109 protein-coding genes and 3 pseudogenes are annotated in these 112,648 nt (G+C 38.0%); 74 read left to right on the forward strand and 38 right to left on the reverse strand.

Annotated features, from left to right (window positions below):
• Nucleotides 1–241: 241 nt before the first annotated feature.
• From LB450_RS11955 to LB450_RS11970, 4 genes are all read right to left on the reverse strand, one after another.
• Nucleotides 242–1,669, reverse strand: a complete 1,428-nt coding sequence (locus LB450_RS11955) for an amidohydrolase family protein (RefSeq protein WP_224489096.1) — start codon at nucleotides 1,667–1,669, stop codon at nucleotides 242–244.
• A 62-nt stretch (nucleotides 1,670–1,731) separates the two neighbouring features.
• Nucleotides 1,732–3,234, reverse strand: a complete 1,503-nt coding sequence (locus LB450_RS11960) for an amidohydrolase family protein (protein ID WP_224489098.1) — start codon at nucleotides 3,232–3,234, stop codon at nucleotides 1,732–1,734.
• 77 nt (nucleotides 3,235–3,311) lie between these two features.
• The gene (locus tag LB450_RS11965) at nucleotides 3,312–4,715 is read right to left on the reverse strand and encodes an amidohydrolase family protein (protein ID WP_224489100.1); all 1,404 of its coding nucleotides are present in this window, start codon (nucleotides 4,713–4,715) and stop codon (nucleotides 3,312–3,314) included.
• A gap of 76 nt (nucleotides 4,716–4,791) precedes the next feature.
• Entirely contained in the window at nucleotides 4,792–6,018 is a 1,227-nt protein-coding gene (locus LB450_RS11970; RefSeq protein ID WP_224489103.1) for a hypothetical protein, read from the reverse strand.
• 963 nt (nucleotides 6,019–6,981) lie between these two features.
• Between LB450_RS11970 and LB450_RS11975 the strand changes: the two genes are divergently transcribed.
• The 9 genes and pseudogenes from LB450_RS11975 to LB450_RS12015 all read left to right on the forward strand — a co-directional run bounded on the left by LB450_RS11975 (nucleotide 6,982) and on the right by LB450_RS12015 (nucleotide 10,199).
• The gene (locus LB450_RS11975) at nucleotides 6,982–7,233 is read left to right on the forward strand and encodes a GIY-YIG nuclease family protein (protein ID WP_224489104.1); all 252 of its coding nucleotides are present in this window, start codon (nucleotides 6,982–6,984) and stop codon (nucleotides 7,231–7,233) included.
• A gap of 112 nt (nucleotides 7,234–7,345) precedes the next feature.
• Nucleotides 7,346–7,597, forward strand: a complete 252-nt coding sequence (locus tag LB450_RS11980) for a GIY-YIG nuclease family protein (protein ID WP_224489113.1) — start codon at nucleotides 7,346–7,348, stop codon at nucleotides 7,595–7,597.
• Nucleotides 7,598–7,704: 107 nt separating this feature from the next.
• On the forward strand, nucleotides 7,705–7,956 hold the full coding sequence (locus LB450_RS11985; RefSeq protein WP_224489122.1) for a GIY-YIG nuclease family protein: 252 nt from the start codon (nucleotides 7,705–7,707) through the stop codon (nucleotides 7,954–7,956).
• Between the two features lie 112 nt (nucleotides 7,957–8,068).
• Nucleotides 8,069–8,320, forward strand: a complete 252-nt coding sequence (locus tag LB450_RS11990) for a GIY-YIG nuclease family protein (RefSeq protein WP_224489131.1) — start codon at nucleotides 8,069–8,071, stop codon at nucleotides 8,318–8,320.
• Between the two features lie 112 nt (nucleotides 8,321–8,432).
• The gene (locus LB450_RS11995; protein WP_224489133.1) at nucleotides 8,433–8,684 is read left to right on the forward strand and encodes a GIY-YIG nuclease family protein; all 252 of its coding nucleotides are present in this window, start codon (nucleotides 8,433–8,435) and stop codon (nucleotides 8,682–8,684) included.
• Nucleotides 8,685–8,817: 133 nt separating this feature from the next.
• A pseudogene (locus tag LB450_RS12000) lies at nucleotides 8,818–9,051 on the forward strand (GIY-YIG nuclease family protein); the annotation flags it as partial.
• Between the two features lie 134 nt (nucleotides 9,052–9,185).
• Nucleotides 9,186–9,419 (forward strand): annotated as a pseudogene (locus LB450_RS12005) (GIY-YIG nuclease family protein); the annotation flags it as partial.
• A gap of 113 nt (nucleotides 9,420–9,532) precedes the next feature.
• On the forward strand, nucleotides 9,533–9,754 hold the full coding sequence (locus LB450_RS12010; RefSeq protein WP_224489144.1) for a GIY-YIG nuclease family protein: 222 nt from the start codon (nucleotides 9,533–9,535) through the stop codon (nucleotides 9,752–9,754).
• A gap of 283 nt (nucleotides 9,755–10,037) precedes the next feature.
• Nucleotides 10,038–10,199, forward strand: coding sequence for a hypothetical protein (locus tag LB450_RS12015; RefSeq protein WP_224489145.1), 162 nt, complete (start codon nucleotides 10,038–10,040; stop codon nucleotides 10,197–10,199).
• A gap of 237 nt (nucleotides 10,200–10,436) precedes the next feature.
• Here the strand turns inward: LB450_RS12015 and LB450_RS12020 are convergent, their stop codons facing one another.
• From LB450_RS12020 to LB450_RS12030, 3 genes are read right to left on the reverse strand one after another with little or no spacing between them, the layout of a single operon-like run.
• Nucleotides 10,437–11,369, reverse strand: a complete 933-nt coding sequence (locus LB450_RS12020) for a HipA domain-containing protein (RefSeq protein WP_322962788.1) — start codon at nucleotides 11,367–11,369, stop codon at nucleotides 10,437–10,439.
• A gap of 4 nt (nucleotides 11,370–11,373) precedes the next feature.
• Nucleotides 11,374–11,709, reverse strand: coding sequence for a HipA N-terminal domain-containing protein (locus LB450_RS12025; protein ID WP_224489147.1), 336 nt, complete (start codon nucleotides 11,707–11,709; stop codon nucleotides 11,374–11,376).
• Nucleotides 11,706–11,915 (reverse strand): type II toxin-antitoxin system Y4mF family antitoxin, encoded by a 210-nt coding sequence (locus LB450_RS12030; RefSeq protein ID WP_224489150.1) that lies wholly within the window; start codon nucleotides 11,913–11,915, stop codon nucleotides 11,706–11,708. The genes LB450_RS12025 and LB450_RS12030 overlap by 4 nt, the downstream gene beginning before the upstream one ends.
• Nucleotides 11,916–12,269: 354 nt before the next feature.
• On the opposite strand from LB450_RS12030, the gene LB450_RS12035 reads away from it, so the two are divergent.
• Both LB450_RS12035 and LB450_RS12040 read left to right on the forward strand, forming a co-directional pair.
• Nucleotides 12,270–12,965, forward strand: a complete 696-nt coding sequence (locus tag LB450_RS12035; RefSeq protein WP_224489152.1) for a TVP38/TMEM64 family protein — start codon at nucleotides 12,270–12,272, stop codon at nucleotides 12,963–12,965.
• 650 nt (nucleotides 12,966–13,615) lie between these two features.
• On the forward strand, nucleotides 13,616–14,233 hold the full coding sequence (locus tag LB450_RS12040; protein WP_224489385.1) for a class I SAM-dependent methyltransferase: 618 nt from the start codon (nucleotides 13,616–13,618) through the stop codon (nucleotides 14,231–14,233).
• Between the two features lie 27 nt (nucleotides 14,234–14,260).
• Here the strand turns inward: LB450_RS12040 and LB450_RS12045 are convergent, their stop codons facing one another.
• Nucleotides 14,261–15,136, reverse strand: coding sequence for a patatin-like phospholipase family protein (locus LB450_RS12045; protein ID WP_224489154.1), 876 nt, complete (start codon nucleotides 15,134–15,136; stop codon nucleotides 14,261–14,263).
• Nucleotides 15,137–15,600: 464 nt separating this feature from the next.
• Here LB450_RS12045 and LB450_RS12050 point away from each other — a divergent pair, with 464 nt between their 5' ends.
• Both LB450_RS12050 and LB450_RS12055 read left to right on the forward strand, forming a co-directional pair.
• Nucleotides 15,601–16,611 carry a sensor histidine kinase gene (locus LB450_RS12050; RefSeq protein ID WP_224489155.1) on the forward strand — a complete coding sequence of 337 codons (1,011 nt, stop codon included), beginning with the start codon at nucleotides 15,601–15,603 and terminating at the stop codon, nucleotides 16,609–16,611.
• 7 nt (nucleotides 16,612–16,618) lie between these two features.
• Entirely contained in the window at nucleotides 16,619–16,981 is a 363-nt protein-coding gene (locus LB450_RS12055; protein WP_224489157.1) for a response regulator, read from the forward strand.
• A 346-nt stretch (nucleotides 16,982–17,327) separates the two neighbouring features.
• Here the strand turns inward: LB450_RS12055 and LB450_RS12060 are convergent, their stop codons facing one another.
• A complete protein-coding gene (locus tag LB450_RS12060; RefSeq protein ID WP_224489159.1) occupies nucleotides 17,328–19,583 on the reverse strand; it encodes an FUSC family protein in 2,256 nt (751 codons plus the stop codon).
• Between the two features lie 488 nt (nucleotides 19,584–20,071).
• On the opposite strand from LB450_RS12060, the gene LB450_RS12065 reads away from it, so the two are divergent.
• From LB450_RS12065 to LB450_RS12075, 3 genes are all read left to right on the forward strand, one after another.
• Nucleotides 20,072–21,583, forward strand: a complete 1,512-nt coding sequence (locus LB450_RS12065; protein WP_224489386.1) for a BCCT family transporter — start codon at nucleotides 20,072–20,074, stop codon at nucleotides 21,581–21,583.
• A gap of 88 nt (nucleotides 21,584–21,671) precedes the next feature.
• Nucleotides 21,672–22,409, forward strand: coding sequence for an SOS response-associated peptidase (locus tag LB450_RS12070; RefSeq protein WP_224489161.1), 738 nt, complete (start codon nucleotides 21,672–21,674; stop codon nucleotides 22,407–22,409).
• Between the two features lie 44 nt (nucleotides 22,410–22,453).
• Nucleotides 22,454–23,017, forward strand: a complete 564-nt coding sequence (locus tag LB450_RS12075) for a DUF6642 family protein (RefSeq protein WP_224489163.1) — start codon at nucleotides 22,454–22,456, stop codon at nucleotides 23,015–23,017.
• A gap of 227 nt (nucleotides 23,018–23,244) precedes the next feature.
• Here the strand turns inward: LB450_RS12075 and LB450_RS12080 are convergent, their stop codons facing one another.
• Nucleotides 23,245–24,186 (reverse strand): hypothetical protein, encoded by a 942-nt coding sequence (locus tag LB450_RS12080; protein ID WP_224489165.1) that lies wholly within the window; start codon nucleotides 24,184–24,186, stop codon nucleotides 23,245–23,247.
• 558 nt (nucleotides 24,187–24,744) lie between these two features.
• On the opposite strand from LB450_RS12080, the gene LB450_RS12085 reads away from it, so the two are divergent.
• A complete protein-coding gene (locus LB450_RS12085; protein ID WP_224489167.1) occupies nucleotides 24,745–25,986 on the forward strand; it encodes a T9SS type A sorting domain-containing protein in 1,242 nt (413 codons plus the stop codon).
• 221 nt (nucleotides 25,987–26,207) lie between these two features.
• Here LB450_RS12085 and LB450_RS12090 read toward each other — a convergent pair whose 3' ends face one another.
• The 5 genes from LB450_RS12090 to LB450_RS12110 form a co-directional block, all read right to left on the reverse strand.
• Nucleotides 26,208–26,918, reverse strand: a complete 711-nt coding sequence (locus LB450_RS12090) for a PepSY domain-containing protein (protein WP_224489169.1) — start codon at nucleotides 26,916–26,918, stop codon at nucleotides 26,208–26,210.
• 7 nt (nucleotides 26,919–26,925) lie between these two features.
• Nucleotides 26,926–27,507 (reverse strand): DUF2911 domain-containing protein, encoded by a 582-nt coding sequence (locus LB450_RS12095; protein WP_224489171.1) that lies wholly within the window; start codon nucleotides 27,505–27,507, stop codon nucleotides 26,926–26,928.
• A gap of 66 nt (nucleotides 27,508–27,573) precedes the next feature.
• Nucleotides 27,574–28,038, reverse strand: a complete 465-nt coding sequence (locus tag LB450_RS12100; RefSeq protein WP_224489181.1) for an MgtC/SapB family protein — start codon at nucleotides 28,036–28,038, stop codon at nucleotides 27,574–27,576.
• A 187-nt stretch (nucleotides 28,039–28,225) separates the two neighbouring features.
• Nucleotides 28,226–28,762 carry a 1-acyl-sn-glycerol-3-phosphate acyltransferase gene (locus LB450_RS12105; protein WP_224489184.1) on the reverse strand — a complete coding sequence of 179 codons (537 nt, stop codon included), beginning with the start codon at nucleotides 28,760–28,762 and terminating at the stop codon, nucleotides 28,226–28,228.
• 243 nt (nucleotides 28,763–29,005) lie between these two features.
• Nucleotides 29,006–29,521: a DUF2141 domain-containing protein gene (locus tag LB450_RS12110; RefSeq protein WP_224489186.1), complete on the reverse strand. Its 516-nt coding sequence runs from the start codon at nucleotides 29,519–29,521 to the stop codon at nucleotides 29,006–29,008.
• A 245-nt stretch (nucleotides 29,522–29,766) separates the two neighbouring features.
• Here LB450_RS12110 and LB450_RS12115 point away from each other — a divergent pair, with 245 nt between their 5' ends.
• On the forward strand, nucleotides 29,767–30,195 hold the full coding sequence (locus LB450_RS12115) for a nucleoside deaminase (protein WP_224489189.1): 429 nt from the start codon (nucleotides 29,767–29,769) through the stop codon (nucleotides 30,193–30,195).
• Between the two features lie 163 nt (nucleotides 30,196–30,358).
• Here the strand turns inward: LB450_RS12115 and LB450_RS12120 are convergent, their stop codons facing one another.
• Complete coding sequence (locus LB450_RS12120) at nucleotides 30,359–30,784, reverse strand: hypothetical protein (protein WP_224489191.1); 426 nt, start codon at nucleotides 30,782–30,784, stop codon at nucleotides 30,359–30,361.
• Between the two features lie 295 nt (nucleotides 30,785–31,079).
• On the opposite strand from LB450_RS12120, the gene LB450_RS12125 reads away from it, so the two are divergent.
• Nucleotides 31,080–31,298: a hypothetical protein gene (locus tag LB450_RS12125; protein ID WP_224489193.1), complete on the forward strand. Its 219-nt coding sequence runs from the start codon at nucleotides 31,080–31,082 to the stop codon at nucleotides 31,296–31,298.
• Nucleotides 31,299–31,514: 216 nt separating this feature from the next.
• On the opposite strand, the gene LB450_RS12130 is transcribed toward LB450_RS12125, so the two are convergent.
• From LB450_RS12130 to LB450_RS12145, 4 genes are all read right to left on the reverse strand, one after another.
• Entirely contained in the window at nucleotides 31,515–32,804 is a 1,290-nt protein-coding gene (locus LB450_RS12130; RefSeq protein WP_224489195.1) for a S8 family peptidase, read from the reverse strand.
• Between the two features lie 370 nt (nucleotides 32,805–33,174).
• Nucleotides 33,175–35,592 (reverse strand): zinc-dependent metalloprotease, encoded by a 2,418-nt coding sequence (locus LB450_RS12135; protein ID WP_224489197.1) that lies wholly within the window; start codon nucleotides 35,590–35,592, stop codon nucleotides 33,175–33,177.
• A gap of 580 nt (nucleotides 35,593–36,172) precedes the next feature.
• Complete coding sequence (locus tag LB450_RS12140) at nucleotides 36,173–36,520, reverse strand: HepT-like ribonuclease domain-containing protein (protein WP_224489199.1); 348 nt, start codon at nucleotides 36,518–36,520, stop codon at nucleotides 36,173–36,175.
• Nucleotides 36,513–36,812 (reverse strand): nucleotidyltransferase family protein, encoded by a 300-nt coding sequence (locus LB450_RS12145; RefSeq protein ID WP_224489201.1) that lies wholly within the window; start codon nucleotides 36,810–36,812, stop codon nucleotides 36,513–36,515. Before LB450_RS12145 ends, LB450_RS12140 begins: the two co-directional genes overlap by 8 nt.
• 353 nt (nucleotides 36,813–37,165) lie before the next feature.
• On the opposite strand from LB450_RS12145, the gene LB450_RS12150 reads away from it, so the two are divergent.
• Entirely contained in the window at nucleotides 37,166–37,948 is a 783-nt protein-coding gene (locus LB450_RS12150; RefSeq protein WP_224489203.1) for an Fpg/Nei family DNA glycosylase, read from the forward strand.
• Between the two features lie 19 nt (nucleotides 37,949–37,967).
• Here LB450_RS12150 and LB450_RS12155 read toward each other — a convergent pair whose 3' ends face one another.
• Entirely contained in the window at nucleotides 37,968–38,828 is an 861-nt protein-coding gene (locus LB450_RS12155) for a mechanosensitive ion channel family protein (RefSeq protein ID WP_224489205.1), read from the reverse strand.
• Nucleotides 38,829–38,897: 69 nt separating this feature from the next.
• A complete protein-coding gene (locus tag LB450_RS12160; RefSeq protein ID WP_224489207.1) occupies nucleotides 38,898–39,401 on the reverse strand; it encodes a hypothetical protein in 504 nt (167 codons plus the stop codon).
• Nucleotides 39,402–39,598: 197 nt separating this feature from the next.
• Here LB450_RS12160 and LB450_RS12165 point away from each other — a divergent pair, with 197 nt between their 5' ends.
• Nucleotides 39,599–40,471 carry a DUF808 domain-containing protein gene (locus tag LB450_RS12165; RefSeq protein WP_224489209.1) on the forward strand — a complete coding sequence of 291 codons (873 nt, stop codon included), beginning with the start codon at nucleotides 39,599–39,601 and terminating at the stop codon, nucleotides 40,469–40,471.
• Between the two features lie 115 nt (nucleotides 40,472–40,586).
• On the opposite strand, the gene LB450_RS12170 is transcribed toward LB450_RS12165, so the two are convergent.
• Genes LB450_RS12170 through LB450_RS12180 form a run of 3 tightly spaced genes read right to left on the reverse strand, consistent with a single transcriptional unit; the run spans nucleotide 40,587 to nucleotide 44,753 of the window.
• Entirely contained in the window at nucleotides 40,587–42,944 is a 2,358-nt protein-coding gene (locus LB450_RS12170; RefSeq protein ID WP_224489211.1) for a DUF2309 domain-containing protein, read from the reverse strand.
• Between the two features lie 4 nt (nucleotides 42,945–42,948).
• Nucleotides 42,949–44,433: a proton-conducting transporter transmembrane domain-containing protein gene (locus tag LB450_RS12175; RefSeq protein ID WP_224489213.1), complete on the reverse strand. Its 1,485-nt coding sequence runs from the start codon at nucleotides 44,431–44,433 to the stop codon at nucleotides 42,949–42,951.
• Nucleotides 44,434–44,450: 17 nt separating this feature from the next.
• On the reverse strand, nucleotides 44,451–44,753 hold the full coding sequence (locus LB450_RS12180; protein ID WP_224489215.1) for a hypothetical protein: 303 nt from the start codon (nucleotides 44,751–44,753) through the stop codon (nucleotides 44,451–44,453).
• A gap of 93 nt (nucleotides 44,754–44,846) precedes the next feature.
• Between LB450_RS12180 and LB450_RS12185 the strand changes: the two genes are divergently transcribed.
• Nucleotides 44,847–45,773 carry a LysR family transcriptional regulator gene (locus LB450_RS12185; RefSeq protein ID WP_224489217.1) on the forward strand — a complete coding sequence of 309 codons (927 nt, stop codon included), beginning with the start codon at nucleotides 44,847–44,849 and terminating at the stop codon, nucleotides 45,771–45,773.
• 63 nt (nucleotides 45,774–45,836) lie between these two features.
• Nucleotides 45,837–46,568, forward strand: a complete 732-nt coding sequence (locus LB450_RS12190; protein WP_224489219.1) for a flavodoxin family protein — start codon at nucleotides 45,837–45,839, stop codon at nucleotides 46,566–46,568.
• On the opposite strand, the gene LB450_RS12195 is transcribed toward LB450_RS12190, so the two are convergent.
• The 5 genes from LB450_RS12195 to LB450_RS12215 form a co-directional block, all read right to left on the reverse strand.
• Nucleotides 46,565–47,236 (reverse strand): haloacid dehalogenase type II, encoded by a 672-nt coding sequence (locus tag LB450_RS12195; RefSeq protein ID WP_224489221.1) that lies wholly within the window; start codon nucleotides 47,234–47,236, stop codon nucleotides 46,565–46,567. The genes LB450_RS12190 and LB450_RS12195 overlap by 4 nt on opposite strands.
• 9 nt (nucleotides 47,237–47,245) lie before the next feature.
• Complete coding sequence (locus tag LB450_RS12200; protein WP_224489223.1) at nucleotides 47,246–48,034, reverse strand: SDR family NAD(P)-dependent oxidoreductase; 789 nt, start codon at nucleotides 48,032–48,034, stop codon at nucleotides 47,246–47,248.
• A gap of 355 nt (nucleotides 48,035–48,389) precedes the next feature.
• Entirely contained in the window at nucleotides 48,390–49,220 is an 831-nt protein-coding gene (locus LB450_RS12205) for an OmpA family protein (RefSeq protein WP_224489225.1), read from the reverse strand.
• 104 nt (nucleotides 49,221–49,324) lie between these two features.
• On the reverse strand, nucleotides 49,325–50,005 hold the full coding sequence (locus tag LB450_RS12210) for a TIGR04283 family arsenosugar biosynthesis glycosyltransferase (RefSeq protein WP_224489227.1): 681 nt from the start codon (nucleotides 50,003–50,005) through the stop codon (nucleotides 49,325–49,327).
• Nucleotides 50,006–51,222: 1,217 nt separating this feature from the next.
• On the reverse strand, nucleotides 51,223–51,723 hold the full coding sequence (locus LB450_RS12215; RefSeq protein WP_224489229.1) for a DUF456 domain-containing protein: 501 nt from the start codon (nucleotides 51,721–51,723) through the stop codon (nucleotides 51,223–51,225).
• Between the two features lie 76 nt (nucleotides 51,724–51,799).
• On the opposite strand from LB450_RS12215, the gene hemW reads away from it, so the two are divergent.
• Nucleotides 51,800–52,930 (forward strand): radical SAM family heme chaperone HemW, encoded by a 1,131-nt coding sequence (gene hemW / locus LB450_RS12220; protein WP_224489388.1) that lies wholly within the window; start codon nucleotides 51,800–51,802, stop codon nucleotides 52,928–52,930.
• 193 nt (nucleotides 52,931–53,123) lie between these two features.
• On the opposite strand, the gene LB450_RS12225 is transcribed toward hemW, so the two are convergent.
• Together LB450_RS12225 and LB450_RS13855 are read right to left on the reverse strand one after the other, a co-directional pair.
• Nucleotides 53,124–53,414 carry a helix-turn-helix domain-containing protein gene (locus LB450_RS12225; protein WP_224489231.1) on the reverse strand — a complete coding sequence of 97 codons (291 nt, stop codon included), beginning with the start codon at nucleotides 53,412–53,414 and terminating at the stop codon, nucleotides 53,124–53,126.
• Nucleotide 53,415: 1 nt separating this feature from the next.
• Nucleotides 53,416–53,688, reverse strand: a pseudogene (locus LB450_RS13855) (type II toxin-antitoxin system RelE/ParE family toxin); the annotation flags it as partial.
• A 420-nt stretch (nucleotides 53,689–54,108) separates the two neighbouring features.
• Here LB450_RS13855 and LB450_RS12235 point away from each other — a divergent pair.
• The 6 genes from LB450_RS12235 (at nucleotide 54,109) to LB450_RS12260 (ending at nucleotide 57,675) form a co-directional block, all read left to right on the forward strand.
• Nucleotides 54,109–54,345, forward strand: a complete 237-nt coding sequence (locus LB450_RS12235; protein WP_224489240.1) for a pirin-like C-terminal cupin domain-containing protein — start codon at nucleotides 54,109–54,111, stop codon at nucleotides 54,343–54,345.
• A gap of 12 nt (nucleotides 54,346–54,357) precedes the next feature.
• On the forward strand, nucleotides 54,358–54,726 hold the full coding sequence (locus LB450_RS12240; RefSeq protein WP_224489242.1) for an MmcQ/YjbR family DNA-binding protein: 369 nt from the start codon (nucleotides 54,358–54,360) through the stop codon (nucleotides 54,724–54,726).
• A 78-nt stretch (nucleotides 54,727–54,804) separates the two neighbouring features.
• Nucleotides 54,805–56,577, forward strand: coding sequence for a MutS-related protein (locus LB450_RS12245; protein WP_224489244.1), 1,773 nt, complete (start codon nucleotides 54,805–54,807; stop codon nucleotides 56,575–56,577).
• 105 nt (nucleotides 56,578–56,682) lie between these two features.
• Nucleotides 56,683–57,024 (forward strand): type II toxin-antitoxin system RelE/ParE family toxin, encoded by a 342-nt coding sequence (locus LB450_RS12250; protein WP_224489245.1) that lies wholly within the window; start codon nucleotides 56,683–56,685, stop codon nucleotides 57,022–57,024.
• A 2-nt stretch (nucleotides 57,025–57,026) separates the two neighbouring features.
• The gene (locus tag LB450_RS12255) at nucleotides 57,027–57,344 is read left to right on the forward strand and encodes a helix-turn-helix domain-containing protein (RefSeq protein ID WP_224489247.1); all 318 of its coding nucleotides are present in this window, start codon (nucleotides 57,027–57,029) and stop codon (nucleotides 57,342–57,344) included.
• Nucleotides 57,345–57,507: 163 nt separating this feature from the next.
• The gene (locus LB450_RS12260) at nucleotides 57,508–57,675 is read left to right on the forward strand and encodes a type II toxin-antitoxin system Phd/YefM family antitoxin (protein ID WP_224489248.1); all 168 of its coding nucleotides are present in this window, start codon (nucleotides 57,508–57,510) and stop codon (nucleotides 57,673–57,675) included.
• A gap of 98 nt (nucleotides 57,676–57,773) precedes the next feature.
• On the opposite strand, the gene ruvC is transcribed toward LB450_RS12260, so the two are convergent.
• Nucleotides 57,774–58,328, reverse strand: coding sequence for a crossover junction endodeoxyribonuclease RuvC (gene ruvC, locus LB450_RS12265; protein ID WP_224489250.1), 555 nt, complete (start codon nucleotides 58,326–58,328; stop codon nucleotides 57,774–57,776).
• On the opposite strand from ruvC, the gene LB450_RS12270 reads away from it, so the two are divergent.
• Nucleotides 58,249–59,301 (forward strand): lysylphosphatidylglycerol synthase domain-containing protein, encoded by a 1,053-nt coding sequence (locus tag LB450_RS12270; RefSeq protein ID WP_224489259.1) that lies wholly within the window; start codon nucleotides 58,249–58,251, stop codon nucleotides 59,299–59,301. The two genes, ruvC and LB450_RS12270, sit on opposite strands and share 80 nt — an antisense overlap.
• Nucleotides 59,298–60,458, forward strand: coding sequence for a glycosyltransferase (locus LB450_RS12275; RefSeq protein ID WP_224489261.1), 1,161 nt, complete (start codon nucleotides 59,298–59,300; stop codon nucleotides 60,456–60,458). Before LB450_RS12270 ends, LB450_RS12275 begins: the two co-directional genes overlap by 4 nt.
• Nucleotides 60,459–60,639: 181 nt before the next feature.
• On the opposite strand, the gene LB450_RS12280 is transcribed toward LB450_RS12275, so the two are convergent.
• From LB450_RS12280 to LB450_RS12290, 3 genes are all read right to left on the reverse strand, one after another.
• On the reverse strand, nucleotides 60,640–60,822 hold the full coding sequence (locus tag LB450_RS12280; RefSeq protein WP_224489263.1) for a hypothetical protein: 183 nt from the start codon (nucleotides 60,820–60,822) through the stop codon (nucleotides 60,640–60,642).
• Nucleotides 60,823–61,000: 178 nt separating this feature from the next.
• Nucleotides 61,001–61,471 (reverse strand): hypothetical protein, encoded by a 471-nt coding sequence (locus LB450_RS12285; protein WP_224489265.1) that lies wholly within the window; start codon nucleotides 61,469–61,471, stop codon nucleotides 61,001–61,003.
• A gap of 24 nt (nucleotides 61,472–61,495) precedes the next feature.
• On the reverse strand, nucleotides 61,496–62,740 hold the full coding sequence (locus LB450_RS12290; protein WP_224489267.1) for a glycosyltransferase: 1,245 nt from the start codon (nucleotides 62,738–62,740) through the stop codon (nucleotides 61,496–61,498).
• A 101-nt stretch (nucleotides 62,741–62,841) separates the two neighbouring features.
• On the opposite strand from LB450_RS12290, the gene LB450_RS12295 reads away from it, so the two are divergent.
• Together LB450_RS12295 and LB450_RS12300 are read left to right on the forward strand one after the other, a co-directional pair.
• On the forward strand, nucleotides 62,842–63,399 hold the full coding sequence (locus tag LB450_RS12295) for a sigma-70 family RNA polymerase sigma factor (protein WP_224489269.1): 558 nt from the start codon (nucleotides 62,842–62,844) through the stop codon (nucleotides 63,397–63,399).
• A gap of 2 nt (nucleotides 63,400–63,401) precedes the next feature.
• The gene (locus LB450_RS12300) at nucleotides 63,402–63,650 is read left to right on the forward strand and encodes a hypothetical protein (protein WP_224489271.1); all 249 of its coding nucleotides are present in this window, start codon (nucleotides 63,402–63,404) and stop codon (nucleotides 63,648–63,650) included.
• Here LB450_RS12300 and LB450_RS12305 read toward each other — a convergent pair.
• Nucleotides 63,645–65,618, reverse strand: coding sequence for a putative porin (locus LB450_RS12305; RefSeq protein WP_224489278.1), 1,974 nt, complete (start codon nucleotides 65,616–65,618; stop codon nucleotides 63,645–63,647). The genes LB450_RS12300 and LB450_RS12305 overlap by 6 nt on opposite strands.
• A gap of 113 nt (nucleotides 65,619–65,731) precedes the next feature.
• Between LB450_RS12305 and LB450_RS12310 the strand changes: the two genes are divergently transcribed.
• Nucleotides 65,732–66,331: a ribonuclease HII gene (locus LB450_RS12310; protein ID WP_224489280.1), complete on the forward strand. Its 600-nt coding sequence runs from the start codon at nucleotides 65,732–65,734 to the stop codon at nucleotides 66,329–66,331.
• Between the two features lie 68 nt (nucleotides 66,332–66,399).
• Entirely contained in the window at nucleotides 66,400–68,853 is a 2,454-nt protein-coding gene (locus tag LB450_RS12315) for a hypothetical protein (protein WP_224489281.1), read from the forward strand.
• On the opposite strand, the gene lipB is transcribed toward LB450_RS12315, so the two are convergent.
• On the reverse strand, nucleotides 68,850–69,554 hold the full coding sequence (gene lipB, locus LB450_RS12320; protein WP_224489283.1) for a lipoyl(octanoyl) transferase LipB: 705 nt from the start codon (nucleotides 69,552–69,554) through the stop codon (nucleotides 68,850–68,852). The two genes, LB450_RS12315 and lipB, sit on opposite strands and share 4 nt — an antisense overlap.
• A gap of 1,549 nt (nucleotides 69,555–71,103) precedes the next feature.
• Between lipB and LB450_RS12325 the strand changes: the two genes are divergently transcribed.
• From LB450_RS12325 to LB450_RS12510, 38 genes are all read left to right on the forward strand, one after another.
• Nucleotides 71,104–71,946, forward strand: coding sequence for an ABC transporter permease (locus tag LB450_RS12325; RefSeq protein WP_224489285.1), 843 nt, complete (start codon nucleotides 71,104–71,106; stop codon nucleotides 71,944–71,946).
• 4 nt (nucleotides 71,947–71,950) lie between these two features.
• Entirely contained in the window at nucleotides 71,951–73,207 is a 1,257-nt protein-coding gene (locus tag LB450_RS12330) for an ABC transporter ATP-binding protein (protein ID WP_224489287.1), read from the forward strand.
• The gene (locus LB450_RS12335; protein ID WP_224489289.1) at nucleotides 73,207–74,007 is read left to right on the forward strand and encodes an FkbM family methyltransferase; all 801 of its coding nucleotides are present in this window, start codon (nucleotides 73,207–73,209) and stop codon (nucleotides 74,005–74,007) included. Before LB450_RS12330 ends, LB450_RS12335 begins: the two co-directional genes overlap by 1 nt.
• Nucleotides 74,004–75,074, forward strand: a complete 1,071-nt coding sequence (locus LB450_RS12340; protein ID WP_224489291.1) for a DegT/DnrJ/EryC1/StrS family aminotransferase — start codon at nucleotides 74,004–74,006, stop codon at nucleotides 75,072–75,074. Before LB450_RS12335 ends, LB450_RS12340 begins: the two co-directional genes overlap by 4 nt.
• Before the next feature lie 22 nt (nucleotides 75,075–75,096).
• A complete protein-coding gene (locus LB450_RS12345) occupies nucleotides 75,097–75,792 on the forward strand; it encodes a WbqC family protein (protein WP_224489293.1) in 696 nt (231 codons plus the stop codon).
• Nucleotides 75,789–76,772: a hypothetical protein gene (locus LB450_RS12350; protein ID WP_224489295.1), complete on the forward strand. Its 984-nt coding sequence runs from the start codon at nucleotides 75,789–75,791 to the stop codon at nucleotides 76,770–76,772. The genes LB450_RS12345 and LB450_RS12350 overlap by 4 nt, the downstream gene beginning before the upstream one ends.
• On the forward strand, nucleotides 76,765–77,571 hold the full coding sequence (locus tag LB450_RS12355; protein ID WP_224489302.1) for a sulfotransferase domain-containing protein: 807 nt from the start codon (nucleotides 76,765–76,767) through the stop codon (nucleotides 77,569–77,571). Before LB450_RS12350 ends, LB450_RS12355 begins: the two co-directional genes overlap by 8 nt.
• Nucleotides 77,562–78,614, forward strand: coding sequence for a glycosyltransferase family 2 protein (locus tag LB450_RS12360; RefSeq protein ID WP_224489304.1), 1,053 nt, complete (start codon nucleotides 77,562–77,564; stop codon nucleotides 78,612–78,614). Before LB450_RS12355 ends, LB450_RS12360 begins: the two co-directional genes overlap by 10 nt.
• On the forward strand, nucleotides 78,614–79,492 hold the full coding sequence (locus tag LB450_RS12365) for a glycosyltransferase family 2 protein (RefSeq protein WP_224489305.1): 879 nt from the start codon (nucleotides 78,614–78,616) through the stop codon (nucleotides 79,490–79,492). The genes LB450_RS12360 and LB450_RS12365 overlap by 1 nt, the downstream gene beginning before the upstream one ends.
• Nucleotides 79,489–80,406 (forward strand): glycosyltransferase family 2 protein, encoded by a 918-nt coding sequence (locus LB450_RS12370; protein ID WP_224489307.1) that lies wholly within the window; start codon nucleotides 79,489–79,491, stop codon nucleotides 80,404–80,406. Before LB450_RS12365 ends, LB450_RS12370 begins: the two co-directional genes overlap by 4 nt.
• 186 nt (nucleotides 80,407–80,592) lie before the next feature.
• Nucleotides 80,593–81,264 (forward strand): sulfotransferase, encoded by a 672-nt coding sequence (locus tag LB450_RS12375; RefSeq protein WP_224489308.1) that lies wholly within the window; start codon nucleotides 80,593–80,595, stop codon nucleotides 81,262–81,264.
• Between the two features lie 55 nt (nucleotides 81,265–81,319).
• Nucleotides 81,320–82,309 (forward strand): glycosyltransferase family 2 protein, encoded by a 990-nt coding sequence (locus tag LB450_RS12380; protein WP_224489310.1) that lies wholly within the window; start codon nucleotides 81,320–81,322, stop codon nucleotides 82,307–82,309.
• 2 nt (nucleotides 82,310–82,311) lie between these two features.
• On the forward strand, nucleotides 82,312–83,268 hold the full coding sequence (locus tag LB450_RS12385; RefSeq protein WP_224489311.1) for a glycosyltransferase family 2 protein: 957 nt from the start codon (nucleotides 82,312–82,314) through the stop codon (nucleotides 83,266–83,268).
• A 1-nt stretch (nucleotide 83,269) separates the two neighbouring features.
• Entirely contained in the window at nucleotides 83,270–84,100 is an 831-nt protein-coding gene (locus LB450_RS12390; protein WP_224489313.1) for a glycosyltransferase family 2 protein, read from the forward strand.
• The gene (locus LB450_RS12395; protein ID WP_224489315.1) at nucleotides 84,097–85,023 is read left to right on the forward strand and encodes a glycosyltransferase family 2 protein; all 927 of its coding nucleotides are present in this window, start codon (nucleotides 84,097–84,099) and stop codon (nucleotides 85,021–85,023) included. Before LB450_RS12390 ends, LB450_RS12395 begins: the two co-directional genes overlap by 4 nt.
• Complete coding sequence (wecB, locus tag LB450_RS12400) at nucleotides 85,020–86,129, forward strand: non-hydrolyzing UDP-N-acetylglucosamine 2-epimerase (protein WP_224489317.1); 1,110 nt, start codon at nucleotides 85,020–85,022, stop codon at nucleotides 86,127–86,129. Before LB450_RS12395 ends, wecB begins: the two co-directional genes overlap by 4 nt.
• A complete protein-coding gene (locus LB450_RS12405) occupies nucleotides 86,126–87,394 on the forward strand; it encodes a glycosyltransferase family protein (RefSeq protein WP_224489319.1) in 1,269 nt (422 codons plus the stop codon). Before wecB ends, LB450_RS12405 begins: the two co-directional genes overlap by 4 nt.
• An 18-nt stretch (nucleotides 87,395–87,412) precedes the next feature.
• On the forward strand, nucleotides 87,413–88,396 hold the full coding sequence (locus LB450_RS12410; protein WP_224489321.1) for a glycosyltransferase family 2 protein: 984 nt from the start codon (nucleotides 87,413–87,415) through the stop codon (nucleotides 88,394–88,396).
• Nucleotides 88,397–88,587: 191 nt separating this feature from the next.
• On the forward strand, nucleotides 88,588–89,250 hold the full coding sequence (locus LB450_RS12415) for a methyltransferase domain-containing protein (protein WP_224489323.1): 663 nt from the start codon (nucleotides 88,588–88,590) through the stop codon (nucleotides 89,248–89,250).
• 335 nt (nucleotides 89,251–89,585) lie between these two features.
• Nucleotides 89,586–90,743 carry a UDP-N-acetylglucosamine 2-epimerase gene (gene neuC / locus LB450_RS12420; protein ID WP_224489330.1) on the forward strand — a complete coding sequence of 386 codons (1,158 nt, stop codon included), beginning with the start codon at nucleotides 89,586–89,588 and terminating at the stop codon, nucleotides 90,741–90,743.
• Complete coding sequence (locus tag LB450_RS12425) at nucleotides 90,743–91,441, forward strand: acylneuraminate cytidylyltransferase family protein (RefSeq protein ID WP_224489332.1); 699 nt, start codon at nucleotides 90,743–90,745, stop codon at nucleotides 91,439–91,441. Before neuC ends, LB450_RS12425 begins: the two co-directional genes overlap by 1 nt.
• Nucleotides 91,442–91,443: 2 nt before the next feature.
• On the forward strand, nucleotides 91,444–93,177 hold the full coding sequence (gene asnB / locus LB450_RS12430; protein WP_224489334.1) for an asparagine synthase (glutamine-hydrolyzing): 1,734 nt from the start codon (nucleotides 91,444–91,446) through the stop codon (nucleotides 93,175–93,177).
• Nucleotides 93,167–94,579 (forward strand): glycosyltransferase family protein, encoded by a 1,413-nt coding sequence (locus LB450_RS12435; protein WP_224489343.1) that lies wholly within the window; start codon nucleotides 93,167–93,169, stop codon nucleotides 94,577–94,579. Before asnB ends, LB450_RS12435 begins: the two co-directional genes overlap by 11 nt.
• The gene (locus tag LB450_RS12440) at nucleotides 94,572–95,654 is read left to right on the forward strand and encodes a glycosyltransferase family 4 protein (protein WP_224489345.1); all 1,083 of its coding nucleotides are present in this window, start codon (nucleotides 94,572–94,574) and stop codon (nucleotides 95,652–95,654) included. The genes LB450_RS12435 and LB450_RS12440 overlap by 8 nt, the downstream gene beginning before the upstream one ends.
• Before the next feature lie 240 nt (nucleotides 95,655–95,894).
• Complete coding sequence (locus LB450_RS12445; RefSeq protein ID WP_224489347.1) at nucleotides 95,895–96,068, forward strand: hypothetical protein; 174 nt, start codon at nucleotides 95,895–95,897, stop codon at nucleotides 96,066–96,068.
• A gap of 65 nt (nucleotides 96,069–96,133) precedes the next feature.
• A complete protein-coding gene (locus tag LB450_RS12450) occupies nucleotides 96,134–97,279 on the forward strand; it encodes a hypothetical protein (RefSeq protein WP_224489349.1) in 1,146 nt (381 codons plus the stop codon).
• Nucleotides 97,272–98,225, forward strand: coding sequence for a glycosyltransferase family 2 protein (locus LB450_RS12455; RefSeq protein ID WP_224489351.1), 954 nt, complete (start codon nucleotides 97,272–97,274; stop codon nucleotides 98,223–98,225). The genes LB450_RS12450 and LB450_RS12455 overlap by 8 nt, the downstream gene beginning before the upstream one ends.
• Entirely contained in the window at nucleotides 98,212–98,838 is a 627-nt protein-coding gene (locus LB450_RS12460; RefSeq protein WP_224489353.1) for a class I SAM-dependent methyltransferase, read from the forward strand. The genes LB450_RS12455 and LB450_RS12460 overlap by 14 nt, the downstream gene beginning before the upstream one ends.
• A 388-nt stretch (nucleotides 98,839–99,226) precedes the next feature.
• Nucleotides 99,227–100,384, forward strand: coding sequence for a glycosyltransferase family 4 protein (locus LB450_RS12465; protein WP_224489355.1), 1,158 nt, complete (start codon nucleotides 99,227–99,229; stop codon nucleotides 100,382–100,384).
• The gene (locus LB450_RS12470) at nucleotides 100,368–101,918 is read left to right on the forward strand and encodes a glycosyltransferase family 2 protein (RefSeq protein WP_224489363.1); all 1,551 of its coding nucleotides are present in this window, start codon (nucleotides 100,368–100,370) and stop codon (nucleotides 101,916–101,918) included. Before LB450_RS12465 ends, LB450_RS12470 begins: the two co-directional genes overlap by 17 nt.
• A gap of 5 nt (nucleotides 101,919–101,923) precedes the next feature.
• Nucleotides 101,924–102,925, forward strand: a complete 1,002-nt coding sequence (locus LB450_RS12475; RefSeq protein ID WP_224489370.1) for a glycosyltransferase family 2 protein — start codon at nucleotides 101,924–101,926, stop codon at nucleotides 102,923–102,925.
• Nucleotides 102,922–104,040, forward strand: coding sequence for a glycosyltransferase family 4 protein (locus LB450_RS12480; protein WP_224489372.1), 1,119 nt, complete (start codon nucleotides 102,922–102,924; stop codon nucleotides 104,038–104,040). The genes LB450_RS12475 and LB450_RS12480 overlap by 4 nt, the downstream gene beginning before the upstream one ends.
• Nucleotides 104,041–104,125: 85 nt before the next feature.
• Nucleotides 104,126–105,220, forward strand: a complete 1,095-nt coding sequence (locus LB450_RS12485; protein ID WP_224489374.1) for a glycosyltransferase family 4 protein — start codon at nucleotides 104,126–104,128, stop codon at nucleotides 105,218–105,220.
• 54 nt (nucleotides 105,221–105,274) lie between these two features.
• Nucleotides 105,275–106,276: an N-acetylneuraminate synthase family protein gene (locus tag LB450_RS12490; RefSeq protein ID WP_224489376.1), complete on the forward strand. Its 1,002-nt coding sequence runs from the start codon at nucleotides 105,275–105,277 to the stop codon at nucleotides 106,274–106,276.
• Nucleotides 106,277–106,281: 5 nt separating this feature from the next.
• Nucleotides 106,282–107,676 carry an O-antigen ligase family protein gene (locus tag LB450_RS12495; RefSeq protein ID WP_224489378.1) on the forward strand — a complete coding sequence of 465 codons (1,395 nt, stop codon included), beginning with the start codon at nucleotides 106,282–106,284 and terminating at the stop codon, nucleotides 107,674–107,676.
• Nucleotides 107,606–108,652: a glycosyltransferase family 4 protein gene (locus LB450_RS12500; RefSeq protein WP_224489380.1), complete on the forward strand. Its 1,047-nt coding sequence runs from the start codon at nucleotides 107,606–107,608 to the stop codon at nucleotides 108,650–108,652. Before LB450_RS12495 ends, LB450_RS12500 begins: the two co-directional genes overlap by 71 nt.
• A gap of 150 nt (nucleotides 108,653–108,802) precedes the next feature.
• Nucleotides 108,803–109,009 (forward strand): hypothetical protein, encoded by a 207-nt coding sequence (locus tag LB450_RS12505; protein ID WP_224489381.1) that lies wholly within the window; start codon nucleotides 108,803–108,805, stop codon nucleotides 109,007–109,009.
• Nucleotides 109,010–110,006: 997 nt separating this feature from the next.
• The gene (locus tag LB450_RS12510; RefSeq protein WP_224489383.1) at nucleotides 110,007–111,074 is read left to right on the forward strand and encodes a branched-chain amino acid aminotransferase; all 1,068 of its coding nucleotides are present in this window, start codon (nucleotides 110,007–110,009) and stop codon (nucleotides 111,072–111,074) included.
• Nucleotides 111,075–112,648 lie beyond the last annotated feature (1,574 nt).

A 112,648-nucleotide genomic window follows, 5' to 3' on the forward strand; every position in this document is an offset into this window, starting at 1 on the left:
GGTGATTATCTCAAGGGCGATATACGTAATTGTTATCAAGGGAAGAACCATACTCTTATTGAGACCCTTTATAATTGATTCTTTAAATTTATAAATCTATATTTATATGAAATCAAACATACGAGGGTTTGTTGCAACTGGTTTAGAATTTTGGGCTACAATACTGCCAAAAACAATCAAAAAGATTAATAAAGTGAATACTATTTTTTTCATAATAAACTAGGTTTAGGTATTGTCTTTTTTAATTAAACTTCTCATTTACTGGCCGTAAAAGTCCGCCGCGCATGACGTGGGTAATGGAGCGGATGTTCGAGATATCTTCCGAAGGATCTTTTTCAAGGATAATGAGATCAGCCATTTTGCCTTTTTCCAGGGTGCCTATATCATCCAGTCTTTCCATAGCCATCGCGCCATTGCGAGTGGCCATGATGATCAATTCAGCCGGTGGGATTCCGGCTTTTTGCATTTCTTCCAACTCGTTATAATAGGATATACCATGCATTGAACCCGGAATACCAGCGTCAGTACCTACTGTGATTGTGACTCCGGCGTCCCAAAGTTTTTTCAGGTTTGCTAATTCGAGGCTATCAGACTTCCGGTACTCTTTACTAAGGCTAAAATCAATGTATTCCTGAACGGTCAAAGTGTCAAAGTCGCTAATATATTCCTCTGGGTTGTTTAAGAATCTTAGCGTTCTTTCATCTACCACTTTATTTAAATCATTGATTTCCACCTTTTCACCAAGTAAGGCCATCATAGCAAGCCTCCATAGATCAGAACTACCCGTAGTGGGTGTATATAAAGCATTTTTATTTTTAATTAACTCTACAAATTCTGAATCCACAATCTTATCATTTACTCCATGTACCAGCAGCTTCGCACCTAGCTCCAATGCAGCTTTAGCCTCCTCCAGAGTGCTCACATGCACGATCATTTTATTACCAACATTCTGAACCTCTTCTGCCACAGCTTTTAGGTTAGCCATAAATTCCGAGTCATCCAGCGACATTCGCCATATTTTTATACCGGTTGATCCCAGATAAGTATTGTATTGCACTACTTTTTGGCCCAAAGAGTCTGATGTCAGCCGGACCATTTCTTTTTCTACAGGTGGATTAATACTTTTGACAAATCTTTCCGGGGCCGGAGTTATTAACGGGCCTGCAGCAGCTACGTGAGGAGCGTTAAGATTCGTTTCTGCACTTTCCTGTAAAGTTATGGTCCAGGGGGAACCTCCATTATCATAAACTGCCGTAACCCCGGTTCTTAGGTAAGCTTCATAATATTTTTCAATATTGTTTTTTGTCCAGGCTTTCGCGGCCAGATAATTTAAGGAGTCTACTAGTTTCTCTTTAATCATTCCAGGCCTGGTATCAAATAACCCGGTAGCACTTAAATGCACATGGGCATCAATTAATCCCGGAGTGATGAATTTCCCTTCAACATCGATAATTTCAGCATTATCAGGTATAGCAGTGTTTTCATCGCCGGCTGCTTCTATAGTTCCTTCTTTAATTACAATGACGCTATTTTCAATCTTTTTACCGTTTCCGTCAAACAGGGTAGCGCCTTTGTAGACGATGTATTCAGGATTGGTATTTTCAGCATTGTTGCAGCTGATAAAAATTATCAGCAACAACGGTAAAAAAAGTAAACTGAAGGTTTTCATTAAAATTTGGTTTTAGTTGATGATATATTTATCAAGCTATTAAAAGCAGATGGTTGCTGTTGTTATTTTTTTGAAGAAGGTTCAGGCAGAGCAGTATGTCTTGGAATGAATATCCTTCCATCCCGGATGACAACTTCTCCGTCGCGAATGACCATCTTTATCTTCTTAAGATCTTCAAGATTTTCATCAGGCTTTCCATTAATAATTATGAGATCCGCTAATTTCCCTTTTTCAAGCGTGCCCAACATGTGATCCATATCCAGTATCTCCGCAGATGTTTTAGTTGCAGCAATTAGAACCTCTTCTTTTGTAAATCCTGCTTTTATGTAATTCTTCAGTTCACTTATATAAGCATCTGGTAAAAACCTAAACCAGCCTACCACGAGATCGGTCCCTACTCCTATTTTCACTCCGGCTTTTTTCAGTCTTTTCAGCATCTTCAAATTATCTTCCTTTGAAAAGGAAAATCTTCTGGAGGTAGATAACCAATATCCCCCACGCTGATCAAAGATGTAATCGTAAGGGATCAAAGTAGGTACAGAGGCCACATTGTTCTCTGCCATTTTTTTTATAACCTTATCTGTCCTGGGAAGAGGATGTTCTATAATATCCACTCCGGCATCCACGGCCCATTCGATGTAAAAAGTCTCACAATCACAGGTTACCTGTAAGCCTAAAGCATGGGCTTCTTCTACAGCTGCAACAATCTCATCTTTGCTAAAATGACTTGCTACTTTTATGATATCTGCCCCTTTTCTAAAATTTTCCCTTACAGCCTTTCTCCACTCTACAGGTCCGGAAGCCTCCGTTATCGTTCCAGCACCAGAATTAAGAGGACTCCAATCTTCTGCACCATGGCCACCCGGTGCCGTTATTAAAGTACCGGCCGGAAAAACTCTAGGCCCAATTAATCTTCCTCTGAAAACCCAATCCTTAAGCCGGAAAGGGATAGTACCCATAGATCCCACATCCCGTACTGAAGTTATACCGCTTTCAATATAATACCGCATTCTTTCGACAGCTCTCAAAGTAGCATCAGCTTCATCCAAGGCAATTGCGAGATTACCTGATTCAACATAAGTAAGATGAGTGTGAAGATCTATCAAGCCGGGCATCACCGTTTCTCCATTGAGATCTAAGACAGTAATATTGGCAGGTAATACTAATGTTCCTGGATCGACAACTGCTTCTATTTTATTACTATAGATCAGAATGTCTTTCATTTTAGCAGGGCTACCGGTTCCATCAAATACCCGCCCTCCTAATATGGCTATAGAATCTTTAGGCGCAAAAGGATTATGGGGCGGCATTGGAACCCTTCTAACATCAGGAAGAAGACGAGTTTCTTCTTTTAAAAATTCCCTGCGGTCAGATATTTCGACCTTCTCCTTTCCAGACTGTGCAAAAGCTTTTTCAGGAAAATTTAAGCTGAAAGCCAAAAATGCAGCAAATAAGTACTTAAATAAATTATTCATATTTAATATTTTTATAATGTATTTCTTTAGAACCCTTGCCCCTTTGTAGACCGGATTCAGGATTGTAATTTTTAGAATTGTTACAACCAATGAAGATCATCAGCAAAAGGGGTAGGAAAAGTGAGTTGATGGTTTTCATGAGTTTGTATTTGGTGAAATTTTTTAATTTATTTCTCAAACTTCTCATTCACTGGCCTTAAAAGTCCGCCGCGCATGACGTGGGTAATGGAGCGGATGTTCGAGATATCTTCCGAAGGATCTTTTTCAAGGATAATAAGATCAGCCATTTTGCCTTTTTCCAGGGTGCCGATATCATTCAGCCTTTCCATGGCCATGGCTCCATTGCGGGTGGCCATGACAATTAAGTCTGATGCCGGGATTCCGGCTTCCTGCATTTTTTCGAGTTCATCGTAATAGGAGATTCCATGTAACATGCCGGGATTGCCGGCATCAGTGCCTACGACTATGGTGACTCCTGCTTCCCAAAGTTTCTTAAGGTTTAACATAGGAATACTGTCATGTCCCTTTTTAAATTCTTCGCTACGTAAGCCTTTTATACCTTCCTGAACACCTGTTGTGTCGAGGCTACTAATATATTCTCCGGGAGATTGAATAAATCTTCGGGTTCGTTCATCAAGTACCTGATTAGGATCCTCTATATCCCCGGCTTCTCCTATTAAAGCCTCCATAGAATATATCGAAGCTTTCTTCCAGCCAATATTCGGCGTATAAAGTGCATTATTCTTTTTGAATAAGTTGATAAATTCTTCATCCACTACCTTGTGAGACACTCCGTGCACTAATAGTTTAGCCCCTAATTGTAAGGCGGCCTTGGCGTCATCCAAAACATGCGTGTGAATAATTAGCTTGTTGCCCAACTTTTCAACTTCATCGGCCACAGCTTCCATCCTGCTCATGAATTCCTCGTCTTCCAATGCCAGTCCCCATATTTTAATCCCTGTTGATCCCAGATAGGTGTTATACTGTACTACCTTTCGTCCCAAGGAATCAGATGTCAGACGGATCATTTCTTTTTCTACAGGAGGATTAATACTATTCACAAATTCTTCTGATGCAGGGGTTATTAATGTACCGGAGGCAGCCACATGAGGAGCATTGAGGTCATTCTCTGCTGTTTCCTGCAAGGAGATTGTCCAGGGCGCCCCCCCTGTATCATACACTCCGGTAACACCTGACCTCAGGTAGGCCTCGTAATATTTTTCTACATTATTCTTGGTCCAGGCTTTGGCAGATAAATAGTAATTGAGAGAATCCAGGTATTTTTCTTTCGCCTGCCCCGGTCTTGTATCAAATAGCCCGGTGGCACTTAAATGCACATGGGCATCAATTAAGCCCGGAGTGATATATTTTCCTGTAATATCAATGATTTCAGCATTGTCAGGTATAGCCGTGTTTTCATCCCCGACTGCTTCTATTCTTCCTTTATTAATAATGATGATGCTGCTGTCTATTTTTTTACCGGTTCCATCGAATAAGGTGGCGCCCTGATAGACGGTGTATTCCGGATTAGTATTATCAGAATTGTTGCAGCTGATAAAGAATATCAGCAACAGAATTGAAAAAAGTGGATTAATTGTCTTCATAGTTAAAATATTTAGTTAGTGATTTTTTTTTAAAGACGGTGTTTTATTTCACGACAAATTCAGTTATTTCACCCTGATCGTGATGTCTTTTACCATTTTCAGACTTTGCATTGCACGATATCAGATACGTTCCGGGATTAACTTCAACAGTGGCTGTATTTTCTTCCCCTTTTAATTTAATCGGATACGCACGCCACGGCCAGGAACCATAAGTTTTCTTTTCTCGGGGAAGATTTAGCCATTTTAAAAAGCTTTCCTTGTTTTCTCCTTCCTTTATCCGCACTATATATATATCGTGCTCATCCTTCGCGTTATTTAAAAAATGAAAAGTATTTATACCCGCTTTAATATCACCATTGACCAGAATGTCATTTTTTACAACTTGTATCTCAACCTTGTTTACATTTTTTTCTTCCTGATTTTTTATTATCCTGTTTTCTGTTGCTCCTTCTTCTATGGTAAATCTGTCCATTACCCCCCACAAACCAAATTCGTGAGAGATCCATGCATATTCTCCGGGGGAGAAACTATAGGTTATAAAAGTGCTGCGGCCCGCATCTGCCTGCTTCACACCGGTAAGCCATTCTACAGGAGAAGGATCTTGTATAACGTCCATATATCGTAGGGCTTTTTCTATAGTAGTAGAATCTTTTACCTCAAGAAGATGAAAATCCAGAGGGAAGTCCTCATGGATTATTTCGACCGTCTGCTGGCCTTCTGCAAAACTTTTGGATCTGCTGTTATCATACTTTTTAAGTGTGATCTGCGTATCTGCATTTGGTTTTGTAGCTCCGGAAAGATTTTCTGTAACTCTAAAAGCTCTTTTCATACCAAGATCGAAATGACTTTTACCACTTTCAGTTTTAAGAAAACAAGTCATAACATAATTCCCAGGCTCAAGATGTATTGTTATGTCGCTTTTTTGATTTGGGCTATGAAAACCAGGACCTCCAACAAGGGTTCTTGGAAAATCATAATCCGCGGAATCCATTTTGCTTCGGATTTCTTCGATACTTAAATCTGATGTAGATTCATAAATCATTGCCACGTGATTTTGCTCACCCATATTTTCCATCCGAAAGGTAATCCACCCGGAAGGAAATTCTGAAGGCATAGCGAAGGCATAATCTACGGCTTTGAGATCGACGACATAAACAGAATCTTGCTTTTCATTAGATTCTGCCATATTCGTGTTTTTGTTATTCTGCTTGCAGGAGCCGAAAAGGGTAAGGGCTAAAAGAAAAAGAACAGGAGAATGAAAATTTTTCATAAGGAAGGATTATAGTTTTAATGAATCAATATCTTTTTTTTGCTACTCATACATTTTAGGTCTTCAAGGGATTGTTCCCGGACCCGTGATTTCATAGTTAATTTGGACAGATTAGTGTATGATTCACACTGGCATTCTTTCAATGATTTCATACATGATTATAAGATTTTAAACAAGCCTGTCCATAAAATAGGTTTCAAAAAACAAAGAATGATTAAAGATGTTTTAACATCATGTTTTGTTAAACATAATAAAAAATTATTATAAATCAAATTATATTTAGTTGACTTACAGGAGTTAGGGTTTATTTTATTATTTGTGAACTAAAAATAGATTAAGAAAACACCATTATTATAGAATGTACCTAATGGGCAAATTGAAGAAGTGAGCCTAAATGGAATTTTAATAGTTGGGTAGGGGGTAGCTGTGGTAAAATCTTTGCTTTAACTCTTGGATTCTGTGTTGAAATTATTACTTAAATCAATAATAGTTGAGGTTGCAGGCATTTGAGAGAGGAGAGGTAGTGGTCATACCGTTGAGGTGTTAACCTCGGTTTAATTCATTTTATTTTAGTCTGTTTTTAAAGGCGTATTGATATCATATATAAAATCGGGTATTTATTATTTCAAATATTTGCCACTAATATTAAATAGTGGTAATAATTTGATTTCAGATTATCTTATAAAAAGAAATGATATATCCGATTTTATATCGCTTATAATTTTAAGGTTTTAGGATTCATCAAGAAGAGATAAATGCCTTATATTAGTCTAAAATTAATAATAACAAGGTAAACGATCGCGTAAACGATTTTACTTTTAGTGCTGTAATATAGGGTAATTTCATTAAAATATAGCAATTTTGATGAAACTCATAACCCGAAGGTCACTGGTTCGAGTCCAGTCCCCGCTACTAAGTAAAAGCTTCACAGCAATGTGAGGCTTTTTTAGTTTAAATTAGGATATGGAATTTGCCGTCTATATTTTAAAATCTTTGTCTTATGACAGACATTATGTTGGCCTTACACAGAATTTAATCTCAAGATTTAAATCTCACAATTCACTAGGGAAGAAAGGCTTTACCACAAGATATCGACCCTGGTTTGTGATTTGGGTAGAGTTTTATACAACAAAAGCTGAAGCAATGTCCAGAGAAAAATTTCTAAAAAGCGGCAAAGGTAGGGAGTGGATGCAAAATCATATTGATGATTACTAGCTCTTTGGGCTCCTATCCGCCCTAGGCGGACACTGGTTCGAGTCTCCGCCCGAGGCGGACTACTAGTAAAAGCTTCACAGCAATGTGAGGCTTTTTTAGTTTAAATTAGGATATGGAATTTGCCGTCTATATTTTAAAATCTTTGTCTTCCGACAGACATTATGTTGGCTTTACACAGAATTTAATCTCAAGATTTAAATCTCACAATTCACTAGGGAAGAAAGGCTTTACCACAAGATATCGACCCTGGTTTGTGATTTGGATAGAGTTTTATAAAACAAAAGCTGAAGCGGTGTCCAGAGAAAAATTTTTAAAAAGTGGTAAAGGACGGGAGTGGATGCAAAAGCATATCTATGATTACTAGCTCTTCGGGCTCATATCCGCCTAAGGCGGACACTGGTTCGAGTCCAGTCCCCGCTACTAATTTAAAGCTTCACAGCAATGTGAGGCTTTTTTAGTTTAAATTAGGATATGGAATTTGCCGTCTATATTTTAAAATCTTTGTCTTCCGACAGACATTATGTTGGCCTTACACAGAATTCAATCTCAAGATTTCAATCGCATAATGAATTAGGGAAGAAAGGTTTCACGACAAGATATCGGCCATGTTTTGTGATTTGGGTAGAGTTTTATACAACAAAAGCTGAAGCAATGTCCAGAGAAAAATTTCTAAAAAGCGGCAAAGGTAGGGAGTGGATGCAAAATCATATTGATGATTACTAGCTCTTTGGGCTCCTATCCGCCTTAGGCGGACACTGGTTCGAGTCTCCGCCCGAGGCGGACTACTAGTAAAAGCTTCACAGCAATGTGAGGCTTTTTTAGTTTAAATTAGGATATGGAATTTGCCGTCTATATTTTAAAATCTTTGTCTTCCGACAGACATTATGTTGGCCTTACACAGAATTCAATCTCAAGATTTAAATCTCACAATTCACTAGGGAAGAAAGGTTTCACGACAAGATATCGGCCATGTTTTGTGATTTGGGTAGAGTTTTATACAACAAAAGCTGAAGCAATGTCCAGAGAAAAATTTTTAAAAAGTGGTAAAGGACGGGAGTGGATGCAAAATCATATTGATGATTACTAGCTCTTTGGGCTCCTATCCGCCTTAGGCGGACACTGGTTCGAGTCTCCGCCCGAGGCGGACTACTAGTAAAAGCTTCACAGCAATGTGAGGCTTTTTTAGTTTAAATTAGGATATGGAATTTGCCGTCTATATTTTAAAATCTTTGTCTTCCGACAGACATTATGTTGGCCTTACACAGAATTCAATCTCAAGATTTCAATCGCATAATGAATTAGGGAAGAAAGGTTTCACGACAAGATATCGACCCTGGTTTGTGATTTGGATAGAGTTTTATAAAACAAAAGCTGAAGCGGTGTCCAGAGAAAAATTTTTAAAAAGTGGTAAAGGACGGGAGTGGATGCAAAAGCATATTGATGATCACTAGCTCTTCGGGCTCCTATCCGCCTAAGGCGGACACTGGTTCGAGTCTCCGCCCGAGGCGGACTACTAGTAAAAGCTTCACAGCAATGTGAGGCTTTTTTTGTTTTAAATCGGTTACAGAAGACTATGTTGTTTATGTTTTGAAATCTCTATCTTCAGATAAACATTATATGGGTTTGACCCAGAATTCAATCTCAAGATTTAAATCTCACAATTCACTAGGGAAGAAAGGCTTTACCACAAGATATCGACCCTGGTTTGTGATTTGGATAGAGTTTTATAAAACAAAAGCTGAAGCGGTGTCCAGAGAAAAATTTTTAAAAAGTGGTAAAGGACGGGAGTGGATGCAAAAGCATATCTATGATTACTAGCTCTTCGGGCTCATATCCGCCTAAGGCGGACACTGGTTCGAGTCTCCGCTCGAGGCGGACTACTAAGAAAAAGCTTCACAGCAATGTGAGGCTTTTTTTGTTTTAAATCGGTTACAGAAGACTATGTTGTTTATGTTTTGAAATCTCTATCTTCAGATAAACATTATATGGGTTTGACCCAGAATTCAATCTCAAGATTTAAATCTCACAATTCACTAGGGAAGAAAGGCTTTACCATAAGATATCGACCCTGGTTTGTGATTTGGATAGAGTTTTATAAAACAAAAGCTGAAGCGGTGTCCAGAGAAAAATTTCTAAAAAGCGGCAAAGGTAGGGAGTGGATGCAGAATCATATTGATGATTACTAGCTCTTCGGGCTCCTATCCGCCTTAGGCGGACACTGGTTCGAGTCTCCGCCTGAGGCGGACTACTAAGAAAAAGCTTCACAGCCATGTGAGGCTTTTTTTGTTTAAATTAGAATATGGAATATGCTGTCTATGTTTTAAAATCTTTGTCTTCGGCAAAACATTATGTTGGCCTTACACAGAATTTAATCTCAAGATTTCAATCGCATAATGAATTAGGGAAGAAAGGTTTTACGACAAGATATCGGCCATGGTTTGTGATTTGGGTAGAGTTTTATACAACAAAAGCTGAAGCAATGTCCAGAGAAAAATTTCTAAAAAGCGGCAAAGGTAGGTAGTGGATGCAAAATCATAATGATGATTACTAGCTCTTCGGGCTCCTATCCGCCTTAGGCGGACACTGGTTCTTCCGAGGTTTCGGACCTGCCTGCCTGCCTGCCTGCCTGCCCGACTGGGACAGGAAGGCAGGTCCCCGCTACTAGTAAAATCCACTAATTTTAAAATTAGTGGATTTTTATTTTGCGATGGTTTGAGCGAGAAGTCTATCCTGATCGAAATACAACGGAAACGAAGGGAGTCCAGCCTGCCCTAACGGCTTATTCTTTTACCCAATACACCAACATGGCTGATAAAGAGCGTGAAGAAATCAGAAAAGCACTGTTGTGGTATTGTGAGCTGGATACGCTTGCCATGGTCATTGTTTTGAGCATTTGGTGGATATGGTTGAATATGATGCTGCGCTTAAAAGCAAGATCCAATATTTTCAATAAAACATTTTTATAAATGCTCATGTTATTTAGATGAATCTCTGGCTCAAACCAATTGATGCATCGCCTAATGACATAGCAGCTGAAAAGCCGTTGTTAGAACCGTTGCATTAGCCGTTGCACTTCATTTCAATGCTGTTGCTTTAATTATTAAAAGCCTGTCTTACAGGTTTTTAAATATATAACTTAAATAAGAAAACCGTTGAGGTGTTATTCGAAGGTTTAATTCATTAACCCTTGAAAATAATTTGATTTAATCTTCTAATTCTAAAGATTGATATCTGCTTTTAAGTAAATTTATATAAGCCGTTTTCATACCATCTGATAGAAAGGATCGATGAACCCACTCCATGGCCTTCGGCTTATTTTTTTTAATTCGATTGAAGCTCCCTTTGATTTGCTTAGGAGTCAATTCCATGCCTTTAGCCAATTTTTCAAAATGTTCTCGCTTAAATTTCTTTTTCTTCCCTGATAAAGACAAAGCAAGTTCCTCGGTGTCGTCTGGTAGTACTATAGAAGCATTCAAAAGATCATAAGCTGGTGATAATGTCCAGCCCGTTTGACTTTCTATCATGGAAAAGTTTTTAAGGTGCATATCATTGTTACCAGTAACAAACGATAAAAGAGCTAAATCAAAATAAAAGGTTTTATCTAGCAAAGTGTTACTGGAATACTTGTCCAGCGCATTTCCGATTTTTTCCATAGACCCTTTATACTTATCAAATGCTTCTGTGATTTGAAACATGTCCAGCATATGTATTTTTCTTCCATCTTCTGTTCGGTCAACCCGTTTTGTTATGTAAGATAATTCTCCTGAAGATAATCGAATAAGTGATGAAGGAACAACCCTGATTCCAAATGCTTCAGCTATACGCATGGTGACATGCTCGTTTTCCGGCATTTCAGGAAATTGCTCAGAAGGTGGCTTAAAGATGTATTGACCTCCCAATGCATCTATAACGGTTAAGCGTGTATTGGAATTCTTTTTAGCCTTATCAACTAATGACAAAGATAGTTTTGGTTGAACGCCTGGGACAGCAATGCTTCGTTCTAAAACACGTTTGGCAAGCTCATCCATTTGGTTAAGAGTATACTCTATTTCAGGTGGTGTTTTGGAATCAAAAAACAGAAGAGAGCAATCTTGATGAAAGTCATGTCCTTTTTCAATAGCTTTATAACAATACAAACATTTATTTTTCATCTTCTTCTGTAATAGGTTCTACACTCACGGCACCGATGCAGTTTTGACAGCAAGCCAATAACAATCCCATTCTGTCATTTTTATTGATTTTCCAATTTTCAGAAGCAATATCCAGTAACCAGCCTTCTGGAATTAAGCCTTCAAAAAAAGGAAAAAGTCGTTTTTCGGTGTAGGCTTCATGTTGAACAGGCATGGTGAAGCTGATAAATTTATGAGGATGATTTGTTACATAATCATCCTCATATTGAAACACATAGTCACCATCATTGGTTTCTGTGATGATTCCAGCCAAATGGGTTTTATAAAATACCTTTCCTTGTCTCATTTATGCATTGCTTTACTGTTAACTGGTGCTAATTCATGTCCGAACATTCTGAGAACCAGATTGACTTTTTCCATGTTTAGATTGGTTTTACCCTGTTCAATTTTACGAACGACCGTCAATGCAACTCCTGCACGATCGGCAAATTCTTCCTGTGTAAGATTAACTTGCTTTCTACGCTCTTTTACAAAATCCGCTAATTGATTCATTATACGTTTTTAAATATAATTATGATCAAATATATTAAATTATATGTAATTAGATATAATACGAAAGAAAATAAAAATTTTATACGTAAAAGCATATAATTTAGACTTGAATCAATTTAGTCTCAAATCCAATTTAATTTCATTGTTTTAAGTGTATTTGAAAGGAATAAGTGCTTTAAATTTTTTCGAATCACCTTCTTCATGTTTGCTATTGCCTGCAGCAGTGCTTATAATTCCTTTAAAATTTGTTTTTATTTAAAGACAGCACTTAGTTTTGCAGTTGAAAATAAATAGCAACCTAAGCAATCAATCTTTGGCAGTCAGGACTAAGCTGATGTTGGTAAATATGAATCGATGAACAATTCAGCTCAAAACAAGAATAACAAGAGTCATCTTCCTCTTGTATTTACACTGACACTATTAGGCGGCATGGTGGCTGGTTATTTTTTTGTGCCGAGCCTGCAGCAATTTCTAGACGAAGCCTGGAGAGTCCTTAGCAGCAATGATGAGCAACGTATTAAAAATTGGGTGGATGATTTTGGCTGGTACGGCCCTTTAGTTCTGATTCTGGCCATGGTAGTGCAGATGTTTTTAATAGTCATTCCAAGTTTAGCCCTTATGGTTGTTTCAATTCTCGCCTATGGTGCGGTTTGGGGTAGTATTATCAGTTTGGTTGCTATTTTTGCGGCTTCATCGGTGGGGTACTTCGTCGGACGTTATTTAGGCCAAACCATCATCATGAAGCTATTAGGGGAGAAGACCGAAACTAAGATAAAACTCTTTTTAAACAACTATGGATTCTGGGCAGTCATCATCACACGGCTCAACCCGTTTCTTTCCAACGATGCCATTAGTTTTGTTGGTGGTATGCTAAAAATGGGCTACTGGCGATTTATAGGGGCAACTCTGTTTGGAATCTTACCACTCACTGTTTTTATAGCTGTTTTAGGAGAAAATTTGGAACGCTTAAAGTGGGGGGCTTTAATCTTTTTACTTGGCTTTGTTTACTACGTATGGTGGGATAATAAACCTCAAAAGCATGAGGAATAGTCGATTTTATTGACGACGTCCTGTTCCTAAATTCTTCGCCTAAGAAGAAGCGTTGAGGATGTAACCATTGACACTCCAGGCGTTTAATTTTTTTATAACTGAGACCAACATTTCTAGGATGCTGAATAACCAGAAGAATATTCAAAACCTGTTTCAGTGATAAGATAAGAAACAGCATTAATCGACATACCCCTGCACTGAGCTGGTGTATTCTCTCGCAAGCTCTTGCATCCAAAAACAAAAACAGAAGAAAATGTTGCGTTTGTAGTGAAACAATTTAAAATGCCAAAAAACCATTTACAGCATGCATTGCAGAATAATTCTGATATAAATAGTCTCATCCTGCCTTAAGTCTTTTCTGATAAAATGAGTAAACACTCCATATATCCGCAACAAAAGCAAACTTAAAAAGGCTGGAAGAATTACTACAACCTTAGCATAAAGTTGGAACTATCAAAACCATTGTTCTTAAAAAAAATCAACTTCTTATCTATAGCAGCTCACTTTTCGGAATATTTTGTAAATGCATATTTTCTTAGGTTTGTGCTAATGCAAAATCAACTCACTTGCTTAAGCTGACAGAATATTTATAAAAAAACAAATTTAATGTGAAGCAGAAAATTAAAAAGGCCTGGCCCACCAGGAAGGCTATGGAGCAAATTTATACCATGAAGCTCTGGGGAGACAACCACTCTGATTTTTATTCAGGCATCGGTTCTCATCATCCTGGATTCGTAAATCCTTACATTGAGGTTTTATCTTTTTATTTGCAGAGTTTTAAATCTGTCCCTGTCGTTTGTGACCTGGGCTGTGGCGATTTTAATATTGGAAAACATCTGGTACAGTATGCCGATAGATATATCGGTGTGGATATTGTTGAGGAGCTTATCGACTATAATTCCAGAACCTTTACGGATGAACACTTAGAGTTTTACTGTCTGGATATTGCGGTCGATGATTTACCGGCCGCTGAGGTAGTCATTTTAAGACAGGTGCTGCAGCATCTCTCAAATGATGAGATACACAATATTCTAACCAAACTAAGTCATTATAAATACCTCATTCTCACCGAACATTTGCCTCAGGGTGAATTTGTGCCGAATAAAGAGATCATTTCCGGTCAGGGAACACGACTCAAAAAGCAAAGCGGGGTCAATTTATTAGCACCACCATTTCATTTTAAAGTCAAGGAAGAAAAAAATCTACTGACCATTCCGTCTGAAGATCATAAAGGTGTTATTCAGACCACCTTATATACCCTGTATTAAGTCAGCTATTTTTGACTTTTCAGTTAATCAATCCTCGTCTTTGTAATCGTTCAATCCCTTGAGTGCTGCCTTGCGTCCCATTTCTATCAATTCATCAGCTTTATAAAAATCATAGATTTCACAGCTATACCGTGGCGTTTCTATTAAAATATCAGGGGGGTATTTTTCAAGTATATGCTTAACCATTTCATTCCTCATCAATTCAAAGGAGACATTCATGATATCAAAATAGCTTAACGCATTACTATCATCCTCCGGGAATAATTCACTCAGATTTTCATTGAATTTATCTATTGTATTTTGATAAAACGATTGCTCTTCCTCTTCTTTTTTCTTTTCATTTTTCTCGGGTAGGGGAAGGTCTGCATTTACATTTACTGCAATCAAAACATCATTGTCGTTTCGAGGAGCATGGGGGATAGGAATATTATTGATGACACCCCCATCCACAAGGATAGACTCTTCATTTTTTACTGGGGTGATGACATTCGGAATAGCTACGGAAGCCCGCATGGCCTTATACAGACTTCCTTCCCTGAACACCACCTGTTTTTTGCTAATCAAATCGGTGGCGGTAGCGCAAAACCGAATGGGTAAGTCCTGAATCTGTTTGTCAGGAATGAAGCCTGATAATTCTTCAAAGGCTTTGTCTCCTTCAATAAATCCGCTTTTAAACAGGGTGAAATCCACCAGATTAAAGACATCTATTTTATCGAGTTTCAAGGTCCACTCTTTAAATTCTTTAAGTTTTCCTGCTGCATAAATTCCGCCAACCACTGCACCCATAGACGTGCCAGTTATGGAGTGAATTTCATAACCTTGCTGTTCAAGCTCTTCCAGGACTCCTATATGGGCAAGGCCTCTTGCACCTCCTCCGGATAAAACTAAGGATACTTTTTTCATTTGATTTTGTTTATGATCTTAACCACAGTAAAACTTAGTTTCAAATTTACTTTTAAAAAATTTCCAAATCATCAAAATGTTCTTTTTTACCATTTAAAGCTTAAAAAGATAACCTGCAGGTATAGAATGGGTATAGGATGAACTTTAGCTGGTTTTATTTGAAATCAACCTTTGATGAAAGCGATTATTAGAATTACATTATTTTTTATATCAATAAGAATCGCTTGACAGAACTCAAAGGACAAGTAAATAAGCTATAATAGATAAGGCCTAACTTTTTTGATCCGGGCACTGATAAGCGTTTAAAAGAGGTAAATTTAAAATAACGCTTTAAAAATGAATTTATTTTTGTGAGATTTTGATAAATGTGTAGATTGCAAATATTAGAATAAGTTGCTGCAAATTGTGAAGAATTGTGAAATTATGAATGTGATTAGTAAATATTTCTTAAGGAATTAGTTTATATGAAGGTAAATAGATTTGAACATAAGATAACTATACTTTACACACTAATTGGGGGGCTTTGGATACTTTTCTCTGATAAAATCCTCTATTCGCTGATTATTGACAAGGCCAAATTAAGCGATTATCAAACCTACAAAGGGTGGTTTTATGTTATTATTACTGCAATTATGTTATTCTTCTTCATAAGAAGGCATCTTAAAAAGCAACGAGATTCAAAAATAGTATTACGAGAACATCAAAATCAACTTGAGGATTTAGTTAAGGTTCGTACTGAGTTATTAGAATTGAATATCAAACGTCTTAAAGAGACTCAAGCTCATTTAGTTCAAACAGAAAAAATGGCCTCACTTGGTATATTAACAGCAGGTGTTGCCCATGAAATTAACAATCCATTGAATTACATCATGGGTTCTTATGTTGGTTTACTCCGTCATTATAAAGAAAATACATTTTCTGATTATCCTGAGCAAGTAGGAAAATTAATCGAAGCTATGAAGACCGGTATTGATCGTTCCTCTGCTATTGTGCAGGGTTTAAACCAATTCAGTCGTAAAAGTGATTCCTATGACGAAGATTGTAATGTGAATGAAATAGTGGAGAACTCACTCATCATGTTGCATAATCTGATTAAAAGTCAAATTTCTATTGAAAAAGATTATAATGATTCTGATATTATAATTAAAGGTAACGTAGGGAATTTACATCAGGTATTTATAAATATATTAGGTAATGCTATTCAGGCAATAAAATCAGAAAAGGGGACAATTAGTATAAAGACAGAAGAAAAAGAATCTGAAGTACTCATAACAATTGCAGATACTGGTGTAGGTATTCCAAAAAAGGATCTGAAAAAGGTTACAGACCCCTTTTTTACAACTAAAGCCCCTGGGGAAGGCACGGGTCTCGGATTATCAATTACATATAACATCATAAATGAGCACAAGGGAAAACTTGAATTTGAATCAGAAGTAGGAAAAGGAACAACTGTGAGAATTGTATTGCCAAAATAAATATGGGATGAGTGATAAAATCAAGATAATATATATTGATGACGAAGAAATGAATGTTATGCTTTTTCAAATTAATTTCTCCGTTAGTTATGAAGTTTATACAGGGTATAGTGGGCTTGAAGGACTGAAACTATTAGAAAAATATCCTGACATAAAAGTCGTAATTAGTGATATGAGTATGCCTGAAATGAACGGGATAGAATTTATTAGAGAAGCGAAAGAAAAATACCCCGAAAAGAAATTTTATATCTTAACAGGTTACGAACTAACAGGAGAAATCCAAAATGCTATAAAGTCAGGATTGATTCAGAAATATTTCCGCAAGCCCTTTGATATGCGAGAAATTGAGAGAGAAATTAATAAACTGTAATAGAGAATAACTGGCGCTAATACCTGGTGTATTTCATAAGAGTTTCAATGCTTTTCGAACGTTTGTGTAACTTTAAAAAAGGCGGTATAAACGGACAGGAAATCGCTTCGTTTTCCCACACGATAACATATCATAACCTTGATATTTAAAAATGAATTGTAGCCAAATTTTCTTTAAAGCAGGAAGGAAAAAGATGCACAGATTATTTGTCAAAATTCCAAATCAGAACGATCAAAAATGAAAGTTCTAATTTTTGTAATCAACTAATCGACTATCATTTTATGAAATAAAGACCTTATAAAACTTTAATACAATAGGGTTCAGCCTAACTTTGATGATAAGTTTTTCATTCCTCCTGCAAAATCGTCTCCTCATAGCGCTTTGTAGAGCGCTTTAAATTATCGGATAAAGAGACAAGCCATCCCAGATGGTTAGAGATCAGGTAGGCTTCCTGTAACGCATGCAGGGTTTCGGTATCCAGGGTTTCATTCCCCAGTTTGATGTTTTCATCTCTGGCCTGCGCTAAGCGCTTGTATTTATTTAGTAATTTCTCATGAGCATCTTCAGCTTTAGTTTTGGCTATATTTTCCTGTGTCGAAGTTTGTTCCAGTCTGTCCAGGGCACCCTGAAGCGTATTTGAGATTCTTTTGATGAGCATATTAAATTCAACCGAAGCCGGCGTGGTTTGATGCTGGGTAATGAAGTTGCCGATAGAGGCTATGGCCGAAATGAGCGTCTGGTGAAGCGTTACCATTTCATAAATCAGCTGAAATTCTTTTTGCTTGGATTTTGGATCCTGAGTCAGTCTCTGAAAGGCAGCGTTCAACTGGCTGATAGCCAGAAAGGCCTCTTTTCTGGCCAAATTATAAGCCAGTAGGTTATCCTCAGGATCCCTGTATAAGTCCTGAGTAGCCAGAAGATAGGTTTTGTTGGCTTTAAGGGCCTTGATGAGGACCTGCTTAAGGTTGAATACTTCCCAGCTGGGCAACAGGCTATAATTAGCCACTACGGCGATGATTGCGCCTATAAATGTATCTATCACTCTATACTGTATAACTTCTAAAGCTTTAGGGTTAATAAATGAGTAGACAAACACGATGCTGATGGTGATAAGGGTTGCAGCCCACTTATAGTTCTGCTGAATCAAGGCGAACGCAAAAACCAGAGAGACCAGGGCCAGAACCGCATAGAGTATTTCATTTTGAGTCAGTAAGACAATCCCTACAGCGATGACCGCTCCTATAAGGGTGCCTATAATTCGATCCTTGGAGCGCTCCTTGGTCAATCCATAACTGGGACGCATAATGACTATGATGGTAAGTAAAATCCAGTAGGTGTTTTGAATTTCAAAAAAGAGGCCCAGACTGTAGGCGAACAGCATGGCAATGCTAAGTCTTAACGAGTGTCTGAATAAGGTAGAGTCTAAGCGCAAGTTTTGTAAGATCACGTTGAACCTGTACTCGTGCAGGGTCAGAAACTGACTGGCATCCTGGCGTTTTAAAGACATTTTTGAAGCTTCTTTCACATTAGCCATAGCTCTTCTGATCGCTATGATTTCTTCCAGCAACTGTTGCTGGTAATCGTATAAGTTCTTCAAAATCAAAGCGCCTTCCCTGGCCTGAGGCAGCTTCACGTTTTCCAGGTAAGCGGTTATGGAATCGTTTGCCCGGGTTAAAGTCGCCGTTAAATTCTTTTTATCTGGTAATGGATTGTCCTGCATCAGCACCTCCGACAGACGAACAAGATGATTCCCCATGATCTTATTTAACTTCTTTGCTGGTTTTAAAAATTCTTTTTTATCCTTAAAAATTTTATCGATAGTTTCATAATTCATCTGTTCAGCTTCGATGAGTTCGAAAATTTTGATTGTCGAGATAAAAATCAACAACTGTTTTTCTTCGTAGCGTGAGCGTCCAGACCGTTTTCTAGCGGTTAATAGCATCTCGCGAAGGCTTTCGTGCTTATCGTTGATTTGATTTTGAAGACTAAAGTTTCGCTGAACGCGCTGGTCTCTGTCTTTTGTACTGGTAAGCAGTTTGGCACGCAGCTTCAAGTAATTACCAATCAGATGCAGTGTATCCGATAGCAATTGATTTTGATCTTTGTTTGGAAAAATGACTTGAAAAAGAAGAGATACTGCTAAGTACCAGAGACCACCTACGCCCATCAGGGCCACCTGGATTAAAATAGCAGAAGTCGATGTTTTATCGATGGCAAAGGCAATCACCATGGCCAGTAAGCCCGAGAAAGACACCAGAGATGCCCTAAAACCATAAACAGATAGGAGAGATACAAAAAAGGCAATCACTCCCATGGCAATTAATAAAAGCGGCAGGTGAGGTTTTGCAAACAGTATGATTGTGGTGATCAGCATGGTTAACCCCGTACTGATTAAAATGGCGTTAACTTTACGCTTTCTACTACCCGGCATGTCTCCTGGAGCATTTAAAAATGCACCCAATACAATGGGTAGAGCTAATTCGAAATGGCCTAAAGCGTAAAGTACAGCAAACGGAAGAGCCAGAGCTACGCCTACACGAATTCCACGATCAAAATTGGAACTCTTGAAGAATAATTCGAGTTGTTTGATCGTTTCTTTCAAGTTGATTTTTTAAGTAAAGTTAATTTAATTCATAGGAACAGGCCTTGCTTTTTCATTGTTTTAGGAGTGTTCCTGGTTTTGCAGCATTTGATATAAATTGTTGCAAAGCTGTTGTATCAAGCCTTGCATCCTGTTTCAAAATTGTTGCTTAAATTAATAAAAGTTTGTTTTACGGTGATTTAGACGAGAAGTTTATACTGAGCACAGGGCAGCGGCGACGAAGGAAGTCTCAGCCTGAGTCACGCTATTACCCAAAGACCCCTTTATTCAACAAAACCCATGTAGAAAGAATTATCAGCTTTTGGGGTAAGTTGAAGACAAAAACGTATCTGACTGTATGAGAACTTAGATAAAGTTAGAGTAAACATGAGTTATAATATCTAAATCTTAACCCCTTTTTTCTTTTTGGTGGTTTACATTTGAAATTTGTAGTATAAATACCAGGACTTTTAATTTTATTAATGTTTTTAAAACACTAAGGATTGAATATGAAAAACTACACCAATAAATACTTTGACATTTCAAAACCAGTATTTATACCATCTGCGTTAATTACAGTTGTTTTTGTGTCATTTACTATCATATTCAATGAGCAGGCGGAAGCAGGATTTTCAAGTTTTAGGGCGTATATGTCCGAAAACTTTGGGTGGTTTATCAATATAGCTATCAATTATTTTTTGTTTTTCGTTGTTTTTCTAGCCTTTAGCAAGTATGGTAAAATAAGAATTGGAGGAAGCGATGCCCGTCCCAATTTTAGTAAATTTTCATGGATTGCTATGTTGTTTTCGGCTGGAATGGGCATTGGCTTAGTTTATTTTAGTGTGGCAGAACCCATGTTGCATTTCAGTAATCCCATTGAAGCCGGTCTCTCCGGTATAGAGAAATCTAAATTGGCGATGAAACACACGTTTTTTCATTACGGATTTCATGTGTGGGGCATTTATACATTGCTGGGGATTGCTTTAGCTTATTTCACATTCAATAAAAATACTCATTTATCGATAAAATCAACTTTGAAACCACTATTTGGTAACTACATGAATTCCTTTGTTGGTTATGCTATAGATGTCATTGCTGTACTAGCAACTTTATTTGGTTTAGCGACAACACTTGGTTTTGGGGCAGTTCAGTTTACAACGGGTATTTCAGAACTGTCAGGGGTGGCCAATTCTATAAATCTACAAATTTTATCCATTGTTGGAATCACATTAATTGCCACAGTGTCTGTGCTCTCAGGTTTAAATAAAGGTTTAAAGTATTTGAGTAACCTGAATATAGTCATCGCAGGAATACTGTTTGTTTTTATTTTATTCGTTGCTTCAACAGTCTTTCTATTTGACGGATTTGTGGAAAGCTTAGGCCTTTACTTGACTGATTTTTTTGAACTGAGCACCTACAGAAATCAATATGGAGAAGAAGGGAAGTGGTTTAAATCCTGGTCTATGTTTTACTGGGTGTGGTGGATTTCATGGTCGCCATTTGTAGGCACTTTTATCGCTAGAATTTCCAAAGGAAGAACGCTTCAGGACATCGCTATCTATGGTTTATTGGTGCCCTCTCTGTTTTCTATGCTCTGGATGTCTGTCATAGGCGGAACAGCATTGGATATGCAGCTTAACAATGTTGCGGATTTAGCCCAAATTGTAACCGATGACAGCTCTATGGGTCTGTTTAAAATGCTAGAAAACCTGCCGTACTATAAAATCACCGCAATTTTAAGTATTTTTCTGGTGGGGACTTTTTTTATCACCTCCTCAGATAGTGGCTCATTGGTGGTTGATTTTATGACTTCAGGAGGAAAGCTGGACGCTCCCAGAGGGCAGAAGGTCTTTTGGGCATTTATGGAAGGTGCTATAGCCATCGCCTTACTGATTGGAGGAGGCCTGTCTGCTCTTCAGTCTGCATCCATATCAACAGGGTTTCCGTTTGCTGTTATTTTGATTTTTGTAAGCATCTCCCTGCTGAAAAGCCTCAAGAAAGATCCTCAGCTTAAAAGGTAGTAAATGGAATCTACAAGCAAAAATTTCAGAATCCAGTCTTGCTCTAAATTGGAAAATAAACGTTTATCTTGAATTAAATTCAGAACCAATGTGCGCCCATACTTCCCAAATCCAAACCGTAGAAAAACTCGAAGAACACTATAAAGTAAAGCTGAGCGATGAAAGTAAGCGTGAACTGTTTGATGTGCCACACTACCATATCATCGGATTTACACATGCTCAGCTATTGATTATTCCTCAGGAAAAGTCAGGTGTTCTGGCCGCTGCCACCTGGGGCATAGCTCCGGAAGACAAATCGGTGGATGAGCTGAAAGCCTATTACAAAGAAGCGGCGAAGTTTGGCGGGGGCATCAATGCCAGGTCAGAAAAAGCCTTTGATCATTTTTTGTATAAGCAATCTATTTTTACTAAACGCTGTATCATACCTGTTTCCGCTTTCTTTGAGCCACATGATCACAAAGGCAATAAGTATCCTTTTGTATTCAAACCCAAAGACAAAGACTTTATATCTCTGGCAGGAATCTATACGAGAATAGGAAACAAAGTCACTTTTGCTATTCTCACTAAAGAAGCCTCGCCTTTATTTGCTAAAATCCATAACAAAAAGAATCGGCAACCCGTGATGTTAACTGCGGAGCAGGAAAAGAATTGGCTAAGCAATGACCTAAATCAAGACGAGGTCGAAGCTATTTTAAATCAGGATTATGATGAAGCTCAACTCGACTATTATCCCGTGAGCCAGGATTTGTTTCATCCCCAAACGAACAGCGATGTCAAAACTATTCTGGAGAAGGTGGAGTATGAGGAGCTGGAAGTGAACTATTAAATTGAATTTGGTGCGGATTCAGCCTTATACCGAAAACCCTGTTTATGGAGCTAGAAAATTTTATTTACTGCCTCGAAGCCATTCCCGATGTGGATAGAGAGGAAACGACTGAAGTGGTCGGCATATTGGAGAACATGGCCTTGACTCAGGATATCTCCAGTATTTACAAGGCCTGCGACACGATTGAAGGTTTGGAGGAAAGCCTGAATTTCTTATTGTATGAGGATCATCATTTTCAGGATTATGAAATCATTTATCTGGTGCTCCCCGGAGAGGCGAATACCATTTTAATCAACGGCTACTACTACAGCATTGAAGAGATTGCAGAACTTTTTGAAGGACAAATGAAAGGGAAGGTCATTCACTTTGCTAACCTAAAGGTTCTGGACCTCACCGATGAAGAGTGCCAGTATTTTCTGGATGTTACAGGTGCCAGGGCGGTCTCCGGATACGGGTTTCGCTCCGAAAGCCTGTCTAGTGCGTTCACCATAGATCGTTTGTTTTTTAGCCTGTTTTATGAAAATGACGATCTTATTGAAGTCGTTGAACAGATGTTTCAAAAGCAGTATAAGCTCTGTAAGCTACTGGATTTCAGGCTATATTATTGAAAAATCTATAGACTCACTTTACTCAGATCAAAATTAATTTAACCAGAGTTCTATATATTTTGAATTGGGTAGAGGATGAGAAGTTTGAAGCTAAGGATAAAATAAATATTAAATCATAGGCTATGCCAGGTTTATTATAAAAGCCTTCGAAAATCCCTTGCTTCAACAGTTGAATTTCATCAAGTTAAGTTTGCCAGCAGTCTTTTATACTTTAGATTTTTATTTTTTTATTCAGACACTTCAAAAATTTTCATTAGGTTTTTACTTGAAGCATCGGGTACTTCAGATATGAGCATATAATTACCTGGCGTAAGCTTGGCTTTGAAATAGCCGGTATTTCCTTCTGGCATGTCGTTTACACCCCCGATAAAAGTAACAGCTTTGGGTGCAGGTTCCATCAAACCTTCGGGATTTGCCCAGTTCATCCAGTTTTCAAGTTCATTCAGGTTAGCATTTTTAGCAAGCCTTACAAGGTTTACATCGTGTCCAACAAAATTTTCGTGAACAGTTTGATCTTTATAGTAGACTGAGAAAGTGTGTTCGCCAGAACTAATGCTGTCGTTAAATACAATTCCATCGGTAGTGGAGATGCTGATTTTAGTGTCTGCAGCTGGTTGTTCGTTTCCAGAATCAGTTGGGCTGACCACAAGATCTTTCGTCATTCCCATAGATGTGTGAAATACACCATTGCTCATTTTCACATAACATTCAACAATGTATTCACCGGGTTTGAGATGAAAGCTTGTTTCTCCGACTTGACCTGGAGATAATAAGCCTGAACCTCCAACAAACACAACTTCTCCAAACCAGTCGGGTAGTTTTGAAAACTCAGTAAAACCTTCCTCACTTTTTCCTTCCATGATCAGCTTCATGGCATCGTCGAATACAGGCATAACAAATTCCTCCGCATCCTTGGTAGTTTTGCCTTCAGGGTATTTATCTACAAGAAAAAAGTGGGTTTGGGGAGATAGATTTTTATAACGAAAGGTGTTCCAACCGGAAGGAATCGTATCGGGCATCTGGAAATCCATATCCTCTGTTACTATTTCAATGACATTGTCTTTCTTCTCATCAGCGGTGGCGGTTTGCTCTTTTGGTTCATCCGATTTTCCCTTACAGCTTATCAATACACCAATTAATAAAATACTTAAACTGCTTATCATTCTCATAATACTTGTTTTTGATTGTTAATATCGTCTTAAAATAATAATATTTATATAATTATTTTAACGAATGTAAAAGATTTTTTTAAAAAATACAATTTTAAACATCTGATAATAAAGTAATTGTATCGATATAGACTTCGATAAAAGTTAATAAATACTGATTGAAAGGCATTTTTGACATATATCAAAGCGCTCATTACATTTAGATATACCCGTGTAAGCATTCGGACTGCCGAACCTGAATGCGAATTTTTTCAGACGATGAAGTCCCTATAAGGGGGCCAAATACTTTTGAGTAAGATTAACTCCTTTTCTTCGTTTACAACAAAAACTCATAATGCCTGCATTACATGTAATTGGATATAGAATTGATGAATTATACGTAAATACATATAATAAAGAGCTATACTAAATCTAATTTATAATCCATTGAATAATAATGTTATGAAGTTTTTAAGTAATCTTTGTTTAAAATCATCTAATTTACTTCCATACTTTAATCTTTATTTCTGATTAAATAAAAATCAACCGCATAGTATGTGCCTAAGCAGTCTTAACAAAATGAAGTGTTTACTAGTTCAAATTGTTCTTTTGAGTTGTACACTACAACTCTATGCGCAGACACCCGGATGCACCGATGACCTGGCGACTAACTTTGATCCGAATGCAACTGTCAACGACGGGAGTTGTGATTATGCTTCAGCAAGTGTGAGTGTCACAAATTCCTGGCTGTTACCTCAGGTTCTAAATGAAACCTCTGGTTTGATTCAGTGGAATACTAAAATCTGGACCCATAACGATGACACGGATATTAACCTCTACGAAATCAACAGCACTGACATCGATAATTATGCGACTTATCCCTTGGCGCAAACTGATAATGTAGACTGGGAGGAAATTTCACAAGATGATAATTACCTGTACGTAGGCGATTTTGGAAATAATGCCAACGGAAATAGAACGGACTTAAAAATTCTAAGGGTCGATAAATCTTCTCTTTTAAATATTACTCCTAGCATAGATACCATAGCGTTTTCCTATTCTACACAGACTGATTTTACTCCAAAAGGCGCAAATAATACAAATTATGACTGTGAAGCTTTTATAGTTTCAACAGACAAAATTTACCTATTTACCAAAGAGTGGATCAGCAAGACGACGACGGTGTATTCATTACCCAAAACCCCGGGAAGCTACATTGCTGATCATGTTTCAGACTACGATGTATCCGGCTTAATCACTGGCACTACCCATCTGGAAGACAAGCGACTTGTTGTCCTTTCAGGCTATTCCAGCACACTTGAGCCTTTTGTTTTTTTGCTGTATGATTTTCAGAATGCTGACTATTTTAAAGGGAATAAACGAAAAATCACACTCGACCTTCCTTTTCATCAGGTTGAAGGGATTACTACTACAAATGGACTTGATTACTTTGTTTCTAATGAGCGCTTTAGCCAATCGGGTATAACTACTGAAGCTCAACTCCATGACGTGGACCTGTCTAGCTTCCTGGGGGATTATTTGGAAACCCTTTCATCAGACTTTCCAGGTTCAGAAAACTCAGAGAGTATCCGTCTTTATCCAAACCCTGGTAGTGAGGTGATAAATGTAAAGTTGAATACGTCCCATTTAGATCATCTGAGACTGGTGATTTATAATCATCGCGGTCAAAAAATAACTGATTATAGTGTCACTTCAGATTCATTTCAAATTGATGTCAGTGCGTATAATGCTGGGATTTACTATTATAGCATGACAGGAAAAACAAAATCAGTTTTCAATGGAAAGTTTTTGGTGAACTAGAAGTGACTTTTGCCTGTTGGTTTTTTTATCAGGGCATTTTTAATTTCATTGAATGAGCTTTTTTCCTCAATTAGATTCGAATTTAGGTGGTTGGCTTACTGCAATTGTTAGTAGAACTAATTCCAGTAGCAAAGCGTTTTGATATGAAGTCGTGTAATATCCCGGTGCTCTGACTTAAATAGAGAGTTCATTCCCACTATTTTTCGGAATACCTTTGGGTTTCATTTTTTTGATTTTTTCTTCCATTTTCTAATGGTAGAGGAACTGGTATACCAGAGTAAAAAACCACTTAAGACCGTAATTAAGCCAAGAAGAGAAAACACCCTTAAAACCAGTGTATTAAAATCATCCCTTCCCTGATAATCCATAGTATGCGTCATCCATAGAAAATCAAACCAGCGCCAGTCCCTGTGCCTCAAAGTTTGGAAAGCACCTTCTTTAACGGATACATAGGCTTTAATATTTTCAGGAGTCTGGTATGATAATACATAAGCAGGCAGGGGTCTGCCTCTGTATTCGCTGTGGCTCCCTACCTGTTCAATTCGCTTGATGTGTTCCAGTTCCAGACGTTCTAACATGTAGCGTTGTGCAATTTGCAAAGCCTCTTCTTCTGAAATTTCTTTTTTAAGGTTTCCTGTTTCTGCATTAAAAAGTTGAGCTTCATTGACCCAATAGTAAGGTATTCCTGCAATTTCTCTAAGTTCTAAAGCTGAGATAGCTTTTTCTGTGTTAAGCTCAGAGGGACTAATCAGGTTTTCAAAGGCAGATTGTACAACAGATTCTTTTTTAAAATGATCCCCGTGAATCTCATCAATGTCAGTCCAGCTGAAATACATTCCGCTTATAGTCCACATCAAAAATTGTATGCCAAGGAAAATTCCCAGATACCTATGTGCTTTCCTTATTTTTAAAGCTGTTTTTCTTTTAACCATTTCAGTCTTAGATTACTTTGAAGGGAATCCGAATGCTTAGGTTGTCCCAGGACATACTTAACACCCCGATATCTTCACCTGTTTTGTTAATCGTATAGGTGAGATGCTCCGTTAGGCTATCATTTTCTAATGGTTTTGCTTTTACGCGCAATACATCTTCGTCTTTGTTATACTCATCTTTTCCATGTTGATTCCAGCGAGTATTGAAAATAAGCGTCCATTCTTCCTCCTGAGATGGAATAACAAAAAAGCCATATTTCCCTGCTTCTAATAACTTTCCTTCAATTTCCAAATCTTTATCAGTTTCTATCCAGGTGGCATTATGGGCACCAGCCTGCCAAGCTTCATCATAGGCTAGCAGACCTCCAAAAATCATTCTATTTCTTACGCCGGGAGATGAATAATCTATATGAATATGCGCCCCATCAATTAGTGCCATTTCTGAAGTGTGTGGGCTCAGTGTTTTTTTAACCTCACTATTAGAAACTTTTTCGTGATGGTCATGATCCGAAGAATTATCGTTTTGATGATCTTGCTTACAGGATATACTGATTAAAACACTACAAATAACCAATGCCATTTTTTTCATAGGTACTTAAAATTAGGTCTGATTTGAAGCTCTAAAAGTAAGCTTAAGGGGATTAAGAAAAAAATATCAAACCTTCTTATTCAAGCGTTTTGCTAATCTGTTGATGATCAGCAATAACAATGTAGCACTAATGGAAAGCACGTATTGTTCCAAAGCAACGGCTATACCGATACCTGCCGAGAAAAGGACGGTAGCGGCAGTAGTCAGATAATACACCTTACTTTCTTCGTCGCCTTTTCCTTTTAAAATAGTTCCGGCACCAATAAAACTAATTCCCAAAATGATGGCCTCAATAATCCTTGTGGGGTCTGGCTGTATCACATCTTGCAGTCCGTTTTCTATATAGCTTTCAACAAGTACTTTACCCAGAGATAAAATTAAAGCCGAAGAACCTCCAACTATCATATTGGTTCTAAATCCTGCAGGTTTATCTTTTACTTCTCTTTCCAGTCCAATAAACCCAGTTAGTACCGCTGCGATGACCACATTCATTAATATGAGTAACTCTCCAGTCCAGTTGATGTCAGGCATAAAAAAAGGTTTTAGTTTAACGATCAGGATTCAGATAAAAAATAATTTGAATGTTAGGTTGGTTCGAATATAAGGTTTACAGATTAATTTTATGTCTTTAAAGAAGTGCAAGCCATCAAAAAGCTTGTTTATTTAACCCAACCATTAATACGTTTAACTAGTTAAAAAGCTGAAGGATGGATTTTAATCAGGTGTATTCCGGAACCCTTCCTACTATCCCCTTGTAAAATTCCTGTAAGTCCTGCAAATCCTTTTCATATTGACCTGTAGTGTAAAAGGGTTTTGAAATCTTGACCGTTTTGGTGGAGTAATCAAAGGCTACAGAGGTGATAGGGACTTCTGCTTGATGGGCGATATAGTAAAATCCGCTTTTCCACTGGTCTACTTTTTTCCTGGTCCCTTCCGGAGCAATAGCCAGACGAAATTCATTTTTGGAGTTGAATAGCTCAACGATTTGTTCCACCTTGTTTTGTCTGGAAGTCCGTTCGATGGGTTCACCGCCCATCCATTTGAAATACCAGCCGAAAGGAGAGTCGAAGAGTTCCTTTTTGGCGACATAGTGAATAGGGACGTTGATAATTTTTCTGGCTAAAGCCCCAACATAGAAATCGTACCAGCTGGTATGTGGCGAGACAGTAATAACTGTCTTTCGGACTTTTTTGTCAAACTCACCCTCAATAGACCAGCCTAAGTGCGAATAAAATATGTATTTAGCTAAATGCATTATTTAATTTAAACTGCCAAGATAAATCATTGTCTATAAAATTTAAATGTATTTTTATTCTGAATAGATTAGGGGACAAAACTCGAACATGGGTTTTTATTTAAACTGGAATTTTGAACTGCCGTAGAAAGAGTTTCAGGACTTATTTATAAAAGCCTGGAAGGAGTTCCGCGGTAGAGTAGGATTTGCTAGTGTTAGAAGTGTTAAACCATTCATTGTAAAAGGTTGAGGCGATTTCAAATGTCAATAGTCAAGAGCTATTGATAGTTGCAGATCTCCTCCATCGTACAAAAATTTAGCTTCAGAAAAGGAAGGTGCACTCATATTGACTTCAGCACCACTGGAGAACCCATAGCCTTCTGTCGGTATCCCGAACAGGTTGGAGTCAAGTTCACCGTTCATGTTTTCATCATGAATTACGGCAATAGCATAAGTTCCAGGTTTGATATCTGAAAACTCAAAACTTGCATCTTTTCCCGTTATCTGGGTGATCATGATTTTAGACCCGGATTTCATGAATTTATCTGGATAGCCTTCTCCAGATTCAAATATTGCACAGGCGATAACTCCTGTACTATTAGATATATTTTGAATTTTTACACTAATCGATGAACATTCTGTTTGAGCAAATCCGGTTGACGACACCCCTCCTAAAATTAATACCAGTCCAAAGAATAGCTTTGACAAATTAAAAAGAATGGGGTACATTTTTGACTTTTCGGGTTTTTGAAGAAAAATAGAAAGAAGAGGAGTCCGCATTTTTATAAATTTTATACATAAATTTATTGTTTTTTTTCATAAAACGCTAGAAATTAGGAAGAAATAATGCCTTAGTTGAAATTACGTTTATTTATAATATTAATTTTTTAAGTAGCTTAGCCAACTGAGGGCTCATATCGTAATTATGCTCAGTTAAGCGTATATAATTAGAGGACTAAGGGTTCTCACCTTCTGTGAAAATATTCTGTTGAACTAAACACTATTAATAATCAAATAGAATTAGTATGATTCCAAAAAACCACCAGTACTGGATGCGTAAAGCCATAGAACAGGCAAAACTAGGCGGTACGCCTTTTGGAGCAGTGATTGTCAATAAAGAACAGCAGTCTGTAGAAGCTTATAACACCACAAAACAAGACGGGCCAGTGGCGCATGCCGAAATCAATGCTATTCAACAACTGAAATGTTTAGATTTTACCGACTCAAAATCCCTGACGCTTTTCTCAACCGTGGAACCCTGTCCTATGTGTATGAGTGCTGCAGTTTGGGCGGGAATTGGCAAAGTGGTTTATGGCGCTTCTATTGCAGATGCTTCATTATTTGGAAGCCAAATCAACATATCCTGTGAGGAAGTTGCTCAAAAGTCATGGTATAGCATCGCTTTGGTGCCTGGCGTAGAAAGGGAAAAGTGCCTTGAACTTTTCGATAAGTGAAACAAATTCAGGACTAATTATAATACACGATGTCTTCTAAAGTTTCATTTTACTGAGTCAAGGTGATCATTTCATAGGGCCAGTTGCTTTTGCTCCTGAACCATTGCCGAATTTAAAAACAACAGGCTTATCACTAAAAACATTAAATCTTTCACGGTAAATTTTAATTCGTTTTGGTCCAGTTCTGAATAACTTCTACCTCATTTTCGGTGAAGCTAAAGGTCAGGTTCTCGCCTGAATCATCCACTGAGTAGTCATAAATGATCAGGTCGTCATCAAAATTGTCGAATGTGATAAGGCCGTCGCTGAGGTTAACCGTAAATTCACCATTATAAGTTAAACCTTGATCATCTGTGAACGTGTAGCTGCCCGTGTAATCATCGGGATCAGAATCGGTATAAAATTCCAGGAATCTACAGCATTTGGGCAACATGTCGGAAATGCCATCCCGGGTTTCATCTGCTATTTCCCAGCTACCCATCAAACCGGTTTCATTTAGGTTATCGTTTTCAAGGTTTTCCATTTCGTCTTCATCACATTGGAAAGCCATCAAAAAAGGCAATAGGAGAAGGAACTTTAAATTTTTCATAAATTCACTTTTGGCGTAAATATAGTTTTAAAAAAATATAGTCATTTAAATACTAAGTTTTTAAATGGTTAATTTACGGTAAATAATGAATGCTGCGACTTGATTTAATAGAGCCTTTTTTATTGCTCTTTTTTAACGATTTATAACTTAAGATTTTGGCAGGACAGTCGAATAATTTTTAAATTTATACTAACTTTTCAGAAAATTAATATCCATGAAGACACTTGTTTATGCAGCCCTTGCATTATGTTTTATAACTTGCAGTACACAAAACAATGATTTTAATACGTCACCTATGTCAGAGTACAAAGGGCTTTTGCAGGCGCAGGGGATCACCAGCTATCAATATGGTACGCATACGCTTCAAACCAAAGATTCGCTTTATGCTTTAAAGAGTGAAAGGATAAACTTAGATAACTATATAGGAAAGACAATCACTTTAACTGCAGAACCCATAGAGGGGTACCCCGTGGATGGAGGGCCAGGTTATTTGAATGTTATAGGGGTTAAATAAAATAGAAGCTATCGCGCGATACAATCGCGCGTAAACTCGTCTAGACTTGTGGTTTGAAACCACCGAAATGGTAAAATAAAAAAGCAGCTGACCCGCGATACAATCGCGCGTCAGCTCCTTATAACCTGTGTAGTCAAAAATTAGACAGCTCCTTACAGATGTAAAATAAAAAAGAGCCGATAAAATCGGCTCTTTTTTTATCTAAAAAAAATTGATTTAGTGTGTGATAATAGCATCAGGAGTGCCATCGGGATCACCATTAACTGTACCGCTTGTACTTGCAGCACCTAATAGTAATATACCGGCAGCATGTGGCGTTGCCATGGATGTCCCACTGATCGTATTGTAAGCACCATCTTTCCAGGTAGATTTTACTGAAACACCTGGCGCACAGAAATCAACTGGTGGATTTCCAAAGTTTGAAAAACTTGCCCAGTTGTCTCCTTCGCTCATCGCGGAAATCGTATAGATATTAGCTCCATTCACACGGGCAGGGGATACATTATTAGCATCCTGTGCCTCGTTTCCTGCAGCTAACATGAAGTTAATCCCTTGCTGTGCAGCTGCTTTAATAGCATCTTCAAGAGCTACAGAGACCGGCCCACCCAGACTCATGTTGGCAACATCGCCAGCAGTTCCATTAGCGGCCACGTGATCTACTCCAGCAATAACACCAGAATAAGACCCTGATCCGTTTGAATCTAAGACTTTAACAGGAACAACAGTTGCACCTGGAGCAACACCAATAACGCCTATAGAGTTATTTAAAGCCGCAATAGTTCCAGCGACATGTGAGCCGTGTCCGTTTCCATCATCTGTAGATTTTCCATCTCTGCCTTTTGTGAAAGCATTAAATCCACGAGTGGCATCTACATTTAAATCTGGGTGATCTAAATCGATACCAGAATCTAAAATCCAAGCCACATTAGTTCCAGTATAACTGGCTGCGCCATTGACACGTGTAATTCCCCAAGGCGTTTCCTGAGAAGACGTATCGCCTCCACCATCATCTACTGGATCAGTTGGTTCGGCTGGATCGCAAGGTCCTCCATTTGGAGTACCACAAGGTGGAGCAAACTGAACAATACGATCTTGTTCAACATAACTTACTCGCTTGTCTTTTCTTAAAAACTCTACTTGAGTTTCAGATAATTTTAAGGTAGCTCCGGAAATAGACTTGGAATAAACATTTAAAGCCTCTAAGCTTGTAGATGTTTTACTTTCAGAACTATTGTTCTCAGAAAGTATCGATTGCAGGACATCTAAAACATTTTCGCGAGCACCTGCGTTGGTTTTGGAAGCAGTTCCTTTTGCAACATCATCATTAAGAACAACGATGTATTGCCCTGGAATAAGTTGTGAGTCTCCTACAGTATTTGCAGAGTCAAAACTGTCTGATTCCTCAATGTTTTGAAGGCTATCAGAATCTACCTCTTCAGAACAGGAAAACAGTGTTAATGCAAAGGTTGCTATTAGCAAAAATTTAAAATTAAAATAATTTTTCATAGAATATATTTAAGTTAGTATTATGATAAAATTAACAATTTATTAATTTTGACCAAATTAATCATAAGTTCATTTTCAATATGATTTTTGCAGATTCATTTATTGGAATGAGATATATCTGATTTGCAAATAATTAGGGGCTTAGTCGTAAAAATGTTAAAATTTAGAAGTTCTAAAACCTATTTTATCAAAACCTTGCTTAGAAGAAAATTCTAAGGCGAAAATGGATTTTCAAGAATTTAAAACTAGGTCTGGCATCACGTACCGTCGCGCGATACAATAGTGCATGAACGTCATTTATTCTTTTAAGCCTACGCGCGATACAATCGCGCGTGAACGCCTTAAGCAAAGGTTTAAGCTGTTGCGCGATTCAATCGCGCGCGAACCCATGACACCTAAAGCTCCCAATCGGACTGCCATCCGGAATTGTTGGTGATTGTATCACCTCGAATTCTTCGGGGTCTTCCATAAATTGATCGATGCGGTAACGTATTTCTGAGGCCATAGCAGAATCATCGGTGCTATACCTGTCTTTTAGCTGGCTTAAGGTTTCGTTGGCCAGCGCTTTCACCTGTGGAATGCTTTTATCGCTTGCGGAGAGGTTCATGACGTGCTTTAAGACATTGAAGTTGACAGTGTTTTGTACCTGAGTCAAATAATCAGAGTTGTGTTTTTTGCTGAATGAGTTTTTAACTAACTCCTGCAAAACTTCTTCCAAACCTATGCTGGATTTGTCTAAAGAGTTCTGTTGAATTAATCGGTTGGCACGTTCCGGATGCAGCAGTAAACCTAAACTCATGTCGCTTGCGGTGGCGGCAGCGCCCAGGGCATCAAAACTGACGCCGGTATTGCTTTTGAAAGATTCGCGACTTCTGGAATAGCCAAAAGCTCTGGGTGGAAACAGGTCCAAAATGCGTTTTGGAATCGCCAAAGCTTCAGCGTCGAGGGTATTTAAAGCCGCGCCAAGTGCTTTTTTCTGATCGGATTTTGAAATTCCTTCCACTATCTTTAAGTCACTTCCTTTAGTAGCAAAGTTGTAATCCAAACCCCCGATAAGTTTAACAGTAGCTTCGGTTTGGTAACGATGGAAGAAATACAAAGGCACAAACACATCTTCCAAAACGGAATAGGCTTCCCCCGTTTTGATATTGTCCACAGAAAAATTAGAAATGGCCGCTTGACGGAGTTCTAAAACCCGATTCAGTTCTTCGGAAGCTTCTTTTCCGTTATCCCACAAATGGGCGTAAGCATGCGCTCCGCCTTGTGGTCGAGCATCGGCATCGCTGATGAACTGCAACCCATCATCCTGAGCCTGTTTTAAAACAGAATTCAAGTAGTCTTTTTCGGTCTGGTCGGCTCTGCTCTCGCCGTAACTATAAGCAACGGTCACTTTATCCCATTCGCCAATATAGGTGTCGTAAGCTTCAGAAAAATCGATTTGATCATCTTTCAGTTTCAAATTAGGGTGGGGGTAATCCATCACACTGGCATTGGCATTGGTGCTGGCGGCAAAGTTATGAGCAAAACCAAGGGTGTGTCCAACTTCGTGAGCAGACAACTGACGAATTCTTGCCAGTGCCATATCCAGCATAGGTTTGTAATTGTCATCTGAAGTGGCGAAGGGGCGGTTCATCAAGGCCTGGGCAATCATAAAATCCTGACGGATTCTGAGGCTGCCTAAACTCACATGACCTTTCAGTATCTCACCTGTTCGTGGATCTGTCACACTGGCGCCGTAACTCCAGCCGCGCGTGGAACGGTGTACCCATTGAATCATATTGTAACGCAAATCCATAGGATCGGCATCAGCAGGGAGGACCCTGACCTGGAAGGCATTTTTATAACCTATGGCTTCAAAGGCCTGATTCCACCACCGGGCACCTTCGAGCAGGGCCGACCTGACAGGCTCCGGGGTTCCAGGATCTAAATAATAAATAATGGGGTCTTTGGCTTCGCTAACTTTTGCCTCAGGATTCTTTTTTTCCAAACGATGGCGTTTGATGTAGCGTTTGGTCAATGGCTCAAAAATGGGGGTTGCATAATCCTGATAAGAAATAAAATTGGCTCCGCTTCGGGTATCAAATTCACGTTTTTGGTAGCCGTCATCCGGCAGCTGTACGAAACTGTGGTGCTGAGTGACGCTTAGGTTGGACGCATCTGGAGCCACCGAGCGGATGTTTCTGCTTTCAGCGTCCCCGGAGAAGGTGAGCAGGGCTTCAAATTCTGTGTTTTTAGGAAAGGCTTTGGTCCGTTGCATCGCCAAAGCGCTTTTGCTTAGGTCTAGTTTATAAGTGCCTTGTTTTTGCTGTTTTAAGCGTTTGGAAACCCCATGTGCATCCTGCATTAAAAAAGGAGTGAAGTCAATAAGGAAAGTGTTTTCGCTTTCGTCCTTAATTTCGAAACCAAATAACACCGATTTGGCAAACGCCTGTTCGACGCTTCGGCGTTCCAGTTCATTATCGGTGTTGGCTCTGTAGTCCTGATTGGGCTGCACCAATAACAGCTTGTTTCCCGCACGTTGAAACTTGACGATGGCGGTTCCACCTAGCTGTCCGCGGTCCAGACCAATGTCATTGGAACCCAGACCGCTGGTTAACGAATGCACATAGATAAATTCCTGATTGAGCTGACTGACTTGCAGGTAGATTTTATCTTCTTTTTGGGAATACCAGAAATCAAAAAATCCTTCCTGTTTAGTGAGTTTTTCTTTGTCTTTTAAAGTGTCGAAGGTTTGTGCAGTTGTTATGGAGGTAATGAGTAAAACGAAAATGCCAATAAGTCTTTTCATGGTGTAAAGGTTTCAAAACTAAGTTAACACCGAAGATAAGATTTACTTGGAAAATCTTAGTGTTTGAGTTTGAGGAAATTTTGGATTTGTAGGGATAAGGGAAGTGGATATAGGTGTTGAACCAAATTTCAGGGTATTAACTAAACAGCTACTAATAAAAGTACCAGTTCGATCTATTGGACTATTTTTAATTTCTAGAATTTTTAATCTCATTAATGATTTCATCAGAATTTCTAGAATCTTCCCAGGCTCCTTATAAATCTTTTAAGCTTATGCTTGTTTCTTTTTTGTCCTCAATCGATTTTTTTAAGCTTATAATTAGTCCTTTCTTAGAGTTACTGTCTAAGCAGTTAATTGCTGAGATGTCAGCGTCTTAAAGGTTCCCTAAACACCTTTAGTGAATCTTATCACCAAGCTGGTTCATCAAGCTGTCGTTTTGCTTTAAGCAATGTAGTGTAAAGCATAACTTTAGCAGGGGCAAAATCCGCTGGTGGGATTTTTTGTTCTCGATAGGTGACATTCGACGAGTTGTCGATACCGTTGCCTTGCTCGACAGGATAAGCTTAGTTGTCAACATTCGTTAGTTATCATCAATCAGCTTACTGATTTCAGATTTTAATTTTGGAAGGTGATTGATTAAAATCGACCAAATATTTTCATCAGAAATATTATCATAGGCGTGAATAACTTGATTTCTAAGACCGATAATAGATTTTGAATTAGAGATTTTATTTTCAAATGAATTATCTTTTTTCAGAATTCTATTCCTAGCTTCCCCAATAATCTCTAAATTTCTTTCAATAGCTCTTTTGAGCATTAAATCCTTTCGATATTGAAAAAAATCTTTTTCTCTTTTTTCAAAATAGCCATCAGTTTCTTCCACTGCCAGTTTAATATCGTACAACCACTTGAGGATTATGTTATCCATAAACCAGTTCTTTATTTTCGTTGATTGAATTAATTAAAATGGGGTTTTTTAATGTTTGTTCTTCTATTAAATCAATTTCACGACCAAATAGCCTTTTTAAGTTTTCTTTGAAACCTATATAATTATCAAAATAATCGGCTAAATCAATAGGTTTAAATTTTACCAAAAAGTCAATGTCGCTTTTTGTATTAAAATCAGGAGTAAGGGCAGAACCAAATAAATACATTTTTTCCACGTGATATTGATCACATAGATTTTTTAAATTTTTGATATGCTTTTCTTCTAATTTCATAGTCAAATTTAATTAAAAGAATAGAGTCGGTTAATTCTTTTCGATTTTCTTGTTAAATGCAAACTCGTTTTGTTAGTATTAATCTAAGCGTTTATCTTAATTTTCTAGAGAAACCAATTTTTTACTTAATCTTTCAAATCAAATGCTGTCAAAACACCTTCAGTAAATCCTATCACCAAGCTGGGTCATCAGGCTATCGCTATGCCTTAAGCAATGTAGTGTAAAGCATAACTTTAGCAGGTGCAAAATCCGCTTGCGAAAATAATTTGAAACAGAGGAGTGACAATTGAATGGGATGAAGTAGGCTGAATCTATTGAGATCTGCTTATTTTTATAACTTTAAATAAAACCTTATGCCCGAATTACCAGAAGTAGAGACGTATAAAACCTATATAGACAGTACGGCTTTGCATCAACGCATCACAGCGATGGAGTGCGGTGATAAGAGATTGCTGAAACAGCCCCAATCTGATTTTGAAACTCATTTGATCGGCCAGGAATTTAAAGCTACTCAGCGAATTGGGAAGTATTTATTTATCGAGACGACCGGAGAAAAAGTACTGGTGCTTCATTTTGGGATGACGGGCCGACCGCACTACTACAAAACTGAAGAAAGCAGGCCAAAGTACGCGCATATCGTGCTTACCTTCGAGAACGGCTTTCACTTTGGTTTTGAAAATAAACGCAAGTTTGGCTGGTGGAACCTTACGAGCTCTATTGCTGAATTTAAAGTTGAACACAAACTCAGCGATGATGCCAGAAATCTGAAGCTCGATGATTTTAAAAACGCACTGGAGGGCAGAAAAACAGACATCAAAAAAATACTGATGGATCAAAGCGTGGCTGCTGGTGTGGGCAACTGGATGGCAGACGAAATTTTATACCAGGCCCAGATGCATCCCACCAAAAAAGTGAACGATATGACCACTGAAGCTATAGAGCGCGTCTTTGAGGCTATGAAAAAAGTGATTGAAGTGGCTATTGAAAACGACGCCCACTACGCTGACTTCCCTGATCATTTTTTAATGCACTTCAGAAAAGAAGGGGCGACTTGTTTTCACACCGGTGCCAAAATTGAAAAGATAAAAGTCGGTGGAAGGACGACTTATTTCTCACCGGAATGGCAGAAGCTTTAGGTTTAATAGTTGTGAGTTATTAGGGTTTAGGTACTTTCTCTACAATAGTTCTGTGTGGGAATGGAATTTCGATGCCTTCTCTGTCGAATCTTTTCTTAACGCTTTCCAGTAAATCACAGTGCATAACAAAAGACTTGCCTGAATTTTGCGCCCAAACCCAGGCCCTTAAATTGACGGAAGAATCGCCCATGGACAAGACCCTTACGGTGACTTCAGGGGTGTTATTTGCCAGGTCTTCTTTGCTGCGAACGTCAAAATAGTCGGGATGGTGACGGACTTCCTCGAAAAGGATTTTTTTGGCTAAATCTATATCGCTGTCATAACTGATCCCCATTTCTAAAAAGCGACAAATTTTCTCATCGCCCAGGTCAGAATTGGTTATGGCTTCATTGCTTATGACCGAGTTGGGGATAATGATTCTTCTATTTTCAAAGTTTCTGATGACGGTATGTCTGAGGGTTATGTCTTCGACTATGCCAGACATGTTGTCTCTAATGCTCAAGCGGTCATTCACTCTAAAAGGCTTGAAAATGACGATGAATATACCTGAAACGATATTGGACAAAGCCTGTTGCGATGCCAGAGTAACCCCTAAGGCAAGGATGCTGGCTCCTGCAAGAAGCGAAGTTGCCAGAGTTTTAAGCTGAGGTATTGCTATGATCGCAAAACTAAATCCAATGATGTAAATCAAGGCTGTTAGAAAATGGCCTAAGAAATTGTATTTAGTGGGGTTATTCTTAAGATAAACAGATCTTTTTCTAATCCATGAGAAATACACACGATTAAAAATTAAAGCCAAAACAAAAGTGATTAAGATAATCCCTAAAGGCAATGCAATCGTAATGGCCTTATTGATAAATTCACCAGAAATTTGATCCATGTCAAGGTATTTATAGGACTAAGATACTAATTAGAAACAAGTTATAGTGTAAAAAATGAGTAACCTGGTTTAGCCTTGTAAAAGTTCGGATTGATATGTTAAATATCGATAAAGGTATAGTCGTTTATTCTTCTTACTGATCAGCATTATTTTTACCCTTTCGCCAGATTCGATATAATAGAACCTGTACCCGAAAACCAAAAAAACGGGGTTGAAGTAGGAAACCCGGGAAACATAGGTGAAAATAATTGTAATGCCAAAAATCACCCAAAAGGCAGTTAAGCCTTTTACACTCAAGGCTACAAAAAAGAAAGCAAAATAGTTTTCCAGAAAGTTATTATCGGATGGATTGATGGAAATCACTTTACTTATGGTTGATTTCGGTAAAAATCGACACAAGCTGAGGGAAAATAATACTGTCAGAAATGGAATTAAACCGTAAATCAAATGGATAATCCAATCATAGATTCCAAGCTCGATTTTAAATGGATTGATATCGTTTTGGATAAGGTAAACCATCAAAAAGAAGGACACCGAACTAAAGGTGAGAACTAGTCTTAAAATAAAATTCATGCGCCTTAGTTTTAAGGGTTCAGAGAAAGCCTGCCAGATAGACTTAGTCTCTAATGTTATGTAAATATAGGTAGATTTATGTCAGGGACTGTTCATAAAGAAAACCTTCATTTGGCGAAGATATTTTTGTACTGGAATTTACTAATCAGGTTTTAGCAGGAAGCCTTATCTTGCTCACCTAACTTTAAAAAACAGATATGGCTTCAGGTTTTTTTGCACTGCTAGATGATGTGGCTACACTGATGGATGATGTAGCGATGATGAGTAAAATCGCAGGAAAGAAAACGGCAGGTTTACTGGGTGATGACTTGGCTGTGAATGCAGAAAAGGCTTCAGGATTCGTCTCTGCACGCGAATTGCCGGTCATCTGGGAAATAACTAAAGGCTCATTTCTCAATAAACTGATTATCCTGCCGCTGGCTTTTGTGCTTAGTGCTTTTGTGCCTACTGCAATAACAATCATACTTGTTATAGGTGGACTATACCTTGCTTACGAAGGCGCTGAAAAGATTTATGAATACGTTGTTCCTCATGCCAACAAAAATAAAACTCCAAAACTTCAAAAACCTTCCAAAGAAGACATCTTAAGTCTGGAAAAAGAAAAGATAAAATCGGCTATTCTCACTGATTTTATTCTCTCTGTAGAAATTGTGATTATAGCCTTGGGTAGTATTGCCAGTCAGGACGACTTGCTTATCCAAATCCTTACGGTAAGCCTCATAGCCGTAATTGCTACTGTGGGAGTTTACGGCCTGGTAGCGCTTATCGTCAGGATGGACGAATTCGGAGCTAAACTGGTTTCTTTAAATAACAGCTTTTCAGATAAAATCGGTCGTTTTTTAATCAGTGCGCTGCCAGTAGTCATCAAAAGCCTGACGGTCATAGGGACTATCGCTTTGTTATTGGTTTCGGGGGGGATTTTCACTCACAACATTCATTTTGTCCACGATCTTCTTACATTTTTGCCTTCTATTCTGGCAGAGTTTTTAGTCGGTCTTGTCGTGGGGTTTATCGTTTTGCTAATCGTAAAGTCTGCTGGCAAGCTTTGGAAAAAAGTTTCTGGAAATTAGAAATCGAATTTTGCTGATTCCCTATTAACCTTAAAGGCGGTGACTTTTTCAAGTCTCCGCCAATAAAGGGCTAAAAAAAAACATTTTCAGGATGAAGTTTTCATTTTAGCTGGTTTTATCGTACAACAGTCAGCTCTCTTTCGACCGCTTTGTGTGATGTTTTCCACTTCAAATTCTGTCCGTATGCTTTGATGTTGTTAAAATCCTCAGGATCGATAACCAATAGATAAATCCACTCGTTATCCAGCAGGGATTTTAGGTTTGGGTTCTTTTGTAAAATAGCGGTAATTCTTTCCAGTGGAGCCTGGATATAAACCGATAATCTCAGGGGCTGGTGGTAGGCTTTTTGATCGGTTTCGTTGACAGATTGAAGCGGCAGCCCTCTTTTTAAGTCACCTCCATTTCCCTGCATGACACCAAATCGTCCTGTGACGTTGTGGGTGATTTTGGAGCCTCCACCATAGTTGTCATTATCGACAGATGAGAAGTAGTAATGGTTGTTGATCCACTGAGTCACCACCATAGGCCCCTGCATAATGCCTTCCAGGGCTTTACCTTCCGGGTCCATTTCCCAGTCGTAAGAGTGGAGGAAGCAGTTTCCTTTCAGGTGGATGCGTTTAGACAAAGATCTGGGTCCGACGATAAATCCGGCATTTTTCGTAAGTCCCCATTCAGGTCTGGTTTCAGACCAGTCATTGGTTTTTACATGAGCTGCTTTAATGCTGTTTCCTGATTTTCCAAGGCGTTCTGAGGTAGCTGAACTTTGAGCCTGATGTAAATTTTCCTTCAAATTTGAAAGCCGTGTTTGGTGAGCCTCTGGCAATTCAGAATCGAATATGACGATGTCGTCTGTCGTGGTGTTGTGTTCTGCACCTAAGAAAAAAGTAGATGAAGGGATGTTGATGCTGAACGCCTTGAGCGCTTCCCTCACTTCGGGCTGATTGGCGAGTTTGGCCAGCATTCTGGCATTATGTCTTCCGGGACTGGCGGCACAGGCTCCACAGTCTAAACTGGATCCAAAGGGATTGTTAGCAGAGTGGCTGCCGTGTCCAACAAACAGAACTAAAGGCGAAAAGCTTTTCCACCCCATAAGGTCAAAGGCGGATTTCACGATGGCTGTTTTTTCTTCCAGATTGATTTGAGCTGAAGGTGAGGTTTCGGTTACAGCATGTAAGTGCGGATGGAAATGACGCTCAAAAGATCGGTTTTCTGCTCGCCTGGGGTTGTAAAGCTTTCCCGGGAGTACCGTTCTTAAGAAAAGTGAAATACCATAAAAGAAGCCAGACCCTTCCACATATCCGAAGGCTGAAGGGAGCATGTGTTTCATACGTTTCAGGAAGTAATGTGTGAATTTTTCTCTTTCCTGGCGCTTGTGGTATGTGTTGGCTTCCGGCTGATGTTTGCTTTTTGGCTGTTCTTTAACTTTATAAGATGAAGCCAAGATCGGCGGACATGATTTTTTGGTCACACCATCGCTTAAGTTTTGGTAATCCATGGCAATTCCAAAAAAACCGGCGTAGCCAAAGGTTTCATAATTCCCTTTGGACTCTACATGGCGTCGGATCAGTTCCGATCGGGTATCGATGCAAAACACCAGTTGAGCGTCGGGAGTTTCAACTCCCTCTGATTGTCGGGTATCCCTGGAAGTCTTAAGGACCGTATCCAGTTCCTTGGACATTCTTTTTTGCCAGGTCAATTCCCAGGCTTTCAGCCAGGCATACTGAAGTTCTCTTTTTCCAGTCTTGTCCTGAGCAATAGGCTGATCAGGCAGCAATTCAAAATCCAATTGACCGGCAATACACAGGCGTACCGCAAGGTAGTCTTCCAGTGTGATCTTGAATTTCTTTTGCCATTCTGAATTTGTTTCTGCTCTGTACTTGATGTAGCCCGTCCAGCCTGGTAGGGCAGCCAGGTGGTTTTCTAGAATTTTAACCTGGTCACCTTCAGGATAGTCTTTTAAGAGTTCATGTAAGGCGTAACAACTTTCCTCAGGTAGAGCAACTAAGGGTTTTAAGTTGAATTCTTTATCGTACCGGACCAGTGATTTCCAGGCTTTATAAAAGCCTTTATCTTTATTGGGCATGCTCCATTCTGCAAGGCCTTCATCCATAAAAACCATCAGCCATTTGATGACAAGTCTGTCGACTTCATGAGAAGAATTATGGGATTCTGCAATCGAAGATTCCATCTGAAGCAGACTTTCTTCTGGAGAATAAGTGATACCGCCTTTTTTGAAAAGTGCTTCCAGCTCTTGTCGGTCAATCTCACCTTTATCCCACGCACTGCTGAATACTGAAACTTCAGGGAAAAGATGCCCGCCTGTCAGTTGCTCAGCATTGAGCGTTGCCTGTTTGAAATGCTCGTTTTCGTAGCCAGTCAGTGGGTTGGAGGTCACGAAAGCATAAAGTGGCCAGGTTTTGCCAATCACATGGGATGCGGAATCAATCTTTTGTAGAATGCTGTCTCGTTTCATAAACTTATTTTTTGTAATAATGAATGGTTTTCTTGTAAGGCTGAGATAAATTCAGGAGCCTGACATACAGCCACGGAGATTTGGTATGCACGCCAAGTTTCATGATGAAAAAGCCTATTAAAAAGATAATTCCAAAAACAATCTGAAGCGTATCCAGGCTTTGCGGAACCTGAATCATCGGCATTTCAGACATCAAGAGTGTAATTCCGTTGAAAAGAAGTGCATAAACACTTATTCCTACAATAAAAAGGACTGCCGAAGTGGTCATTTTCTGCAGGTAAGTAAAGCTTTTTTCCTTGACGATGTTGTAGGTGGCCTGACCTACGGTTATGGCAACGATAAGTGTAAGGAATATACTGCTATCGGTGATACTGGTTTTGCCAGTGAGGTAGGAAAACAGGAGGGCTCCAAAAACTCCGTAGACAGCAACGGCTATGGCCTGTAAAACTGTTATTCTTAGGCGTGGGGAATCCTGAGGTGAACTTTGCATGACTTGTTCGCCTGAGGATAGGAATAAGTAAGCTTTATAAAACCCGTGTAAGATGAGGTGAGCAATTGCCGCATTAAAAAACCCTAAACCGCATTGCATGACCATAAACCCCATCTGAGCAATAGTGGAGCAGGCCAGTTTATGCTTCACATTAACCTGTATCAATTTTTGAAACTGAGCTAAAATTGCCGTGATGCCCCCGATGATAAATAGAATCCAAAGCGTGTTGGAGAGGATAAGCAGGGGCGCAAACAAGGTGAGCAATAGTCCGGAGCCATTCACGAATCCCGCATGCATAAGTGCTGAAGCAGGAGTGGGTGAAGTCATCGCTGAAAGCAACCACTTATGAAAGGGGAAAATTGCAGATTGAATGATAGCGGCTGCGATAATCAGTATAGAGGAGAAGATTAAAATGGGAGTACTAAATTCATCAGTGCTCATTAATCCCTGCACTGTGAATTGATTGCTGTCATAGCAGAGCAGAAGTATCCCCAGGCTTAATACCAAAGCACCAGACACGAAATACCTTAACGAAAACCTTTCTGCCTGCCTTGCTTCTCCCCAGTTTTTATGGACACCAATCAGTTTTGCCATAAAATAACCCATGGTAAACCAGGAGATAAGCAAAGCTAAAATATGATTTGACATCACAAATAGCAACACCGATAAGGTAAAGCCGATGCTTAAGAGCGAGAAGCGTTTATGGTACTGGAAACCCGTGAGGTAATTTTTAGAATAGCTACTTACTATCGAACTGAAGAAAAGAACAGTCGTCCAAATGAGAAGCGTGAATCCGTTAATTCTAAAAACATCTAAATAGTCCCAGTCTGGAGAATACACCTGATAAAAAATTAAGGCTGAAATGCTGGCTAACAACAAAAACCAGTGTACTGAAGATGAAATTCTGGAGACTAAAGGAATCGCACTGGCCTGCTCTTGGGTTTGATTTTCAATTGTGGATAAAGTATAACTTTCCATAATGAGTTTTAAAAGTTTCATGTAAACCTTTGATTAGCTTAATCAACAGGCTTTATTGTTAAGATGCCGCTTATACTGAGTTTTTTACCTTCTTTTTTGATGTCGGACATATAGCGGTCAATGGCTTTTTTTTCTTCTTCCAGTTCCTGTATTCTTCTGATGTATGGTTTTGGATCAGTGTTATGATTCTGCTCCCAATGCTGCAGATTTTCAATTTTGTGATAGTTTATTTTTTGATCAATAAGAGCATTTAAAATGTCCAAAGCCTGAGTGGGGGTAAACTCGCCATCTACTAATTTTACTTTTTTGTCTTGAATAGTTAATGTTTGATTTGCTTCCATAATTCAGTTTGATTTTGTTTTATGATGCAAATATTATAAATTTGACTCATTAATTTTTATTTATATAATTAATACAATACATTAAAATAAATTATGAATTACACCCTGCACCAGTTGCTTATTTTTTCGGAAATCGCAAATTCCAAGAGTATTACCAGAACAGCAGAGAAGCTTCACCTGACTCAGCCAGCTGTATCCATACAGCTGAAAAATTTTCAAGATCAATTTTCGATTCCGTTAACGGAGATCGTAGGCCGACAACTTTTCGTTACAGATTTTGGTAATGAAATTGCTGAAGCTGCCAAAAAAATTCTTGAAGAAGTGGATGCGATCAATTATAAAACCAATGCTTTTAAGGGAAAGCTTTCGGGTAGAATAAAAATTTCTGTGGCTTCCACTGGCAAATATGTCATGCCTTTTTTCTTGTCAGATTTCATGAACACGCATGCAGGAGTCGATCTCATTATGGATGTGACCAACAAAACCAAAGTGATCAGAAGCATGGAAAAAAATGAAGTTGATTTTGCACTGATTTCTGTCTTACCCAAAAAGCTGAAGGTGAGTAGCCTCGAACTGATGGAAAATCAGCTTTTTCTTGTAGCTGGTCGGCACCTGTCTCAGGATCAGCTGGCTCAGAAAGAACAACTGCTAAGTCAGCTTCCACTTATTTTTAGAGAAGAGGGTTCAGCAACTCGAAAGGCTATGGAAGCCTATATTTCAAAACACAATTTTCAGGTGAAAAAGAAGATGGAACTCACTTCCAATGAGGCTGTAAAACAGGCGGTCATGGCTGGTTTAGGGATTTCTATAATGCCACTGATTGGGATTAAAAATGAACTCAAGGGAAAAGATCTTCAAATTATACCTGTTCACAATCTTCCTATTTCAACTACCTGGCAGGTGGTATGGTTAAAATCTAAAAAACTGACACCGGTAGCCAAGGCATTTCTGGATTATTTAGAACTTGAAAAGGAAAAAATATCAAAAGATCACTTTTCATGGATAAAGACTCATAAATGAAAGATTTGTAAGATGTTTAGAGATAAATGGACTAATTTAGTATAAATCCTAAATTCTCCTCTCATGTCTACTTCATTTAAAGGCTTAAAAGCAGTATTTCTAAATTGCACTTTAAAAAAGTCACCTCGAAAAAGCCATACCCGTTCCTTGATGGATATATCTATTGACCTTATGAAAAAAGAAGGTGTTGAGGTAGAAGTGATTCGACCTGTAGATTACCATTTGCCCGTGGGAGTCCAGCCCGATATGGTGGAAGAAGGTGAAAATCGCGATGACTGGCCAAGGCTTTACGACAAGATTATTCATGCAGATATTTTGGTTTTGGGAACACCTATTTGGCTGGGCGAACGCTCTTCGATTGCTTCCAAAGTGATTGAGCGCTTATATGCTATGTCTGGCTACACCAACGATAAGGGGCAGTATGTGTATTACGGAAAGGTGGGTGGATGCCTTATCACGGGAAATGAAGACGGCGTTAAGCACTGTGCTATGGGCATGCTGTATGCTTTACAACATTTGGGTTATAGCATTCCTCCTCAGGCCGATGCCGGCTGGATTGGTGAAGTAGGCCCTGGACCAAGCTATGGAGATACCGAATGGAGTGGCCAGAAACTGGATCAACCCGCAGGTTTTCACTCTGAATTTACCAATAGAAACACCACGTTTATGACGTACAATTTATTACATCTTGCCAGCATGCTCAAGTCTTGTGGAGGTTACCCTGCTTACGGAAATTCACGTAAAGATTGGGATGCGGGTACACGCTGGAATTTTGAAAATCCGGAATACCGCTAGTCCAGAGCAATTAATTTCTCGCATAACTCAGTAAAATCTTTACAAAGAAGTTGCGGTGGTTTGACTTTTGGATAAATAAATTTCCCCGGCCTTTGTATAAATGCCGTTTGCATGCCTGCCTGCTGAGCTCCGGCGATATCCCAGGCATGCGCTGCAACAAGCATGGCTTCTTCTGAAGCTGTCTTTTCCCTGGCTAAAACATGGCGATAAGCATCGGGATGGGGTTTGAATTTTCTTACAGCTTCAACGCTATATAAGCCTTCCAATAAAACTCCCAGACCAGAATACTTCATCTGCTGCTTCAAGGTTTCTGAGCCACCATTGGTCAAAGCAACAAGTCTAAATCCATTAGACGTCAATTTTTTCAAAGCGGTTTTAACTTCAGGATGAGGTTCCAGCTTTTTGATGAGGTTTAAGCAGCGTTTTAGCTCCTCTTCTGAAACGAATGTCGAATGCTTTTCTGCGGTCATCTTCAGAGTAGCCAGCCCAATGTCGCCAAAATCCGAGTAAGTATCCGTCAGGGTTTCCACCATGGCCATTTGAATCAATTTTGAAAACCAATCCTCAAAGGCCTTAGAATCATCCAGCATTGCATTGATGCGGCTTTTTAAAACTGATAGATCCAGCAGGGTTTCATTGACATCGAAAATAAGAAGTTTGGGTTTCATAATGTTAGATTACATAGCTCTGTGTTTTTCAGTTCTCTCTTTATAAGCGTCGTAGTTTTCCTTAACAGACTTATCGATTTCTAAAGGACGGTTAAAATTGGTAGCTATGTTTTTTATTTTTTCTTCACCTCCCAAAATCACATTGATTTCTTTGTTTAATAAGCCTTCGATAGATTTCCGGGCGACCAGTTCTGGGCTATCCATCTCGTTTACCTTGGCAGAGGTCATCATATCTGTATCGGTTGCTGTGGGATAAACCGTCATCACGTGGATGTTTTCAAAAATAAGTTCTCTTCGCATCGCTTCAGAAAAATGTCTTACACCAGCTTTGGTGGCAGCATAAACCGAGTAAAAAGGTTTAGCGATATAGCCCAGGCCCGATGAAATGTTCATGAGGCCGGCGGTTTCGCTTTTGAGGAGTAAAGGCAGCGCCTTTTTCGTCAACAGAATTAGTCCGGTGAGGTTGATGTTGATCTGATTGATGATGTCTTCATCAGTCATGTCCTGAAGTGGATCTGCGCTTACCACCCCGGCATTATTGATAAGAAGATCGATGTGTCCCCAGTGTTCACCAACTGTTTCAACGAGGCGTTTGATGTCAGCCAACTTTGAAACATCCCCGGCTACAAGTATAAAATTCGCTTCTTTAAATTCATCCTTTAGCGCGTCCAGCTTGTCCTGAGATCTGCCAATCACCGCAAAATCCTTTACCCCCTGCGCGAGTAGTTCTCTGATTAATGCTTTTCCTATTCCAGCGCTTCCGCCAGTGACCACTACTTTTTTATCTTTAAGTTCCATAGTTGTTTTATTGAATGAGTTGAAGATAAAAAGGAAGTTCCGATCAGCGTAGGTTTTAGCTTTATTTTATCGGTTTTAGGGTGATCTAGAAACCTAGCAGTTTTTTTCTTTTGACATGCCTTTTATTTTTTTGCTGGCGGATTTTGTACACGTTAGCTTCAGCGTTTTGCGATATTCAGCTTAGGAGCAAAGCTTAGCTTTATGCTCTCGTCCTGAGTGCAAAGGTTCAACTTTAGTTACAGGGTTCTAATCAGAAGTTGATAATGCCTGAAGCCCTTGAGAGTGTCGTTAAACAAAAAATCCTGACTAAATGCATAATCAGGATTTTAAATAAATTTCAAATTTTCAATCAAAATTACTCTTCACCAAGCATGGCAAAAAATTTATCTAAGTTGGGCATAATAACGATTTGAGTTCTGCGATTTTTAGCCATGTTTGCTTTGCCATCATTTGGTGCAACAGGATCGTAACTCGATCTGCCTGCAACGATTAGCTGCTCGGAAGGAACACTGAACTTATTTTCCAGGCGTCTCACAACAGCAGCACTTCTTCTGGCGCTTAAGTCCCAGTTATCGATAATATAACTGTCTTCTTTAACAGTTCTGCTATCGGTGTGACCTTCAACCAAAACTTCCAAAGAAGGTTCAGACTCAACTACATCAGCAATTCTTGAGAGAATATCATCCGCATCGTTTCCTATCCTGTAACTGCTATCTCCAAACAGCAGATTATCGTCGATGTTTATCTTCACCATAGTTTCTTCTATAGACACATTGAGATCTTCTCCAGATTCTCCAATCTTTTTTGAGATGTTATGAGAAATAGCGATGTTCAAAGAATCTTTAAGCGAAGTTGCGCCTGCTAGTTTAGATGCAGGAACATCCTTTAAGGTTCTTCGCATTGCTTCTTTGTTTTTTTCTGAAAGCACAATATTCTCCCTAGGAATACTCACCATCATTCCGTCCTTTTCAGTCTGTAGAGAAGCGATCTTGGAATTGTAACGCTCAACTCGCATTTCAATTTGATTCATTTGAGTTTCTAATTTTTCTTTTTCAACTCGGGTCTGCATCAATTCTGACTTGGTATCGTCTAAATTAGTTTCTAGTTCGGTGTATTTCTTTTTTGAAACACAACCCGACATAAGGGCTACTGCACTTAAGGCTAATACTATTTTTTTGGTCTGCATAGGTTTATTTTTAATTATTGGTGACAATAACGGTATTTTGCTGTAGCTTATTGTTAATATGGTATGAAGATTTTGGAAAAACAATAAAAACCAGTCTGTAAGAATTAAGCCTTGTGATCTGGATAAAAGCGTTTGAGCTGATTTGGTGCAATGCCCAGTTTGAACAACATGACCAGTACTGTATCCAGAGTCAGTTGTGTAAGGACTCCGTTTTTTTGGAATCTCCGATTGGAGGTGATGACCGAAGTCTTCAGTTTTTTAAATTTTCCTTGTTTTCGAAGCCGCTTTTGGATTTCCACGTCTTCCATAAAGGTGATGCTTTTAAAGCCATTTATTTTTTTAAAGGTCTCCGCTTTGACGAAGATTGCATGATCGCCGTAGGTGAAAAACTCCAGGCTGAACTGACTGCACCACTTGTAAAACTTGAAAATAGGGTGGGTGTCCTTCATCATCAGCCTAAAACTCCCGCCTATGACATCAGGATCCTGGCATAATTCAACGATGGAAGCATAAGCATCCTCGGGCAAAAACGTATCGGCATGAAGAAACAGGAGGAGGTTTCCCCGGGCATGCCGAGCGCCAAAATTCATTTGATTGGCTCTGCCTTTGGAAGTTTTTAATACGCTAACAGATTTAAACCGTTTTGCTTTTTCAAGGGTCAGGTCCTGACTACCGCCATCCACGACGATAATTTCAAAATGACCTGAAAGTTTCAAGCTGTGTTCTAAAACCTCAGAAATAAACGCTTCTTCATTTAAGGTCGGTATAATGATACTAATGAGCATAAAAATTAATTTATATCAAATTTGTTCACCAAATCTGGAGGACCGGTTTTTCATCATCCACAAAGGCGTAGCAAAATATACTATTTTAACCAAAATGCCTTGTTTGTATAACTAAGATGTCAGGGCGCTGCCCCTCTATTTCTTTTCTAATACATTATGCTAATAAGATGTCAGGGCGCTGCCCTTTCATTTTTCTTCCAAATGCTGGATTACAAAGCCTATGCTTTTCGTTTTGCCGAATAATCGAATAGTCGAATAATCGTGCAGTCGAGTAGTCGACAAGTCGAACCACGAATCAAGAACCACGACTGCTGACTTCTGGCTCTTGATTCAAAACATAACGAATATTGGAATAGCAAATTTCACCACATCACTCTTCACCAATCATTACTTTGGCTCCTGACTTTGGTTACATCTAACTAATATAGATGTCAGGGCGCTGCCCCTCTGTTTCTTTTCTAATACATTATGCTAATAAGATGTCAGGGCGCTGCCCCCTTCATTGTTCTTCCAAATGCTGGATTACAAAGCCTATGCTTTTCGTTTTGCCGAATAATCGAATAGTCGAATAATCGTGTAGTCGAGTAATGGGGAGTAGCCTACAACGCGCTGCCGATTATACGATTAGTGGCGCAGCCACGCCGAATATACGATTGGACATTATTTTTGAATCTGGTACATTTTGCTTTTCGAGTATTCGTGTATTCGAGTATTCGTGTAATGGGAACTTAGCAACCCCGCGCTGCCGATTATACGATTAGTGGCGCAGCCACGCCGAATATACGATTGGACATTATTTTTGAATCTGGTACATTTTGCTTTTCGAGTATTCGTGTATTCGAGTATTCGTGTAATGGAAACTTAGCAACCCCGCCCTGCCAACTATACGATTAGTGGCGCAGCCACGCCGAATATACGATTGGACATTATTTTTGAATCTGGTACATTTTGCTTTTCGAGTATTCGTGTATTCGAGTATTCGTGTAATGGGAACTTAGCAACCCCGCCCTGCCGAATATACGATTAGTGGCGCAGCCACGCCGATGATGTGATTTGTCTTTGATAAGGGGCGTAGCCCTGACATCTTAGTAAAGGGCGTAGCCCTGACATCTCCGTTAGGGGCGTAGCCCTGGCATCTTAGTAAGGGCGTTAGCCCTGGCATCTCCGTTAGGGGCGTAGCCCTGGCATCTCCGTTAGGGGCGTTAGCCCTGGCATCTTTATAACAACAACTCCCTGTACTGAATAAGCTTGTAAGTAAAAATAATAAGGAAAGCCAAAGCCCCCATAAATTCTATAAAGGTGGAAGCCAAAAACCCGATAAATGAGCCGAAAGCTGCTCTCAAGGCCTGTTTGCTGCCTTTTCTGGAAAAATAAAGTTCTGCGATATAGGCCCCCAAAAAAGGAAATACCAAAACCGTTAACGGGATAGGAGTGAAGATGCCCACCAGCAAGCCAATACCTGCACCATACATACCGTATTTACTGCCGCCGTATTTTTTGACTCCGAACATAGGAATGACATAATCCAGGATAAAAATCACGACGGTAATGCCAAAAGTGATCCACAACAGGTTTGAGCTCACCTCCACTTCGGGAACGAAATAAAGCAGCAAAATGCCTATCCATGAAATAGGTAAACCGGGTAAAACCGGCAGAAAACTTCCGATAAGTCCTACAATACAGCAGATAAACCCCAAACTGATTAAAAGTATACTCATGTTTTATTTGTCTAAAATCGAACTTAAACTTAAAGAATTCGATGAAGTAAATCCTACTTTTGAGGAAATAATTTTAATGAGTTCACTTTACATCCATATTCCGTTTTGTAAGCAGGCTTGCCATTACTGCGATTTTCACTTTTCGACTTCGTTGAAACACAAAGACCAATTGGTGGAGGCGATTGGCAAGGAACTCAGCATGCGAAAAAACGAGCTTCCGGGAGCAGTCGAGAATATTTATTTTGGTGGGGGGACGCCGAGTTTGCTCTCAGAATCTGACCTGACTTCCATTTTTGAAACGATTTACGCACACTATGAGGTAGTTGAATATCCCGAGATCACGCTGGAAGCCAATCCGGATGATTTGGATATCAGCTACCTGCAAATGTTATCGGGAACTAAAGTCAACAGGCTAAGCATTGGAGTACAGTCGTTTTTTGAAGAAGACCTCAAGCTGATGAACAGAGCGCATAATGCCGGAGAAGCAGAATCGTCCATTTTACTGGCCAAGCAGTTTTTTGATAACATCTCGATTGATTTGATCTACGGAATTCCCGAGATGAGCGTGGAGCGCTGGCAAGCCAATCTGTCCAAAGCTTTGGAACTGGGCATTCCTCATATTTCCAGTTACGCCTTAACGGTCGAACCCAATACGGCTTTAAAGCATTTTATAGACAAAGAAATCATTCCACCTGTGGATGATGACCTGGCTAAACTGCATTTTGATATTTTGGTAGACACCCTGCAAAACATGGGTTATGAGAACTACGAGTTTTCCAATTTTGGAAAGCCGGGCTACTTTTCACAGAACAATACCGCGTATTGGACGGGAAAGTTTTATCTGGGCATAGGCCCTTCGGCCCACAGTTTTGTGAACAGCACGCGGAGCTGGAACATCAACAATAATCCTAAATACATCAAAGCTCTGGAAGCCGGAGAGCTTCCGGCTAAGCGCGAGGAGTTATCCCGAACAGATCGGTATAACGAATACATCATGACCCGTCTTCGCACCCAGTGGGGTGTGGATTTGAAAGTGGTCGAAACCGAATTTGGTCTCAATTATGCCGCTTATCTGATGGATCACATCCAGGCCTTTCAACAGCAGGGTTTGCTGAAACTTGAGGGCGATATACTCAAAGTCACCGGCGATGGTAAATTCTTATCAGATGGGATTGCATCAGAATTGTTTATGCTAAATTTGAAGTAATACCGATATTATTTTAAATGTCGCAAAAATGCTCCTTAAAATACCTGGCTGCGTTTTACTTGGAAGGCAGATATATACGCAATTGCTAACGACATTAATCATTCAAATTGGTATAACTTAAAGGGTTTTTAATTTGAAATTGAATTTGATAGAGTTTTAGAGAAAATTTAATCAAAAAGCGACTACAAGACGTTTATCCAATCGAGATATTCAAGTTTTTTCCAAGTCCTGTTTCAATCAATTTATAATAAGTAGAGATTTGAATATCACTTAAGCCTCTTTCAATTCGGGAAATGTAACTTTTTTTGGTGCCCGTTTTATTCGCTAATTCTTCCTGAGTCAAATTTGCCTCCTTGCGCGCTTCTTTCAGCATGACACCAAGACGAAAAGCAAGAGAATCAGCGTCAAATTTATCGCGCTTTGTTGTTCCTTTTGCCCCGTATTTATCAATTAAAAGCTCTTCAAAATTTGTAATATCTTTCATTTTAAGTGTCATTTTTAAGTTTTAAATATTCTTTCTTCAAGCTTTCGGCTTGTTTGATTTCTCTCTTTGGAGTTTTCTGTGTTTTCTTAAGAAAGCAGTTAGTTAAGACAACTAGATTTCCATCATCGAGAAAACATAAAAGGCGGATGCTTTTAAAAGTTGTAATAATTCGTATCTTATAAATTCCATCTGTATTTTCAAGTTGTTTAAAGAATTTCTTAGGTACCTGTTTTTCAAATCGAACCAAATCCAGAACATAGTCAATTTTTTGCTGGACTTTTTCATCTTGCTATTTATAAAACCTAACAAAATAATTTTTATATGCTATTATAGTTCTTACCACGCCTCAAAGTTAACTAATTAGTTTATTTTTTATAATATTTTTTTGAAAATATGTATCGCACGGGGATTGCTTCAGAATTGTTTATGCTAAATTTAAAATAAAATATAAGCAACTAGTCAGTATCAAAAAATAATCTAATTACTACTTATAAATACTTTTAAATCAGTGTTTTGTGTGTCTTTTTCACGCAAAGACAACTAAGCTGTTCGCAAAGGCCGCAAATTTATATATTGATGATTTTCAATCATTTGCGTAACTTTGCGTTTTTTTCTTTGCGAATTTTGCGTGAAATAAAACACTGTTAGTTAATGTTTAAAATAGACTGTTTAGTTACAAATAAAAGTCAAACTCATGTCCAACGTAGATTTAATTATTGAAGAGCGCGCAACAGATATCGGTAACTTTACACTGAAAGCTAACACGACCGTTTATATTTTTGGTGGAGAAGTATTTCCAGAAAAACGCTACATTCATTGGAATTTTGTGTCTAGTAGCAAGGATAAAATCCAAAAAGCCCGTGACATGTGGAAAAATCAAGAATTTGATAAAGTGCCTGGTGAAACTGATTTCGTTCCCTTACCGGGTTAATTTCTATTGACGATGAACATCGAAGAACTTCGGGACTACTGCCTAAGCAAACCCGAAGCAACCGAAGCCTTTCCTTTTGATAACGACACCCTGGTGTTTAAAGTCAAAGGCAAACTCTTTGCCCTGACTTCACTGAAAAAATGGGAAGCGGGTGACCACAGCGTCAACCTGAAATGCGATCCACAAAAAGCGGTCGCCTACCGGCAAAACTATCCGGAGGAGGTCTTTCCCGGTTACCACATGAATAAGAAACACTGGAACACGGTGGTTGTTGATGGACCGCAACTTTCCCGAAAATTCCTTCAGCACCTCATCAACCACAGCTATGAGTTGGTGGTGAGCAAACTTACCAAATCTCAGCGGCAGGGCCTGCAGATCTGAAGACATGGTATAAACTTCTTCTTTTTTTAGTGGCAGATAGACCAATAACTCTATTTTTGCAATTCAATTTTTAGACTTATGCCAACTCCAGGAGCTACTTATTCTGAATTTATTTCTCGATATACCACCGATTTAAAAGCCATAAAAACTCAGTTATTCTGGTCGAGCATGCTTCGGCTGGTCGTTTTTCTGGCGATTGCCTCGGCGATATATTTTTTCTGGTCCTCCACAAGAATCGTCATCGGTTCCATCATCCTTGGCATTGTCATCTTTCTCATTTTAGTGACCAGGCACTCTAAAATTCAGTATAAAAAGGCCAAACTGAAAGCCCTGCTTCAGCTCAACGACACCGAACTTCAGGTCTTAAAAAGAGATTTTTCTGACTTACCCGCTGGTGAACACTACAAAAATCCGGAGCACGAATTTAGCCAGGACATCGATATTTTCGGGAAGCATTCTTTTTTTCAATACCTCAACCGAACCGCCTTAACCGAAGGTGAAGAAAATTTAGCCGCCAAGCTCACCTCCAATTCTATCGATAAGATTGACTCCAAACAGGAGGCCATTCAGGAACTCGCTCAGAAAGTGGAGTTAAGACAAAACTTCACCGCCGATGCTAAGCTGGTCAACACCGAAACCAAAGCCAGCAGTATCATCACCTGGATCACCAAGTATAAAACCTTCGTACCCAAGTGGATGTCCTGGTTCCCGAGGGTCTTTTCAGTGATTTCTCTTGTTGTGATTACAGCCTATTTCTTCAATGTCATCACCGGCGCTCAGTTGTTACTTTGGTTTGTGATTGGTTTGGGATTTACGGGAGTTTTCCTAAAACGCGTCAATGAACTTTCCAGCCATGTGAGTCAGGCCCAAAGCACCTTTCAGCAGTATTTCAAACTGTTGAAACTGATTGAGGATGCTGAATTTGATTCGAGTTTACTTAAGTCTTTTCAATCTGAAATTCATTCGGAATCGGCAAAGGCCAGTCAGATTCTAAAAAAGCTTTCCAAGCATATCGACGGTCTCGACCAGCGGAATAATATTTTACTTGGCATCGTTTTGAACGGCTTTATGTTAAGAGATTTGACGCAATCCTTAAAAATCGAAAAATGGATTTCAGCGCATGCTGATCAAGTCGAAAGTTGGTTTAAAGTGATTGCGGAAGTCGATGCTTACAACAGCCTGGCCAATTTCCGTTTCAATCATCCCCATTACGTTTTCCCGGAAATCAAACAGGAGGGAAGCTTCACCAGAACCCGGGGTGCTGTGCATCCTCTGATTGATCCAAAAGATGCCGTGAAAAATGATTTCGAAATTAAAGACAATGAGTTTTTTATCATCACCGGAGCCAATATGGCGGGAAAAAGTACTTTTTTGAGAACGGTGTCCATTCAGATTGTGATGTCCAATGTTGGACTTCCAGTTTGTGCCGCTTCCTGTGACTATGTTCCGACCAAACTCATCACCAGTATGCGCACGGTGGATTCTCTGGCCGATGAAGCCTCCTATTTCTTTGCGGAACTGACCCGACTCAAATACATCGTGGACCAAATCCAAACCGACAAATACTTCATCGTTCTGGATGAAATCTTAAAAGGGACCAATTCGACCGATAAAGCTATCGGTTCCCGGAAATTCGTGGAACGCCTGGTCAAAGCCAATGCCATCGGCATTATTGCTACGCATGACCTGAGTTTATGTGAAGTCGCCGATGCACTGCCGCAGGTAATAAATTATTACTTCGATGCAGAAATTATCGATGATGAACTGCATTTTGACTATACCCTCAAGACAGGGGTTTGTCAGAACATGAACGCTTCGTTCCTGTTGAAGAAGATGGATATCGTGGAGTAGGTTCAATTAATAAAGGCCTTGAGTGTAATACAGGGAGTTCTTTTTTGAAATTCGATTTGTTTACTTAAAAGGAAACATTTATCTTTGTAACAATAGAATTCATAAATGATTGAAAAATTTAAAGTTGTGTTTCTTAAAGAAGTTTTTGAATTTCTTGACGGACTCGATAAAAAGGCTCGGGATAAAATCTTTTACAATATTGACAAAGCAAAGGTTAAAACAAATAACTCTATCTTTAAGAAACTAAATTCGGATATCTGGGAGTTTCGGACTTTGTACAACAAAAAACAATATCGACTTTTTGCCTTCTGGGATAAAACCGACAATAAAGTGAGCTTAGTAATTGCAACTCATGGAATTGTCAAAAAAACACAGAAAACACCAAAAAAAGATTTAGACAAGGCAACCGAGTTGATGAATAAATATTTTGAATTTAAAAACAAATAACTATGGAAACATACTCGTTTGACGAAGTCAAAGATAAATACATTGGAAAAAAAGGAACGGCTGAAAGGGATGTTTATGAAAACGAATTACGACTTGACTTAATTGGAGAAGCAATAAAACATGCTCGTAAAGAACGAAAGTTAACCCAAACCCAACTTGGAGAATTAATTGGTGTAAAAAAAGCTCAAATTTCTAAAATAGAAAATAATCTGACTGACGCTCGATTTGATACTATTTTGAAAGTTTTTAGAGCATTAAATGCCAAAATTAACTTTAACGTGGAATTGCTTAACCAAAAAATGGATTTAGCTACTGAATAAGGAAGTTATGTATCATTTCATTATTTGATGACTAGAAGTCTATTTGAATTGAAGTTTTTAGTTTTCAACTACACCAACTTATCCTCTATAGGCCTGAGTCATTTATTTTGAAAAAAATAAATGTTTACCTTGTACTTGCTGGTGGGTGGAAAAATTTGTAAAAATGAAAACAACAACACTTTCAGATTTTAAAAGAAATTTCAAAATGTATTTCGATAGAATTACAAAAAACTCTGAGGCTCTGACTATAAACCTAAGAAAAGATTCAGGAATTGTCGTGATGTCTCTGCAAGAGTATAAATCTTTAATTTCAAAATGTAGATTCCACTAAGATTGATTTTCGTACAACCAAAATTTACAGGATTTATTTTGATAAGACGGATTAGAGATTTGAATTAATAATTTTAAAATCTAAAATCTGCCTAAGGTCTACTTCTTCACTCGCTTTTCATTCTTTTTCACAAAGGCATCCCAGCCGGTATAGGAAGTGCCAATATCGGGTTGTCCGGAGTTATAGAAATGGCAAACCGCCGCAGCCAGTCCGTCGGTAGAGTCCAGGTTTTTGGGCAGTTCTTTGATGTTCAGCATCTGCTGCAGCATCTTGGCCACCTGTTCTTTGCTGGCATTTCCGTTGCCTGTAATGGCCATTTTGATCTTTTTGGGAAGGTATTCTGTGATAGGAATCTGACGTGAAAGACCCGCAGCCATGGCGACGCCCTGAGCTCTGCCCAGCTTCAGCATCGACTGGACATTTTTCCCAAAAAACGGAGCCTCAATAGCAATTTCGTCGGGGTGGTAGGTGTCGATCAGCTCGATGGTACGCTCAAAAATGAGTTTCAGTTTAGTGTAAGGGTCATCGTATTTTTTAAGCATGAGTTCATTCAACTGAACAAACTTCATTTTTTTGTTCTCGATTTCAATGACTCCAAACCCCATGATGGTGGTGCCGGGGTCTATGCCTAAAATGATTCGTTCTGTCGCCAATCTTTTATTTATTCGTTATTTTGTACACATGAAGTTGCCTCACAAAACTAATCAATTCTGGACGCTAGCCATCAAATTTTTGCTAGTAAGTCTGAGCCTGGTAGTGATTTTAAAAGCTATACAAGACGTCAGCCCTGCTCACTGGCAATTGATTTTTGATTTTTCACAGTCGACAGATTTGTTATGGCTTGGCTTTTTTTTCTCTCTGCTGAACTGGTCACTGGAAAGTTTGAAGTGGAAAACTTTGCTTAGCCATACCAAAACTATCACACTTTCCAGCGCCTTTTCAGAGACCCTGAGAGCGCATGCGGTGAGTATCATTACCCCCAATAAAATCGGAGAATTTGGTGCCAAAGCGAGTTTTTATTCAAAATCGCTAAGACCTCAAATTTTAAAACTCACACTGATAGGCCAGTTGTACCAGCTCCTGGCGACCTTCTTTTTTGGGGTGCTGGGCTTGTCTATTATTTACGCTCAGTTGTCTTTTCAGTTAAAACTTTCTATCGGAATTGCTTTAGGACTGCTTTTAATTTTAGGTTTGGTTTTCTACTTCACGAAGTTTCAAAACAAATGGCTCTTGAAATTAGAGACTTACTTTTCTTCATTAACCAAATTATCAGATAGAAACAATGCCAAAGTGTTAACCCTTTCAATGTTGAGGTATATGTGTTTTAGTCATCAGTTTTATTTATTGCTGTGGTTGTTTCAGCCAGAATTGAGTTACACGCAAGTCATGCCGATTATCTTTTCGATTTATTTCATAAGTTCGATTGTGCCCACATTCCTGATTTTGGATGCGACACTTAAAGCCGGCTTAGGTTTGGTTTTATTGAGCGGTTTCCTGGCTACAGAAGTTATCATCGCCGTGAGTTTACTGATGTGGATTTTCAATTTTGGAGTTCCTGCTTTGTTTGGAAACCTTTTGCTATTGAAGCCCAAACGCCTCAGCATTGAATCTAAACACCTACTATGACCTGGCTTTTTGGTTTCTATCTGATTCTGGCGATTTATCTGGCTTACATTCTATGGATGACTCTGGGTCTTACTAGATTTTTAAAGCAAAAACCCTTACAATTTAAAACGCCCAAAACCAAATTCAGCATCGTCATTCCCATGCGGGACGAAGCCGAAAACCTCCCTGCCTTGTTTCGTTCTATTTCAGAATTGTCTTACCCTAACTCCTTATTCGAAATTATTGTAGTGGATGACGCCTCCCGGGACGACTCCTGGAAACTGGTCAGAGCATTTCAGGCTCACTATCGCGAGATTAAAATCTATCTTGTATCAGGCCTGCCTGACCGCGTCACGCAGGCAGGCTCAGAAGGAAAGTTTACTCCCAAAAAAAACGCCATTCATAAAGCTATTTCCTTATCTTCTTATCCCTATATTCTGACCACAGATGCAGATGTTTTGCTTCCGGCTTACTGGCTTGAGAGCTACGACTCAAGACTACAACAGACTGATACAGACCTTGTCGCCGGTGGGGTAGTGGTGGCCAAAAGCACCTCTTTTTTATCCCGGTACCAGCATTTTGATATGCTGAGTTTGCAGGCTTTTGGCCTGGGGAGTTTTGCCAGACGTCAGCCTGTGATTTGCAATGGCGCCAACTTATGTTATAAAAAACAAGCCTATGTGGATGCAGAGGTTAATCGCGGAACAGCGCACATTGCCAGTGGAGATGATGTGTTTACGCTGCAGAGTTTTCGGGAAAAAGGCTTTGTGATCGACTACATGTCGAATCCAGAAAGTGTGGTGTGGACCAAGGCTTTGGAGTCTTTTGGAGAGTTGTGGCAGCAGCGCAGACGCTGGGCAAGAAAGACGACCTCTGTAGACAGCTGGTATATGAAAGGTGTAGGGACTCTGATCACCCTGATGCAGCTCGCTTTGGTGTTGAGCCTTATCTTAGGCTTTTGGCATCAGGCTTATTTTGGGTTTTTGGTCAATGCGTTTGTGTTGAAATTTATCCTGGATGGCTGGAGTTTGTCGCGTATGGCAAAGCTTCAAAATCTAGGCTTTTGTTGGATGGATTTTCTAAAAGTGAGTCTGGTTTATCCCTTCTTTACTTTGTTTTTTTCTTTGACGAGTTTGTATGGAAAATTCGACTGGAAGGGCAGACGATTTTCGAAATAAGTAAAGTTTCACATCAATCATTTTCAAGGTCTAGACATCAAAATTTAACCCTGAAATCACCTATATTCCAGAGGTTCTCTTTTAGTATGTCTAACTCGTAAAATTCTAATTTCAGAATTTGTAACCTGGTCAGCAATGCAACTCTTATTAGCTTCAAAAGCTAATTTTCGCCAGACAACTTCTACCATTGATTAGCAATTTCTCGAGCTTGTTCTTGTGTATAAAAGTCCCCGTTGTCAACATCTTCAATGGCTTCGTCAATTTCTTTATTGTATTGCTTTAAAGAAATTCTTTGAGTTTCTTTTGCCTCTTTGTTTATTAGAGTTTCTAGCTTTTCAAGCATTCTTTCGTCAACATCAAACAATTTTTAAATAAACTCATATTTTCTTGCTTCTAAATCCATAACATCTGCTTTTATTAATACAAGTCTACAATTAATGTTTTTAGTTTAGAATTTGCTAATTTGATTTATACGGCTCGCTGGATTCTAATCTCGACTACCTGCTCATTTCAATTATAAGATCAAAAACCCTTTAAACACATTATTCCAATAGGATAGGAAGCTCAGTACGTAAAGCTACAGGGACGCTTCTTTTTTGAGCGGGATACACTTCGGGGAGTTGAGAAATGGCCTCTTTGAGCCAGCCTTCAAGTTTAGGGTTTTGTGAGGAGATTTTATCAGAAATCCTGAGGTTTTCCACTCTGGCTTCTCCCTCTTCAGTGATATAAAGTTCTAAGACAAGTGTATCCAGTGAAGCTTCTGAAGTGGTGATTTGTTGCTGACTTAGCTGATTGCTCACTGCCTTTTTAATCTGTGTCTCAAAGCAAATTTTGCTTTCCTGTTTGGAAGTCACCACCCCGCAATCCTGAAAAGTCGGATAAAAATCTACTTCTTTCCAATTGATAGCTTTCATTTCCTCCTGCAAAATTTCCTCTGCAGATTGTTTTTTTAAATTGAAATCTTTGCACGAAGACAGTATTAAAATCAAAAAAAGAGGAGTCCATAACTTCATAAAGTAAAGATAATCAAAAGCCTTCTAAGTTGAAGTTTTGTTTTTGGATTCTATCCACAAAGACATGTACTTAGTACTTTGTGTGGTATGGTGCATTAAAACCTGACCCACAAAATTCTTTTGCCTGTGTAAATTCACATCTTTTTCCAGTTTTTTAAGCCGTTTGAAAAAATTGGCTGCAAAGACTCGACGCTGAAACCGCTGATTGATAATTTTAAAGCCGTTTTTTTGTCCTATTTTCCAGCGTTTAGGCATTTTGTAGAGCAGTATAGCCTGTCGGGCAATCTCTTCGGGGGTGTTGGCAATTTCGCCACACCAGGGCAAGTCTCCACAAAGGCCTTCAGCACCGACAGTGGTTGTGATGGAGGGTGTTCCTGCCTGCATGGCATCTATAAATTTGCCTTTAAGTCCCGCGCCGAATCTTAAGGGCCCCAGTAAAACCCGGGCCTGCTTAATCGCCTCTATGGCGTTTGGCGCTCGTCCTTTTATCAAAAAACCCTGCTTGGCATTGTGAAGCTGCTCGACTTTTTGGGAGGTATAGGCGCCATAGACATGAAGCTCTGCTTCCGGCAATTCTTTTTTGATGAGCGGCCAGATGTCTTCTTTTAAAAATAAGGTTTTATCCCAGTTGGGGGCGTGCAAAAAATTACCGATGCTGATGAAGTGTTGTCGTTCTTCGAAGCCCGGGAGATTTTCTATGTCTTTATCTTTTAGAGGTTTTAATAAAAAAGGAAGATAAAGGAGCAGGCTTTTGTGGACTTTAAATTCATTCACCAGCAAGCCCATTTCAGATTTTGAAATGATCAAACTCAGGTCACTTCGAAGAATGGAAGCGATTTCTCGTTTGGCGATGTCGGTGTATAAATACTTCTTTTTAAAGGATTTCTTTTCCTTGTAGGCCTGTTGTCGTGCTTTCCTCAAAAAATGAAGATCTTCGGTGTCCAGTATTCTCAGGGCATCGGGGCAGTGCTCGGCAACTCGCCAGCCAAACTGCTCTTCCATCATAAACCGGTCGAAGAGCACATGCGTGGGTTGTTCTTCTTTCAGGAAGTCGTCAAAATCTGAGTTATTGACCTGTATTTGCTTTTGGGGGATTCCGAGTTGCTCAAGGTTCTCTGCATTCTCCGAAAATCCGGCCGGCGAGGCGTATACGATGTCAAAGTTTCGTTTGAGAAAAAGATCAATAATTTGCATCATCCGGCTTCCGGCGGCAGAAGAATTCGGCTCCGGCCACACAAATCCAATAATCAATAACTTAGCCTGATTCATAGCTGCAAATTTTAATTCGTTGCGAAAATCGATAATCTAAGGCTATTTCTTTAAAGATGTTTTGATTATTTTTTCAATACATTTGAGTCAAACAAGTTGAGATGAGCAAGGAGAGATTGCAGCCAGAATTTTGGGTGGACAGGTACGGGGATTACTTTCTGTATTTCACGCTTTCAAAGGTGAGTGACAGGGAGGTCGCCAAAGATATCGTGTCCGAGACTTTTCTGGCGGGACTGAAATCCAAAGCTAATTTTGAAGGGAGGTCTACCGAAAAAACATGGCTGACGTCCATTTTGAACCGGAAAATCATCGACTACTACCGCAAGATCAATTCAAAAAAAGGTAAAGCTGAAATTAAAATCGACTATACCAGCGAAGATCAGGAGGGCTCCTGGCTGGAAGAACAGGTCTCGGGCAACCAGTCTGCGTCTGCAGATTTTTCACTAGAAAACAAGGAATTGGGAGAAGCTATTTTAGCCTGTCTGGAAAAGATTCATCCTAAACATGCTGAAATTTTCAAGATGAAAACCATGCAGGATTATGACAACGAAGTCATTTGTAATGAAATGGGAATTACTTCGTCTAATTTATGGGTCATTATCCACAGAGCACGAACGGCTTTAGCCAGTTGTCTGGATAATTCCTGGTTTAAAACATAAAAATGGAGATTAAGAAACTAAAAAATTTACCCACGTCCTGTCAGAAAGTAGCTGAATTTAGCGATAAACAACAGTATGCGGAAGCTGGTTTTTGGGAAAAGATGCGAGTTCAAATTCATATTTTGCATTGCAGGCATTGCCACTCCTATCATATTAAAAATGAAGCATTGACAGAGCTCTTGCAGAAACATGAGCTTAATCTGCTCTCTAAATCAGAAAAAGAAGAACTAAAGGCAAAGCTGGTCTTATAAAAAGAAATTCCACACCAGACCAAAGCGAATGGCAAAATCTCTATAGGGCTGTCTTGGTGCAGCAAAATTGGAATTCCCTTCCAAAAGCGTTGTGAAATTTTCTAGTTTAAAGTATATACGAGCTTCTCTCACCTTGGCATTCAGGAAGAAATCAAGCGTATAAAAACCATCGAGCTCCTGGGAATTTTGAATAGCAAATTCTGAAAGAACAGGGTCGTAGGCTTTACTCATAAAACCGGTAAAGTAATTGAACGTTAGTCCTGTTTGAAGGTACAAAGCCTTGTCAAACAAATAATTATCGTAATAAAGCGAGTTTCTGGTCACAAATTCGGGAACAGGAAAAACGGATTCACCTTCCAGCACATTTTGATACATGAGGGTGTTGGCCAGGTTAAAATGCCCGTAGTGAAAATCCTTTTCAGCTTTTATTTTGAAATATCTTATTTGTAAATCAGTTTGTTGTGGTGTCAGTAAACTGTCCACGGCAGAACCCTCCGGAGTGCTTAGGTACTCAAAATAGGCATGATTGTCGATTTGAGTGAAGGAAGCTGTCACTTTCCCATACACTTCAGACTCAGCCTCAATTCCCAGATGTTGAGTATTGACGTTGTCAAAATCCGGATTGTACCAGTTGTAATTTTCGTAATCGCTTTGGTTCAAAATCCAGTTGAAATTGGGAGCAGAAGAACTCAAATCCAGTCTTGCTGAAAACTGAAGAGAGTCCGAAATCCTGGAACTGGCTTTAGCATGAATTTCGTAGCCGCCGTCGTAATTTCCCGAAATATTATAGGTCACATCGCCTTCAAGTTTGAATCCCTTATAGGTGTTCACATAAGTTCCTCCAAGACCGATGATATCGGTTTTTAACCGATTGGGAATCCTGCCCGCATCATAAACGACAATAGAATTATAGCCGTAGTTGATGGCGTTGTGCTTTGCTTTAAACCCGATTTTACCCAGGTAATTTTGCTGATAAGACAATATCATGGTATTGGCCACATTTTGATATTCCACTTCATTACTTAAGTTAGAATTTTCAAAAGGTGTCCCAAAAAACTGAGGCGTAGAACTTGCCTGTGTAAATTTATACTCCTTGTCGGTGAAGTCCAGGATATGGTTCAGACGAATTTGTCCGTTTTGAGTGGAGTCATTTCCAGGACGAATGTTGTAATACTGGTTGACATAAAACCGCTTGGCGTCCATTTGAGTTTCGGCATCTTCCAGCCTGACTTCAGCGGTAGCTCGATTTTGAATTTCTTCAATTTTATCTAAAAACTGCTGGTAAGAGCGATCTGTAAGCCCACCGTTTTCCTGGTTCAGGATATCCTGTGTGGCAAAATGCGACCTGATAAAATAGCGGTTATTTTTGGTTCTGTAATTCAAGCCAAGTCGTAAGTTCCCCGTACTTGTCAACTCCCTCCTGTAATTCCCCAGTGACCGCAGGCCCTTGTAAGCTATGGAAAGGTTCAGGTTGGGTTTTAGGTTGGTGGTAAAGAGGGCATCCAGGGTTTGTCCCTGTTCAAAAACAGTTTTAAAATAAAGTTCGGTCAGCGGGGTCGGCACTTCATAATAAGGGATGTCTTCCACTTCCAGGTAATTGAAATGCTTGGCTCTCGCACCAAAGCGAGGCAAAGCCTGCAAATCATGAAATGCATAGCCCAGTTCGGTATAAGGCCTGCCTACATTGGAAAACGGCAAGAGTTCAAAAGCATCTTTTCTCAAATAGTTATACTTGTAGTCTTTTCGAATGTTTAAAGTGGTATCTACATAAGTGGTATCGTTGCTTATGCTGATAATTTTGTACTTGGAAATATGAGGTTTTTCACGATCGTCTTTGACAGACCTCGTCGTTTCTCCACGCTGATTATTGCGATCTTGGGGAATTTCACTTCTCTGCAGTTTTAAATCCTGGGCCTGCGACCAGGTCGTGAAAAAGAGGATAAAGAAAATATAAAATACGGACTTCATTTGCGGTTTTAAAACGTGAGCAAAAGTATCATTTTTAGTTTACTTAGGTTTTAATGTCCTTCATAATTCAATTAAGAATCTTAGAATTTATATTTTTGTTACTGAATTTAATTATGCTTCAACTCAATTATCAGGATAACTGCTTAGAATGTGGAACAGACGAAGCCGGTCGTGGGTGCCTGGCTGGTCCTGTGACAGCCGCCGCTGTAATTCTGCCTGCAGATTTTCAAAATGATATCCTCAACGATTCCAAGCTTCTCACCTCCCGAAAACGCGATTTTTTGGAAGAGATCTTAAAAGACAGCTGTGTGAGTTTTGGCATATCCCATATCGATATGGGCATTATCGATGAGATCAATATTCTGAATGCCTCTATTCTGGCGATGCACACCTCGATTCAGAAACTAAAGCCCTGTCCGGAACTGATTCTGGTGGATGGAAATCGGTTTAAGCCTTATAAAAAAATCAGACACGAATGCATCATCAAAGGGGATTCTAAATTTCTCAGCATTGCGGCAGCCTCTATTCTGGCCAAAACCGCCAGAGATGCCTTTATGAAAAAAATAGACAAAGAATTTCCGATGTATGGCTGGGCTCAAAACAAGGGCTATCCCACCAAAGCCCATCGCAAAGCCATTCAAACCTACGGACTGACGAAATACCACAGACGAAGTTTCAAACAATTACCGGAGCAAATCGAATTAAAATTATAAACCAAAAGCTTTAATAGGCTTAGATTCCTATTTTCAACCTAATTTTGCGTTTAGAAATTATTCAGTTTATGCGTCCACTTTTTATAATGATTTGTTTTTTATTAGTCTTAAGTTCATGTGATTTCGATTCAGACAAAGTTCAGGGAAAACTCATAGATTTTATCCCTTCCAGGTCGGTTTTGATTTTAGAATCCGAAAACCTTTCTCAGTCTATCGAAGAGTTAACGGCGACAGACTTGTTTCAGAACAATGCGTCCTTAGCTGTTTTTGAAGAGATACAGGATAATTTCAAATTTACCAGTTATTTCGATCTGGATGCTCAAGGCTTTTTGGCTGTCACTCCCATCGGGGAACGAGAACTCGCCACTTCACTGATTATCGAAGACAAACACTTACAACTGGATTCCATTCAGCTTAAAAAGCAGACGAAAATAGACTATGCCGGCAAAGTGATTTCAAAGTTTGAATTAGATCAGGCGACCTTCTTTTCAACACGCCTTGAGAACGTAAGGATTTCTTCAGAATCCAAGTTGATTATCGAAAACGTGATTAGAGCGCACAACAACCAATTTAAGTTCGATGATCTCTTTTACAAAGCCCATAAAGCAGCAACCGGAGAAACCTCAGCTTTTATCAATCTTGAGGAAGCCGATTATCTGTATAAAAATGAGTTCAACACCCTTAATGCTGAATCGCTAAAAGGGCTGGGCAAATGGTTAAGCATCGACCTGGAGGTTTCCAAAGGAACCTATACCTGGTCGGGAGCGATTTTAAGCGATAAAGCCTCCAAGAAACTCGATTTATTCAGCGGGACCTCACCTTCTGCTTTTCGCCTTCATGAAGTGACCCCCGTCAATGCTACCGGATTTTTAAGTCTTACGTTTTCTGACTTTGAAACACTTCAGGAAAACAGAGCGGAACAAAACTATATCACGACCTCTCCTTTCAAATTCATATTTGAAGACAGCAAACAGGTAGGAGTTATGGAGCTGGAAAACGGAGCTTTGGTTTACGATATGATAAGCGCGAACGTCACCAGAACTTTGGATTCCTTATCGACCAGGGTGCAACAGGAGACTGCTTTCAGAAACCAAACCATCTACAGCTTTCAGTCTGCAAATGTGTTTGCTGATTTTTCACCCTTATTATCCAATCCTAAATTTTCAGTCTTTACGGTGTATGACAGCCACTTCCTGTTTGCCAAAGATCAGGAGGTCCTGGAAAATGTATTGATTAACATCAATAACCGGTCGGTTTTAAGTGAGTCGTCTTCATTTCAGGATGCCGTAGATAAGATGAGTACTTCGGCGCACATGGTCTGGGGCGGACAACTGGAAGCTATCGCCAGTCAGCTTGAGAACTCTGCAACAGAGGGGTTTTTACCCAACCTTAAAAATTTCAATACGGAGGGGTACAGTTCTGTCATCATGCAGGCGACACAGGAAGATAATTTTGCATTTGTCAATGGGATTTTATCCAAAACCCAATCTGAAGCCGGAGCGGATGAAGCCATTCAGGTCAAACGCATTAAACTCGACCATACTATCGCCACCGAGCCTTCTTTGTTTACCAACTGGAGAACACGGCAAAAAGACATCGTTGTTCAGGATGAGACCAATACCTTGCATCTCATCGCTAAAGACGGAAAGACGATCTGGACAAAGCCGCTGGACAGCCGAATAGTGGGGGAGATACTCACCTTCGATATTTATAGGAACACCAGGTTGCAGATGGCGTTTACCACTCAGAATAAGCTGTATGTGATCGACAAGAACGGGAATTCTGTAGCTCCTTTTCCTTTGGAATTTAAAGAGTTTATCTCCAAAGGTCTGGCGATTTTCGATTACGATAACAACGGCAAATACAGATTTGTAGTGGTTCAGGGCGATGAGGTCCTGATGTACAACAAAGAAGGGAAACTGGTGAAGGGCTTTGATTTTAAGTCCAAAGGCGACATGCTTCGCACCCCACAACACATCCGCATCGGTAGAAAGGACTACATCCTGGTCGAAAACGAGCAGGGGCTTAACATTTTGAGCAGGACAGGGGAGGTGCGTGTCAGACCCAAACAAAAAATTTCCACGTCGGGCAATGCCTGGGGGTTGCATAACTCGAGTTTTGTAGGAACAAATTCAGAAGGCAACCGCATAGAAATCTCCCAGAGCGGAGCGGTGAAGACCACAGCTACAAACTTATCTGATAATCATTTTATCGCGGTAAGTCCGAAACACGTGGTGACTTTTTCAGAAAATAAACTGAGTATCAACGGCGTGACTAAAACTTTGGATTATGGCTTGTATCTGCCTCCGCAAATCCACGAGCAGGCTAACAGAACTTATTTCAGCATTGTCGATCAGCAGGCGGACAAAGTCTACCTTTTCGACGAGCAGGCTGAGCTGGTTACCGGATTTCCTGTCTTTGGAAACTCACAAATCGAGTTGGACCTGCGGGCTCCTAATGCTTTAAGCTTCATTGTAAAAGGAGATGCTAATGCGGTTTTGATTTATAACAAAGCGCTTTAAGACTCCGTGAGTTTGGCTTCAAAAAGCTGAGCAAAATGTTTTTTGAGTTTAGCTTTGACTTCCTCCACAGGAATTTCAGCTTTACCGAGTTCCACATTGAGGGAGGTCACTGATTTGTCCTTGATACCGCAGGGCACGATGTTGTCAAAGTAACCTAAATCAGCATTCACATTAAAGGCAAATCCGTGCATGGTCACCCAGCGGGACGCCCGAACGCCCATGGCGCATATTTTTCGGGCAAAGGGAGTGCCTACATCCAGCCAGACGCCTGTTTCACCTTCGCTGCGCTCGGCTTTCAGGCCGTATTCGGCCAGGGTGAGAATCACCATTTCTTCCAGAAATCGGAGGTATTTATGAATGTCGGTAAAGAAATTTTCAAGATCTAAAATGGGATAGCCTACCACCTGACCCGGTCCATGGTAAGTGATGTCCCCTCCGCGATTGATTTTGTAGAAGGTCGCTCCTTTTTCGGCCAGCTGCTGTTCATCCAGCAGCAAATTGGATAAATCCCCGCTTTTGCCCAGGGTGTACACGTGGGGATGCTCGACGAAAATCAGGTGGTTTTCGGTAGGCACATCGCTGGATTCCCGTCGGTTTTGAATTTTTATATTAAGCACCTTCTGGAACAATTCCTCCTGAAAATCCCAGGTTTCTTTATAATCGCGCTGCCCCAATTCCAGGACTTTGATCTCTTTATTCATTGGTTTTTATTCTAAGGCAAAGGTAAACTTTATCGTGGAGACCTTTGTTTTATTTTAGATTTAGTCGGGGTTTGTTAACAGTTTTGTTTTTCGTGTATTCGAGTAATCGAGTAATCGAGTATTCGTGTAGTCGAGTAATCGTGTAATGGGGACTTAGCAACAGCGTGCTGCCGATTACTCGATTAGTGGCAGAGCCACGCCGAAAATGTGAATATGCGAAGCATGAAACATGACAGTTGAGTATTAATAACAAGTCTGTATCGAGAGGAATTTCGATTTAAGTCTTTGGAAATTTTTAATTTTATTTAATGCAAAATGACTTTTAATATATGTTTTAGCATCGAGCGGAGTCGAGATGTGAATGGTTCTCGACGGAGCCTGTCTTGATGAATAGAAAGGCTCGAACTTGAAACATGATATCGACAATCAATATTTTATATAAAAACGTCTCCATACAACGTTCAAAACATAACGAATACTGAATACCGAACACCGAATGTCAAATTTCAAATCTGTTATTTCAAATTTATATCTCTTATATCCTACAACCTAAAACCTACTCCCTAAATCCTACAACCTACCACCTACTGTGGCTTCGACACGATTTTTTTTCAAAAATCACCTGCCTGCGATTCCTTGGAAGGCAGGCTCAGCCACCATCATCATTGACTGTCGACCGTTGATTCTGCCACGTGGCTCCTGAATCTTGTAATTTTTTGAAGGGGCGTTAGCCCTGGTATCTTCGTAAGTCCGTCAACCCCGATATCCGCATAAATGGGCGTTAGCCCTGGCATCTTAACTTTGGGCAAATCACAATAATTCAGATGTCAGGGCGCTGCCCCTCTGTTTTCTTTTCTGTCTATTATACTAATAAGATTGTAGGGCTCTGCCCCTTCCTGTTTTTTCAAATACTTACTAGATTTCGGAGCCTACGCTTTTAGTGTTGCCGAATATTCGAATAGGCGAAGCACGAATCAGGAACCACGAATCAGGAACCACGAATCAGGAACCACGAACCATGACTGCTTTCTCCTGGCTCTTGATTCAAAACATAACGAATATTGGAATAACAAATTTCACCGTATCACCACATCACCGCATCACTCTTCACCGAACATTAGCCCTTGGCTCTTAATTCAAAAAATACCGAATACTTACTACTTACTACTGAGTACTGAACACCGAATGTCAAATTTCAAATCTGTTATTTCAGATTTACATCTCCTATATCCTACAACCTACTCCCTACAACCTACCAACTACACCGCTCTGCCGATTATACGATTAGTGGCGAAGCCACGCCGAATATTCGAATAAACGAAGCATGAACACCGACTACTGACTACCGACTACTAACTCCAATTAAAACCTGCCAACTCACCTCCATTTCCGGTAAAACATGTAGATTTGTGTTGTAACTGAGTCATTACATCATGAAAACAAAAAATCTAATTTAAACCAAAATTTCAGGTGTCTTTTGTTTTAAAATAAGTTAGATAATGTAAGCATTTGCTTTATCTTACGCCTTTAGTTAACAGATTATACGCCAATGATGCAGACGCGCATTTATCAAAAGGAAACCAACCGGAATATTCCAAAACTCTTAAAAGAAAGTCTACGGGATTTGAACAAGTCCCGGTTTTTAGCCTTTCAGCTGGCTAAACGCGATATCACCGCCCAGTACCGTCAGTCCTACCTGGGCATACTCTGGGCATTTGCGCCGCCCCTGGCCACCGCCTTTGTCTGGATGTTTTTGAATTCCAGCGGAACGGTAAAAATTACGGATACCGGTGTGCCTTATCCTGTGTATGTATTTGCGGGGGCACTATTATGGTCTATCATTACCGCATCCATTACCTCGCCGATTCAAAGTACCAATAGCGGTAAAGGCATCATGTCTAAAATTAATTTTCCTAAAGAAGCCCTGATCATGTCGGGAATACTCAAACTGCTTTTTAATACCTCTATAAAAGTCATCTTACTCTTTATTTTTATATTCAGTTATGGGGTGGGCCTTAGCTGGGGACTGCTCTTATTTCCATTTGCCATGCTGGGGGCTATTTTGGTTGGCAATACCATAGGTTTGCTGCTCACGCCCATAGGCATGTTGTATACCGATGTGTCCAAAATCATCAGCTTTAGCATGCAGTTTTTGATGTATATCACCCCGGTGGTCTACAGCATTCCGGAGACCGGAGTGATGCGGACGCTCATGCAATACAACCCTTTAACGCCCATAGTGGTGGTAGGACGAAATTTAGCTTTAGGGCTACCTTTAGAATACACCACTTACTTTTTGATCATATTTGGGGCCAGCATACCCTTATTTCTGTTAGCTTTGGTATTTTACCGGATATCGATTCCTATTTTTGTTGAACGTTTAAGTGCCTAAACCAATGATGGAGCAAGAGACCACCAGCCAAATAAATAAAGACGTTTCAGAACCCAAAGAGACCCTGGTGGAGGTGACCGGGCTGTCCAAAAAATTCTGTAAAGATCTAAAAACCAGTCTATGGTATGGGGTGCAGGATTTGGTAGCCGGCTACTCGGGCAACAAAGAAAAACGCGAGTTAAGACCCAAGGAATTCTGGGCGGTCAAAGACATCAGTTTTACGTTGAAACGCGGGGAATGCTTAGGCCTTATAGGCCATAACGGCGCGGGTAAATCTACTCTGCTTAAAATACTGAACGGCCTTATCAATCCCGATGAGGGCAAGGTAGTGATGCGAGGACGCGTAAGTGCGCTCATCGAACTCGGGGCCGGCTTTAATCCCATATTAAGCGGTAGAGAAAACATCTATAACAACGGTGCTATACTCGGGTTTACGCGAAAGGAGATTGACTCTAAGGTAGAAGAAATCATAGACTTTGCCGAGATACGCGAGTTTATCGATATGCCGGTACAAAACTACAGCAGTGGGATGAAGGTGCGCCTGGGCTTTGCCGTGGCGGCACAGATGGAACCTGACGTACTGATTATTGATGAGGTGTTGGCGGTGGGCGATTTGGGTTTTGTTTTAAAATGTTTTAAGAAGATTGATACCATCCTCCCCAATACGGCCATTGTTTTTGTCTCGCACTCTATGCCCATGGTGTCGCGGATTTGTAATCAGATTATTTTATTAGAAAAAGGAGTCGCAAAATTTCAAGGGCAGAATGTATCAAGTGGAATTGACTTGTACTACAATAAATTTTCAACAAATGAAAATTCACAGATCGTTTTCTCGGATAATTCAATTGAATTAAAAAAAGCTTGGGTCGATGGGGTTATTCCAACAAATAAAATTTATCATATTCCTTGGGGAAATACGATTAACTTGAAATTCAAAATTCAAAATAAGAACCTGTCAAATATACCGTTTATTTCTTTGGCAATTTATGATAAAGAACAAAGAGGTATTGCTGAGGTATTGCCAGAAAACCAAGATTTGAATATTATTGAAAACCAGGATGAGATTACGTTTACTTTTCAACTAAAAAATATTTATTTATCAAAAGGTATCTATAATATAACTTTCACTGCATCAGAAGATTTTGGTTATAATGTTTATTATAAAATCCACAAAGCTATTTCAATACAAATGGAGCATGATAAGCAAATATGGACACCATTTTTAATGGATTCAAAATTAATTGATATAAGATATTATTAATGAAAAGAATATTTAAAAATTTAATTAAGAAAATAGCAAATAAGTTAGGTTATGAAATAATAACCTTTAAAAATTATAATCAATTAGCACTAAATAAAAAAGATTATAAATCAAATACTTATGCTAAAAATAATTTGTTGGACAATTTTTTCACTATTTTAATCAACCTTAATTATTATCCGGAGACAATTTATGATATTGGTGCAAATAAAGGTACTTGGACTAAGGAGTGTTTGAAATATTTTCCTGATGCCACGTTCTATTTGTTTGAACCTCAAATTAACTTAAAAACGGATCTTGATTTACTTTTTAAGAAACATAAAAATATACATTTATTTTCAGTGGGAGTAGGTAATGTAAATGATGAGTTAAATTTCACAATGCATGATAGGGATGATAGTTGTACATTTAGTTTTTCAGAGCAAGAGGCACAAAACAGAGGATTTAAACAAATAAAAGCACCAATAGTAAAACTTGAATCTTTTGTAAAGGAAAATAATTTAAAAACACCTTCTATTTTAAAAATTGATGCAGAAGGTCTAGATTTAGAAGTTTTGGAAGGGGCGAACAACCTTTTGAATAATGTTGAAATCATTATGGTAGAAGTGGGAATAATGAATGGAAGAATAAAAAATTCTGCTATAATAATGAGTAATTATCTTGATGAAAAAGGATTTAAATTATTCGACATTACAGATATTAACCGACCATTTTCTAATAAAGTATTATGGCTTTGTGAATTTGTCTTTATTAAGAAAGGCGGAAAGTTTGATAAAAATTACTCAGTGGAAAATATATGATCACCGTCACCAAAACTTTTTTCCCCCCGATTGAAGATTATCAAAGACAATTGGAACGTATTTGGAAGAACCGGTGGCTGACAAATAACGGGGAGTTGTATAAAGAACTGTCTCAAAAGTTACAGGATTACTTAGGGGTGAATCATATCATCCCCATGACCAATGGGACTTTACCGCTACAGATAGCATTAAATGCCTTTGGAAATGGCGGAGAAATTATCACCACACCCTTTAGCTATGTGGCGACGACGGCAACCATTGTTTGGGAAAAATGTACCCCTGTCTTTGTGGATATCCACCCTGAGTATTTAACGATTGATGAAACTAAAATAGAAGCGGCTATCACAGATAAAACGACGTCTATTCTTGCCACTCACGTGTATGGAAATCCCTGTGCAGTAGAAGACATTGAGGCCATTGCCAAAAAACATAAGCTGAAAGTAATCTACGATGCGGCGCATTGTTTTGGGGTCAGATACAATGGCCAGTCTATTTTTAATTATGGAGATGTAAGTACCTGTAGTTTTCATGCGACTAAGCTGTTTCATACAGGAGAAGGTGGTGCATTATTTTGCCAGGATGAAACTACTAGACAAAAGATGTGGTACCGACATAATTTCGGACATGATGGCCCGGAAAAATATCGAGGTTTAGGACTTAATGCCAAAATGAGTGAGCTCCAGGCAGCCATGGGTTTAAGTGTGTTGCCGTATATGGACCATATCATGACTGAGCGCCAGCGCGTCTGCAGGCATTATGATAAACATCTGGATTTTAATGCGTTGAATAAACTGAAACTCAGAGAAGGTGCTCAGTGGAATTACAGCTATTATCCAGTCATTTTTAAAAGTGAATCACAACTCTTAAAGATTAAGACAAGGTTGAAGGCACAGGATATTTTTCCAAGGCGTTACTTTTATCCAAGTCTGGAAGATTTGCCTTATATTCAATCTTTACAATGTCCTATAGCTGATTATATAGCTAAGCGGGTGTTGTGTTTGCCGATTTATGATAGTTTGAGCAACGAAAACTTAAAAGTAATCACTCTAATTATTAATAATGATTAGCGGTAACAAATCGATAGCAGTCATGCAACCTTATATATTTCCTTATATCGGCTATTTTCAGTTGATTAAGGCCGTGGATGAGTTTGTTTTCTACGATGATGTCAATTTTATTAAACAGGGTTGGATTAATCGAAATCAAATATTAAATAAAGGTAAATCGCTAAAATTTACCATTCCATTAGAAAAGCCAAGTTCTTTTAGGCCTATAAATGAAACGAAAATTAATTTAAATCTTTTTGCTAAGTGGAAACACAAATTTTTAAAAACCATAGAACAAACTTATGTTAAAGCACCGCATTTTGACGAAGTTTATCCTTTAGTTGAAGAAGTATTAAAAGTTGATAAAGAAACTAATATTTCAAAACTTGCTATAGATAGCAATTTGAGCATTTGTAATTTTTTGGATATAACAACAAAATTTTATAGGTCTTCTGAAGACTTTAGAAAATCAGAAAATTATTTTAAAGAAGAACGATTGATAGGAATATGCAAACAATTAAAGGCTTCCCGATATATTAATTCCCTAGGAGGACAGGATTTATACAGTAAGATTTATTTTCAAAATTTAGGAATTGAACTGCAATTTTTAAAACCTAATATTAAACCTTACAAGCAATTTGAAAATAATTTTGTTACCAACCTTTCTATTATAGATATATTAATGTTCAATGATAAAAATTCTTGTCAAAAGATGTTAAATGATTTTGAGCTTTTATGAGAGAAATAGGTGGGTTTTTTGAATTAGAATTAAACAAAGGCGGTGATTTATATCATGATGATGCACTAGCACTAAATAATGGTTCTAATGCATTGAAATTCTTTTTAAAGCAGTCTAACTATAAGACTGTTTATTTGCCTTACTATACTTGCGACTCAGTTTTAAGCGCTATAAAATCCTCGGGTTTAGAATTTAGGTTTTATTCAATTGATTTAGAATTTAATCCTTTAGTTAATCTTAATGTTTTTAATAAAAAAACACTTTTAATATATAACAATTACTTTGGTTTAAATTTAAAGAAGGTAAAACAGGTTTTAAGAGAAACGCAATTTGTTTTAATCGATTCATCTCAAGCATTTTATTATAAACCAGAAAAAAACACTCCTACATTCAATTCAGTTCGAAAGTTTTTCGGTGTACCTGATGGAGGGTTTCTATATGGCTCATCAGTAAATAAAAATGATTTTTATAAAGAGTTACCCCATACTACTTATACGAAAAATCATTTAATTGATAGATTAGAATTTGGTGCCTCAAAGAGTTATGATTCATACCTTAAAAGTGAAAAAGAACTTAAAGAATTACATTTAGGAAAGATGTCAAAATTAACAAAATCACTTCTTAGAAACGTTGATTTTTCGAAAGTGAGGCAAACTCGTGTCGAAAATTATAATTTATTCCAAGAAAAGTTTTCAGAATCTAATGATTTAAAACTGGATCATTTAAATAGTAACTCTGATTCTGTACCTTTATGCTATCCTTTGCTAATAAATAAAGGTGCAAGTTTGAAAAATTATCTCATAAGTCATGATATTTATGTGCCAACCTATTGGGCTAATGTTTTAAAATGGAAAAGTGATAAAGCATCAGTTGAAAATAAGCTGGTAGAAAATTTAGTATGCTTACCTATAGATCAGAGGTACAATAAAAGTGATATGAATCATATTGTCGAAATTATAGAATCATTTCACAATGAATAATTTAGCTCTGTTTTCAGTACCAAGATCAGGTTCATCATGGTTAGGAGAAATTATAAATACTTCGCCTGAAGTAGCCTATAGATTCCAACCTAATTTCGCCTATACTTTTAAACCACAATTAAAAGAGGATTCAAAAATTGAAAAAATAAATGATTTTTTTTATAAGCTATATCTCAGCAAGGATGAATTTGTAAACGGAAAGTTGAGTATTAGCGGGGGGAAAAGGAATTTGAATTTTGATAAGCATAAAGAGTCCACCTTATTTTTTAAAGAAACACACTATTTAAATGTGATTGAAAATTTATTGAAAACTTCTGATACAAAAATAATAGGTTTAGTAAGATCTCCTTTTGCTGTTATAAACTCGTGGATTAATATTCCAAAAGAATTTGATCCCATTTGGAGCGTCAAAGAAGAGTGGAAACATGCATTACTTAAGAATAAAGACAAAAGCACTCATTTTTTCGGTTATAATAAATGGAAAGAAGTCAGCTTTCTTTTTTTAAGATTGAAAAGAGAATATCCAGATCAATTTTATCTCATCAATTATGATGATTTGTTATCAAATACAGTATTGGAAACTAAACAACTTTTTAAATTTTGCGATCTGGATTATTCGGAACGAACCGATATTTTTATAAAACAATCAACTTCCACTGAAGCGGAAGATCCTTATGATGTATTTAAGCAAAAGACAGACGATATGGGTTGGAAAAAAACATTACCTAGTTACATTGAGAAAGAAATTAAAGAAGATTTAGATTTTAAGATTCTTAATCAAGATTTCAAATGGATATAACAGAGTTTAAGAAAACATACGAGCATAAGAAGGTTATTGAAAATAACAATCAAATTATTCAAAATCCAGTTGTTTCGGTCTGTATTCAAACTTATCAGCATGTCAATTATATCGAGCAATGTCTGGATGGCATTTTAATGCAGAAAACAGATTTCAACTACGAAATCCTATTAGGAGAAGATGCCTCAACCGATGGAACCCGTGAAATTTGTATGGATTATGCCAATCGATTTCCAGATAAAATCAGATTATTTCTTCATCATAGAGAAAATAACATAAAGATTGGTGGACAACCTACGGGTCGATTTAATTTTCTTTACAATTTATATTTAGCCCAAGGCAAATATATCGCCCTTTGCGAAGGGGACGATTACTGGACGAATCCGTTAAAGTTGCAAAAGCAAGTGGATTTTTTGGAGGGGAATGAAGAGTATGTCATGTGTTTTCATAAAGTGGTTTTATTGTCCAAAGGAGAGTTAATAGAAGATAATATAACAAAAGTGCCTAAAGACCATGAAATGATCACAGACTTAGCTGAAAAGGGAAATTATATACATACCCCATCGGTAATGTTTAAAGGTCAAAATTTAGATTTTCCAAATGAATTTAGACTTTCGCCAATAGGAGATTTTTTTTTATATATGCTTTTAGCCAAGAATGGCAAAATTGGATATATTAACGAAAAGATGACAGTTTACAGATTAGGTTCAGGGATTTGGAGCAATAAGACTGCTTACGAAAGGAATATGAAAACAGTTTATACCTTTGCTTTATTGATAAAAACTAATCTATTTAGTGAGAAGGTTAATCAAATACTACTATACAGAATACGTTCATTTCTTAAACGATTTAAGGATCAGCTAGATTTAGAATCTTTAACCATGCTTACAATAACGCCATCTATACGAAATACTATATATCAATTTTTCTTAGATTCTACTAGTCAAAAACTTATAAAAAAAAATGATGACTTAACATATAAGCAGCTTATAAATGGATTAAAAATGAAGGCTTTCAAAAAGTTAAAATCAATTTTTAACTAATGCTAAATCCAAAAGTATCCATTTGCATCCCAACCTATAACGGCGCAGACTATCTTCAGGAAGCTTTAGATTCTATCAGTATTCAAAGTTTTAGAGATTTTGAAGTGATTATAAGCGATGATGCATCCAGCGACAACACTTTAAAAATGGTTCAAGCGTTTAAAGAACACTCCCGTTTTCCCGTTTATATTTTCCATAATACCCCTCACGGCGTTGGTGCTAATTGGAACAACAGCTTGAAACATATAAAAGGGAAATATATCAAATTTTTGTTTCAAGACGATGTCATGGAAAAAGAGTGTCTGCACAAAATGGTAAAAGTGATGGAAACAAATACAAATATAGGTCTTGTTGCTTCCAAACGAAGTTTTATTATTGAGGATAATGTTAATAATAATGTCACAAAAGAGTGGTTTGATAAATATGGTGATTTACAAAAGGGATACACTCCTTCAGATGGAGTTTTTATCCTAACAAAAGACATTTTTAAATCAGAAATTTTCATGACAGACCCTAAAAACAAAATAGGAGAACCCAGTACTGTGCTATTTAGAAAAAGTATACTTGATGAGGTAGGTTATTTTAATGAAGAGTTAAAACAAATTCTGGATTATGAATACTGGTATCGTATCTTGAAAAAACATCCCATTGCGATTATCAATGAGCCATTGATTAAATTCAGGTTGCATCAAAACCAGGCTACAAATGTCAATAGAAATCAAGATATTAATGACTACAAATTGTATGAGCAAATACTATACAAGCACTACTTTAAACTCTTGCATCCCAAAATTAGAAAACATTTATATTTGAAGCATCACCCTTTTCCTCAATTTAAAAAAAGAGTTTTAAATAAAATAAAGCGAATGCTTACATGAAAATTGCCATCATCATAGTCACTTACAATGCCATGCCTTGGATAGACCACTGCCTGCAAAGCACAGGAGACTATCCTGTATTAGTGGTGGACAATGCATCAACAGATCAAACCATTAATCATATACAATCCAACTATCCGAAGGTTACTTTGTTGCCTCAAAACAAAAATCTGGGCTTTGGACAAGGTAATAATGTAGGGATATCCTATGCTTTAAATCAGGGAGCTGAACATATCTTTTTGCTCAACCAAGATGCTTATTTAGTTGATGATGCTTTAGAACAGCTGATTCATTTTCAAAAGAATAATTCAAAATTTGGAATTTTAAGCGCCATACATACCAATGCTGAAGCCACTCGCTTAGATCGTAATTTTTCAAATTATGTTCGGTTTGATTCTAATCCTGCTTTTTATTCCGATCACGTTTTAGGACGGCCATTGCAAGACGTTTACGAACTTCCTTTTGTAAATGCTGCGGGGTGGCTGATTAGTAAGCAATGCCTAATGACAGTAGGAGGGTTTGATCCTATCTTTTTTCATTATGGAGAAGATGATAATTATTGTCAGCGGGTAAACTATCATAACTTTAAGATTGGAGTTTTGTCTAATACGTTCATGGTCCACGACAGGGAAGACAGAATTAAAGCGAAGTCAGATATTTATTCTAAAACCTATTTTGATCGCCAGGAACGACATCTGAAGTTAACCTATGGGAATATTAATAACTATGATGAAATCAAACTATTCAACTATAAAAAAAAAATAAAGCGTCAACTTTTAAAAGCCAGAATACTTCAAAATAAACCAGCGATAAAAGGTCTTAAGGCCTATTTGCAGTTGATTGATCGGATCATCCCAGAAATAGAAAAAAGTATAGAGACGAATAAAAAGAGGCAACCTAATTATCTCGATTAACAAACTTAAATATATAAAAGTAAGTATTGGTTAAAAAGTATCGGTATAGTATTAGATTCCAGCTATACTTTAACTCATATGAAGTAAACTTTAGTAAAGAATAGTGTTTAGTAAACAAGAAAAAGTTAACTGTTTAAGGAACTTGAGAATATCAAAAGACGAGATGGAACTTAAAGAAAATTTAAAATGGGAATAATTAAAAAATTGAATTTTAAAATCAATGGTTTCTTAAACAAAACTCAAAGAAAAAAGAAAGTATTTTGTGTTGGTCTTCATAAAACAGGTACAACAACATTATCTAATTTATTTAAACAATACGGATTTTATGCAATACATTCTGTAGATTGGGAATATGATGAAGATAAATTAAATAAATATGATTTTTTCTCTGATGGGGGGAGTCATTTTGATGGTATAAACGAATTTGATGTCGACAGACTCAGAAAAAAATTTCCAGGTGCTTTTTTTATACTTCAAACTAGAGATACAAAAAAATGGATAATTTCAAAACTAAAGCATGCAGGCTGGGAGAAGGACACCAAAACTGTTGACTTTAATAAGTCAGAATTAAGTCATAGTGATTGGAGGTTTAAATCATTATTTATCATAGAAAATTTAATTGAGCATAAAATTAATTATGAAAATAAACTAAAAAAATATTTCAATAGAAGCACTAATAATTTTTTAGTAATTGACATTACTGATAAACAAAGACAGAAAGAAGAGTTCAATAGATTAAAGAAATTTGTTAATCTCAAATCAATTAACAAAATAGATTTACCACATTCTAACAAACAAAAATCAATTTCATTGCTAAATGAAGACGTTTTAAATTGTATAGATAAATTCATTAAATGAATTACCTTCAAATTTTCCTTAATTTTCATAATTAATTAAAAAAACGCTTATCCAGTTGTTACATATAAAAAATAAGGAGCCACTTGTTTCTGTTATTATTCCTACCTACAACCGTGCCCACCTTATTGGGGAGACGCTGGACTCGGTGTTGGTGCAGACGTATCAAAACTGGGAATGTATCATTGTGGATGATGGTTCAAGTGATAATACCGATGAGATCGTTGAGGCTTATGTCAAAAAAGATTCTCGTTTTCAATACCATCACCGTCCTTCAGACCGACCCAAAGGAGCAAATGCTTGTCGTAATTATGGATTTGAGTTGAGTAGGGGGGAGTATGTGAATTGGTTTGACGATGATGATTTGATGTTAGAGGAATTTATAAAATCAAAAATCAAATCGTTTTTTGGTGAATGTAAACTAATTATATCAGGGGGATATTTGTTTTCAAACACATTCACAGAAAAAAAAGAAATGATTTTAGAAATAAAAGATAATATTTTTAAAGATTATGTTTTATGGAATTTTCAGATTATTACAAATTCTGTAATGTTCAAGAAAATTTGGTTAACTGACAAAAATTTGTTTAAAATAGGAATTAGCCGAGGTCAGGAGACAGAATTTTTTAGCAGATTGTTTTTTAAATTACCTGAATCAGATTATGTAGTAATTAAGAAGCCTTTGTTTTTGTATAGGCAACACAGCGATACAAAAACTTTTATGAATAAAAGTTTTAGAAAAGATTATATTGAATCTAAAATGATAATATGTATTGAAAATTTAAAAAGAGGAATTTTTTTAAGGGATCAAGAGATTATTGATTATTACTATAAAAATCTCATCGCTATGTTTTTTCAAGTTTTAAAACACCATGAAATAGTCTTAAGTTACAGGATAATTAAAAATATTTTCTTAGTTGCAGAATCGTATAAGATTTTAGACGCTATCAAAATTTGTTTCTTGTTGGTGATTGCATTAAAGTATAAGAAGAGTAGAAGTCCTATTAAAGCTTTACTTATCAAACAATCCTTAAAAGTAGATCTATAGTGATGCCTTTAGTTTCAATTATTATTCCCGTGTTTAATAAGGCGGCTTATTTTGTTGAAACATTAGAAAGTGTTTTTTGGCAGGAATTCCAATTGTGGGAATGCATAATTGTCGATGATGGTAGTACTGATTCATCCCAGAAGATAGCGCAAGATTTCGAGAATAGAGATAGGCGGTTCACCTTATATAAACGTCCTGAGAATTTTGTCAAAGGTGCATCCTCTTGTAGAAATTATGGCTTGGAAAAAGCTATGGGAAAATATATTGTTTTTTTAGATGCAGATGATTTGTTGAGTCCTGTTTGTTTAAATCAACGAATGCATTTTGTTTTAGAACATAAGGAGTTTGACTTATGGATATTTAAGATGGAAATATTTAATAACCTAGATCAATCTCGTAAATTATTTAATGTGCTCTCAGATACAAGTGATGATGATAAATCTTTTTATTATAAGGAGTTCAGTAAAGGGAATTACCCATTTGCAGTAACTTGCCCCGTATGGCCAAAATCTTTTTTAGTTGAACTTGGGGGGTTTGATGAGACATTACAATTACTGGAAGATCCAGATTTACATTTAAGAGCTTTAAAAGTATGCAAAAATGTTATAACAGCGTTCAATTTAGAAGCTGATTGTTTTTATAGGAAAGAGTTTAACAAGAACCAAAGAAAAAAAAAGAAAAAGATACAGCTAGATAATTATTTGAAATTTGCTTACAAGCATAATAGTACTAATGAGAATTTCAAATTATTGTTTAATAAAATTATGTTTTCAAAGATATTTGTATATAATTCAGAGAAATATTTTGTGAAACTTTTATATCTGGGTATAAAAAGTAATATCATAGGTTTTAAAGAAGTAATCTTATTGGTTTTGATGTTCTTGTATCGTATTATAGGTTTCAATAAAAAGAAAGGCACTGGGTATGTCCTTTTAACAAAAATGTATTTACATAAGTGAAATGAAGAAAATTTCAATTGTTATTCCATGTTACAACGATCCTGTTTATATTAGAGAAGCGGTTAAATCGGCAATAGCCCAAACCTATCAGAACAAAGAAATTATTATAGTTGATGATGGATCAAATCATGGAACAAAATCTGTCCTTGCGGAGTTATCCACTGGTGTAACTAAAATAATATCCCAATCAAACCAAGGACTAAGTGCAGCAAGAAATGCGGGAATAGCCTTCGCAAATGGAGAATATATTTTAGTCCTGGATTCTGATGACTTTTTCGAACCAACTTTTTGCGAAAAGGCTGTCTCTTTGAAAGAAGCAAATGCATCTAACTATAAAATAATTACCTGTTATGCCAAGCGATTTGATGATCGTGGGTTTATTGACATTTTTAAGCCTCAAGGAGGAACAATAAAAAACTTTTTGTTTTCTAATTCGGCTATCGGAAATTCATTATTTGCTAAAGCTGATTGGATTGATATTGAGGGTTACGATGAAAAAATGACAAGTGGTTATGAAGATTGGGAATTTTACATTCGCCTATTAAAGTTATCCGGTGAAGCAGTTGTTATTGAGGAGCCCTTATTTAATTATCGTCAAAAAAATCAATCTATGCGAATTAGTGCGAATAGAATTAAATACGAATTATGGAGGTATATTTTTAATAAGCACATATCATTGTATAAACAACATTATGAGGAATTCATTGATTATTTTCTTCAAAAACTTGAACAGGAAGAAGTAGAGAAAATTAAAAATACAACTCGATTAGAATTTAAAATTGGAGAGATGATTCTTGCGCCATTCCGATTTTTAAAAAAAATATTTAAATGATTGCTCCTAAAGTAACTATAATCATGGCCACCTATAACCGGGCGCATCTTATTGAGGAAACCTTGATTTCCATTCAAAACCAGACCTATCCAAATTGGGAGTGCCTTATTATTGATGATGGTGGGACAGATAATACAGAAGAAGTTATTAGGTCTATTTTAGCTAAAGATTCTAGATTCACCTATTATAATCGACCGGATAACTATCAAAAAGGTTTGCCCGGTTGCCGAAATTATGGGTTGGATTTGGCGAAAGGAGATTTTATTATCTTTTTTGACGATGATGATATAGTGCATCCGCAGAATCTGGAGTTAAGTGTGCGGTTTTTAGAAAATAACGAGATAGACTTTGTGCATTATTCAAAAAAGCCTTTTATAAAAATTGAAGATATAAGTATAGAAAATTATTCTAAGACTGAAATCAGTTACAAAATTGACCTTAATAATCTTTATGATTCAATTTTAGGGAACCTAGGTTTAGCTTCATGTACTATTATGTGGAAAAAATATGTTTTTGATGAATATAAGTTTGACGAAACTTTACAATACGCTGAAGAATGGGACTTGTATAATCGATTACTCATAAGTGGTTACGAAGGTTTCAAAATAGATTCAACTCTATATTTCAACAGAAAACACCATAATTCTAACACGGCAAGGTATTATCGTCATAATCCTATTTATCTAAAATCAAAAATAGCTGCATGCATTTCAATTATAAATAGTTTAGATGATAATTCTTTAATTAATAAAAAGTACATCAAATTTTTCCTAGGCTTAAGAAAAAAATCAGAATCAGAATCGATTTATAATGCTCTAAGAAGAGCGAAGTCCATTGGTGTAAGAGAAAAGTTATATGTGAAATTTAGATATGCTTTTTTGCCACAATTAAAATATGTATACGTTCTAAAAAATAAAATATGAAAATTTTAATTTGCTTTGGTACTCGCCCAGAAGCCATAAAAATGGCACCTGTGATAAAGGCTTTCAAAAAAAATGACTTCTTCCATATAAAAGTTTGTGTGACTGCTCAACACAGAGAGATGTTGGATCAGGTGTTAGATTTTTTTCAGATTATTCCCGATATCGACTTAAACCTGATGCAAGCTGATCAAAGTTTAAATCAATTAAGTGCTCGAATTATTAAAGCGATGGATGAGGTGCTTGAAGAAGAACAACCTGACTGGGTGTTAGTACATGGCGATACCACCACTTCTACTATGGTAGCATTAGCTGCCTTTCACCGGGGCATCAAGATAGGGCATGTGGAAGCAGGTTTACGTACTTATGATAAATACTCACCCTTTCCCGAAGAAATCAACCGCCAGCTTACAGGTCGAATCGCCAATGCACATTTTGCCCCCACCCCAAAAGCCAACGATTACCTGCTTAAGGAAGGAGTCCAAAAGAATGAGGTGATTTTGACAGGCAACACCGTGGTAGATGCACTGCACTGGGGATTGGAAATCACCAGGGTTAATCCATCTGAAGAATTGCATAAGTTGTTATCCAGGCTTGATAAAAACAAAAAATTGATTTTAGTGACTGGACACAGGCGTGAGAATTTTGGTCAGGGCTTTATCAATATTTGTGAATCTTTAGCTCAAATTGCTACTAGAAATGATGTAGAACTGGTCTATCCAGTCCACTTAAATCCGCATGTTAAAGATGTCGTACACCAAAAGCTAGGTAAGTACTCAAATATTCATTTGATACCACCAGTAGACTACCCCGTCATGTTAGGTTTATTAGAAGCTTGCAATCTTATTATTTCTGATTCAGGGGGCATTCAGGAAGAAGCTCCGAGTTTAGGCAAAATGGTCTTAGTCACCCGTGCCACTTCCGAACGTATGGAAGGAATTGAAAAAGGTTATGCTGAGTTGGTGGGTACTGATACTCATAAAATTAGCGAGAAAACAAATCATTATTTAGATCATCCTAAGGTCTTGAAAAGAGAAATCAACCCCTACGGATCGGGAAATGCATCAGAACAAATCGTAAATTACCTGCTTAAAATTAAAACAAGTTGAAAAAAATTTTAGTGCTTACCGATAGTATTGAGGTAAATGATAGTAGTGGGGCTAAGGCTAATGTAGCATTAATTAAAAATATCGAAAAGTCTGGTTATAAAGTTGTCGTACTTCACTATACGAGAAAAAAAATAGAATTAAGTGGGGTTAATTGTATTTCGGTTGAGGAGAATAAATGGAATTGGTATTACTGGGCAGCTAAAACTATTATTGTTTTTACAAGAGTTTTGAACCTCAGATTGAATCTTTTTTTTGAAAAATTAAGAGGCTTTTCTTTTACACATGATTATGATGTTTATTCCATAAAAAAAGCTCTTCAACAAATTGATTTTGACCCAGATTTGATTATAACCTTGAGCAAAGCTGCTAGTTTTAGACCCCATAAAGCACTATTATATTTTCCTAGTTGGCATGACAAGTGGCTGGCGTATATTCATGATCCTTACCCTTTTTATTGTTATCCTAGGCCTTACGATTGGATTGGTCCTGGAGATCGCAAAAAACAACTTTTCATGCAGCAAGTGTTTGAAAAAGCAAAATATATTGGTTTTCCCAGTCGATTATTAGCTGAATGGATGTATTCTTACTACACATCTGATGAAAATAAAATCAAAATTATTCCTCATCAGATTGACGAACAACTTGAAGCAAAAGAATCAGATTTACCCAAAGATTTCAATAGCAATAATATTAATTTAGTTCATGCAGGAGCATTACTTCAACATAGAAGTCCAGTTGCCTTACTCAAAGCTTTTACTATATGTTTAAAAGAACATAGCATTCCTCAAAATACGATTTTATGGTTTGTGGGTGGAGGGGTTAACCATTTTGAAAATGAATTCGATAAAGTAAAAAAAGTTTACTTACAGAACATTAAGACACTCAATCAGGTTGATTTCAAGGCAGCTTTTGCTATGCAGTCCTTTTCAGATATAAATATTATTTTGGAATCTAAATCGCATATTTCACCTTTTTTACCAGGTAAATTACCACATTTAATTAAAGCAAAAAAGCCAATCATACACATTGGTCCTAAAAACTCTGAAGTTTACTCGTTGATGCAACATGAATTATTTTATAATCACACTTCTAATAATGTCTCTAATGTAAGTACAGCTTTAATTAACTCTATAAAAAAAAATAAAGAAATTGATACAGTAAGCCTTTTCAAAAAAGATATATATAATTATTTCGGGCATGAAAAGCTAAATGAAGTACTAAAATCATGCTTTCTTGAAATAGAAATTTCAAGTAATAATGTTTAATATAAGAACAGTTTTAGTATGTCAAAAGTAAGTATCATCATTCCAAATTTTAACAGTGCAAAATTCATAAATGAGACTTTAGAAAGTATTGGTAATCAAACTTATTCAAATTGGGAATGTATAATTGTAGACGATGGAAGTGTTGATACATCAAAAGATATAATTGAAACTTTCAAGTTAAAAGATGAACGATTCAAATTCTTCAGTCGACCAAAAAAACTTAAAAAAGGAGCTAATTCATGTAGAAATTTTGGTTATGAGAAATCTTCAGGGGCATATGTGAACTGGTTTGATGCGGACGATGTAATGTTGCCTAATTTTATTGAGTCTAAAGTCAATGAGTTTATTAAAAATGATAATTTAAACTTTGTGATTTCATCTGGCTATTTTGCTGATGAAAATTTAAGTAAAGAAAGCTTAAAACTTAAAAATTTTTATCAAACTGAAAACCTTTATCAAGAGTATGCGTTTTGGCGATTTAAACTAATCACCAATTCCGTAATGTTTTCTTCTGAATTTCTGAATGATAATAATTATCGATTTAATGAAAATTTATATAAAGCACAGGAGTATGAATTGTTTTCAAAGATATTTTATAAAGCATCAAATTCTCAATATAGTATAATTGAAAGCCCTACATACTTCTACCGAAGTAACCCTAATTCATCTACGGTAAAAAACAGAGTTTATAATAAAAAGTTTAAGACATCTGAAATATATGTAGTAAAGCAAGATTTTTTAAGGTCTATAATGGATAAAGACATTGAGTTATTACAGAGTAGACACAGACTATTAATCAATTTGCTCAAAAAGTCAGTGGAAAGTGGAGACAATGCTAATGTGAATTCTATTGTTAATTTTTATAAAGAAATTCTTACCGGGAATTTTTTTCTAAAGTACTCAATTATCTTTTTCACTAGGTTTTTTACAATTTTACCAGTTGGATTTATTAGGTGGGATTACTTATTAAAACATCAAACACTTAAAGTTATTAAAAAATGAGAAACGGTGGTAATCTATGAAAAAATAGATAAAAAATTAGATCTTTTATCATTTCGCATGATTATTATTGTTGACTGGATTCAAGCCGTAAAATATGATTCGCGTTTAACTTCTTTGCAATTTAATGTAAATGGTACATTACCGCCTGGCAAGCTATACTGGGAGCAAAATAAAACTAATTGATATAGCCTATGAAATTTAAATTAATTAAAAATCTAAAACGTGGTGATTGGGCGGAAGAGAAGCTGAAAATAGTAAAATCCAGTTTGCCTAATGAAATTGTGAGCGACATTGGATCAGGATGGGGGTGTTTTAAAAATAAAGTAGAAAGCTTAGGATTAGTTTGGCAGCCTTTCGATTATGTTCAAAAGTTACCTGAAGCCACGTTATGGGATTTGAACAATCCGGCACCTGAAACCGCTAAAAAACCTGGGTTCATTGTCCTTTTAGAAGTTTACGAACATTTGGCTAATCCCGAACTGGGAATAAAAAATATTGCCAGTCATATAGCCGATGGCGGATACCTCGCTATGTCCTGTCCAAATCCATTTTATGCCAAGAGTAAGTTTACCATGATTTATAAGAATCAGCTCTACGCATTTCAGCCAAAACATATTGAAGAGCATCACGTCAACGTCCCACTACCTCATATTATAGAATTCTATCTAAAAAAACATGGTTTTGAGTTATTGGAAAAAGGAGTGATTGATTCGCATAGGTTACCTTCGTTTAAGTTTTCCTTTAATTACTTAAAAGACTGCACCAAATACATTTTAGAAAAGATAGTTGGAGGTGATACTGTACTTTCCAAAGGGGAAACACAAGTCTATTTTGCAAAAAAAACAACACATTAATCCAGAAAGTATTAGCTAAGGCTTCCTAACTCTATGTGCATTTTCTATATTTACTGCGTTCGGGTTTTTAAATGTAAATTAAAAGTTCAGGCATAAACGAATACCTAGAGATTTTGCGTTTTTTCTATTTTATGATAGTTTTCATGTTGGTTGTATGGTAGCCTACATTTAGGGTAGTAAATTGAAACATAGTAGAATAAATGGGATTTCTTAAACTAAGAAGACCTTGATTAGTCTTTTGCTGTGTTTTTTTTCATAGTAAGAAATTGCACCCCGTCAAAGCCGGATTAGCTCCTTCTTTTTTTCTATTTTTATCCAATACTTAATCTCGCTTTATGTCCAAACGAAAAATCTGTGTCGTCATTACCGCAAGGCCTTCCTACAGCCGTATTAAAACGGCTCTTACGGCTATTCAGGCACACCCTGCCCTGGAACTACAATTGGTAATTGCGGGTTCGGCGCTGTTAGATCGGTACGGGAATGCCGTTGATTTTATCGAAAAGGACGGGTTTAGTATTGCCGCAAAAGTATTTATGGTGCTGGAAGGAGAAAATCCTACGACTATGGCTAAAACAACCGGTCTGGGGGTTATGGAATTGACCAATGTATTCTACAACCTAAAACCGGATGCCGTTGTTACCATTGCTGATCGCTTTGAAACCATTGCGACTTCAATAGCTGCGGCATATCAGAATATACCCTTGGTACATATTCAGGGCGGAGAAGTTACCGGAAGCATAGACGAAAAAGTGAGGCATGCCAATACCAAACTTGCCGATCTTCATTTTGTTTCAAGTGAAGATGCCCGGGAACGGGTGATACTGCTGGGAGAGGTTCCCGAAAAGGTGATTAATACCGGTTGTCCGTCTATAGATTTAGCGGCCTTAGTGAAGCGTGAGAATAGATTGAATTTTAACCCTATTGAAAAATACGGAGGGGTAGGAGCCAAATTGAACTGGGAAGCCGGATATGTAGTGGTGATGCAGCATCCGGTCACCACAGAATATCAAAAGGCTAAGGCTCATATTAAGGAAACCTTATATGCTATCAAAGAACTGGGTTATCCCACCTTTTGGTTTTGGCCGAATGTGGATGCCGGCTCCGACGGAACTTCCAACGGGATTCGCGCGTTTCGAGAACTTGAAAAACCTGGGAATATGCATTTCTTTAAGAATATGGAACCTGTTGATTTTTTAAGCTTGTTATCCCAGGCTAAGGTGTTGGTGGGAAATTCCAGCGTGGGTATTCGGGAATGTTCGTACCTGGGTGTTCCGGTTGTCAATATCGGAAGCCGTCAGCACAGGAGGTTACGGGGAAACAATGTAACTGATGTCGCCGATGATAAAGACGAAATAGTCAGAGCGGTTCAAAGGGCATGGTCAGGCGGTCGATTCCCAACTGAGACCCTCTATGGTGATGGAAATGCAGGCCAAAACATAGCCGATTTGCTGGCTGACACAGAATTAACCTTTAGCAAAACCATAACCTATTAATGCGGGTTTTAGGGATTATACCGGCAAGGGGCGGAAGCAAAGGCATTCCGGGAAAGAATATCAAAGCCTTGGGCGGAAAACCCCTTTTACATTATACTATTGAGGCGGCCAAGGCAAGCCGATTGCTGGACAGGGTGATCCTTTCTTCTGATGATGCGGAAATAACTGACCTGGGAAAGTCCGCCGGACTTGAAGTTCCCTTTGTTCGACCGGCACATCTGGCAACGGATCAATCTGGTTCGCTTGAGGTTGTTCAACACGCGCTGAATTTTTTTACACAAAAAGGGAAAGTTTTTGATGCAGTCTGTTTACTGCAACCCACAACACCTTTTCGCGAAAGCGGTAGTATTGATAAAGCTATTCAAAAATTTGCGGAAAATAGTTTTGACTCTCTCATAAGCGTCAGGGAAGTTCCGGCCGAATTCAATCCGCATTGGGTGTTTGAAGCCGATGACAAAGCCTGTTTACAGATTGCTACGGGTGAAAATGAAATCATTAAACGCCGGCAGGAGTTGCCAAAAGGATATTTTCGGGATGGGAGTATTTATTTGACTAAAACAGATGTCCTATTAAAACAGCATTCTTTGTACGGGAAGCGTATTGGTTATATTCTTTCCAAAGGGGAGCGCTTTGTGAATCTGGATACCCCCGAAGACTGGATAAAAGCAGAAAAAATGCTCAGTGAAAATAAAAAATAGATATGTGTGGAATTTCGGGTTATGTTGGAACTGCTTCAGCAAAGAACTTTTTATCACAAATGGTTTCTTCCCAGCACCACCGCGGTCCTGATGCTTCGGGGATTTATGAGGACCCCGGTTTTGCAGCTTTGGGCCATAACCGGCTTTCCATCATCGACCTTTCTGCCGAAGCCAACCAACCGCTTACGGATGCCAGTGGAAGGTATGTAATAGTGTATAATGGGGAAGTTTATAACTACAAGGAAATCAGGGATTCGTTAAAGGGACATTACAATTTCAGGACTCAAAGCGACACTGAAGTGGTGCTGGCAGCTTATATTCATTTTGGGCCGGATTGTCTTAACCGGTTCAACGGTATGTTTGCTTTTGCGATATGGGATACCCATACAAAAAGTCTGTTTGCAGCCCGTGACCGTTTTGGCGTTAAACCTTTCTATTATACCCAGACTAAAGACGGGTTCTATTTTTCCAGTGAAATCAAGGCCCTTAAAGAAGTAGCAGACACAGAATTAAATCCCAGTGTATTTGCAAACTATTTTGCATTTGGCAGTTATGGTATGCCAGATGAGACATTTTATTCAGGCATTCATCAGCTTCCGGGAGGACATTCGTTGGAATGTAATGCTTTGGATATAAAATTATATTGCTGGTATAATTTTGAGGAACGGGTATCACAAATCCCTTCAAATCTATCTTTAGCACAGGTAAAGCAGCATTACTCGGAATTATTAAGGGATAGTATTTCCCTGCGTTTTCGAGCAGATGTACCTGTTGGTATCAATATCAGTGGCGGTATTGACAGTTCTTTGTTATTGAGTCTCGTCAATTTAAGAGATGATGCCCCACAGATAAAAGCCTATACCTTTTATACCGGTGATTCCCGCTACGATGAATTGCCCTGGGTAGAGGCGATGATTCAACATACCAAAACCCCTTTGACAAAACTAGTGTTTACGGCAGAGGAGGTACCCGAATTTGCTAAAATTATAAGTCGGTTTCAGGAGGAGCCTTTTGGGGGTATTCCTACTTTAGCTTACGCAAAAATTTTTGAGCAGGCACAAAAGGATGGTGTAAAAGTACTGCTGGATGGGCAAGGCATGGACGAAGCCTGGGCAGGATATGATTATTACCATACGAGTTCACAGCAAACCATTCAGGGACAAAGTGCTGGAACGAGTCCGTTTAAACCCCAGTGTTTACAACCTTCTTTTTTAGCTTTGGCCACAAAACCGAAATACCCAGAACCCTTTGATAATGCCCTGCAAAACAAACAGTATCGCGATTTGTTTTATACCAAGATACCACGGGCCTTGCGATTTAACGACCGAATCTCCATGGCTTTTTCAACAGAGTTGCGCGAACCTTTCCTGGATTACCGTTTGGTTGAATTTGCCTTTGCACAACCGGAACAGTATAAACTCCAAAACGGGCAGACGAAGTTTGTACTCCGCGAAATTTTAGGCGACCTGGTAACAAACAAAGTGATAAACGCCCCCAAACGCGCTTTACAAACCCCACAAAGGGAATGGATGGGGGGCGAGTTAAAAACAACTATGGAACAAGCTATTAATCATTTGAAGGCGTCATCCTATAGCCATTGGTTTGATTTCAAAGAAATCCAAAGGGAATGGGACAGCTATCAAAACGGAAAACAGGAGTCCTCCTTTCACTTGTGGCAATGGATGAATTTCAGTTTCTTAGCAAATGAAAAAAACAAGTCCAACTATGGATTTTAAGAGCAAAAAGAATGTATTAGGTCTGGTCATAGTAGACGGGGTCGGCTTTCGTAACTTTATACTTAGCAACTTTTTTAAGGAGGCAAATCAGCAATATGAAAAAGTGGTTATATTTTCCGGCTTACCAAAAAGGGTTTATTCCGGTTTTGTTTCTGTGGATGTTAGTATTGAAGAATTGGATGATTTCAAGGAACCTTTCTCTACCTGGTTTTTTAGAAAAACCAAGGAAATAGCCCATTTAAGAGAAAACTCTATAAACAACTTTGGGATAAGTGATAATTTAAAGGCCAATTATCCCAAAAACATGAACAGGAGAGGACTGTTGACCAGATTTATTTATTTGCTTACTTACTTTTTTCATTCTGAATATTGGATTGATAAATATTACCGTTTACAAGAATGGAGTTTTAAAACACATAGCACCACTCAAAAATATCATACACTATTAAAAAAATATAATCCGGACGTCCTTTTCTTTACCCATCAGCGCCCACCTTATATTGCCCCGTTAATATATGTAGCAAATAAACAGGGCATAGCTACGGCGACCTTTATTTTTAGCTGGGACAACCTGGCTTCCAAAGGTCGCATGGCCGGGGAATTTGATAGATACCTGGTGTGGAGTAAGCTGATGGAAAAAGAATTGCTGCAATTTTATCCCAAAATAAAACCACAACTAATACAGGTAATGGGAACACCTCAGTTTGAGCCTTATGTGATGGAAAAGTACAAAACGTCCAAAGCGGCTTTTTATAAAAAGTTTGATTTGAATCGGGAGCAAAAAACACTATGTTACAGCTGCGGGGATATATCCACGAGTAAAAACGACGAACTGTATATTACGACCATTGCAAAATTAATACAGCAGAACAGTTTTGATCAACAATTGAATTTCCTCGTCAGAACATCCCCGGCAGAAGATGGCCAAAGGTTTGAAAAGGTAAAACAAGTTTATCCCTTTATAAAGTGGAACACTCCAGAATGGATACTCTCTCGCAAAAACCATTCTGAACCCTGGTCACAACGGGTACCCACGGTAAATGACATGAAAGACCTGCGGGCAATATTAGATTACTGTGATGCGGGGATCAATATGTGTTCGACTATGAGCCTGGATTTTATGCATTTTAACAAACCCGTGATTAACCCTGTTTTTGGTAATGAAAATAATGGGTTGTATAATGATGGACGGTTTTTAAACTATGCCCATTACAAACGGGTAGCTGAAAGTGGCTCAGTTACTATTGTAAAAAATGAAGAAGAATTAAAAGAAGCCATTGCAATGGCTTTGGAAGAACCCTTAGTGCAACAAAAGCAACGAAAGCAGATGTTGGATTTACAACTGGGCAAGCCTCTTAAAGGTACCGGTAAACGCATTGCAAAAGCACTGGCACATGAGTAAAAAAAATATAGCGGTAATCTGTAACTACCGGCTCGAAGCCAGTCGGGTTGGCGGTATGGACCATTTTTTCTGGCAGTTCAATGCCCGATGCAAAGAACAGGGAATCGTCGTAGACTGGTTTTTTCCCAATCCGGGCATGCATGGGGATTATAGTAGTTTTAGCTTATATGCCGATGAAACGGTAGCGGTAGAGCAGCTTTTTTTAAATCACCTGCAAAATCAACCCCCATCCTATTCCCACATCATTACCCACTTTACGGAACTCTGTACCCCTTTTTATAAAAAACTTAAGAAACACAGTAATGCCCGGGTGATTGCCGTTGACCATAATCCGCGGCCACTTAAGGGATATACTTTTAAGAAGAAAGTTGGTAAGCGGTTAAAAGGACTTTTGTATTCGCGTTATATTGATGTCTTTGTAGGGGTGTCCGAATATACACGGCGAGAGTTGCTACGGGATTTTGGGTCGCATATCGCGTCCAAAACCCGGGTTATTTATAACGGGGTATTGGTGGATGCCATTGAGGTAAGAGAAAAACGGAATCATATTCAGCCCACTTTTTTGGTGGCTTCTCATTTACGGAAGTCTAAAGGCATTCAGGACCTCATAGCCGCCGTGGCCATGCTGCCGGAATCGGTTCGGGATTCTCTGGTTATAGACGTATATGGGGACGGACCTTATAAATCTATACTACTGGAACAGGCTGAATCACTTGATGTTACACAGAATTTTCGTTTTAAAGGCAGTCACTCCCACTTGAACACCGTGTTTCGTCAATACGACTATTTGCTGCATCCTACCCATATGGAATGTTTTAGCTTGACCCTGTTGGAAAGCCTGGCTGCCAATGTTCCTGTGATTACGACTAATGTGGGAGGGAATGAAGAGGTGGTGGTTTCCGGGAAAAACGGTTATATTTATAAAGCAAAAGAAGTAAATGAATTGAGGGAAATTTTAATTAATTTATGGGAAGGAAACTATGAGTTTGATTTGAATACTAGAAAGTTAATAAATGAAAAATTCAGTATTGATAACATGGTTTCTGAGCATTTCAAATTAGTACAAACAATATAAACACTTTATAAAAAAAGCTTTTCTTACCCCCCGAATATTTACATCCCAATTGTAACCATCCGGATGGTATTGGAACGAGTATGTATAAGCTATCTAATGCTTGGTTGCAATTAAAGCAGGAAGTGAGGATTTTAGTTTACTGACACCTTAAGTTTTTAAGGATGATGTCGTAGTTATTCAAAGAATCAAGAATAGAAAAAATTAAAAGTCTTCTCACCTTGGCTGAATTCAAAAGAGGAAATGGAAAAAATAATATTAGAAGGATTGACTAATCCAAAGCCTTATGTGGAGAATGCCCAAAAATGGTTTAGTATAATTAATGAACAGCCAGCTGAAGAGGCCTCAAAATGGATAGTAGCTGCTTTAGATGAAATATTAGTTAAACAGATCTATAATTCACACTTAAAATCATGAAAAATTATTTTAAAATATCCGTGATAATATTTTCAAAGTGATTGGGTGAATTTATTTTATAAGTTATGAATTTAAAAAAAGAAAATATATTTTGGGTTATTGTTATATTAACCTTACTGTCAACTATAAGGACTTTCATCATACCATTACAGGCAGATGAACTAACTTATTTTAATATATCTGAAAACATTTTAAACGGAAAATACTACCAGATTAATAACCCCAGCACTGTTAGTCCTATTATACCTTTTATTATAAGCTTATTCAAAATACCGGGTTATCCTCAACTAAGTATTTTTCTAGTTAAATTGTTTCAAATACTTATTACAATAGCAGGATTTAGATATTTAATATTGATTTTGAAAAAAATAGAAATTGATGAAAAAATTAAGGTAATTCTTTTATGTTTGACCATAGTTAACCCGATTGGAATTACATATTATAGTAATTTGTATCCTGCATCAGTGATATTTTTTGCTTTTTGGGGTATTATATATTATTGTTCATCAAATTCATATTCGAGAATTACTTTAATAAAAATATTAGTCATGTTTGTGATATTGAGTTTGACTCGATATCTGTATTTATTAATGTGGATTCCAATTTCATTTTATGTTTACAATTATGTGAAACACAATAAAATTGAATTCTATTCTTTTAACTTTTTAAAAACTTTCTTGATCGTAATAATCCCATTGATGTTATGGTTCAAATATGTGTATAATATCGAAAGTATAAATGAATCTGAAATTAGTTATTTTGATAGGTTTAAAAAAGATAACTTTCTAGTATACAGTATCAAAGCTGGTCTTGGGGTTATTAAACACCATGAAGTAAGTAGGATAAACGGTTTGCCAGCATTTGCATCACTTTTTGTTCCAATTACAGGGTTCAGAAATTTTGCTCTAAGTATAATTTTAATAGTTGCATTCTTATTTGGTTTTATTTTTAATAAAAAAAAAGCAATGAGATCAATGTTTTACAGCACAATTTTAATAATGTTAGGCTTAATATTAGCTGGGACTGGTTTTAGCAGGTATTGGGTTACAATGCTTCCCGCATACTACTTAGGATTTTACTTGGCTTACAATAAGCTTAAGTTTAAAGATAAATATTTTGTTTATTGTTCATATTTATTGTGTTTCATATATATAATTAATGAGTTTAGGTTAAATTATTTAATAATAAATAAATATTTACTTAATGACTAGTAACATAATAGTTTATATGCCAGCATTTAATGAAGGTGAAACAATATTTAAAGTGTTGAATTCCATTAACATTAAAAGAACCAATGTAAATGTCGAATATTTAGTTGTTGATGACGGAAGCACAGATAATACAGTGATAGAAGCTAAAAAGGCTAACGCTACAGTTGTAAGTCATAGATACAACAAAGGTGTAGGCAAGGCTTTTGAAACTGCAATAGAATATGCTCTTAACAATAAGGTGGATGTATTAGTTAGTATAGATGCAGATGGACAATTCGACGTGAATCAAATTGATGAATTTTTGAATACAATCTTAGATGATCAAGCAGACTTTTGTATTGGTAATCGGTTTAGTAAATCAAAACCGGAAAAGATGCCTTTTGCCAAATATTGGGGTAATAAACAAATGAATAAAATAATTAGTTTTATAGGGAAAGAAAAAATTGAAGATGCATCATGCGGCTTTAGAGCATATTCTAAGAAGGCTTTATTAAATCTTAATTTACAAGGTCAATTTACTTATACACATGAAGTTATTTTAGATTTATTGGATAAAGGTTTTAGAGTGAATCAAATACCAGTTAATGTTATTTATTTTGAAGACAGGGTTTCAAGAATTGCCAATAACCTATTTAGTTATGCTTTTAGATCTTTAATGATAATTTTTAAATGCTATAAAGATTACAAACCGCTGAATTTTTTTCTTTCCATAGCTAGCCTTGTCCTTTTAACAAGCTTAGCAGGAGGTTTTTTTGTTTTATATAATTGGTTTACTGTAGGTAGTATTTCACCTTATAAAAGTATTGGAATAATATCTTTAGCCTTGCTTGGTATATCAATTTTATTAACAATTTTTGCTTTTTTAGCTGATATGCTAAATAGAATCAGAAGAAATCAAGAAAAAATTCTTTATCTCTCAAAACAAAAATATTTTGATAAAAATTAATTCGGAAAATTTGAAGGCTCAGCCTGAAAAAGAGGATTTTAAAGGTAAATATGAAGATAAAAATTTTGTTTCGAGTTTTCTTGTAAATAATTACTTTAAATCTGTGCTTAACTTAATTAATAAAATTGAGGTGTCAAATGCACATGAAATAGGTGTTGGTGAAGGGTATTCAACTGAAAAATTAAAAAAATATTTTAAAACATTTACAGCTTCAGAATTTTTACCAGATTTAGTATCTAGAGCTAAAAACAGAAATCCTGATATTGAAATATTTCAGGAAAATATATATGAATTAAAGTTTAACGATGAAGAAGTTGACTTGACTATTCTTTTAGAAGTTTTGGAACACTTAGACTATCCAAAATTAGCTTTAAAAGAATTAAAAAGGATTTCTAAAAAATATCTTATTATTGGTGTGCCTAGGGAGCCAATATGGAGGGTTTTAAACATGTCTAGGTTTAAATACCTGAGTTCTTTAGGTAATACACCAGGACATTTAAATCATTGGTCAAAAAAATCTATTGTAAGGTTAGTAAATGAAAATTTCGGAGAAGTAATAGCAGTTGAGAACCCATTGCCTTGGACGATAGTTCTGGCCAAGAAAAAAGGATAATAATTGATTAGTAATAAAAATAAATCTTTGATTATCAAGTATGCTTTTATTAGCATTTTAAGCTATTCATTTGTTCTTTTTGGACTTTATTTTTTTGTAGAATATTTGAATTTAAATAATTCAATATCTTTCCTTATAGTATACGGAGTAAATTATTTATTTTTATTTAAAGTTCAATTGAACTATTTGTTCAAAGTAAAATTCTCAAAATCCAAAATCATTAAATATATCATCTACATATTATCATTTTATTTAATTGCAAATTTACTATTTAATCTATTTTTAATTTTAAATATGGAATATATAACATCTACAATCTTAACGGTTTTAATTTTATTTCCTTTAAGATTCCTTGTTTCAAGAAAAATTGTTTTTAAATGAATGCTTAGTGAAAATTGCCTTTCTCACCCCCGAATATCCTCACCAAAACACTGGAAGCTCTGGTGGCATAGGCACGAGTATAAAAAACTTAGCTGATGCTTTATCGCAACTAGGACACAAGGTCCATATTATGGCCTATGCCCAGGCTGAAGACAAGGTTTTTGAACACGAGAACATAAGCATTCATCAAATTAAAAATCAAAAATTTAAAGGCCTATCCTGGTGGTTAACACGTAAAAAAATAGAAAAGTATATTAATGAGTTGCATGCTAACAATCAAATTGATATTGTGGAAGCACCGGACTGGACGGGGATTTCCTCTTTTATTCAGCCCCAAAAATGCCCCATTGTTATAAAACTCCACGGAAGCGATACTTATTTTTGTAAACTGGAAAACCGACCATTAAAGATAAGAAATTATCGGCATGAGCGAAGAGCACTGGCAAAAGCCGATGGTCACCTGTCAGTCAGTCAGTTTACTGCTGATAAGACCAATGCCTTCTTTAAGCTTGATTTTGACTTTAGCATTATTCCCAATGGTATAGATACTGAATACTTCAAGCCAAAAGAAATTAAACAGACATCAGCCAAAAAAATTCTTTACCTGGGCACATTGATCAGAAAAAAAGGAGTGCTTGATTTACCTCATATATTTAATCGCGTCATAGATGAAGAACCAGAGGCTGAATTGATTTTGATAGGTAGCGATGCGCATGATATCCAGACAGGTGAACCTTCAACATGGAAGTTAATGCAGGGCTTATTTAGTGAAGCTGCTTTAAGACAAACAACATACAAAGGGAAGGTGCCTTATCATGAGGTTCAAGACTATATCCACGAAGCAGATGTCTGTGTATTTCCTTCCTATGCCGAAGCCTTACCCGTGTCATGGCTGGAGGCTATGGCCATGCAAAAAGCAGTGGTAGCTTCAAATATTGGATGGGGGAGTGAAGTCATCGAAGATGGTATAAGCGGGGTATTGGCTTATCCTTCAAACCATAAAAAGTTTGCTCAATCTATTATACGTATTTTGAATGATAAGCAAATGAAAACTAATCTGGAAATAAATGCTAGAAAACGCATACTAGATAGGTTTGACAGCAAACTTATCGCTAAAAAATCAATAGATTATTATAAATATATTATTGATGAAAATAAAAAATAAAATGTCATTCAATACCTATAAAAACACCAAAGGTGAAAATATTTTTTTTACAGGAACACCTGATTTGGATTTGTTAGAAAAAGTAAGTTTAGGACCAGGCGATATTTGGCATAGCTCTTTAGATCAGGGCTATAGAAATACCTTTCAGGATTTGGTTTATTTCGCAGCTACGTTTTGGTGGCACTTCAACGATTATGATGGTTTAGATTCTTGTATTTCATGGCGTGTGAACCCCCGGAGTTTTGCTATACGAGAAAATGTTTGGAAACAAATTCATCATTTTGATAATGATTACACAACGGATCATATGAGGGGTTTAGATTTTGGCTTTAAAGCTCTCAAATATTCAGGGGCAGTAGTGCTTTATCAAAAAGCTCTGTTTAATTCAGAGAATCAATGTATTGAAATCAGCACGAAAGATCGGTACTTATTTTATCGAAAAAATTTAAAATACAGCCATGCCTTATACATGCTACTCAGAAAAGGATTTTGGAAATTTAGTGAATGGAAATACTATTTTTGGGCAAAAAATAATGCAGTAAAAGCACCAGAAAAATTGATAAATAATCAGCCTTTAAAACCTTTAAATGGTAAACCAACGGTAAGTTATATCATTCCCACCATGATGCGCCAAGAGTATACCTTACAATTGCTTAATGATTTAAAAAATCAAACTTATCTACCAACACAAGTGGTGATTGTTGATGCTACTCCTGAAAAAGAACGCGACCTAACTCTTTATAATTTTAAAGATTTTCCTTTTGAAATCACTTTAAAATGGCAAATTACTAAAGGTAGTTGTCGAGCCCGTAATGAAGCTGTAGAATTATGCACTAAAGACTATATCATATTTGGTGATGATGATATTCGGCTGCAAAAAGATTTTGTTGAGAATCACCTAAGGTTTTTGCAAACCTATAAAGTAGACGCCTGTAATGGTTTAGATATTATGGCAGACCATCATCGACAAGATTTAAATGATTTGGAGCGAAAGGTGAAAAACCTTGAAGATTATCGTTTACATGTTTCAGTATCGCATAATTTTAATAATGCCAATTCTTGTGTGCGAAGGGATTTGGTAAATCAGCTAGTTGGAAATGACATCAATTATGATGGGGGTTATGGGGAAGATGCGGATTTTGGTTTGTCATTGTTCAAGATAGGCGTTACTGTATTGTATAATCCATTCTCAAGGAATCTACATCTAAAGCCACCATCAGGAGGATATCGATTTTGGGGAATGCAAGCTAAAATTTTAGGTAAAAGGCGAAAAAAACAACCCTGGGAATTAGACACTCCTGTAAAGAAGATAAGACCTGTGCCAAGCCCTACTATTATGTATCAATTTGAAAAGCATTTTAATGAAAATCAGAAAAAAGAATATAAATTCAAATACTTTTTATTTTATCTAGTTAAAAACAAAAAGGCAACATTAATTTTCAGATTATTAAATATACCCTTTAAGTTACTTCAATATAAGAAATCGGTTTTTTATGCTAAAAAACTGAATGAACTAGGACCAAGGTATAAATAATCAGTATGCATCTCACCCTTATCGTCTGTACCTATAAACGCCCTGAGTCTTTGCTTAGGCTCTTAGATTCTGTAGAGCAGCAAAGTCATCTGCCCGATGATATCTTAATTATTGATGGTTCTCCAGATGAGGAAACAGCCTTTGCATTAAAAAAAACCGATCTTGCTCAACTTCGTTATCACAAGGTAAACCCAGAACAACGTGGTTTGACCAAACAACGCAACATCGGTATAGAGTTATGCAATTCAACCACTGATGTTGTGGCTTTTTTGGATGATGATATTGTTTTAGAAAAAGAGTATTTTAAAAATTTATTATCAACTTATTTTGAGTATCCGGAGGCTATTGCAGTTGGGGGCTATATCATCAATGACATCCAATGGAAAGAGAATGAGGGAAATGAAAAGCAAAACCAACATTCATTTTGTTTTGATGGCTATTGCCGAGCCGAAAGTTCAAGGTTTAAAATAAGAGCAAACCTGGGATTAGCACCGAACAGACCACCAGGACATTTGCCTAAATTTTCTCATGGCCGCAGCATAGGGTTTTTACCACCCTCAGGTAAAACTTATCCTGTGGAGCAATTTATGGGAGGGGTGTCCTCCTACAAGAAAGAGGTGTTTAATAAGATTAGATTTTCAACTTACTTTGAAGGCTATGGCCTCTATGAAGATGCCGATTTTTGCTTTAGACTTTTAAAATACGGTCAACTCTATGTCAATACAGCTGCCCGCTGTGAACACCATCATCACCCCTCCGGTCGGCCTAATCAGTTTACCTATGGGCAAATGGTCGTTCGTAATGGCTGGTATGTCTGGCGTTTGCGCTGGCCGGAGCCGGGTTTAAAAAATGTGTTTAAATGGCATTGTACCACCTTGCTCTTAGCCTTTTTAAGGTTTTTGAATACCTTTACCACATCACAAAAACAACAAGCCCTGACTGAAAGCTTAGGTAGATTATGGGCCTGGATAAAATTGTGGTTTGCTAAGCCCAAAATTAAACGATGAATTTTTTGATTATATCTCATGCAGCTCATTATAAAAGCAATGGACAATACTATGCTTATGCGCCTTACGTTCAGGAAATGAACCTATGGCTAAAGCATGTGGATCAGGTCGAGATTGTGGCACCGGTTTCATCGGCCCTGGATAAACACATGAGCTTAGCTTATGCGCATCATAATATTTCGATGTCTGAAGTACCAAGCTTTTCCCTGGTAAGTTATAAGGAAAAACTCTTAAGCCTGATTAAACTCCCGAAAATCTTATGGACGATCTTTAAAGCTATGAAACAGGCCGACCATATCCATTTACGTTGCCCGGGTAATATGGGCTTGCTGGGGTGTCTGGTGCAGATCTTATTTCCAAACACGCCTAAAACTTCCAAGTATGCAGGCAACTGGGATCCGAAAGCCAGACAGCCCTGGTCGTATAAGCTTCAAAAGTGGTTGTTGAGCAATACCTATTTAACCAGAAACATGCAGGTGCTGGTGTATGGTAAGTGGCCGGATCAGTCCCGAAACATTAAATCTTTTTTTACAGCCTCCTATTTCGAACACGAAAAAGCACCTGTTACCACAATAGACTATACTCAATCCATTCATTTTTGTTTTGTGGGTAGTTTAGTTAAGGGAAAGCAGCCTCTCAAGGCTTTAGAATTTGTAGAGAAGCTACAAAAAAAAGGAAAAAATGCTATTTTGCATATCTACGGGGAAGGCCCTGAAAGAAAAGCTATTGAAAATCAAATTCAAAAAAGAGAATTAGAAGAATCTGTTGTTTTACACGGCAACCAGCCCAAAGGAAAAATAAAACAGGCATTGCAAGATTACCACTTCTTAATACTGCCTAGTCAATCTGAAGGTTGGCCAAAGGTTGTAGCTGAAGCCATGTTTTGGGGCTGTATTCCTATGGTAACGCCTATATCCTGCCTGCCCTGGATGCTTGACTATGGTAAGCGGGGAATGTTAATGGATGATAACAATCTTGATGAAACAGCGGAGCGATTGATACACTTATTAAAAACACCAAAGCAATTGGAAGACATGGCGAGCAGGGCAGTTGCCTGGTCAAGGCAGTATACCCTGGATAAGTTTGAGGAAGAACTCAGGAAAGTCTTAGCTTAGTCTGTGAAATAATGAATACAACTATAATCCGAAAAGTTTTGATGTTAAGTCAAAACTCAATTGAATAAACATTAACTAAGACCTAATGACTAACCACTACCCACTAAAAACTAATCTCCGCGTCCTTCAGCTGATCGATTCCCTTGAGGCTGGTGGCGCCGAACGCATGGCTGTTAACCTGGCCAATGCTTTGGTGGAAAAGGTGGAGTTTTCGGGAATTGTTACGACAAGAAACGAAGGGATACTTAAAACTCAAATAAATGAAAAAGTTGAGTATTTGTATTGTACTAAGAAATCGAGTTTGGACCTTAATGCTATTTCATCAACATTAAGATTTATCAAAACTCATGATGTGAATGTGTTACATGCACATGGAAGCTCTTATTTTTTTGCTTTTTTGCTAAAAATGTTTTTACCGAAATTAAAACTGATATGGCATGACCATCATGGAAACCGACCTAAAGAAGAAACTTCAATGAACACAAAGGTATTGAAGGTAATTTCTTTATTTTTTAGTCATATTTTTTGTGTCAGTGAGCATTTAGTCAACTGGTCAAAGAAAACCTTGGATAACTCAAGTGTCTCTTTAATTCATAATTTTACTACTGGTAAAGATTCAGATTTTCACAAACAAACTGAACTCGATTTTCCATTTATACTATGTGTTGCTAATTTAAGATGGCAAAAAAATCACTTTAATTTGATTGAAGCTTATGCTTTGCTACAAGATAAGAGCATGAAACTTCTTTTAGTAGGTAAAGATGAAAATGACGAGTATGCTCAGCAATTAAAAAATAAAATTAAAGAATTAAACTTAGAGCAGGATGTTTATATGCTTGGTCAACGTTCTGATGTGGATTCTATCATAGCAAATTCATCAATTTGTGTATTGTCCTCCGATGTAGAAGCCTTGCCAATGGTGTTAATCGAGTATGCAAATCATAGAAAACCCGTTGTGGTCACTGATGTAGGGCAGTGTGCTAGTGTTGTGGGTGAGTTTGGTCAGGTCGTCAAACCAAACAATCCGAAAGCTCTTTCAGAGGCGATTAGTTTTTATATCAAAAATAAAGATATAGCCCAAAGCCATGCCCGGGCTTTACAAGCTAAAATTAAAAAAGAATTTGATTCTGAGGTGATTATCAACGAAATCATCGGAATTTACAAAGCCGTTTTAAAATGAGTTGGGTTTCCTAAAGATGTCTATTTTTACACATCAAGATATAACTTAAAAACTATGACATATCTTATCGCTGAAGTCGGACAGGCGCATGAGGGAAGTTTGGGCATGTTACATGCCTATATAGATGCCGTGGCTAAGACGGGTGTTGATGCCATTAAATTTCAAACCCATATCGCTGAGGCAGAAAGCAGCCTGCATGAACCCTTTCGGGTGAAATTTTCCAGGCAGGATAAAACCCGGTACGACTACTGGAAGCGCATGTCTTTTTCGCAAGAGCAATGGAATGACATAGGAACGCACTGTAAAGAGGTGGGTCTGGACTTTATTTCCAGTCCGTTTTCCAACGCCGCAGTTGATGTGTTGGAACAGGCAGGTGTACAGCAGTATAAGGTAGGAAGTGGAGAGGTCAATAATTTTCTGTTACTGGAAAAAATTGCCCGGACTCAAAAGCCGGTGATTTTATCCAGTGGGATGAGCTCCTGGAATGAGTTAAAAAAAAGCCTTGAGTTTCTAAAATCAAGAAAGGTGGACTACTCTATTTTGCAGTGCACCACCAATTATCCCACTCAGCCTCAGGACTGGGGACTCCATATGATTAAGGAATTTAAAGATTTTTTCAAAGTACAAACAGGCTATTCCGATCATTCCGGAAGCATTACCTCTGCGATTTCAGCCATGAGTTTAGGAGCAGATATCCTGGAGTTTCACGTCGTTTTTCATAAAGAGATGTTTGGTCCCGATGTAAGTTCTTCCTTGAGCCTGGAAGAAGTTCAGCAGATTGTCAACGCAAGAAATGAGTTACAGATTGCTTTAGAAAATCCGGTAGATAAATCTGATCATTCCCAATTCGAAAGTTTAAAAACGATCTTTGAAAAATCTTTGGCGGTCAACAAAGATTTAAAAAAAGGGCATATCCTTCGTTTTGAAGACCTGGAAGCCAAAAAGCCTAAACATTTAGGTATCGAGGCCGGTAAATTTGAATCGGTGATCGGCAAGCAACTAAAAATCACTAAAAAACAATGGGATTTTCTGAAAGAGGAAGATCTTGAAGCCTAAGTTAAATGTTGAATAAAGCGACTTCCTATACCTATACTATGTACCAGTATCTGGCCCTGCATGTCCTGACAGGGATAGTTGTAAGTCGGTTTCGTGGCCTTGCTCAATTGTACTTAGCCGCACTGCTTGTGTATTTTATCTTACAAATCTTACAAAAAAGAGATAAGACCTTTTGGGTGCTGGCGGGCGCCGGTTATTTTGCTTCAGCTGAGGTTTTTTTACGGATGACAGGAGCATCACCGTTTTGGGAACTGGCCAAGTATGTGGTCATTTTTTTTATGTTGCTGGGGATGTTTTATGAAGGCTTTAAACTCAAAGCCTGGCCTGTCTTGATTTTTTTGATTTTATTGCTACCTGGAGTTGTCGTGACTTACCTTAATTTTGATTATTTAGATGAAAGCTTTAGAAAAACTATTTTATTCAACTTAACCGGGCCTCTTTCTTTGGTGGCAACCGCTTTGTTTTGCTACCACAGGCCAATCAAAATGCAAAGCCTGTTGAAACTGGTAGATGTGATGATACTGCCTATCCTATCTATGCTGGTGTATATCATATTGTATGCCCCACCCATGGAACAAATCGTGTTTACGACAGAATCCAACGCCCTGGCTTCCGGAGGCTATAGCGGTAATCAGGTGGCGACGGTATTGGGCTTAGGCATGTTTTTAACTTACGTCAGGTTTTTAATACCCTATAGAAACCAGCTTTTAAACCTCATCAATATGGGGCTTTTAGGCCTAATGACCTACCGCTGCTTGTTGACCTTTTCCAGAGGAGGCTTTATCACGGCCTTAGCGATGATGTTTGTGTTTTCGCTCTTGTTTATCAGATGGGCACCACTGGTCAAAAAAGCCAAAGCCACAGTTAAGCTTGTCGGTTTGGGTGTTGGCGGGTTTTTGATCTGGGGGGTGGCTATGGCTGTGACCGGAGGTCTGATCCTCAACCGCTATGCGGGAGAAAATGCTAAAGGTGAAGAACAGGATATTACGACTGGACGGGCAGAAATCATCAGTGAAGAACTTACCGCCTTCTTAGAGGAACCTTTTTTAGGGGTGGGCGTCGGCATGGGTAAGTTTTTTAGATACGAATTAGATGGGCAATTGGCCGCCAGCCACAATGAAATCGCCAGAATGCTTGCCGAGCACGGGTTTTTAGGTATTTTAGCCATATTGATTTTACTCTTGATTCCTCTGGGGCTTTTGTTGTCCAGAAACAGAAATTTATTGATGTTGCCCTTTGTCGCTTTTTGGTTTTTAACCATCAACCACTCCGCGATGCGGGTAGCTTTGCCGGGATTTATGTATGGATTAGCCTTATTAACTATAAACTATGCCTCCAATAAAAAGAAAAAACACAAAACCAAAGCAACTGCTGTATCTCGGCAACCAACTCTCAGGTAAAGGGAGAAATGTGTCTACGGTTGAGGTGTTGTCTGGTCTGCTAGAAGCTGAAGGCTATACACTAGTTTCCGGGTCCAGCCAAAAAAATCCAGCACTTCGCTTATTGGATATGCTTTATAGGCTCATTAGGTACCGGTCTCAAACCGACCTTTTGCTTATAGATACCTATAGTACCTCTGCCTTTTGGTATGCTTATGTCATCAGCAGGCTGGCGTGTGTCCTTAAGCTAAGCTACATTCCCATTTTACACGGGGGTAATCTTCCTCAGCGTCTTAAAACCCATCCCCGGCAATGTCAGCAACTCTTTGGTAGAGCTAAAGTCAATGTAGCCCCGTCGGCTTACCTGATGCATCATTTTCAAAAAGCGGGCTACACCAACCTCAAGTACATTCCCAATAGCATTGCTTTAGAACATTATACGTTTAAAGAACGCCAGCCACTTCAGCCCAGGTTGTTATGGGTGAGGTCCTTTGCCCAAATCTACAACCCACTTCTAGCCCTCCAGGTGTTGCAGGAGCTTCTCCAGACCCATCCGGAAGCTAAGCTGAGTATGGTGGGGCCTTTTAAGGATGAGTCCATCGACGAATGCAAAGCCTATGCGGAAGCACATCAGCTGCCGGTGACCTTTACGGGGGGCATGTCCAAGTCCGACTGGATAAGCTATGCCACCGATTTTGATATCTTCATCAACACCACCCATGTGGACAACACGCCGGTCAGTGTCATCGAAGCCATGGCCCTGGGCCTTCCGGTAGTAAGTACCAATGTAGGAGGCATTCCTTATTTATTAGACGATAAAGTCGATGCTCTGCTGGTAGACCCCGGAAACGTCGCCGCCTTCACCAAAGCCATCCTGAAACTTTTACAACACCCGGACTTAGCCCGGCAACTCTCCGCCACCGCCCAAAAAAAAGTAGAACGCTTCGACTGGCAGGTGGTGAAGAAGGAGTGGAACGCAGTGCTTAGAGGGGAGTGATGATTGGAGATTGATGATTGAAGATTGAAGATTTGATTTTCCCTAGATAGCCTTGACCGTTCACTGTTTACTGTTGGCTCTTGACAAAGACTGCTGATTAAATAAAGAGTAATAATTTCAAATTAGAATCTCAAAAACGGCCTACTTTTTATGGATGTAAGAAAACAAGTAAGTGGTGAAGCTAGGATGAGGAGCAAAGCACTAGTGAAACGGTTTGCTTTGCGTGGAGGAGCCACTTATGTAGTTTTAAAAGACATAAAAATAAGCCTAGTCCCCAAGGCTTTGGGGATTGGTTCTTTTTTGGGCGATGCAAAAAAGAATGAAAATTTTAATTTTATCGAGATTGTGTATAATTGAGTTCTAGAATAGTCGTGTTTCGTGACTCCCGGTTCTACCGTTGACTGTTCACCCTTCACTCTTAACCCTTGACTTTTGAAAGCGACCGATGGCTGAGCCTGCCTTCCAAGTTAACGCAGGCGGGCCTGCCCGTTCTGGCGGGAACCGCAGGCGGGTGTCCGCCTGAGGCGGATGCATCGAAGCCACATTGTCGAGAAACGTCATTTCGATACGTCCTGTCTATCGCCAGAACACTCAATGACCAGCACCAGAATTTTGGTGGTGAAGTCAAACGGTAAAATTTGGTATCCATCAAAGGCAGATTTGTCGAAGCTACGAGTGAGTTATCTGTTATCTGGTTAAGACCTTAATAAAAGCTTTTGTTATAGGTGTAAAAACATGTAGTATTTTAAAGCTAGGTTTTTGAAAAACGGCATATCAAAAAAAATATTGAAAATCAAGGAAGCAGTTTGGCTATGAGATGAAAATCTGTTTGAAATCGCCGTTAGGCGGTTGAGTTATTTTTCATCTGTGGCTGGGGATTCCGTAGGATTTTTTATAATTTTTTTTGTAAGCCTAGACTTTTTTGTTTCTTTTTTGGGCGATGCAAAAAAGAAAAAGAGTATTAATTCTTTTGTTCTCAATAACAAGCATTTTGGTGGTGGAGTCAAACGGTAAAACTAGGCGTTTGCCAAAGGCACGAAGGCAGGCTCGAAGTGACATTGTTAAACCTGGTTTAAGTGAATAGTGATTAGTCGTGTTTCGTGATTCTTCAGTTTATCGCTCACACTTTACTCTTCACAGAGAGTATAAACCAGTCGTGTCTCGTGTCTCTTGTTTCTTTTGCTTCCAGTTCACCCTTCACCCTTCACTTCCTTCCTCAAGCCATAAAATTCACAACAAAACACGGCTTTTGATGATAATACTTAAAAATTTAAAATAAGAATAACACCAATGTTAGGAATCTTCCTGAATAAGGCTTACTAAATTTTAGTACATTTGTAAAAACTTCAAAGCAATGAATAACACTGATATACAACTTGATATTAAGAAAGCTGAAAACTCCAGAATAGACCAGGTAGATTTCAGCAATCTTCAGTTTGGAAAAATTAATGCAGACCATATGATGTATTGTGATTACATCGATGGAGCGTGGCAAACGCCTCAAATCGTTCCTTACGGACCGATGGAAATTGAGCCTTCTGCCAAAGTGTTTCATTACGGTCAGGCCGTGTTTGAAGGGATGAAAGCCTTTAAAGATGAAGAGGATCAGGTCTGGTTGTTTAGACCCGAACAGAATTTTGAGCGTATCAACACATCCTCCAAACGTCTGGCGATTCCGGAATTTCCAAAAGATCACTTCTTTACCTCACTAAAGACCCTGCTGGAAATGGATAAAGACTGGATCAAGAAAGGCGAAGGAAATTCGCTTTACATCCGTCCGTTTGTGATCGCTACTGAAAACGGCGTTTCCGCATCAGAGTCCAATCGCTACCGATTTATGATCATCACCTGTCCGGCACAGGCGTACTATAACAAACCTATCAAAGTCATCTTTGCTCAGGAATACTCCAGAGCTGCTGATGGCGGGGTGGGTTATGCGAAAGCTGCCGGTAACTATGGCGCTCAATTTTATCCAACCAAACTGGCCAAAGCCAAAGGCTTGGACCAGATCATTTGGACCGATGCCAGTTCCCACGAATACCTGGAGGAAGCCGGAACCATGAACATTTTCTTTAGAGTAGGCGATAAGCTGCTTACCGCACCAACCAACGACAGGATTTTGGATGGGGTCACCCGTAAAAGCATCATACAGTTAGCGAAAGATAATAATGTAGACGTGGTAGTTGAAAAGGTATCGGTTAAAGAAATAGTCAATGCTGCCAAAAACGGGGAACTCAAAGAAATCTTTGGCGCAGGAACGGCGGCAACAGTTGTGAGAGTGGACGGATTTGAATACGATGGCACTTACTATGACCTGCCAACGATTGATGAACCCTACGGCACCTTCTTCAAAAAATCCCTACAGGACATTCAGTACAATAAAGTAAAAGATCCACACGGCTGGACTGTGAAAGCGTTTTGATTAGTAACTAGTATCAAGTAGTCAGTAGTCAGTAGTAAGTAGTCAGTATTCGATGTTCATGCTTTGTATATTCGCGTATTTGGCATGGCGCTGTATCTAAGTCCCCATTAATCGATTACACGAATATTCGAATATTCGGCGTGGCTGTGCCACTAATCGTATAGTCGGCAGAGCGGTGTAGCATAGATTTTAATAAGAATATTTTTAAAGCAGAATCTCAAAAACGGCCTATTTTTTATGGAATGATTAAAACAAAAAAGAGGTGAAGTTCGGGCGAAGGAGCAAAGCACTAGTGAAACGGTTTGCTTTGCGTGGAGGAGCCATTTTCGTAGTTTTAAAAGACATAAAAATAAGCCTAGACCTTTCCTGCCTACCTGCGGTTTAGCAGGCAGGTTGATTACTTTTTACGGCAATGGAAATCGAGGTACGAGATTCATGAACACTTAAAACAATAACAACTGGGGTGAACTAAAAAAGTAATGAGACATTAATTATATCGAAACGCCATTTAAGTGATGTTTAGTCTAGTAGTGGTTCCTGATTCTATTAAGTCGGTTGTCCATTAACCGTTCACCATTCACCTTTGACAAAGACCGGTGGCTGAGCCTGCCCGTTCTGGCGGGTGTCCGCCTCAGGCGGATGTATCGAAGCCAGGTCGTGATTTTTGAGTAGTAGCAAGTAGTCAGTATTCGATGTTCATGCTTCGCCTATTCGCGTATTAGGCATGGCGCTGTATCTAAGTCCCCATTAATCGATTACACGAATATTCGAATATTCGGCGTGGCTGCGCCACTAATCGTATAGTCGGCAGAGCGGTGTAGCGGGTAGACTGTAGGATTTAGGGAGTAGGTTGTAGGAGGATTGACCTTCCCTAAATAGCCTTGACCGTTTTGGTTAATATACTAATTGATTATTTTCATAATTCTATCGGACAATTATGAGCATGGCGCTGTATCTAAGTCCCCATTACTCGAATATTCGAATATTCGGCGTGGCTGTGCCACTAATCGTATATTCGGCAGAGCGGTGTAGCTTAGATTTTAATAAGAATATTTTCAAATCAGAATCTCAAAAACGGCCTATTTTTTATGGAATGATTAAAACAAAAAAGAGGTGAAGTGCGGGCGAAGGAGCAAAGCACTAGTGAAACGGTTTGCTTTGCGTGGAGGAACCACTTTTGTAGTTTTAAAAGACATAAAAATAAGCCTAGTCCCCAAGGCTTTGGGGATTGTTTCTTTTTTGGGCGATGCAAAAAAGAAAAGGATTGTTAAATTTTCTCAATAATCTCCATTTAGATAGTTGTCCAAGGTAACTTAATTTGCTTCATATTCGAATATTCGGCGTGGCTGTGCCACTAATCGTATATTCGGCAGAGCGGTGTAGGGAGTAGCATGACCTTTCCTTAATTAGAACTGTATATTAATGACGCAACAGGCTTCTTCCCTTAGAGATACTGTGTAAAAACACAAGCAATCTTAAGTTTTTTTCATATTTTTATTCTTTAGGAAGTTATCTGACTATCCTGCGACGGGGCTACGGTCTCGTCTTTTTTTTGTCCAATCATAAGTTGGATC

The sequence above is a fragment of the Psychroflexus curvus genome, assembly GCF_020164585.1.
GTDB classification, from domain to species: domain Bacteria; phylum Bacteroidota; class Bacteroidia; order Flavobacteriales; family Flavobacteriaceae; genus Psychroflexus; species Psychroflexus curvus.

Excerpts from the sequence above, each read along its gene's own strand:
- LB450_RS11955 (WP_224489096.1), bottom strand. The coding sequence starts at position 1,669 with ATGAAAACCTTCAGTTTACTTTTTTTACCGTTGTTGCTGATAATTTTT.
- LB450_RS11970 (WP_224489103.1), bottom strand. The coding sequence starts at position 6,018 with ATGAAAAATTTTCATTCTCCTGTTCTTTTTCTTTTAGCCCTTACCCTT.
- LB450_RS11975 (WP_224489104.1), top strand. The coding sequence starts at position 6,982 with ATGGAATTTGCCGTCTATATTTTAAAATCTTTGTCTTATGACAGACAT.
- LB450_RS11980 (WP_224489113.1), top strand. The coding sequence starts at position 7,346 with ATGGAATTTGCCGTCTATATTTTAAAATCTTTGTCTTCCGACAGACAT.
- LB450_RS11985 (WP_224489122.1), top strand. The coding sequence starts at position 7,705 with ATGGAATTTGCCGTCTATATTTTAAAATCTTTGTCTTCCGACAGACAT.
- LB450_RS11990 (WP_224489131.1), top strand. The coding sequence starts at position 8,069 with ATGGAATTTGCCGTCTATATTTTAAAATCTTTGTCTTCCGACAGACAT.
- LB450_RS11995 (WP_224489133.1), top strand. The coding sequence starts at position 8,433 with ATGGAATTTGCCGTCTATATTTTAAAATCTTTGTCTTCCGACAGACAT.
- LB450_RS12010 (WP_224489144.1), top strand. The coding sequence starts at position 9,533 with ATGGAATATGCTGTCTATGTTTTAAAATCTTTGTCTTCGGCAAAACAT.
- LB450_RS12015 (WP_224489145.1), top strand. The coding sequence starts at position 10,038 with ATGGCTGATAAAGAGCGTGAAGAAATCAGAAAAGCACTGTTGTGGTAT.
- LB450_RS12025 (WP_224489147.1), bottom strand. The coding sequence starts at position 11,709 with ATGAGACAAGGAAAGGTATTTTATAAAACCCATTTGGCTGGAATCATC.
- LB450_RS12030 (WP_224489150.1), bottom strand. The coding sequence starts at position 11,915 with ATGAATCAATTAGCGGATTTTGTAAAAGAGCGTAGAAAGCAAGTTAAT.
- LB450_RS12035 (WP_224489152.1), top strand. The coding sequence starts at position 12,270 with ATGAACAATTCAGCTCAAAACAAGAATAACAAGAGTCATCTTCCTCTT.
- LB450_RS12040 (WP_224489385.1), top strand. The coding sequence starts at position 13,616 with ATGGAGCAAATTTATACCATGAAGCTCTGGGGAGACAACCACTCTGAT.
- LB450_RS12045 (WP_224489154.1), bottom strand. The coding sequence starts at position 15,136 with ATGAAAAAAGTATCCTTAGTTTTATCCGGAGGAGGTGCAAGAGGCCTT.
- LB450_RS12050 (WP_224489155.1), top strand. The coding sequence starts at position 15,601 with ATGAAGGTAAATAGATTTGAACATAAGATAACTATACTTTACACACTA.
- LB450_RS12055 (WP_224489157.1), top strand. The coding sequence starts at position 16,619 with ATGAGTGATAAAATCAAGATAATATATATTGATGACGAAGAAATGAAT.
- LB450_RS12065 (WP_224489386.1), top strand. The coding sequence starts at position 20,072 with ATGAAAAACTACACCAATAAATACTTTGACATTTCAAAACCAGTATTT.
- LB450_RS12070 (WP_224489161.1), top strand. The coding sequence starts at position 21,672 with ATGTGCGCCCATACTTCCCAAATCCAAACCGTAGAAAAACTCGAAGAA.
- LB450_RS12075 (WP_224489163.1), top strand. The coding sequence starts at position 22,454 with ATGGAGCTAGAAAATTTTATTTACTGCCTCGAAGCCATTCCCGATGTG.
- LB450_RS12080 (WP_224489165.1), bottom strand. The coding sequence starts at position 24,186 with ATGAGAATGATAAGCAGTTTAAGTATTTTATTAATTGGTGTATTGATA.
- LB450_RS12085 (WP_224489167.1), top strand. The coding sequence starts at position 24,745 with ATGAAGTGTTTACTAGTTCAAATTGTTCTTTTGAGTTGTACACTACAA.
- LB450_RS12090 (WP_224489169.1), bottom strand. The coding sequence starts at position 26,918 with ATGGTTAAAAGAAAAACAGCTTTAAAAATAAGGAAAGCACATAGGTAT.
- LB450_RS12095 (WP_224489171.1), bottom strand. The coding sequence starts at position 27,507 with ATGAAAAAAATGGCATTGGTTATTTGTAGTGTTTTAATCAGTATATCC.
- LB450_RS12100 (WP_224489181.1), bottom strand. The coding sequence starts at position 28,038 with ATGCCTGACATCAACTGGACTGGAGAGTTACTCATATTAATGAATGTG.
- LB450_RS12105 (WP_224489184.1), bottom strand. The coding sequence starts at position 28,762 with ATGCATTTAGCTAAATACATATTTTATTCGCACTTAGGCTGGTCTATT.
- LB450_RS12110 (WP_224489186.1), bottom strand. The coding sequence starts at position 29,521 with ATGCGGACTCCTCTTCTTTCTATTTTTCTTCAAAAACCCGAAAAGTCA.
- LB450_RS12115 (WP_224489189.1), top strand. The coding sequence starts at position 29,767 with ATGATTCCAAAAAACCACCAGTACTGGATGCGTAAAGCCATAGAACAG.
- LB450_RS12120 (WP_224489191.1), bottom strand. The coding sequence starts at position 30,784 with ATGAAAAATTTAAAGTTCCTTCTCCTATTGCCTTTTTTGATGGCTTTC.
- LB450_RS12125 (WP_224489193.1), top strand. The coding sequence starts at position 31,080 with ATGTCAGAGTACAAAGGGCTTTTGCAGGCGCAGGGGATCACCAGCTAT.
- LB450_RS12130 (WP_224489195.1), bottom strand. The coding sequence starts at position 32,804 with ATGAAAAATTATTTTAATTTTAAATTTTTGCTAATAGCAACCTTTGCA.
- LB450_RS12135 (WP_224489197.1), bottom strand. The coding sequence starts at position 35,592 with ATGAAAAGACTTATTGGCATTTTCGTTTTACTCATTACCTCCATAACA.
- LB450_RS12140 (WP_224489199.1), bottom strand. The coding sequence starts at position 36,520 with ATGGATAACATAATCCTCAAGTGGTTGTACGATATTAAACTGGCAGTG.
- LB450_RS12145 (WP_224489201.1), bottom strand. The coding sequence starts at position 36,812 with ATGAAATTAGAAGAAAAGCATATCAAAAATTTAAAAAATCTATGTGAT.
- LB450_RS12150 (WP_224489203.1), top strand. The coding sequence starts at position 37,166 with ATGCCCGAATTACCAGAAGTAGAGACGTATAAAACCTATATAGACAGT.
- LB450_RS12155 (WP_224489205.1), bottom strand. The coding sequence starts at position 38,828 with ATGGATCAAATTTCTGGTGAATTTATCAATAAGGCCATTACGATTGCA.
- LB450_RS12160 (WP_224489207.1), bottom strand. The coding sequence starts at position 39,401 with ATGAATTTTATTTTAAGACTAGTTCTCACCTTTAGTTCGGTGTCCTTC.
- LB450_RS12165 (WP_224489209.1), top strand. The coding sequence starts at position 39,599 with ATGGCTTCAGGTTTTTTTGCACTGCTAGATGATGTGGCTACACTGATG.
- LB450_RS12170 (WP_224489211.1), bottom strand. The coding sequence starts at position 42,944 with ATGAAACGAGACAGCATTCTACAAAAGATTGATTCCGCATCCCATGTG.
- LB450_RS12175 (WP_224489213.1), bottom strand. The coding sequence starts at position 44,433 with ATGAAACTTTTAAAACTCATTATGGAAAGTTATACTTTATCCACAATT.
- LB450_RS12180 (WP_224489215.1), bottom strand. The coding sequence starts at position 44,753 with ATGGAAGCAAATCAAACATTAACTATTCAAGACAAAAAAGTAAAATTA.
- LB450_RS12185 (WP_224489217.1), top strand. The coding sequence starts at position 44,847 with ATGAATTACACCCTGCACCAGTTGCTTATTTTTTCGGAAATCGCAAAT.
- LB450_RS12190 (WP_224489219.1), top strand. The coding sequence starts at position 45,837 with ATGTCTACTTCATTTAAAGGCTTAAAAGCAGTATTTCTAAATTGCACT.
- LB450_RS12195 (WP_224489221.1), bottom strand. The coding sequence starts at position 47,236 with ATGAAACCCAAACTTCTTATTTTCGATGTCAATGAAACCCTGCTGGAT.
- LB450_RS12200 (WP_224489223.1), bottom strand. The coding sequence starts at position 48,034 with ATGGAACTTAAAGATAAAAAAGTAGTGGTCACTGGCGGAAGCGCTGGA.
- LB450_RS12205 (WP_224489225.1), bottom strand. The coding sequence starts at position 49,220 with ATGCAGACCAAAAAAATAGTATTAGCCTTAAGTGCAGTAGCCCTTATG.
- LB450_RS12210 (WP_224489227.1), bottom strand. The coding sequence starts at position 50,005 with ATGCTCATTAGTATCATTATACCGACCTTAAATGAAGAAGCGTTTATT.
- LB450_RS12215 (WP_224489229.1), bottom strand. The coding sequence starts at position 51,723 with ATGAGTATACTTTTAATCAGTTTGGGGTTTATCTGCTGTATTGTAGGA.
- hemW (WP_224489388.1), top strand. The coding sequence starts at position 51,800 with ATGAGTTCACTTTACATCCATATTCCGTTTTGTAAGCAGGCTTGCCAT.
- LB450_RS12225 (WP_224489231.1), bottom strand. The coding sequence starts at position 53,414 with ATGAAAGATATTACAAATTTTGAAGAGCTTTTAATTGATAAATACGGG.
- LB450_RS12235 (WP_224489240.1), top strand. The coding sequence starts at position 54,109 with ATGTCCAACGTAGATTTAATTATTGAAGAGCGCGCAACAGATATCGGT.
- LB450_RS12240 (WP_224489242.1), top strand. The coding sequence starts at position 54,358 with ATGAACATCGAAGAACTTCGGGACTACTGCCTAAGCAAACCCGAAGCA.
- LB450_RS12245 (WP_224489244.1), top strand. The coding sequence starts at position 54,805 with ATGCCAACTCCAGGAGCTACTTATTCTGAATTTATTTCTCGATATACC.
- LB450_RS12250 (WP_224489245.1), top strand. The coding sequence starts at position 56,683 with ATGATTGAAAAATTTAAAGTTGTGTTTCTTAAAGAAGTTTTTGAATTT.
- LB450_RS12255 (WP_224489247.1), top strand. The coding sequence starts at position 57,027 with ATGGAAACATACTCGTTTGACGAAGTCAAAGATAAATACATTGGAAAA.
- LB450_RS12260 (WP_224489248.1), top strand. The coding sequence starts at position 57,508 with ATGAAAACAACAACACTTTCAGATTTTAAAAGAAATTTCAAAATGTAT.
- LB450_RS12275 (WP_224489261.1), top strand. The coding sequence starts at position 59,298 with ATGACCTGGCTTTTTGGTTTCTATCTGATTCTGGCGATTTATCTGGCT.
- LB450_RS12285 (WP_224489265.1), bottom strand. The coding sequence starts at position 61,471 with ATGAAGTTATGGACTCCTCTTTTTTTGATTTTAATACTGTCTTCGTGC.
- LB450_RS12290 (WP_224489267.1), bottom strand. The coding sequence starts at position 62,740 with ATGAATCAGGCTAAGTTATTGATTATTGGATTTGTGTGGCCGGAGCCG.
- LB450_RS12295 (WP_224489269.1), top strand. The coding sequence starts at position 62,842 with ATGAGCAAGGAGAGATTGCAGCCAGAATTTTGGGTGGACAGGTACGGG.
- LB450_RS12300 (WP_224489271.1), top strand. The coding sequence starts at position 63,402 with ATGGAGATTAAGAAACTAAAAAATTTACCCACGTCCTGTCAGAAAGTA.
- LB450_RS12305 (WP_224489278.1), bottom strand. The coding sequence starts at position 65,618 with ATGAAGTCCGTATTTTATATTTTCTTTATCCTCTTTTTCACGACCTGG.
- LB450_RS12310 (WP_224489280.1), top strand. The coding sequence starts at position 65,732 with ATGCTTCAACTCAATTATCAGGATAACTGCTTAGAATGTGGAACAGAC.
- LB450_RS12315 (WP_224489281.1), top strand. The coding sequence starts at position 66,400 with ATGCGTCCACTTTTTATAATGATTTGTTTTTTATTAGTCTTAAGTTCA.
- lipB (WP_224489283.1), bottom strand. The coding sequence starts at position 69,554 with ATGAATAAAGAGATCAAAGTCCTGGAATTGGGGCAGCGCGATTATAAA.
- LB450_RS12325 (WP_224489285.1), top strand. The coding sequence starts at position 71,104 with ATGATGCAGACGCGCATTTATCAAAAGGAAACCAACCGGAATATTCCA.
- LB450_RS12330 (WP_224489287.1), top strand. The coding sequence starts at position 71,951 with ATGATGGAGCAAGAGACCACCAGCCAAATAAATAAAGACGTTTCAGAA.
- LB450_RS12335 (WP_224489289.1), top strand. The coding sequence starts at position 73,207 with ATGAAAAGAATATTTAAAAATTTAATTAAGAAAATAGCAAATAAGTTA.
- LB450_RS12340 (WP_224489291.1), top strand. The coding sequence starts at position 74,004 with ATGATCACCGTCACCAAAACTTTTTTCCCCCCGATTGAAGATTATCAA.
- LB450_RS12345 (WP_224489293.1), top strand. The coding sequence starts at position 75,097 with ATGCAACCTTATATATTTCCTTATATCGGCTATTTTCAGTTGATTAAG.
- LB450_RS12350 (WP_224489295.1), top strand. The coding sequence starts at position 75,789 with ATGAGAGAAATAGGTGGGTTTTTTGAATTAGAATTAAACAAAGGCGGT.
- LB450_RS12355 (WP_224489302.1), top strand. The coding sequence starts at position 76,765 with ATGAATAATTTAGCTCTGTTTTCAGTACCAAGATCAGGTTCATCATGG.
- LB450_RS12360 (WP_224489304.1), top strand. The coding sequence starts at position 77,562 with ATGGATATAACAGAGTTTAAGAAAACATACGAGCATAAGAAGGTTATT.
- LB450_RS12365 (WP_224489305.1), top strand. The coding sequence starts at position 78,614 with ATGCTAAATCCAAAAGTATCCATTTGCATCCCAACCTATAACGGCGCA.
- LB450_RS12370 (WP_224489307.1), top strand. The coding sequence starts at position 79,489 with ATGAAAATTGCCATCATCATAGTCACTTACAATGCCATGCCTTGGATA.
- LB450_RS12375 (WP_224489308.1), top strand. The coding sequence starts at position 80,593 with ATGGGAATAATTAAAAAATTGAATTTTAAAATCAATGGTTTCTTAAAC.
- LB450_RS12385 (WP_224489311.1), top strand. The coding sequence starts at position 82,312 with ATGCCTTTAGTTTCAATTATTATTCCCGTGTTTAATAAGGCGGCTTAT.
- LB450_RS12390 (WP_224489313.1), top strand. The coding sequence starts at position 83,270 with ATGAAGAAAATTTCAATTGTTATTCCATGTTACAACGATCCTGTTTAT.
- LB450_RS12395 (WP_224489315.1), top strand. The coding sequence starts at position 84,097 with ATGATTGCTCCTAAAGTAACTATAATCATGGCCACCTATAACCGGGCG.
- wecB (WP_224489317.1), top strand. The coding sequence starts at position 85,020 with ATGAAAATTTTAATTTGCTTTGGTACTCGCCCAGAAGCCATAAAAATG.
- LB450_RS12410 (WP_224489321.1), top strand. The coding sequence starts at position 87,413 with ATGTCAAAAGTAAGTATCATCATTCCAAATTTTAACAGTGCAAAATTC.
- LB450_RS12415 (WP_224489323.1), top strand. The coding sequence starts at position 88,588 with ATGAAATTTAAATTAATTAAAAATCTAAAACGTGGTGATTGGGCGGAA.
- neuC (WP_224489330.1), top strand. The coding sequence starts at position 89,586 with ATGTCCAAACGAAAAATCTGTGTCGTCATTACCGCAAGGCCTTCCTAC.
- LB450_RS12425 (WP_224489332.1), top strand. The coding sequence starts at position 90,743 with ATGCGGGTTTTAGGGATTATACCGGCAAGGGGCGGAAGCAAAGGCATT.
- asnB (WP_224489334.1), top strand. The coding sequence starts at position 91,444 with ATGTGTGGAATTTCGGGTTATGTTGGAACTGCTTCAGCAAAGAACTTT.
- LB450_RS12435 (WP_224489343.1), top strand. The coding sequence starts at position 93,167 with ATGGATTTTAAGAGCAAAAAGAATGTATTAGGTCTGGTCATAGTAGAC.
- LB450_RS12440 (WP_224489345.1), top strand. The coding sequence starts at position 94,572 with ATGAGTAAAAAAAATATAGCGGTAATCTGTAACTACCGGCTCGAAGCC.
- LB450_RS12445 (WP_224489347.1), top strand. The coding sequence starts at position 95,895 with ATGGAAAAAATAATATTAGAAGGATTGACTAATCCAAAGCCTTATGTG.
- LB450_RS12450 (WP_224489349.1), top strand. The coding sequence starts at position 96,134 with ATGAATTTAAAAAAAGAAAATATATTTTGGGTTATTGTTATATTAACC.
- LB450_RS12455 (WP_224489351.1), top strand. The coding sequence starts at position 97,272 with ATGACTAGTAACATAATAGTTTATATGCCAGCATTTAATGAAGGTGAA.
- LB450_RS12470 (WP_224489363.1), top strand. The coding sequence starts at position 100,368 with ATGAAAATAAAAAATAAAATGTCATTCAATACCTATAAAAACACCAAA.
- LB450_RS12475 (WP_224489370.1), top strand. The coding sequence starts at position 101,924 with ATGCATCTCACCCTTATCGTCTGTACCTATAAACGCCCTGAGTCTTTG.
- LB450_RS12480 (WP_224489372.1), top strand. The coding sequence starts at position 102,922 with ATGAATTTTTTGATTATATCTCATGCAGCTCATTATAAAAGCAATGGA.
- LB450_RS12485 (WP_224489374.1), top strand. The coding sequence starts at position 104,126 with ATGACTAACCACTACCCACTAAAAACTAATCTCCGCGTCCTTCAGCTG.
- LB450_RS12490 (WP_224489376.1), top strand. The coding sequence starts at position 105,275 with ATGACATATCTTATCGCTGAAGTCGGACAGGCGCATGAGGGAAGTTTG.
- LB450_RS12495 (WP_224489378.1), top strand. The coding sequence starts at position 106,282 with ATGTTGAATAAAGCGACTTCCTATACCTATACTATGTACCAGTATCTG.
- LB450_RS12500 (WP_224489380.1), top strand. The coding sequence starts at position 107,606 with ATGCCTCCAATAAAAAGAAAAAACACAAAACCAAAGCAACTGCTGTAT.
- LB450_RS12505 (WP_224489381.1), top strand. The coding sequence starts at position 108,803 with ATGGATGTAAGAAAACAAGTAAGTGGTGAAGCTAGGATGAGGAGCAAA.
- LB450_RS12510 (WP_224489383.1), top strand. The coding sequence starts at position 110,007 with ATGAATAACACTGATATACAACTTGATATTAAGAAAGCTGAAAACTCC.